The sequence below is a fragment of the Sphaerochaeta associata genome, from assembly GCF_022869165.1.
Classification (GTDB): Bacteria; Spirochaetota; Spirochaetia; order Sphaerochaetales; family Sphaerochaetaceae; genus Sphaerochaeta; species Sphaerochaeta associata.
Map to the genome: position 1 here is coordinate 2420204 of NZ_CP094929.1, position 115343 is coordinate 2535546.

General features: G+C 50.6%; 110 protein-coding genes and 1 tRNA gene (2 of these 111 running past the window's edge). 50 read left to right on the forward strand and 61 right to left on the reverse strand.

Annotated features, from left to right (window positions below; translation table 11 throughout):
- The 3 genes in view from MUG09_RS11210 to MUG09_RS11220 are tightly spaced (at most 1 nt apart) and all read left to right on the forward strand, a layout consistent with a single transcriptional unit that may run on beyond the window.
- Positions 1 to 239, forward strand: the 3' portion of a protein-coding gene (locus MUG09_RS11210) for a hypothetical protein (protein ID WP_244771514.1). It extends 109 nt beyond the left edge of the window; only the last 239 of its 348 coding nucleotides appear in the window; the start codon falls outside the window, past its left edge; it ends in the stop codon at positions 237 to 239.
- Positions 239 to 886 (forward strand): hypothetical protein, encoded by a 648-nt coding sequence (locus tag MUG09_RS11215; RefSeq protein ID WP_244771515.1) that lies wholly within the window; start codon positions 239 to 241, stop codon positions 884 to 886. The genes MUG09_RS11210 and MUG09_RS11215 overlap by 1 nt, the downstream gene beginning before the upstream one ends.
- A gap of 1 nt (position 887) precedes the next feature.
- A complete protein-coding gene (locus MUG09_RS11220; protein ID WP_244771516.1) occupies positions 888 to 2144 on the forward strand; it encodes a radical SAM protein in 1257 nt (418 codons plus the stop codon).
- 99 nt (positions 2145 to 2243) lie between these two features.
- On the opposite strand, the gene MUG09_RS11225 is transcribed toward MUG09_RS11220, so the two are convergent.
- Complete coding sequence (locus tag MUG09_RS11225; protein ID WP_244771517.1) at positions 2244 to 3512, reverse strand: hypothetical protein; 1269 nt, start codon at positions 3510 to 3512, stop codon at positions 2244 to 2246.
- Between the two features lie 939 nt (positions 3513 to 4451).
- Here MUG09_RS11225 and MUG09_RS11230 point away from each other — a divergent pair.
- Positions 4452 to 6209: an IS1634 family transposase gene (locus MUG09_RS11230; protein WP_244771518.1), complete on the forward strand. Its 1758-nt coding sequence runs from the start codon at positions 4452 to 4454 to the stop codon at positions 6207 to 6209.
- Positions 6210 to 6637: 428 nt separating this feature from the next.
- Here the strand turns inward: MUG09_RS11230 and MUG09_RS11235 are convergent, their stop codons facing one another.
- The 3 genes from MUG09_RS11235 to MUG09_RS11245 form a co-directional block, all read right to left on the reverse strand.
- Entirely contained in the window at positions 6638 to 8503 is a 1866-nt protein-coding gene (locus tag MUG09_RS11235) for an InlB B-repeat-containing protein (protein WP_244771519.1), read from the reverse strand.
- A gap of 257 nt (positions 8504 to 8760) precedes the next feature.
- Entirely contained in the window at positions 8761 to 8988 is a 228-nt protein-coding gene (locus MUG09_RS11240) for a DUF3006 domain-containing protein (protein WP_244771520.1), read from the reverse strand.
- The gene (locus tag MUG09_RS11245; RefSeq protein WP_244771521.1) at positions 8985 to 10049 is read right to left on the reverse strand and encodes an MBL fold metallo-hydrolase; all 1065 of its coding nucleotides are present in this window, start codon (positions 10047 to 10049) and stop codon (positions 8985 to 8987) included. The genes MUG09_RS11240 and MUG09_RS11245 overlap by 4 nt, the downstream gene beginning before the upstream one ends.
- Before the next feature lie 1202 nt (positions 10050 to 11251).
- On the opposite strand from MUG09_RS11245, the gene MUG09_RS11250 reads away from it, so the two are divergent.
- The 4 genes from MUG09_RS11250 (at position 11252) to MUG09_RS11265 (ending at position 15051) form a co-directional block, all read left to right on the forward strand.
- Complete coding sequence (locus MUG09_RS11250; protein WP_244771522.1) at positions 11252 to 11389, forward strand: hypothetical protein; 138 nt, start codon at positions 11252 to 11254, stop codon at positions 11387 to 11389.
- Between the two features lie 130 nt (positions 11390 to 11519).
- The gene (locus MUG09_RS11255) at positions 11520 to 11681 is read left to right on the forward strand and encodes an SHOCT domain-containing protein (protein ID WP_244771523.1); all 162 of its coding nucleotides are present in this window, start codon (positions 11520 to 11522) and stop codon (positions 11679 to 11681) included.
- 53 nt (positions 11682 to 11734) lie between these two features.
- Entirely contained in the window at positions 11735 to 13039 is a 1305-nt protein-coding gene (locus MUG09_RS11260; RefSeq protein WP_244771524.1) for a recombinase family protein, read from the forward strand.
- Positions 13027 to 15051 carry a recombinase family protein gene (locus MUG09_RS11265; protein WP_244771525.1) on the forward strand — a complete coding sequence of 675 codons (2025 nt, stop codon included), beginning with the start codon at positions 13027 to 13029 and terminating at the stop codon, positions 15049 to 15051. The genes MUG09_RS11260 and MUG09_RS11265 overlap by 13 nt, the downstream gene beginning before the upstream one ends.
- A gap of 75 nt (positions 15052 to 15126) precedes the next feature.
- On the opposite strand, the gene MUG09_RS11270 is transcribed toward MUG09_RS11265, so the two are convergent.
- The 3 genes from MUG09_RS11270 to MUG09_RS11280 form a co-directional block, all read right to left on the reverse strand.
- Positions 15127 to 15462, reverse strand: a complete 336-nt coding sequence (locus MUG09_RS11270) for a SymE family type I addiction module toxin (RefSeq protein WP_244771526.1) — start codon at positions 15460 to 15462, stop codon at positions 15127 to 15129.
- A gap of 314 nt (positions 15463 to 15776) precedes the next feature.
- A complete protein-coding gene (locus tag MUG09_RS11275; RefSeq protein ID WP_244771527.1) occupies positions 15777 to 15995 on the reverse strand; it encodes a hypothetical protein in 219 nt (72 codons plus the stop codon).
- Between the two features lie 309 nt (positions 15996 to 16304).
- A complete protein-coding gene (locus MUG09_RS11280; protein WP_244771528.1) occupies positions 16305 to 17528 on the reverse strand; it encodes an ATP-binding protein in 1224 nt (407 codons plus the stop codon).
- A 209-nt stretch (positions 17529 to 17737) separates the two neighbouring features.
- Here MUG09_RS11280 and MUG09_RS11285 point away from each other — a divergent pair, with 209 nt between their 5' ends.
- From MUG09_RS11285 to MUG09_RS11305, 5 genes are all read left to right on the forward strand, one after another.
- Positions 17738 to 18052: a transposase gene (locus MUG09_RS11285; RefSeq protein ID WP_244771529.1), complete on the forward strand. Its 315-nt coding sequence runs from the start codon at positions 17738 to 17740 to the stop codon at positions 18050 to 18052.
- Positions 18053 to 18238: 186 nt separating this feature from the next.
- Positions 18239 to 18643, forward strand: a complete 405-nt coding sequence (locus MUG09_RS11290; protein ID WP_244771530.1) for a GFA family protein — start codon at positions 18239 to 18241, stop codon at positions 18641 to 18643.
- A gap of 60 nt (positions 18644 to 18703) precedes the next feature.
- Positions 18704 to 19465 carry an MBL fold metallo-hydrolase gene (locus MUG09_RS11295; RefSeq protein WP_244771531.1) on the forward strand — a complete coding sequence of 254 codons (762 nt, stop codon included), beginning with the start codon at positions 18704 to 18706 and terminating at the stop codon, positions 19463 to 19465.
- 92 nt (positions 19466 to 19557) lie between these two features.
- Positions 19558 to 20745, forward strand: a complete 1188-nt coding sequence (locus MUG09_RS11300; RefSeq protein WP_244771532.1) for a coenzyme F420-0:L-glutamate ligase — start codon at positions 19558 to 19560, stop codon at positions 20743 to 20745.
- A 119-nt stretch (positions 20746 to 20864) separates the two neighbouring features.
- Positions 20865 to 21290, forward strand: coding sequence for a GtrA family protein (locus MUG09_RS11305; protein ID WP_244771533.1), 426 nt, complete (start codon positions 20865 to 20867; stop codon positions 21288 to 21290).
- A 203-nt stretch (positions 21291 to 21493) separates the two neighbouring features.
- On the opposite strand, the gene MUG09_RS11310 is transcribed toward MUG09_RS11305, so the two are convergent.
- Positions 21494 to 22555 carry a Gfo/Idh/MocA family oxidoreductase gene (locus MUG09_RS11310; protein ID WP_244771534.1) on the reverse strand — a complete coding sequence of 354 codons (1062 nt, stop codon included), beginning with the start codon at positions 22553 to 22555 and terminating at the stop codon, positions 21494 to 21496.
- 281 nt (positions 22556 to 22836) lie between these two features.
- On the opposite strand from MUG09_RS11310, the gene MUG09_RS11315 reads away from it, so the two are divergent.
- Entirely contained in the window at positions 22837 to 23715 is an 879-nt protein-coding gene (locus MUG09_RS11315; RefSeq protein WP_244775381.1) for a LysR family transcriptional regulator, read from the forward strand.
- A gap of 14 nt (positions 23716 to 23729) precedes the next feature.
- Here MUG09_RS11315 and MUG09_RS11320 read toward each other — a convergent pair whose 3' ends face one another.
- Genes MUG09_RS11320 through MUG09_RS11335 form a run of 4 tightly spaced genes read right to left on the reverse strand, consistent with a single transcriptional unit; the run spans position 23730 to position 29342 of the window.
- Entirely contained in the window at positions 23730 to 25016 is a 1287-nt protein-coding gene (locus MUG09_RS11320) for an SLC13 family permease (RefSeq protein ID WP_244771535.1), read from the reverse strand.
- Between the two features lie 37 nt (positions 25017 to 25053).
- Positions 25054 to 26505 carry an SLC13 family permease gene (locus tag MUG09_RS11325; protein ID WP_244771536.1) on the reverse strand — a complete coding sequence of 484 codons (1452 nt, stop codon included), beginning with the start codon at positions 26503 to 26505 and terminating at the stop codon, positions 25054 to 25056.
- Positions 26506 to 26545: 40 nt separating this feature from the next.
- On the reverse strand, positions 26546 to 27943 hold the full coding sequence (locus MUG09_RS11330) for an MmgE/PrpD family protein (RefSeq protein WP_244771537.1): 1398 nt from the start codon (positions 27941 to 27943) through the stop codon (positions 26546 to 26548).
- A gap of 31 nt (positions 27944 to 27974) precedes the next feature.
- Positions 27975 to 29342 (reverse strand): 4Fe-4S binding protein, encoded by a 1368-nt coding sequence (locus MUG09_RS11335; RefSeq protein ID WP_244771538.1) that lies wholly within the window; start codon positions 29340 to 29342, stop codon positions 27975 to 27977.
- A 347-nt stretch (positions 29343 to 29689) separates the two neighbouring features.
- Between MUG09_RS11335 and MUG09_RS11340 the strand changes: the two genes are divergently transcribed.
- The gene (locus MUG09_RS11340; protein ID WP_244771539.1) at positions 29690 to 30121 is read left to right on the forward strand and encodes a helix-turn-helix domain-containing protein; all 432 of its coding nucleotides are present in this window, start codon (positions 29690 to 29692) and stop codon (positions 30119 to 30121) included.
- 4 nt (positions 30122 to 30125) lie between these two features.
- Positions 30126 to 30962, forward strand: coding sequence for an alpha/beta fold hydrolase (locus MUG09_RS11345; RefSeq protein ID WP_244771540.1), 837 nt, complete (start codon positions 30126 to 30128; stop codon positions 30960 to 30962).
- Positions 30963 to 30972: 10 nt separating this feature from the next.
- Here MUG09_RS11345 and MUG09_RS11350 read toward each other — a convergent pair whose 3' ends face one another.
- The 5 genes from MUG09_RS11350 to MUG09_RS11370 all read right to left on the reverse strand — a co-directional run bounded on the left by MUG09_RS11350 (position 30973) and on the right by MUG09_RS11370 (position 35759).
- Complete coding sequence (locus tag MUG09_RS11350) at positions 30973 to 31830, reverse strand: ABC transporter permease (RefSeq protein ID WP_244771541.1); 858 nt, start codon at positions 31828 to 31830, stop codon at positions 30973 to 30975.
- 75 nt (positions 31831 to 31905) lie between these two features.
- Positions 31906 to 33066 (reverse strand): extracellular solute-binding protein, encoded by a 1161-nt coding sequence (locus MUG09_RS11355; protein WP_244771542.1) that lies wholly within the window; start codon positions 33064 to 33066, stop codon positions 31906 to 31908.
- A 48-nt stretch (positions 33067 to 33114) separates the two neighbouring features.
- Positions 33115 to 34086 carry an ABC transporter ATP-binding protein gene (locus MUG09_RS11360; protein WP_244771543.1) on the reverse strand — a complete coding sequence of 324 codons (972 nt, stop codon included), beginning with the start codon at positions 34084 to 34086 and terminating at the stop codon, positions 33115 to 33117.
- Between the two features lie 22 nt (positions 34087 to 34108).
- Positions 34109 to 34957, reverse strand: a complete 849-nt coding sequence (locus MUG09_RS11365; protein ID WP_244771544.1) for an ABC transporter permease — start codon at positions 34955 to 34957, stop codon at positions 34109 to 34111.
- A gap of 22 nt (positions 34958 to 34979) precedes the next feature.
- Positions 34980 to 35759 carry a glycerophosphodiester phosphodiesterase gene (locus MUG09_RS11370; RefSeq protein ID WP_323395300.1) on the reverse strand — a complete coding sequence of 260 codons (780 nt, stop codon included), beginning with the start codon at positions 35757 to 35759 and terminating at the stop codon, positions 34980 to 34982.
- Positions 35760 to 35943: 184 nt separating this feature from the next.
- On the opposite strand from MUG09_RS11370, the gene MUG09_RS11375 reads away from it, so the two are divergent.
- Both MUG09_RS11375 and MUG09_RS11380 read left to right on the forward strand, forming a co-directional pair.
- Positions 35944 to 37038, forward strand: a complete 1095-nt coding sequence (locus MUG09_RS11375) for a LacI family DNA-binding transcriptional regulator (RefSeq protein WP_244771546.1) — start codon at positions 35944 to 35946, stop codon at positions 37036 to 37038.
- 191 nt (positions 37039 to 37229) lie between these two features.
- On the forward strand, positions 37230 to 38432 hold the full coding sequence (locus MUG09_RS11380; protein ID WP_244771547.1) for a GGDEF domain-containing protein: 1203 nt from the start codon (positions 37230 to 37232) through the stop codon (positions 38430 to 38432).
- 14 nt (positions 38433 to 38446) lie between these two features.
- Here MUG09_RS11380 and MUG09_RS11385 read toward each other — a convergent pair whose 3' ends face one another.
- The 3 genes from MUG09_RS11385 to MUG09_RS11395 all read right to left on the reverse strand — a co-directional run bounded on the left by MUG09_RS11385 (position 38447) and on the right by MUG09_RS11395 (position 40406).
- On the reverse strand, positions 38447 to 39001 hold the full coding sequence (locus MUG09_RS11385) for a phosphatase PAP2 family protein (protein ID WP_244771548.1): 555 nt from the start codon (positions 38999 to 39001) through the stop codon (positions 38447 to 38449).
- Positions 38916 to 39728 (reverse strand): phosphatase PAP2 family protein, encoded by an 813-nt coding sequence (locus tag MUG09_RS11390; RefSeq protein ID WP_244771549.1) that lies wholly within the window; start codon positions 39726 to 39728, stop codon positions 38916 to 38918. Before MUG09_RS11390 ends, MUG09_RS11385 begins: the two co-directional genes overlap by 86 nt.
- Before the next feature lie 81 nt (positions 39729 to 39809).
- On the reverse strand, positions 39810 to 40406 hold the full coding sequence (locus MUG09_RS11395) for a helix-turn-helix domain-containing protein (RefSeq protein WP_244771550.1): 597 nt from the start codon (positions 40404 to 40406) through the stop codon (positions 39810 to 39812).
- A gap of 130 nt (positions 40407 to 40536) precedes the next feature.
- On the opposite strand from MUG09_RS11395, the gene MUG09_RS11400 reads away from it, so the two are divergent.
- The 9 genes from MUG09_RS11400 (at position 40537) to MUG09_RS11440 (ending at position 48547) form a co-directional block, all read left to right on the forward strand.
- Positions 40537 to 41622 carry an alpha/beta hydrolase gene (locus MUG09_RS11400; protein WP_244771551.1) on the forward strand — a complete coding sequence of 362 codons (1086 nt, stop codon included), beginning with the start codon at positions 40537 to 40539 and terminating at the stop codon, positions 41620 to 41622.
- A gap of 99 nt (positions 41623 to 41721) precedes the next feature.
- A complete protein-coding gene (locus tag MUG09_RS11405; protein ID WP_244771552.1) occupies positions 41722 to 42858 on the forward strand; it encodes an N-acetyltransferase in 1137 nt (378 codons plus the stop codon).
- A gap of 87 nt (positions 42859 to 42945) precedes the next feature.
- A complete protein-coding gene (locus MUG09_RS11410; RefSeq protein ID WP_244771553.1) occupies positions 42946 to 43920 on the forward strand; it encodes an RnfABCDGE type electron transport complex subunit D in 975 nt (324 codons plus the stop codon).
- Positions 43917 to 44510 (forward strand): FMN-binding protein, encoded by a 594-nt coding sequence (locus MUG09_RS11415; protein ID WP_244771554.1) that lies wholly within the window; start codon positions 43917 to 43919, stop codon positions 44508 to 44510. The genes MUG09_RS11410 and MUG09_RS11415 overlap by 4 nt, the downstream gene beginning before the upstream one ends.
- Position 44511: 1 nt before the next feature.
- Positions 44512 to 45123 (forward strand): NADH:ubiquinone reductase (Na(+)-transporting) subunit D, encoded by a 612-nt coding sequence (locus MUG09_RS11420; RefSeq protein ID WP_244771555.1) that lies wholly within the window; start codon positions 44512 to 44514, stop codon positions 45121 to 45123.
- Positions 45116 to 45709 carry an NADH:ubiquinone reductase (Na(+)-transporting) subunit E gene (locus MUG09_RS11425; protein ID WP_244771556.1) on the forward strand — a complete coding sequence of 198 codons (594 nt, stop codon included), beginning with the start codon at positions 45116 to 45118 and terminating at the stop codon, positions 45707 to 45709. The genes MUG09_RS11420 and MUG09_RS11425 overlap by 8 nt, the downstream gene beginning before the upstream one ends.
- Positions 45710 to 45719: 10 nt before the next feature.
- Complete coding sequence (locus MUG09_RS11430; RefSeq protein ID WP_244771557.1) at positions 45720 to 46826, forward strand: NADH:ubiquinone reductase (Na(+)-transporting) subunit F; 1107 nt, start codon at positions 45720 to 45722, stop codon at positions 46824 to 46826.
- Between the two features lie 13 nt (positions 46827 to 46839).
- On the forward strand, positions 46840 to 47310 hold the full coding sequence (locus MUG09_RS11435) for a hypothetical protein (protein ID WP_244771558.1): 471 nt from the start codon (positions 46840 to 46842) through the stop codon (positions 47308 to 47310).
- A 100-nt stretch (positions 47311 to 47410) separates the two neighbouring features.
- Positions 47411 to 48547: a GGDEF domain-containing protein gene (locus MUG09_RS11440; RefSeq protein WP_244771559.1), complete on the forward strand. Its 1137-nt coding sequence runs from the start codon at positions 47411 to 47413 to the stop codon at positions 48545 to 48547.
- A 99-nt stretch (positions 48548 to 48646) separates the two neighbouring features.
- On the opposite strand, the gene MUG09_RS11445 is transcribed toward MUG09_RS11440, so the two are convergent.
- Complete coding sequence (locus tag MUG09_RS11445) at positions 48647 to 49561, reverse strand: VOC family protein (protein ID WP_244771560.1); 915 nt, start codon at positions 49559 to 49561, stop codon at positions 48647 to 48649.
- Positions 49562 to 49746: 185 nt separating this feature from the next.
- Between MUG09_RS11445 and MUG09_RS11450 the strand changes: the two genes are divergently transcribed.
- The 3 genes from MUG09_RS11450 (at position 49747) to pyrH (ending at position 52019) form a co-directional block, all read left to right on the forward strand.
- Positions 49747 to 50316: a hypothetical protein gene (locus MUG09_RS11450; RefSeq protein ID WP_244771561.1), complete on the forward strand. Its 570-nt coding sequence runs from the start codon at positions 49747 to 49749 to the stop codon at positions 50314 to 50316.
- A 66-nt stretch (positions 50317 to 50382) separates the two neighbouring features.
- The gene (locus MUG09_RS11455; protein WP_244771562.1) at positions 50383 to 51249 is read left to right on the forward strand and encodes an AraC family transcriptional regulator; all 867 of its coding nucleotides are present in this window, start codon (positions 50383 to 50385) and stop codon (positions 51247 to 51249) included.
- Between the two features lie 68 nt (positions 51250 to 51317).
- A complete protein-coding gene (gene pyrH, locus MUG09_RS11460) occupies positions 51318 to 52019 on the forward strand; it encodes a UMP kinase (protein WP_244771563.1) in 702 nt (233 codons plus the stop codon).
- Here pyrH and MUG09_RS11465 read toward each other — a convergent pair.
- The gene (locus MUG09_RS11465; RefSeq protein WP_244771564.1) at positions 51997 to 52968 is read right to left on the reverse strand and encodes a radical SAM protein; all 972 of its coding nucleotides are present in this window, start codon (positions 52966 to 52968) and stop codon (positions 51997 to 51999) included. The two genes, pyrH and MUG09_RS11465, sit on opposite strands and share 23 nt — an antisense overlap.
- 175 nt (positions 52969 to 53143) lie before the next feature.
- Here MUG09_RS11465 and MUG09_RS11470 point away from each other — a divergent pair, with 175 nt between their 5' ends.
- Positions 53144 to 54427, forward strand: a complete 1284-nt coding sequence (locus MUG09_RS11470) for a patatin-like phospholipase family protein (protein ID WP_244771565.1) — start codon at positions 53144 to 53146, stop codon at positions 54425 to 54427.
- Positions 54424 to 54831, forward strand: coding sequence for a hypothetical protein (locus MUG09_RS11475; protein ID WP_244771566.1), 408 nt, complete (start codon positions 54424 to 54426; stop codon positions 54829 to 54831). The genes MUG09_RS11470 and MUG09_RS11475 overlap by 4 nt, the downstream gene beginning before the upstream one ends.
- Here MUG09_RS11475 and MUG09_RS11480 read toward each other — a convergent pair.
- Both MUG09_RS11480 and MUG09_RS11485 read right to left on the reverse strand, forming a co-directional pair.
- Positions 54786 to 55454 (reverse strand): 5'-methylthioadenosine/S-adenosylhomocysteine nucleosidase family protein, encoded by a 669-nt coding sequence (locus MUG09_RS11480; RefSeq protein ID WP_244771567.1) that lies wholly within the window; start codon positions 55452 to 55454, stop codon positions 54786 to 54788. The two genes, MUG09_RS11475 and MUG09_RS11480, sit on opposite strands and share 46 nt — an antisense overlap.
- 3 nt (positions 55455 to 55457) lie before the next feature.
- Positions 55458 to 56276, reverse strand: coding sequence for a pyridoxamine kinase (locus MUG09_RS11485; RefSeq protein WP_244771568.1), 819 nt, complete (start codon positions 56274 to 56276; stop codon positions 55458 to 55460).
- Between the two features lie 67 nt (positions 56277 to 56343).
- Here MUG09_RS11485 and MUG09_RS11490 point away from each other — a divergent pair, with 67 nt between their 5' ends.
- A complete protein-coding gene (locus MUG09_RS11490) occupies positions 56344 to 58245 on the forward strand; it encodes a phosphoglucomutase (protein ID WP_244771569.1) in 1902 nt (633 codons plus the stop codon).
- Here MUG09_RS11490 and MUG09_RS11495 read toward each other — a convergent pair.
- From MUG09_RS11495 to MUG09_RS11505, 3 genes are read right to left on the reverse strand one after another with little or no spacing between them, the layout of a single operon-like run.
- Entirely contained in the window at positions 58242 to 58670 is a 429-nt protein-coding gene (locus MUG09_RS11495) for a very short patch repair endonuclease (protein WP_244771570.1), read from the reverse strand. The genes MUG09_RS11490 and MUG09_RS11495 overlap by 4 nt on opposite strands.
- A gap of 13 nt (positions 58671 to 58683) precedes the next feature.
- Positions 58684 to 59994 (reverse strand): hexokinase family protein, encoded by a 1311-nt coding sequence (locus MUG09_RS11500; RefSeq protein WP_244771571.1) that lies wholly within the window; start codon positions 59992 to 59994, stop codon positions 58684 to 58686.
- Between the two features lie 32 nt (positions 59995 to 60026).
- On the reverse strand, positions 60027 to 60644 hold the full coding sequence (locus tag MUG09_RS11505; protein WP_244771572.1) for a hypothetical protein: 618 nt from the start codon (positions 60642 to 60644) through the stop codon (positions 60027 to 60029).
- A 95-nt stretch (positions 60645 to 60739) separates the two neighbouring features.
- Between MUG09_RS11505 and sbcB the strand changes: the two genes are divergently transcribed.
- Entirely contained in the window at positions 60740 to 62155 is a 1416-nt protein-coding gene (gene sbcB / locus MUG09_RS11510) for an exodeoxyribonuclease I (protein WP_244771573.1), read from the forward strand.
- Here sbcB and MUG09_RS11515 read toward each other — a convergent pair.
- Both MUG09_RS11515 and MUG09_RS11520 read right to left on the reverse strand, forming a co-directional pair.
- On the reverse strand, positions 62152 to 63336 hold the full coding sequence (locus MUG09_RS11515; protein ID WP_244771574.1) for a glycine C-acetyltransferase: 1185 nt from the start codon (positions 63334 to 63336) through the stop codon (positions 62152 to 62154). The two genes, sbcB and MUG09_RS11515, sit on opposite strands and share 4 nt — an antisense overlap.
- A complete protein-coding gene (locus tag MUG09_RS11520) occupies positions 63333 to 64283 on the reverse strand; it encodes an NAD-dependent epimerase/dehydratase family protein (protein ID WP_244771575.1) in 951 nt (316 codons plus the stop codon). Before MUG09_RS11520 ends, MUG09_RS11515 begins: the two co-directional genes overlap by 4 nt.
- Before the next feature lie 118 nt (positions 64284 to 64401).
- On the opposite strand from MUG09_RS11520, the gene MUG09_RS11525 reads away from it, so the two are divergent.
- The 5 genes from MUG09_RS11525 (at position 64402) to MUG09_RS11545 (ending at position 70402) form a co-directional block, all read left to right on the forward strand.
- Positions 64402 to 64974: a helix-turn-helix domain-containing protein gene (locus MUG09_RS11525; RefSeq protein ID WP_244771576.1), complete on the forward strand. Its 573-nt coding sequence runs from the start codon at positions 64402 to 64404 to the stop codon at positions 64972 to 64974.
- 67 nt (positions 64975 to 65041) lie between these two features.
- Entirely contained in the window at positions 65042 to 66403 is a 1362-nt protein-coding gene (locus tag MUG09_RS11530; protein ID WP_244771577.1) for an MFS transporter, read from the forward strand.
- Positions 66404 to 66457: 54 nt separating this feature from the next.
- Positions 66458 to 67522: a peptide chain release factor 1 gene (gene prfA, locus MUG09_RS11535; protein WP_244771578.1), complete on the forward strand. Its 1065-nt coding sequence runs from the start codon at positions 66458 to 66460 to the stop codon at positions 67520 to 67522.
- Between the two features lie 4 nt (positions 67523 to 67526).
- Positions 67527 to 68384 carry a peptide chain release factor N(5)-glutamine methyltransferase gene (prmC, locus tag MUG09_RS11540; RefSeq protein ID WP_244771579.1) on the forward strand — a complete coding sequence of 286 codons (858 nt, stop codon included), beginning with the start codon at positions 67527 to 67529 and terminating at the stop codon, positions 68382 to 68384.
- On the forward strand, positions 68369 to 70402 hold the full coding sequence (locus MUG09_RS11545) for a RelA/SpoT family protein (RefSeq protein WP_244771580.1): 2034 nt from the start codon (positions 68369 to 68371) through the stop codon (positions 70400 to 70402). The genes prmC and MUG09_RS11545 overlap by 16 nt, the downstream gene beginning before the upstream one ends.
- A 3-nt stretch (positions 70403 to 70405) precedes the next feature.
- Here MUG09_RS11545 and MUG09_RS11550 read toward each other — a convergent pair whose 3' ends face one another.
- Positions 70406 to 72040, reverse strand: coding sequence for a putative manganese-dependent inorganic diphosphatase (locus tag MUG09_RS11550; protein ID WP_244771581.1), 1635 nt, complete (start codon positions 72038 to 72040; stop codon positions 70406 to 70408).
- A 115-nt stretch (positions 72041 to 72155) separates the two neighbouring features.
- Here MUG09_RS11550 and MUG09_RS11555 point away from each other — a divergent pair, with 115 nt between their 5' ends.
- The gene (locus MUG09_RS11555; RefSeq protein WP_244771582.1) at positions 72156 to 72602 is read left to right on the forward strand and encodes an RpiB/LacA/LacB family sugar-phosphate isomerase; all 447 of its coding nucleotides are present in this window, start codon (positions 72156 to 72158) and stop codon (positions 72600 to 72602) included.
- Here MUG09_RS11555 and MUG09_RS11560 read toward each other — a convergent pair.
- The 9 genes from MUG09_RS11560 to MUG09_RS11600 all read right to left on the reverse strand — a co-directional run bounded on the left by MUG09_RS11560 (position 72599) and on the right by MUG09_RS11600 (position 82488).
- Positions 72599 to 73144, reverse strand: a complete 546-nt coding sequence (locus MUG09_RS11560) for a hypothetical protein (protein ID WP_244771583.1) — start codon at positions 73142 to 73144, stop codon at positions 72599 to 72601. The genes MUG09_RS11555 and MUG09_RS11560 overlap by 4 nt on opposite strands.
- A gap of 6 nt (positions 73145 to 73150) precedes the next feature.
- Positions 73151 to 73675 (reverse strand): hypothetical protein, encoded by a 525-nt coding sequence (locus MUG09_RS11565; protein WP_244771584.1) that lies wholly within the window; start codon positions 73673 to 73675, stop codon positions 73151 to 73153.
- Positions 73676 to 73677: 2 nt separating this feature from the next.
- Positions 73678 to 74952 carry a phospholipase D-like domain-containing protein gene (locus tag MUG09_RS11570; RefSeq protein WP_244771585.1) on the reverse strand — a complete coding sequence of 425 codons (1275 nt, stop codon included), beginning with the start codon at positions 74950 to 74952 and terminating at the stop codon, positions 73678 to 73680.
- Positions 74952 to 76121 (reverse strand): cytidine deaminase, encoded by a 1170-nt coding sequence (gene cdd / locus MUG09_RS11575; RefSeq protein ID WP_244771586.1) that lies wholly within the window; start codon positions 76119 to 76121, stop codon positions 74952 to 74954. Before cdd ends, MUG09_RS11570 begins: the two co-directional genes overlap by 1 nt.
- Before the next feature lie 101 nt (positions 76122 to 76222).
- Entirely contained in the window at positions 76223 to 77623 is a 1401-nt protein-coding gene (gene hydA, locus MUG09_RS11580; RefSeq protein WP_244771587.1) for a dihydropyrimidinase, read from the reverse strand.
- A 54-nt stretch (positions 77624 to 77677) separates the two neighbouring features.
- Positions 77678 to 79129, reverse strand: coding sequence for an aminomethyl-transferring glycine dehydrogenase subunit GcvPB (gene gcvPB, locus MUG09_RS11585; RefSeq protein ID WP_244771588.1), 1452 nt, complete (start codon positions 79127 to 79129; stop codon positions 77678 to 77680).
- Positions 79126 to 80481, reverse strand: a complete 1356-nt coding sequence (gene gcvPA / locus MUG09_RS11590; protein WP_244771589.1) for an aminomethyl-transferring glycine dehydrogenase subunit GcvPA — start codon at positions 80479 to 80481, stop codon at positions 79126 to 79128. The genes gcvPB and gcvPA overlap by 4 nt, the downstream gene beginning before the upstream one ends.
- Positions 80482 to 80543: 62 nt before the next feature.
- Entirely contained in the window at positions 80544 to 80927 is a 384-nt protein-coding gene (gcvH, locus tag MUG09_RS11595; RefSeq protein WP_244771590.1) for a glycine cleavage system protein GcvH, read from the reverse strand.
- A 31-nt stretch (positions 80928 to 80958) separates the two neighbouring features.
- The gene (locus tag MUG09_RS11600; RefSeq protein WP_244771591.1) at positions 80959 to 82488 is read right to left on the reverse strand and encodes a glycine hydroxymethyltransferase; all 1530 of its coding nucleotides are present in this window, start codon (positions 82486 to 82488) and stop codon (positions 80959 to 80961) included.
- A 179-nt stretch (positions 82489 to 82667) separates the two neighbouring features.
- Between MUG09_RS11600 and MUG09_RS11605 the strand changes: the two genes are divergently transcribed.
- Complete coding sequence (locus tag MUG09_RS11605) at positions 82668 to 84047, forward strand: sodium-dependent transporter (RefSeq protein ID WP_244771592.1); 1380 nt, start codon at positions 82668 to 82670, stop codon at positions 84045 to 84047.
- Positions 84048 to 84116: 69 nt separating this feature from the next.
- Complete coding sequence (infA, locus tag MUG09_RS11610) at positions 84117 to 84335, forward strand: translation initiation factor IF-1 (RefSeq protein WP_013607767.1); 219 nt, start codon at positions 84117 to 84119, stop codon at positions 84333 to 84335.
- Between the two features lie 67 nt (positions 84336 to 84402).
- Here the strand turns inward: infA and MUG09_RS11615 are convergent, their stop codons facing one another.
- The 7 genes from MUG09_RS11615 to MUG09_RS11645 form a co-directional block, all read right to left on the reverse strand.
- Positions 84403 to 85392, reverse strand: coding sequence for a Smr/MutS family protein (locus tag MUG09_RS11615; RefSeq protein ID WP_244771593.1), 990 nt, complete (start codon positions 85390 to 85392; stop codon positions 84403 to 84405).
- A complete protein-coding gene (locus MUG09_RS11620) occupies positions 85393 to 86037 on the reverse strand; it encodes a CBS domain-containing protein (RefSeq protein WP_244771594.1) in 645 nt (214 codons plus the stop codon).
- Positions 86038 to 86096: 59 nt separating this feature from the next.
- Positions 86097 to 86855, reverse strand: a complete 759-nt coding sequence (locus MUG09_RS11625; protein ID WP_244771595.1) for an ABC transporter ATP-binding protein — start codon at positions 86853 to 86855, stop codon at positions 86097 to 86099.
- The gene (locus tag MUG09_RS11630) at positions 86852 to 87631 is read right to left on the reverse strand and encodes an ABC transporter ATP-binding protein (RefSeq protein ID WP_244771596.1); all 780 of its coding nucleotides are present in this window, start codon (positions 87629 to 87631) and stop codon (positions 86852 to 86854) included. Before MUG09_RS11630 ends, MUG09_RS11625 begins: the two co-directional genes overlap by 4 nt.
- Entirely contained in the window at positions 87631 to 88545 is a 915-nt protein-coding gene (locus MUG09_RS11635) for a branched-chain amino acid ABC transporter permease (RefSeq protein WP_244771597.1), read from the reverse strand. Before MUG09_RS11635 ends, MUG09_RS11630 begins: the two co-directional genes overlap by 1 nt.
- A 1-nt stretch (position 88546) precedes the next feature.
- Positions 88547 to 89464 (reverse strand): branched-chain amino acid ABC transporter permease, encoded by a 918-nt coding sequence (locus MUG09_RS11640; protein WP_244771598.1) that lies wholly within the window; start codon positions 89462 to 89464, stop codon positions 88547 to 88549.
- A 108-nt stretch (positions 89465 to 89572) separates the two neighbouring features.
- Positions 89573 to 90745 carry an ABC transporter substrate-binding protein gene (locus MUG09_RS11645; protein WP_244771599.1) on the reverse strand — a complete coding sequence of 391 codons (1173 nt, stop codon included), beginning with the start codon at positions 90743 to 90745 and terminating at the stop codon, positions 89573 to 89575.
- A gap of 235 nt (positions 90746 to 90980) precedes the next feature.
- Here MUG09_RS11645 and mscL point away from each other — a divergent pair, with 235 nt between their 5' ends.
- The gene (gene mscL, locus MUG09_RS11650; RefSeq protein WP_244771600.1) at positions 90981 to 91430 is read left to right on the forward strand and encodes a large-conductance mechanosensitive channel protein MscL; all 450 of its coding nucleotides are present in this window, start codon (positions 90981 to 90983) and stop codon (positions 91428 to 91430) included.
- Positions 91431 to 91513: 83 nt separating this feature from the next.
- A tRNA-Arg gene (locus tag MUG09_RS11655) sits at positions 91514 to 91587 on the forward strand.
- 41 nt (positions 91588 to 91628) lie between these two features.
- Here MUG09_RS11655 and MUG09_RS11660 read toward each other — a convergent pair.
- From MUG09_RS11660 to MUG09_RS11695, 8 genes are all read right to left on the reverse strand, one after another.
- Positions 91629 to 92852, reverse strand: a complete 1224-nt coding sequence (locus MUG09_RS11660) for a M24 family metallopeptidase (protein WP_244771601.1) — start codon at positions 92850 to 92852, stop codon at positions 91629 to 91631.
- A 2-nt stretch (positions 92853 to 92854) separates the two neighbouring features.
- Positions 92855 to 93265: an SCP2 sterol-binding domain-containing protein gene (locus MUG09_RS11665; RefSeq protein ID WP_244771602.1), complete on the reverse strand. Its 411-nt coding sequence runs from the start codon at positions 93263 to 93265 to the stop codon at positions 92855 to 92857.
- On the reverse strand, positions 93258 to 93890 hold the full coding sequence (locus MUG09_RS11670) for a TetR/AcrR family transcriptional regulator (RefSeq protein ID WP_244771603.1): 633 nt from the start codon (positions 93888 to 93890) through the stop codon (positions 93258 to 93260). The genes MUG09_RS11665 and MUG09_RS11670 overlap by 8 nt, the downstream gene beginning before the upstream one ends.
- A 30-nt stretch (positions 93891 to 93920) precedes the next feature.
- A complete protein-coding gene (locus MUG09_RS11675; protein ID WP_244771604.1) occupies positions 93921 to 94499 on the reverse strand; it encodes a TetR/AcrR family transcriptional regulator in 579 nt (192 codons plus the stop codon).
- On the reverse strand, positions 94496 to 95680 hold the full coding sequence (locus MUG09_RS11680; protein WP_244771605.1) for a hypothetical protein: 1185 nt from the start codon (positions 95678 to 95680) through the stop codon (positions 94496 to 94498). Before MUG09_RS11680 ends, MUG09_RS11675 begins: the two co-directional genes overlap by 4 nt.
- A gap of 115 nt (positions 95681 to 95795) precedes the next feature.
- Positions 95796 to 96908, reverse strand: coding sequence for a PIN domain-containing protein (locus tag MUG09_RS11685; protein WP_244771606.1), 1113 nt, complete (start codon positions 96906 to 96908; stop codon positions 95796 to 95798).
- A 12-nt stretch (positions 96909 to 96920) separates the two neighbouring features.
- Positions 96921 to 99464 (reverse strand): type I DNA topoisomerase, encoded by a 2544-nt coding sequence (topA, locus tag MUG09_RS11690; protein ID WP_244771607.1) that lies wholly within the window; start codon positions 99462 to 99464, stop codon positions 96921 to 96923.
- 97 nt (positions 99465 to 99561) lie between these two features.
- The gene (locus tag MUG09_RS11695; protein ID WP_244771608.1) at positions 99562 to 100359 is read right to left on the reverse strand and encodes a hypothetical protein; all 798 of its coding nucleotides are present in this window, start codon (positions 100357 to 100359) and stop codon (positions 99562 to 99564) included.
- A 65-nt stretch (positions 100360 to 100424) separates the two neighbouring features.
- Here MUG09_RS11695 and MUG09_RS11700 point away from each other — a divergent pair, with 65 nt between their 5' ends.
- Positions 100425 to 102065 (forward strand): B12-binding domain-containing radical SAM protein, encoded by a 1641-nt coding sequence (locus tag MUG09_RS11700; RefSeq protein WP_244771609.1) that lies wholly within the window; start codon positions 100425 to 100427, stop codon positions 102063 to 102065.
- 58 nt (positions 102066 to 102123) lie between these two features.
- On the forward strand, positions 102124 to 102852 hold the full coding sequence (locus MUG09_RS11705) for a hypothetical protein (RefSeq protein ID WP_244771610.1): 729 nt from the start codon (positions 102124 to 102126) through the stop codon (positions 102850 to 102852).
- Positions 102853 to 102926: 74 nt separating this feature from the next.
- Here MUG09_RS11705 and ychF read toward each other — a convergent pair whose 3' ends face one another.
- A complete protein-coding gene (gene ychF, locus MUG09_RS11710) occupies positions 102927 to 104033 on the reverse strand; it encodes a redox-regulated ATPase YchF (protein ID WP_244771611.1) in 1107 nt (368 codons plus the stop codon).
- 89 nt (positions 104034 to 104122) lie between these two features.
- On the opposite strand from ychF, the gene hflX reads away from it, so the two are divergent.
- A complete protein-coding gene (hflX, locus tag MUG09_RS11715) occupies positions 104123 to 105448 on the forward strand; it encodes a GTPase HflX (RefSeq protein WP_244771612.1) in 1326 nt (441 codons plus the stop codon).
- A 60-nt stretch (positions 105449 to 105508) separates the two neighbouring features.
- Here hflX and MUG09_RS11720 read toward each other — a convergent pair whose 3' ends face one another.
- Complete coding sequence (locus tag MUG09_RS11720; protein ID WP_244771613.1) at positions 105509 to 105985, reverse strand: hypothetical protein; 477 nt, start codon at positions 105983 to 105985, stop codon at positions 105509 to 105511.
- 190 nt (positions 105986 to 106175) lie between these two features.
- Here MUG09_RS11720 and MUG09_RS11725 point away from each other — a divergent pair, with 190 nt between their 5' ends.
- Both MUG09_RS11725 and rlmN read left to right on the forward strand, forming a co-directional pair.
- Positions 106176 to 107771, forward strand: a complete 1596-nt coding sequence (locus MUG09_RS11725; protein WP_244771614.1) for an OPT/YSL family transporter — start codon at positions 106176 to 106178, stop codon at positions 107769 to 107771.
- A gap of 14 nt (positions 107772 to 107785) precedes the next feature.
- The gene (rlmN, locus tag MUG09_RS11730) at positions 107786 to 108871 is read left to right on the forward strand and encodes a dual-specificity RNA methyltransferase RlmN (RefSeq protein ID WP_244771615.1); all 1086 of its coding nucleotides are present in this window, start codon (positions 107786 to 107788) and stop codon (positions 108869 to 108871) included.
- Here the strand turns inward: rlmN and MUG09_RS11735 are convergent.
- The 4 genes from MUG09_RS11735 to MUG09_RS11750 form a co-directional block, all read right to left on the reverse strand.
- Positions 108838 to 110055, reverse strand: a complete 1218-nt coding sequence (locus MUG09_RS11735) for an MFS transporter (protein WP_244771616.1) — start codon at positions 110053 to 110055, stop codon at positions 108838 to 108840. The genes rlmN and MUG09_RS11735 overlap by 34 nt on opposite strands.
- A 42-nt stretch (positions 110056 to 110097) precedes the next feature.
- Positions 110098 to 110865 (reverse strand): MerR family transcriptional regulator, encoded by a 768-nt coding sequence (locus MUG09_RS11740; RefSeq protein ID WP_244771617.1) that lies wholly within the window; start codon positions 110863 to 110865, stop codon positions 110098 to 110100.
- A gap of 122 nt (positions 110866 to 110987) precedes the next feature.
- Entirely contained in the window at positions 110988 to 112784 is a 1797-nt protein-coding gene (locus tag MUG09_RS11745) for an alanine--tRNA ligase (protein ID WP_244771618.1), read from the reverse strand.
- Positions 112785 to 112834: 50 nt separating this feature from the next.
- On the reverse strand, positions 112835 to 113773 hold the full coding sequence (locus MUG09_RS11750) for a DNA-processing protein DprA (RefSeq protein WP_244771619.1): 939 nt from the start codon (positions 113771 to 113773) through the stop codon (positions 112835 to 112837).
- A gap of 103 nt (positions 113774 to 113876) precedes the next feature.
- On the opposite strand from MUG09_RS11750, the gene MUG09_RS11755 reads away from it, so the two are divergent.
- Complete coding sequence (locus MUG09_RS11755) at positions 113877 to 114464, forward strand: DNA-3-methyladenine glycosylase family protein (protein ID WP_244771620.1); 588 nt, start codon at positions 113877 to 113879, stop codon at positions 114462 to 114464.
- On the opposite strand, the gene MUG09_RS11760 is transcribed toward MUG09_RS11755, so the two are convergent.
- Positions 114461 to 115343: the 3' portion of an oxygen-binding di-iron domain-containing protein gene (locus MUG09_RS11760; protein WP_244771621.1), read on the reverse strand. Its footprint extends 305 nt past the window's final position; only the last 883 of its 1188 coding nucleotides appear in the window; its start codon lies off the right edge, out of view; it ends in the stop codon at positions 114461 to 114463. The two genes, MUG09_RS11755 and MUG09_RS11760, sit on opposite strands and share 4 nt — an antisense overlap.

Here is a 115343-nt window from a genome sequence, read left to right on the forward strand (position 1 = left end):
AACTGGCGATCGACAAGACCAACACCGCGCAGACCGCCCTGAAGGCTGAGGTGTACGCATCCTACCGATTCGAGCAGGAAAGGGACATCTACGCCTACTTCAAGGCGGTCTTCGACGAGATGGCGGAGGGCAGGTTCCTGTATGCCATCTGGGAGCGTCGCGTGCGTAGTCATTACAACTACCCCGAGGGCGAGCTCCTGGTGATCAACGGCGAGTGCTTCGCCCATGAGGAATCGTGATGGGAACCTATAATGATATCAGAAGCCGCTTCGAGGCGATCCAGGAGGCCTTCCGCGTCAACGGTTACCAGCGCTACGACAACTATTATGTGTTCTCCCCGCCTGCTGGCTTCGCCATCGGTCTTCCCATGAAGGCTTCGGACATGAACAGCATGAAGGATGCGCTGCAGGGTAATACCCGCGCGTTTCTGTATACCACCTACCCCATCGCCTCGGTTGCAACGGGAAGTCTGATCAGCGCCAATCTGCTGAGCCAGATCGACCAGTACAAACAGGATATCAATGATCTGCGCGGCTGTGCCAGCTGCAGTAATACGTGCAACTCGACGTGCTACAACGGCTGTCACAACTGCACCGGAGGGTGTACCGGATCATGCACCGGGTGTAGTGGCTGTACCGGTTGTAGTGGATGCTCGGGCAACTGCTACAGTTGCAAAGGAGGACTGTGGTGTGTTTCGTGTCATGGGTGCAGTGGATGCGGAGGATGTAGCGGATGCGGGGGATGCAGCGCAAATTGTCAGAACGCATGCTCGGGCTGCACTTCCTGCAGTACCAACTGCAACGCAGACTGCAACGTAAACTGCTCCGGCGGGTGTAAAAACTCCTGCTCAAGCGGTTGCTCGAACTCATCGCGCATTGGAGGCTGATATGCTCATTCCCTTTAGAGAACCCGGCTTGTTCAACGTAACGCTGAACACCACCGAGGACTGCAACCTCAGGTGCACCTACTGCTATGAGGTGCACAAGAGAAGAAGGACGCTTTCGATGGAGGATGCAAAGGCCTTCATCGACCACATCCTCACCGACCCCGATCCTGCAGGGCTACTCGATGATCCTGATCCGGTCTTCCGCAAGGCATACCAAAAGGGGCTCGTCGTCGATTTCATCGGTGGCGACAGCTTCATGGATGTGCCGTTTTTGGACGAGATCTGCTCATACACGCTGGCCAAGGTGATGACCACCGACACCCCCAATGCCAGGAACTGGCGGGGGAAGCTCCATTTCTCCATCTCAACCAATGGCACGCTTTTCTCCGAGCAGGCCCGCCGGTTCTGCGAGAAGTACAAGGACCTGTTGCTGGTGGGTATATCGCTGGATGGCTGTCCTGAGATCCATGATGCAAACCGGGTGTTCCCCGATGGGAGTGGATCCTTGGGGAGCATCATCCGCCATTGGCCGTGGTATAAGAAGACCTTCCCGATCCAGTCGATGCAGACCAAGTCCACCGCGAACCGTCAGAGCATCCCTCATCTCTATGACTCATTGGTTTATTTGCATGAACAGCTGGGAATCAGGTACATCAACCAGAACTTCATCATGGAGGACACCGGATGCACCCAAGCCGACTATGATGAGTTGGACCGTCAGATGGAAAAGTGCACCGCCTATGTGCTTAAGCATCGCGACGATCTGTTTTGGAGCATGCTCAGCAAGGAGCAGTTCGGCTACGCACACCTGTCCACAGGACCTGACTGGGACTGTACCGGCCACTGCGGAAGCGGAGCCATGCCTGCCCTTTCGGTGGACGGTAGGATCTATCCGTGCATCAGATGGCTGCCGCATACCCAAATCGACAAGGCAGAGTTCATCGTCGGGACCGCCAAGGAAGGGTTCACCCACAAGGAGAACTTTCTGAGAGTGCGCGAAGGCGCCTATCGCTCCAATTGCTCACTCGATGAAAAGTGCAGGACCTGCGAGGTGGAAAGTGCCTGTTCATACTGCATCGGAGGTTGCTATTCGGAGTTCGGCGAATTCAGGCGGACGACCTACATCTGCGAGATAACCAAGCTGCTGGTCAAATGGGCCAGACGGTACTGGGACGAGTACAACCGGCTTGAGGGATTGGAACCGATCGACTGGGCTGTTGAAGCAATGGAGAAAGGGAACCGGCATGGAATCATGTAGAATGAGTCATTTCAGAAATTCTTTTTTTAGGGATTTCATGTTTCTAGTTAATCATTGAATCACCGTCTACAACCCTTAATCAACTACCGTATTGCGTACTCAATGGTCACGAAACAAATCATCAAGAAATGATACTGAGGGATTGATTATATTTTCGCGGTGTTCATCAATTGAGAATTTAGGGAGCCCATTTTTCAAAGGATTGAGGTCGTTGATCTTTGACTGTGCCCATTCCATCCATTTTGAAATTTCACTATCCGGCTCTGCAGCTTGGTCTTGTGCTTGATTTTTGACATACTCAACATAATTTTGAATTTTCTTCATCTGGCTATAAGCCTCAGAGTCTGCAATTAGCTTCTCATATCGTTTTGCATCAAGTCTCTTTAATCGTTCTTCCTCAAGCTTTCTGGCTTGTTCCAATTTCAATCTTTGTTCTCGCTCAAGAGCCAGGATAGTTTCATTGCTACTTTGTATTGCGACATAAATGAAACCCAACATTATTTCTTTGATTGAAGCCTCGATGAGTTGCTTGCCTCGATCCTCCCAGGATTGATACACCCTCTTGCCATCATTAATTGATAAAAGCAATCGGCTAGTAGCGGTAGGGATGTATCTATATTTTGGTACTCTCCCATAATGGTGGTCCTCTTCATATGCCTTCCGCTCTTTTTCAGTCAATGGAAATCTCTTATTGGTGACAGGCTCAATAATGGCGAAGTATATTCTTTGCCCAAACAGATTCACAAACATACGAGCGTGGGGTGAGACATCTTCCTTTTCAATCGAAAAATCCCATCGCCGTCCCTTAAAACATTGAAGAAGAGTTTCCATCAAGAGGCCAGCTCTCAAAGCGCAACTTTCAGTGACATCGATTGCCAATTTACTGCTATTGGTATTTGATGGTAGAGCAGTTTTGTTCCTTGTCTGTGATAATAGAAATTTCTTGACCATAGGACTGGTTATATCTTGCTCGGACACAATCATCATTGTTTTTCTAGTTTGTTCGGCCTGTAATGTTTTGGAAACAATCTCCTGGATTTCTTTGTCTTTTATCTCAATCTCTGGATTGTTGAAAATAGCAGAACGCTCTTTTTCTGCTTTTCTACGTCTTTCAAGATCATCAAGGGATGATTGATTCTTCCATAGCTCATACCTGGTGAATTCCACTTCAGGCAAAGGTATCTTCTTGATTGACTGCCCAAGGCTGACTTTTCTCCAATAACCTCTTGGCGGTACGGGAACTTTGAGTCTTTCACATAGCTTGGCAAGTCCTCTTCCCGATATTCCAAACTCTTCGGCCAATTTCATCATTGGTTTTGACCAAACAGCACTATACAAATCCTCACGTGATTTGATTTCCTCAGCCATCCCATTCCCTCCATAATCAGACATCAGGTTTACTAATGCTTGAGTCTATTTCTTCTTTCTTGGATTTCCTTAATAGTCACTTGCCTTCCATTACCATCAAAGTAATTTCCATTATCAGATCTCCAGAAAACCAAGTCATTCGGATAGTCTGGGTTATCATTATGCCGAATTCCGTTGATTGAAAAATGCAATGCTTGTTCAACCGAGGGATAACTATGCAAATCCCGATAAGGATCAAATTGGTCTGGACCCCAGAACGCATAGTTGCACTTACCGGTAAACATAATATTCGTTCACATGTGCTCATTGTGGCAGGTATTATAGAATGTTTAAATTAGTAAGTGAAGCTTCCAAAAAATGGTGGAGTTGAAGATTATCAGAGGATCGGATAACGGTACTGATACCATTGATTCAGAACTACACATCGATTGACAGTCCGCGTCCATGCCACCTGCCACCGACGATGTTTCCACTCCCCCCGTAAGCCGCTGTTTCATATTGTTGACCGTGATGAACGAGGAAGAACTGTTCATCAAGATAAGTCCGAGCTTTTTCAGTAGCGCATATATTTTATTGACAAAGCACTTTATGAATTATAGCATTTGAACGAATCAGCTCAAAGCTATACTTAACTTCTTAGTTTGCTTTGGGCTACCTCTATTTTTAAGGAGAACTGTATGAGAGAGAGATGTCAACGCTGTGGCAATAATTATGGGGACATAAGATTCAGGGAGGAGGAGGAACTACCAGAAAATGAAAAAACAGGATTTTTCTGTGAGGATTGCTTCAAACCCATGTTCTTTAATGTAGTCAGTTGAAAAAACCTAAGGAATCAGAATAAATCATTGCAATAATATGAATAAAACCATGTAAGGGGGTTGACTTTTCTTCGTTGAAGTAGTTAGATAAACATACTACAGCAAGAAAGGAGACCAAGCCGTGTACATCAACATCGACAAGCGCAACGGAGCCGTCGCCGAGGTAACGTCCTACCGGGAACCTGGATGCAAATACCCCAAACAGCGCAAGGTGTACATAGGCAAGATGGACGAACAGGGCGCCTTCGTGCCCAACAAGTTCTTCATCGAACGGTCAAGGAAGGAAGAACTCCAGGCCGAAGTGGAAAAGCTGCAGAAAGAGCTGGACGGCATGGACCGGGGGATCAGGAAGCAGCAGAAGGAGATGCAGGCCCTCTCCTCAGTTGTCTGCTCGGTCTCCGGGAAGAAGAAAGCCGGCCTCACCCATGCACTGGGGCACATCGCCGAGACAAAAGGGTTCGTGCAGGCGCTGCAGGGTGTCTTCGGCGGGGATTCGGCCAAGAAGATACTCTCCCTCTCCTATTATGTGCTCGCCACCAGGAACGAGGCCCTTGACGACTTCTGCTATTTTGACGCCTCGCATGAGCATCCCTACGGCTCGGACATCGGCAGCAGCGAAAGCAGCGCCGTCCTTGCATCGATAAAGCCCGAGCATGTCAACGGGTTTTTCAAGGCGATGCGCGACGCAGGTCCTTCCAGGAGCAAGGAGGACCATTTCTGCGCCTTCGACGGGACCGCCTTCAGCTCGTATTCAAACAATCTGTCCGAGGTTGAGGTTTCAAGGGGCAAACAGGACCCGGACCTGAGGCATTTCGCCATGGCAGCGGTGTACAGCAGCAACGAGGGCAGGTGCGCCTACTACCGGCTGTACCGGGGGAACATACCCGACATCAAGACCATCGACAACTTCGTCGACGTGACCAAGGCGATGGGGTACAACTTCCGAAGAATGGTCCTGGACAGGGGGTACTGCAGCTACAGCAACCTCCATCGGCTGTACCATGAGTGCCGATACGAGGTGATCATGTGCATGAAGTCCAACATGTCGGTGTACAAGGATGCTCTGCAGACAACGCGCGGGACCTTCGAGGCCGACAGCACCTGCTATCTGGCGGAGCATGCTGTGTATGGCAAGACCGTCAAGCAGAGCATTGTCCTAACCGACAACCTCGGAGTCGAACACCCGACCACTGCGTACGTACATGTCTACTACAACAGGCTGAAGGCTGCCGAACAGGAGCCCAAGCTGTACAGGGACCTGGAGGACTCCATCGCCGAGCTGACCGAGAAGGTGCAGAAGAAGGAACTGTCCGTCAGCGATGCACAGAAGAGGTTGTTTTCCTGCAAGCAGAAGGCCCTGGTTTCAGTGCGCAAGACCGGCAACAGCAGGTGCGTCTTCGAGATGGATTGCAAGAAGGTCGACGGGGCTGCCGGCAAGCTAGGCTATTTCGTACTGCTGAGTACGGAGAATCTCACCGCCGCCCAGGTGCTGGACATCTACCGGTCAAAGGATGGGGTGGAGCGGGTGTTCAACAACGTGAAGAACGACATCGGGTTCGACCGCCCTGCCGTGAAGACCGATGCCACCCTCGAGGGCAAGGTGTTCATAGTCATGCTTGCAGGCATGCTTTCCACAATCATCCGCAACGCCATGCGTGCCCACCGGAAGGAACTGACCCGAAAGATGACCTACGGCAAGCTGGTAAAGGAACTGGAATGCATGTACAGCTTCACCATCAAGGGCAAGACACAGTGGTGTGAGATATCAGAGAAGCAGGCAATGATCTTGAGATGCCTGGGTGTTCCCTTACCGGTGAAATCGCAGGATGTTCAGGCTCAACTGGTGAAAAAGCGCGGCCCGAAACCCAAAGCAAGATAATCTTTTCGCACTACATTAAAGAACATGGGTTCAAATATCTGAAGCGCAAATGGTGGGAGAATGAAAAATTAGCATATATGTTTGACAACGAGGGAAATAGAGCGGATAGTCCTGACTATAATCCTGACGATGCTTGGTTTGAAAATGATGAGTAAGTTTTCATAAACCGACTCTTCTTAGGGTAGAGAAAACGAGTAGCACCAAGCATTCATATCGAATTTGGGCTACCTCTTATCCTAAACGCAGATGAGCTGTCATACAGAACAATACAGCCGAAAGGTATAAACGGCTCTACTAGAATGAACTGTTCCTGACTTTGGGAAAATGTATTTTTTACCAAGAAGTTCAAAGCCGTATCCATCCATCAGGGGCTCCTCGCTCCCTGCACCCGTGTAAATGGTTGAATGTATGAATAGTTGAATAGCTCATCAGAAAGCCCTCACAGGGATAACCCTGAATTCGAGGTCTCGTGAGTTGGCGTTCTGCCCTCCATTGCGGAAATTCTGGAGCCACGCGTAGTAGCCGCTGTACTCCGAAGAACTCCAGTAGTACCCGGATTCAGATAAGACCTCTTGGTAATTTCCTCTGAGATTATGGCTGAGATCATAGTATAGCATCAGTTCATCCTTACTCGGTAGAAACCAGTCGTCATACGTCACCCCATCCTTAATCACAACGAGATCGGCACAAACCTTCGCCGCATAGTCAGCTTTGAATTTATGTGGTTCGGAGTTGCCAAACCTTGCCACTATCTTCTCAGTATTGCTCTTTCCCGTTCCGATTGCTGTTTCGGTCCCCTTTACAGTTATATACATTCCTCCCCACACTTTCTCACTGAATTCATGGCTTGCGGAGGCAGCCTCCAGATACCGCCACCCATCGCTGTTTGAGCCCTTGTCGTAGAAGATAACACCTCCCGCTGGGCCAACATCGCCAATGATATAATAGTCTCTCCAATTCGCATATAAAATCATGTCTGATAATATTTTATCACTTTCAAAATCCCACGGTATCGAATACCCTGTATCTTTATACCATCCTTCAAACACATATCCTTTTTTATATGGAATTGCGGGTTCGGCTATGGTTGAACCTGGGGAAATGTTGGATATTGGATTGATAGAGCTCCCACCACTACTATCAAATTTTACGGATTTCAACCTAATCCATTTCGCATATAATTTCACAGGTTCCGACTTATCCCATGTTTTCAGACTTTCCATCGTATCGGAATAATATGCAGTCCCTCTCCCGTCCATATCATCAAAATATCCATCAAATATATATCCACTCCGAGTCGGTGCGCTTGCAGATGGCATAGAGACCCCATAACCCACAGTTATACTCCCTGTTCCTCCAGAACCTCCTTGGGAATCAAGAGTCACGGAGTAATCATTCACCCTCCACTTTGCATAAAGCGTCATATCATCAAGCAGGACATCATTTTTGAAATCCCATGCCAGACCATATTGTGCATCATTATACCATCCTTCAAAGGAATAGCCTTTTCTGGAGGGTTTCGCAGGCTCTCCGATGACGGAACCAAAGGTTTGTCCAGTCAAGTCAGGTGTGTCAGCCCCATTGAAGGCAACCCTCAGGCCTGAACGTATTGATAACAAAACCTCTTTCGGCTCTGTAGGCATTTCTTGGAACATTCCTGAAATTGGCAGCTTATAACTTATGACCTTCCCTTCAAATCCGAAATCAGTGACTGAGATGTAAACGGTTTCAGAACCCTGAAAGAATTTTCTCCGCTCCTCTTCGTTTTCTCCGAAGGTTACCCAGAACTCCAGAACCTCGTTGTATGCATCCACTTTCTTCGCACGCACGACAGGATGATTGCCGACACGCAGGAAATCTCCCTTGTCATTGTCGAGGAACATGTACTCAAAGAATCTTGGATCGATAGTGAATGAACTCGAGCCGATTAATTCATCATTCCTCTCATACCTGAGGAAAACCAGAAAAATCCCACTCATCTCTTGCTGGCGGTCCAAGGCTTTCGTCTGTAACTCAAGCCTGCTTGCCATCTGCGGGGTGCTGTACCGCTTGTTCTTCATGTCAGGATACTCGCTCAGTACATATGTCTCGCTCAGCAAAGGCACTGCTGTAAGTTGCAGCGGTCCGTTTTTCAGGGTGAACGGCTGTACAACTTGTTGGAAATAGGTCGAAACGGAATCCCTTCTCTCAAGGATTGTCCTCGCATACGTCGTGTTTTCATTCACCCCGCCCCCAAAAAGACTCAGGCCGGCCAAACAAAATATTACAGCAGTTAGAATCCAAATCTTCTTCATATATTAATATTCCCCCTCTGACCTAATGATTTAACTTTTTCAAATTCCGTAATAATCTCATTTCCTTAACAATCCCTTTACCGCCGGTAGATCTGACCTTATCTATCACTTTTGTTAGCATAATCGGCAATCCTTCTATTTCTTGACTGGATGAACTTCGAGACGTGGTGTTTATACTCCAGATAGTCACTGGTATCGCGAAATGTGAGAGGGGTTGCAAAACCGTCGAATCCTGTCATCGACTACCGATTGACGCATCACGTTTCCAGGTGCTTACGTTTCAATTTTTCCAATAGATTACCTACCTTTTCTCTCTGCTGGACTTCCCCTTGAATATCCAATGAAAACCCCATCGAGAGTACCGATCCCTCCTTACACTCTGGAGGCAATTCTTCTTTTGGTATGTGCAGCTCAACCTCTTGTGGCCCCACCAACACCACCGCATATGTCTCTTCGAATCGGTCTATCACTGCACGCATATTCATCGCTCCTCCGTGTCAACATAAGCTAGGCCTTGTTGTATGATATCTCTGACCCTGCTGGGCCCTATTCCGGGTATTCTTGCCAAATCCTCCAAGGAAGTAAACGGGCGTAGTGAAATCAACGATCGCGCCCTGACATCATCGATATGAACGATATTCTTCAGCTGTGACGTATCAGCACTATTGATTCCAATACGATATAATGGAAAGGTATCCTCAACTGCTTTTTGTGACTCGATCATAAAGGTATTCCCATCAGTACGAATAATTATATGACCATGCATATCTGTACGGTACAAATCCACATGCTGTGCTGCCAATCGTGCAATCACAAGATCATGAGGATGCCCATAGGTGTTCCCTTCTCCCACTGAAAATATGGCCACTTCTGGTCTCACCTGAGAAAGAAATTCTGAGCTCGTACTGGTGGAACTCCCATGATGACCAACTTTCAAGATGGTACTTGCAAGGTTTTGACCAGATCGTTCCAAAATCGCTCTTTCCGATACTTGCTCTGCATCTCCGGTGAAAAGAAAGCTGATTTTGTGATAGATGAGATGAATCACGATTGAGGAATTGTTCAGGTCTGTTGCCGCAGGTTGCGTTGGATGGAGTACGTGCAGGAGCATATCCCCGTATGATCTCTTCAATCCCGTATCAGCTACGGTAAAGCGGATGTTTTTCCTATCGATCACGGTGAGGTAATCCTCAAAGGTTTTAGAGGTGTGCACCACTGCGGGATCCATCACCTCATGTACAGAAAGCTGCTCCAAAACTGGGATCAAGCCTCCGATATGGTCAGCGTGGGCATGGGTACCAACCACGAGATCAAGTTTCTGAACACCAAGTGATGAAAGATAATCCAGAACGGTGGTATTGCGATTTCCCCCATCGATGAGAACAGCATGATTGGTAGATCGAATAAGAATCGCATCTCCCTGCCCTACATCGATGAAATGAACCTCCACATAGCCATCCTGAACGGATTGAACAGAAGCTCCCAGCGTGAGCATGCACAGAAGAAGAAAAACCATCAGCGTCATGATTCTAATTATTTTATGCATGCCATATCCTTCGTTTAACAAGTACCGGCCTCCATTGTCATTCTAAGTGAACCACACAGAAAAAGCCAATGGAAAACTTTTTTTAAAGAAATTGGAGCAAAACACTCTCCTGTGTTCATGAAACTCAATGAGTTGAAGAATAGAGAAAACGTCCCTTCTTCATAGCTATTGCAGTATCTTCCACCTGTGGAAAATTACCAAACTTTTCTCTTTATAACGTTTTATCAAGTTGACTTACATCCCTCTTGCAGGAATGTATAGACCAACAAATTAAACGAGGAGAAGGTAATGACTGATCAACAATCAACGCAGATTACGAACATGAGAGAAAGTGGATTGGGATATTCTACGATTGCAAACCAAATAGGGCTTCCAAAGGAATGCGTAAAATCTTATTGCAGGACTCACGGACTTACGGGCAGGAGATCTTCCTCTCATGTGGATAAGGAAGCCGGTAGCAACACTTGCCGAACTTGTGGGAGATACTTGCAGCACACTCCTGGAAAGAGGAAGAAACAGTACTGCTCGGATGCTTGCCGTATGGATTGGTGGAATGCGCATCAGGACAAGGTGAAGCGAAAAGCGTACTATTCGTTCACTTGCGCCCAATGTGGTAAGACCTTCAGCTCATACGGAAATGCAAAAAGAGTCTACTGCAGCCATTCTTGCTATATCACGGCTCGTTTTTCCAAGGGGGAAAAGTAGCAGGGGCCCCGAACTTCGATTAAGGAAACGAACCTTAAATCAGTTGCTAGGAATTTTGTTGAAACTATCCAAGAGATATTATTTTTTGGGATAGTGTTTGGCCGGTTTTTACCGGCCAATCTTTTTAATTACTTCCAGTAATTGCCATACAAAGTAAGTGTTTTTGAGCATCTCCCAACCTCCAATTTAAAAATCCAATAATTCCTGCAGATTACTCCAATGTAGTTCATCAGAGTAAGCCAGAAAAATTGGAGTAGAAGAATGACGATAATTCTCTTGTTCACTTGCCATTCAGGGTCTTCAAAAAACTTCAGGGGTACGGTTCTCCGGTATCAAGCAGGAGAACACAATGACTGAAAAAGAAACTACACAAATCACTGAAATGAGAAATGATGGTCTGGGATACACCACCATCGCATCAAGGCTCGGGTTATCCAAGGATTGTGTCCGTTCCTTCTGTAGGACTCACAATCTCAGGGGTAGGAGATCTCCCAGCCATGTTCCTCAAGATCTTGGAAAAGATTATTGCAAAACCTGTGGTAAACGGTTGGAGCATACCCCCGGCAAAAGGAAGAAACAGTACTGCTCGGATGGCTGTCGCATGGACTGGTGGAATGCCCATCAGGATCAGGTGAAGCGTAAGGCCTTCTACCAATTCACCTGCGTTTGCTGCGGCAAATCATTTTCGGCATATGGGAATGCCAAACGCAGTTACTGCAGCCACGAGTGCTATATCAAAACAAGGTTCAAGAAGGAAGTAAGCAGATGACAAAAGAGCAGTTCAAGGCAGAGGCCGATTACCAGTTGGCTCTTTTGCTCATCAAGAATCTGTTTGCTCAGGGCCTGTTGACTGACGAGGAATTCAAGACTGTCCAAGGAAAACTCATTGTTAGATACCAGCCAATAATCGGCAATCTATCTCCTTGATATGACTTGATTTAATCTCAATTCGTAGGGATGTATAGACCAAGGAGGAACCAGTGAGAACAGTTAAGCTGATACAAAAACCAAAGCAACCGGCAACCAAAAACCGAAAAAAACGAGTTGCAGCCTATGCAAGGGTCTCTACGGTACATGAACGACAAGAGCATTCTCTTGAATCCCAGGTCGATCATTACAAGAGACTGATTCAAGCTAATCCTGAATGGGAATACCAGGGGATCTACATTGATGATGGCATCTCCGGAACACAGATAACAGGCAGAACGCAATTCCAAGAACTCATCACCAAATGCGAGCAAGGCATGATTGACATTGTCCTGACGAAATCGATATCGCGATTTGCCAGAAATACGGTCGACTTGCTTGAGACTGTAAGGCGGTTGAAGGAACTCAACATCGATGTCAGGTTCGAGAAAGAAAATATTGAAACAATCTCGAGTACAGGAGAATTGCTTCTGACCGTCTTGGCATCATTTGCTCAAGAGGAAAGCAGAAGTACTTCTGAAAACCTCAGGTGGGGGGTCCGGAAACGTTACGAGAAGGGAATCAGCCTTCACCACCGCGTCTATGGATACCGGTGGACCGGCAAGGAGCTCGTCATTGAACCAACGACCGCAAAGGTAGTGAGAAAGATATTCAGGGATTATCTGAAGGGAAAGTCGATGAAACGTATTGCTGACGAACTGAACAATCGTTCCATCCCACACTTTGGAAAACCTTTCAATGATGTGGCAATACATACCATTCTACACAACGAGCGTTATATCGGTGATACCTTGCTCCAGAAAACATATTGCATGGATTTCATGTCCCAACCACGAAAGAAGAATCGCGGGGAGCATCCCATGTACTATGTCGAGGATACGCACCCACCGATCATCAAGCGGGAAATATTCGAAGCCGTCTCGAGAGAGATTGACCGTCGAAGAGAACTCGGGGTGTACAACATGCCCAAGGTGAGTCGGCGTTGTTTCACCGGTAAAATCATCTGCGAGAAATGCGGAAACAACTATATCCGGACCTACAAGACACCAACCAATGCGAATTGGAGATGCAAATCCAACCGAAGAGATGGAATCAAAGGATGCAGGAGCATCGGTATCAATGAGGAACAGTTGAAGATTCTGTCCAATTTCATGTTGGGGCTCGACGAGTTTGATGAGCAAGCCTTTTACAAAGAGGTGGATCACATCTCCGGTGATGGAGAGGGATCATATACCTTCCATTTTTGTGATGGACGGCAAATCAACCGGTTCTGGCCATCCCGGGAAAAAGCCTATAAGGCAGCAATCGACAGAAGAAGAAAAACCAATGACAACGGAGCGCATGCATGGCAAAGGTAAGGATAATTCCAGCAAAGAAGATCATAACAAACAATCGCAACAACCCCCATTCAACGAAAAGAAGGGTCGCCGGCTATGCCCGGGTTTCGACTGACAGTGATGAACAGTTCACCAGTTATGAAGCCCAGATCGAGTACTATACCGAATTCATAAAGAGTCGTCCTGATTGGGAATTCATCAAGGTCTATACCGATGAAGGCGTGAGTGGGACCAGCACCAATCGCAGGGAAGGCTTCAAGCAGATGATAAACGATGCCCTGTTGGGAGAGATTGATCTTATCGTCACCAAATCGGTCAGCCGATTTGCCAGAAATACCGTAGACAGCCTGACCACCATTCGCATGCTCAAGGAGAAGAATGTCGAATGCTACTTCGAAAAAGAAAACATTTGGACCTTCGACGGTAAAGGTGAATTATTGATAACCATCATGAGTTCGATCGCACAGGAAGAAAGCCGGTCGATCTCCGAAAACACCACATGGGGTAAGCGAAAGCAAGCCAAGGATGGTAAGGTTTCAGTTCCCTACAGCAACTTCCTTGGGTATGACAAAGGGCCTGATGGAAACATGGTCGTGAATGAGGAACAAGCTGAATTGGTAAGACTCATCTACGCTCTGTTCCTTCAGGGAAAGAGCCCGAATGGGATCGCCGAGATTCTCACCGAGAAAAACATCCCCTCACCCGGACGAGGGAAACAATGGGTTTCTTCCTGTATCAAGAGCATCCTACAGAATGAGAAATATATCGGGGATGCCTTGTTGCAAAAAAGCTTCACTGTAGACTTCCTCACCCATAAGCAGAAGGTGAACGAAGGAGAGGTACCACAGTACTATGTGGAAGACCATCATGAACCGATCGTATCCAAAGAAATGTTTGCTCTAGTCCAGACCGAGATGAAACGGCGCGATGGGATGCCTGGCAGACGAAACCGCCGGAGAATGCTTTCAGGACGAATCCTCTGTGCCCAGTGCGGATCTTGGTTTGGAGAGAAGAAATGGCATCCAAACAGCAAATATCAGAAAGTGGTTTGGCAATGCAATGGGAAATATGATAAGGCACACTCCCAATGTACCTCAGGCAACTTGATAGAACAGGATGTCCAGAGAATGTTCGTGGTAGCGGTCAACAGACTACTGAAGGATTCATCCAGCATTCTTGAAACACAGAAACTTGTCTACGATACGGTTTTCGATACCGCTGGTCTGGAAAGGGAAAGGACGGCACTCATAGCTGACATGAGTGTTACAGCCGAACTCATGGAGCGAATGTCGAGTGGACAACCCAGCTCAAGATCCAATGGATATACCCATACTCAAGAGTATCAAGCACTACAGATACGTTATGAGCAGGCTGAGAAACGTAAGGAGGAGCTCGACAGTACTATCCAGGACAAGGTAGCCAAAAAGGCACTGGCAACTTCATTTTTCGATAATCTCAAGAAGCAGAATAGCCAGGTCGTGCGTTTTGATGAGGACCTATGGAGCGGACTGGTTGATCATCTCAAGGTACATTCTCCAAATGATGTCCGATTCATCTTCCGCGATGGATCTGAAATCAAGGTTGACTTATCCGAAGAGGAAAAGAAACGCCCTCCTCTCACAGAGAAACAGATGACTGAGATCAGCAGTCTTCGGCGAGAGGGAATGTCTTATGCGAAGATCGGAGAAAAGCTGAATCTTCCTCGTGGACAGGTTCGCAGCTTCTGCCTTTCCAGAACTTCGGAAAATGAGGCTGCTGTACATGAAGAAGGAGAGGATGTGCTCTGCAAGACCTGCGGGAAAGAGCTTGAACATACCCCTGGTTTTAGGAAAAAGATTTTTTGTTCGGACGGATGCAGGCAGGATTGGTGGAATCGGTATGCAAAATTCAAAGCTGGCGAAGGGCGGGCCACAAACAAAGTTATTTGTCAAAACTGTGGTGAGAAGTTCGTGGCCTATGGCACCAAACGAAAATATTGCAGCCGAAAGTGCTATTCCGAGCACAGGGGGCAAGAAGGAGATTCAAAGGACTGACCTCTGTTTTTTAGAAAAATCATGAAAGGCAGGTTTTGCATCAGCATTGCCTGCCTTCAGTTATCTGATTGCTTGCTATCGTGCATCTGAGGGTTTGTCTTCCAAATGGATAATCAGACAGCCTTTCTGGCATTGGACATTGATTTCCTGACCAACAGAAAAACCAAGCTGTTCAAGCCATTTCCCCTGCAATCTTATTGCTGGAACAGCCTGGTATTTATAGCCGCTTTGGGCACAGATCTTCAGCTTGCGGTGTGTTTTAGTCTCCAAACGATATTGTTTGATGGTGCCAAAACGTGGCTCAGGATAGGTGATTTCATCAAGCACGTTATCAAGATTACTCCGATCCGATCTCGAGTGAAGATCCAACATTGAAAAGAATTGCCTCAATTCATCATCTTGATAATTCATGGCGACCTCCCCTACTTAAGCCATAGCAATACACAGTTAACTCGTTACAATATATAAAGTTAGAAATACAAACGTCCAACAGCACTGAATTCAGATTATTCATGCCTGCCTCCGAACACTCCCCAGCTTCTGATCCCTATCAGGCACAGGCCTGATTATCGAGGTACGTTTCATGGGGGTGTTCAACAAGGTAGGCATATCCCTGACAGTTTTGCTTCAAGAGGAGTGAAGACTTTCAATTCTGCTGACTACTCAATTGTGTCAAGTTTTACCAAAGTCACGCACACTCGTATCCTCAACAATACCGTTGATTCTTATACCAATTGGTTTTGGGGTTTGGTTGTTTTCCTTGTATTTGTCACAGCCTTTTTGAAGCTGTAATAGGTGCTCTTTCGGACCTTGTTGCCGTGCTCATCGATCTCGATGTTGGAGTGCTTCGCCTTGAGTTTCTGCACACGCTTGAATCGTCGCTCATGGATGATTGGGAGGTGATGATTGCGTGACCGATGAACCTCGAACCGAAATGACATCATAGAGAAACAAAGCAAAATTGATACTGAGGTCGTACTGATGGATAGTAAGCGGGCGATAAATCCCAATTTGAAACGAGAATACTTCCTGTTGATACTCACTGGCTTACATCCAGTGAGTATTCGGAGTCCTATCAGGGAAATGGTATCCGGCTCAGCTATGTATCAGCATTCAGGCCAAGAGAGGCAAAATCGCCTATTCAGCCAAAGCGACTCATTGTTTCTACAATCTCAATAGTGTTCTTTCCCTTGCCTTTAGCTGCATACCTTGGATATGACGTTTTTGGTTTGATGCTCACTTCTTAAGACAGTCTACTTCCAGGACACTTGTCCCAGCTCTTCGGAGCCTAAGAGGAAATCGGGAATGTAGATTTGCCGGATTCCTTCGTAATCATTGTAGGGCAGCCTATCCATCGACAGGATGTACTTCGGATAGTTGTCATTCACAGCATTCAAGCTGCGTAACTCCCGCTCCCTGGTCGACTCTTCCAACATGGATGCACAAACTTGGATATAGCATTTTTCGTCCTGTCTTTCTATGATGAAATCTATCTCGAAATCTAGGTACTTCCCTGTCGAGACCTCGTACCCTCTTCGTATCAATTCCAGATACACCACATTTTCCAAGGAGGAACCATAATCCTTAAGCATGGGACCAACCAGTGCATTGCGAAGCCCTAGATCGACGATATAGAACTTATGGTTGGTTTTCATGAGGTTCTTACCCTTGATATCGTACCGCCCTGCCCTGTAGAAAATGAAGGCCTCCTCAAGTAAACCAAGATAGTTGTCTATGGTATCGAGGGTGACTTTCCTGCCCGTACTGGTCAGGTAATGGGCAATTTTCGAAGCCGTAAGCTGCTGGCCAATATTCGAAGCCAAGAAAGCAATCACTTTGCGAAGCATATCGATATCCCGAATCTGAGCAAACGTTGCGATGTCCTTCACGATGATGGTATTCACCACCCCATCCAGATATTCATTCACAATGTTTGCATTGGAAGGCAGGTCCAGAAGACCTGGCAAGCCTCCTCTTCTCATATACTGATTCAAGGCTTCCACAGGATCGGACATGCCATAGGCATTCATGAACTCCTTGAAGGAAAACGGCATCATCTTTATTTCAACATATCGACCCGACAACCGTGTAGCAAGCTGCCCAGACAGAAGCTTCGCATTAGATCCGGTTATATATACATCATTGCTGCGTTTCAACCGCAACGAGTTCACTGCATCTTCCCACTCTTCAACCATCTGGATTTCATCGAGCAATATGTATGTCTTCCCAGTTTTGGAAACCCGCTCGGTTACCCATGTATGCAATCCAGCTGCAGTTCGGATTGAACGAAAATCAAATCCCTCGAAGTTGATGTGAATGATTGAAGACGAGGCAACGCCCTGGTGTTGCAGATATTCATGGAACAAGTCCATCAGGCCCGATTTTCCCGAACGCCTCACACCGGTGATAATTTTGACCAACTGGGGAGTATCCTTGTACATGGAGATATGTTCTAGATGGACCTGTCTTTCTACCATAATTCAATTATAATCGAATTTTTTTATATAGCAAGAGCAAAATTCGATTATAGTCGATTCTTATGTGTATTTTTTTGGCTGTTTTAAGAATCAGTGACTATGACACTCTGTGTCACACTTGATGCAATACACTGTCATCAGGAGTACAGCGGGGAGGAGGTTCCTATCTCAGATCCATCAACATGGCCAGGCCTACATCGGAGGAGATCATGAACCTGCACCCGCACATTGAGGAGAAAACCTATATATGGACCGATGACTGCCCGTCTTACAACAAGCTGATCGCGGCTCTTGAAAGCGGCAGCAAAGTGGTCTCGAGCTACAAGGACTACGACAGGGTCAATCATCTCAACAACGTCTACAGCTTTCACTCCCTGATCGAGCGATGGTACAACAAGATGGGTGGGGTTGCCTCCAAGTACGTCAACAGGTATGCAGCTCTCTTCAATATCAAGTTCCAGGTCGGCAGGATGGATCCAACCGAGGCTCTTCTGCTGGGGAAATCAAGGTCAACAGCTTTGTGACAATCGAGAGGCTCAAGCAAGAAAAGCTGTTCAGTCCTCCTGAATTGAGATGGGAAGCAGGAAAAACAACATGAAGTCACTATTTGTTAAAAACAGCCTAGCCTTATTGGAAAGACAAACTGAGTGAGCTTTACCCAGCTGGACAGCACACCAAGATACCGGCATCATGGAACAAAGGAGTCAGTCATGAATCAACACAAAGGATCCTGTCTTTGTGGGAAAGTCACATTCGAAGTACGAGGTGATTTTCAGAGTTTCTACCTCTGCCATTGCAGATTTTGTCGCAAGGACACCGGGTCGGCACACGCTGCAAACCTATTTGCTCCTTCTGCTACCCTGCATTGGCTTACGGGAGAGCACCTGGTCAAAACCTTCGATTACCAAGCAAGCGGACATATAAAAAGTTTCTGCAAAGAATGCGGTTCGGCCCTGCCAAACGTCCAACAAGACGGATCGCTCGTAGTGGTTCCGGCAGGCTGTCTCGATTCCGAAGTACCCATCCGACCCAACGCCCATATCTTTGCTGCCGATAAAGCAAATTGGGATCATGACCTTCAGCATATCCATGTTTTTGACGGGCTTCCAGAATAATCCCGGCATTTTGCCCATCTGAGACTCATTCTGCTTTATTTCTGAATTCATGGAGGCTTTATGAACAATTGGTTTACCATCGATGAGATCGAATCGGACACATGCATACTCAGTGAGTACCGCCACTGGGAGGAGACGCATTGCTATCTTCTCAATGGTTCAACCTACAGCCTGCTCATCGATACCGGACTGGGTATATGCGATATCCATGAACAGGTTATGAAGTTGACAAGCAAACCGGTCATCGCAGTCGCAACGCATATTCACTGGGACCATATCGGAGGGCACCGTTATTTCCCGGAGTTCTATGCCCATTCTGACGAATTGAACTGGCTCAACGGTGAATTTCCTCTCACCCTGGAACAAATCAAGCAGATGGTTGTCGACCGCTGTGATCTGCCGCAGGGTTACGATGTGAACACCTACGAGTTTTTCCAGGGGACTCCAACCAGAATTCTCCGCGATGGAGATGCTATCGATCTTGGAGGCCGGATCATCAAGGTGCTGCATACTCCAGGACACTCTCCCGGACACATGTGTTTCTGGGAGGAGGATAGGAAATACTTGTTCACAGGCGACCTTGTGTATAAGGACACTCTCTTCGCCTACTACCCTTCCACCGATCCCCAAGCCTACCTTGCTTCCCTTCGGAAGATTGCAGCATTGCCGGTGAAACGGGTATTGCCTGCCCACCATTCACTTGATATCCACCCAGAAATCCTGATCCGAATGCGTAATGCTTTTGGAGATTTGGACAGAGAGGGAAGGCTCAAACACGGAACCGGCATCTGCAGGTATGGCGATTGGGCTGTGTGGTTGTAGGGAACTGTCATACTCATATCTCGTGATGGATTCAGCCTTCTATTCCAGACAAGTCAAACCTGCTATACTTTTAAGCAAGAGAGGAACACCACATGTCGCGATTAATCGGAACATACGCCAGAGCCGTACGAGCCCCCATCATTTCACAAGGGGATGACCTGGAGAACATCACCGTCGACTGCATCCTCGCTGCAGCAAAGAACGACGGGTTTGAGCTGAAGGACCGTGACATCATCGGCGTAACAGAGTCCCTGCTTGCACGTTCCCAAGGAAACTACCTCGATATCGAAGAGATTGCAGAAGAGACCAGGTCGGTGTTTGCCGATCATTTTGTGGTGCTCTTCCCCATCCTGAGCCGGAACCGCTTTTCCCACATCCTCAAGGGTTTGGCCATGAGCGGGCGGCAAATCACCGTGATGCTCAGCTATCCTAGCGATGAAGTGGGCAACCATCTGATGGACCTCGATGCCATGTACAAGGCCAACCTGAATCCCCATACGGACGTGCTTTCCCGCCAGGAGTTCCGCAAGCTGTTCGGCCATACCTTCAAGCACCCATTTACAGGACTTGACTATATCGACCTCTACATGGATTTGGCAGTAGACAACAACATCGAAGTGGTATTGGCAAACGACCCGCTCGCAGCCCTTTCCTATTCCAAGGATGTGCTGGTTGCAACTATCCACGACCGAAAACACCTCAAGAACCTTCTCTTGAACAACGGGGGAAACACCATCATCGGACTCGACGAGTTGGCGACAAAGCAGGGAAAGAGCGGCGGCTACAACCCTGAATTCGGCCTGCTCGGTTCCAATCTGGCTGGAAACAACCGCCTCAAGCTCTTTCCCCGTGATGCAGAGCAGTTCTGCTATGCAGTACAGAAGAAGTTGTTTGAAAAAACCGGAAAAACCGTTGAAGTACTGGTATATGGAGACGGGGCCTTCAAGGACCCTGTCGGAAAGATCTGGGAACTGGCCGATCCCGTGGTCGCCCCGGGGTTCACCGCCGGCCTTATGGGCACTCCCAATGAGATAAAAATGAAATACATCGCCGACAACGAACTTGTCGGATTATCGCAGGAAGAGGCACAGCGCCAACTCAAGCAGAAGATCTCGCAAAAAGGGACCAACCTCCTTGGCCAGAATGCATCGCTGGGAACAACCCCCAGGCAGCTCACCGACCTGCTCGGAACCTTGTGCGACCTGATGAGCGGTAGTGGAGATAAAGGTACCCCGATCATCCACATCCAAGGCTATTTCGACAACTACGCCTCCGATTGAGCCTGATAGCTGTGAATGAATAAACCGCAGAGTGCATCGTACTGCTGCGGTTTTTTTCTTGTCTTGTTGACCCGGCGGTGAAACAGGGTATACTGAATCCCGGCAGTGAGGGGACCTCAATGGAAAACAAAGAGACAGTGGCGTTGAGCAAACAGGAAAATCTTGTCCAAATCGGTAAGTTCGTAGTTTTTTCCATCAGTGCAGGAATCATTCAAGTACTTGTCTTCACAATTCTCGAGGAACTCTTTCATCTCCCCTATTGGCCCAGTTATCTTACCGCCCTGATTGCCAGTGTCGTCTATAACTTTACGGTAAACCGTCGCTTCACCTTCAAAAGTGCAAACAACATCCCCAAGGCCATGATGCAACTGGGCCTCTATTACGCCATCTTCACCCCGCTTTCCACCTGGTGGGGGGATGCCTTGGTACAGATGGGAATCTCCGATTACCTTGTATTGGGCGGAACCATGGTGGTAAATCTGGTCACCGAGTACTGCGTCAATCGATTCATCATCTACCGCAGGTCAATGAATACCCGAACATAAGAGACAACCTGTATTTCTCTTCTTCCTTGGGGGGTCTTTATCACCAGCATGATGAAAAACCCATCAACCGACCAAGGAAATCCTCTCCTATTTACGTGTAAAACTGAACGGAGATAGAGTGAAAATCAATCTTCCTGACAATCAACTGCTTTGTCGCCCCCTTCTCAAGAAAGTCGATCACCGATTGCATCCTTTGACTCTTCTTATAGAGAAGAAAAGGCGTCAGCCCAGATTTGAGTGTGCGTTTCCAGGGGTCTTCCTTCGCTGCAGCTTCGGTGTATGCATTGTGCGAGGTAGGAGTCCTGAAGAGCCTCATGCAAACCATATCCCCTCCCATTGCACGCATCCTCCATGCACAAGGCAATGGCGATTTCATCGTCATTGAATCCAAGTGGCCAATACGGGTTCTTGAAGTGGCAGACATCCCCGAATGTCAAGGAGCGAAGCGATCGCGGGTTGTTGGTGAGCCCACCATCCTCGAATCGCTGGATCGTCTGCAATACTCCCTCATTATCACCATTGAGATACCTCACTTCGTAGTCGGAAATCTCCCCTCGTTCTCCGAAAAGGCTGAAGTGACTGCTCCTAATACTGCTATGGTACTGCACATCAGAAAAATCGAAGTACCCAGTCTTGCCATCATCAAACGCCAATACAGCAGTGATTCGCTTGCTCTGTACACGTACACCCTCGATGTCGATGCTGTCCCTGCCCCCGGTCTTTACAACCCAACTGGACCTGTTGACCGCGGTAATGGTGCAGTTTGCCCCCTTCTCATCCAAGAAATACCGGATGATGCTGATTCCATGGTGGTCGTGAAGACTGGCACAACGCGCCTCGGTCAACGGTCCCAACAGGGGTGAAAGCGCATGACAGGTGTGGTAATACGGTTGACGCCGGTACTGCTCGGCAATGAATATCCTGCTGTTGGAAGCACGATATCCTGCATAGAGGGTATTCAGGGTCTGAAGCGGGAGTGAGGTGAATCCGGTCTCGCACAGAATCTTTTCGTCATGGTTGATGAGCACTGAAAGAAGTTCCTTCATGCTGGAGGACGGAACACTGAGGATTACCAGGTCATGCTCCACGCACAGGGCCTGGTGTACATTCGAGCATGTCTGCACTCCGTAGAGCTTTTGTACTTCCTCTGCCCGCTCTTGTGTACGCAACACCCACGTCACCAGCGTAAACTGATGAGGAAGAGCCTTGATGATCCGATAAAAGAAGAGACTGCGCCAGCCGTAGCCGATGAGGATTATTCGCATAGCAAACCTGCCCTATCGTGGGATGTATTCATGCAGCTACTATAGCACAGCGAGGAGTATTGACAAGTATTCCTCCAACCATAGTAATCTCATCATTACCGGAGTCTTTCCGTTATTATGGAACGTGCCTATTCTAGTTGGCCGTTGGTAGATAGGTTGCACTACACATAAGAACGTTGCACTACCTACATAAGAACGTTGCGGTCTGCTGACATCTCAAGTACAATTAATATTACTACTTTGCAGTCTATCAGTAGGACATAAGGGGCAATCAAGTGGATATGTATCAGTTGGAATGTTTTGTTACTTTGGCACGACGATTGAACTTCACTAAGGCTGCAATAGAGATGAACATCACGCAACCAGCATTCAGTAGGAAAATATTAAGCTTGGAGTCAGAGTTAGGAGTATCTTTGTTCTTGCGGGACAAACGTTCGGTAAACTTGACGAAGGCCGGGGAATATTTTCTGGAAGAAGCAAAAAATATATTAGAACACTTTCAAGCAGGACAATCAAAAGTAATTGAGGCTGAAAAAGGGTTAAGGGGGAGTATTAAGATTGGTTTTCTACCCTCTCAGTTTGATAGCACCCTCCCCAAAGCGGTAAATATGTTCAGAAAAAAGTATCCCAATATTTTATTGGATATATCCGAATGTGAACACGGTAATATCATGCAACGTTTATATGATGCTGATCTGGATATCGTTTTCTCAATTTTCTTGGGAATGGTAGAAATACCTTACATTGCATGGCAACCCTTACTGAAACTTGACCAAGCAGTCATCCTTCCCCCAGACCATCCACTCGCGACAAGGGATTCAATTCGCATAGCTGATATTAAAGATGAGCCTTTCATAGTTTTTGACTCGGATGATTACTCCATGTCTTCTGATGTAGTTTTCCAGATTTGTAAAAAAAATGATTTCGCCCCCAGGGTACGAAAAAGAACTACTTCAATCAGTAGTGCATTCACTCTGGTTGGTTGCGGGGAGGGGATCTGTATCGCTCCAATGCTTTTCAAATCCATATATCCTCAAAAAATCTGCTTCATCAAGCTTGAAGATAATCATTGTGATATCTTCAGAGGATTTGCTTGGCATCGTGAAAACCATAATGAAAGCTTACCTCTTTTCATACAGGAAATCTCCGAAGCATATTAACCGCATTGATGTGCTTACTTGACAATACCAGTTAAAAATACCACGTAACATATAGCCAGCATGGCAAAAGGAACATATAGCAGCTGGTTGTATAAAATCTGTTTCTGGTTGTCTGTTGCAACAAATGAAAGATACATTGCACCACCTGACGAGAATGGCGACATGACAGGCAATGAGGCCCCAATACAGACTGAAGTGATAAAGATTGAAGGACTCATTGTATGAAATTCGGCAAGAGAGATTGCAATTGGAATGAGCGCAGGAAAAACCACTCCAAGTCCGTCAGAAACATAACTCATAATGAAGGCAATTGTAATCATAAGAAGAAGCGTTGAGGTTGCTGACAAGTTCCCGCTTATCAGGCTGGCGAGCTGAGTAATAATACCTGCTTGTTTGGCAACTCCCATCAATACGCCCATCCCCGAAATCATAATTAGGGTATGCCAGGGCACAGATTTGAATAGTGTTTTTTCATCCGATAAGCGCAGCATGATAGAAAGGACTGAACCAATGAGCGCAATGAGCGCAAAATCCAGTTTTCCTTTTATTTTTAAGATCGTTATGTTTTGAGGTACAACCAAAGCCAATATTGTTGGTAATACATACAATGCTATCATACCAAAAATTAGCGTCATGCTTGCCTTTTGTTTCCTCGTAAACACAGGAGGCACATCTTGGACAACCGGTTTGAGTCTGTAGCCCCTCATGGCTACATAGAAAACCAAGAAAGCTACTGTGCTAAAAACCATGGCATTGATAAAATTCTCATGTTGGTATACATCTGCAAAACTTGCATATGAACTTGTCTCTACAAATCCTTTGACAAGCATTCCGGCAACACTAATATAGGATGTGGAGGCACCTGCTCCTGCACAAAATATGGCCATACCCCCAAGCAAAGGGCTCATCCCTGACAACGCTGCCAATTTCAAGGTGACAGGAATCATGATCACATTCGTTACGTACGGACCCCCTCCAAGACCTGCAATCAAGGATGAAATCACATAGATGGCAATTGGGAGCAGTGCAGTCCTCTTACGCAGTGCATACAGAATTTTAAGAGCAAGGACTTCAATTGCTCCATTGTTGATTGCTGAACCATAAAAAAATGTAACAGAGAAAATTATAACAAAAAGCTTTGAAGGCCAGTGAGTGAAAATATCAGCTACCTTGATATCGAAGATGAGCACAGAAGCCAGATAGGCGAATACCAAAGCAATTACACCTACATTTATCTTGAAGAAATGGCCTATTACGATTGATAAAGCAATTGCAAGCAGTACTATCAATAATCCTTCCATGACTCACCTTCTTTACATCGGCATTACTGCCTAATCGTCAGAATAAGTTCCAATACGTCATCTGGGAGACTATCGCTACCACATAAAATGCAGCATAAGCTACAAGTGTAATCTTGAAGCCATCTCCAAATGTAAACAATCGTTCGCCCTTGTATTTAAATGTCCATGCAAATAAAACCGATGGTAATAAAACGGGAATGAGACTTCCTCCCAAAACCGATGGCAACCACACGGCCAATAGGCCATGGCTCGCACTCATTCCAAGCACCTGAGACCATTCAACAAATACTGGGATGAAAACCCCTTGCATCATATTAATCCCAAAAATACTTGTAGCAAATGTCCCCAGCAATGAACTGAGAACATAATAGCCCGTTACGGTATCAGGTTGTATAACATTCAGCGCGTTCTTAATTACCACACTTGCGCCACTACTGTTCAAGACCGTACTCATTGCACTGAGAGCGGTGATAAAGAACATGACCGACCAGTTGATTGAGGAAATTGCTTCATCAAAATTTTTAAAAATTCCAAACTTGGGTAATGCAAATACGCACATTGCTCCCAAAGCAACCCATCCAGTAGAAACTCCGTGGCTTGACTCGGTAATCCACAGAATCAGCACTACCAACATAACAGCAAGGACACCTTTTTCCTTGTTGGTAAGCGGTCCCAACTCATCAAATTTAGTTTTCAGTATCTCCTTCGGGGCAGTAACATTCTTTGAAGGTTTGAACACTTTCAATACGAGGAAAACAGCAAGGAACCCAAAAGCCCATACCAGCGGTGCTGCAAGAACAAACCAATCCAACCACTCAATGTCAACCCGAGAGAGAGCCATAGTCAAAAGATTGAGGCTGAAGCCGGTTTTTACCCAAGTCCCCGCTTGTCCACATAAGATCAAAAGGAAGAATGCGACCAAAGCAAGCGGAGGGACTCCTTTTTTCTGCTCACTTCTTTTTGGTAGATTCCATGCTTCAGCTACAAAAATTGCCAAAGGAAACGTAATAGCAATAAGGGCTGTAGGAGAAGGTACCAGAAGAATCATTAGGAATACAACTACTACACTGATGAATAAGAATCTAGGTACAGTATTAGCTCCAAGTTTATACATAAGCGTATAGGCAAACCGCTTTGCAAGCCCGCTTCTGACCATTGTGGATGCAATTACAAACGCAGATATTTGAAACCAACCTGGGCTGATGGTAAACCATGTAAAAATACTGGCTGGGGGGAATTTCAGGAGGGTCAGAAAGAGTATAAAAATTAATCCAGTATAACCGGAGTCTATAGGTCTGAAAATCAACCAAATGAGCAGCCATGCAGATAATGCCAACACTGCATTGGCCTTTTTGTCTAATCCCAAGGGCAAAAGGAAAATTATCACCCCAGCCACAACACCAAATATTGCTCCAAACAGTTGCCCTTTGGAGAGACTTTCAACCCTATTCTCATTCACGGACTTTACACGATTTGCCATAGTACCCATACCAAGCACCTCCTGATTAATATAGAGACTTTCAAACGTTTCAAATGGTCAGGAATTTCATCAAATCAGCAATATCATCCAAGTTTTCCAGTTCCATGATTTGCTTGATTGCATTCTCGATCTTCCTTTCAGTAAGAATCGGTGAAGCATTATGTCTGAACTTTGCAATGAGTTCGTCATCACTTAACCGATACTTGTCAATATTTGTACCCTTGGAGTAATATGTTTCCTTAGAATAGATTATTCCTTCGACCTCCATTTCGACTCTTGCATACCAACTCTTTGGATCCTTCTTCTTCTCTTCTCCTGCCTTCGGGTCACCAACGATGCTGACCTTTTTCATGAAAGATTGTATTTCAGGATCCCTAATTATGTTGGGATTCTGCCAATCTACTCCACACTTGATATTATGTACTGCCATTGCAGCAGCATATGGGAAACTGTATTGAGCATCAATTTGCGTAGTGACACTCAACTGATCAGGATGCGCTAGGAACGGCAGGCTGTAAGCCTTGATCCATGCAATCTCATCAGGGATAAATTTATGCTCTGCAACTAAATCCATTAAGCAATCAATTGCACTTTGCAGAAATCTACAGCATGGATACAGTTTATACTGGCAATCAGGGAACTCCCAACTTTCTCCAAGTCCATCAGTAATCAAAGCGGGATTCCATACAGCAGCACCATAGAAAACATGAAATCCATAAGGATTATCAAGCATCGTCCTACTTCCGGTGTATCCCTGTTCCGCCAACAGACAAGCTGTTACCGCTGCCTGACAGTTCCAACCAGCCGGCGAATACTTGACGATAGATTTCGGCATGGTATCCTCCCAATCACGGCCAACCGGTAAGGAACACAAATAGCCAGCGAGTCCTAGTGCATTTTCCAGCCTCTCCCTGTCCAGGCCCATCAGCCTCCCAACAGCTAGCCCTGCTCCAAGCATATGTTCATTGCTGTTTCCAAATACATCCGGTGTTTTCGGTTTTCCCCCACTACCGGACACAGACTGGATGATGCTGTTCATCGAGTTATCGATTCTCTTTGCCAATTCTTGGCCTATGACAATCGCAACCAATACATCCTTTCCTGACCGATGATTACATTCCGCCATGGCAAGTACCGGAGGAATGATGAATGGAGGAATGTGTGGCACAGAATCAAAATCTAAGGCATACATCAATTCACTATTTGCCATTGCAGCAGTGGTGCAAGGGATTTTGAGAACAGATCCAATAACGGAAGATTCTTCTGCACCACCAAACCTGTTGGCTAAGTTCAATGCAATTTTTCCTTTTTCCGTCGCATATCCAGTAAAAAGAGATCCTATGGAATCCAATAGACTCCTTTTTGCTTCGTGAATAATGTCTGGTGGAATATTTTCAAACTGCGTATTCATAGTAAAATCAATGATTTTGTCAGTGACGGTTGCCATACAATTCCTCCATTTCTATTAAACCAATTGTCTATGCTCTCAAACCAAGCTTCAATGCTCCATTCTGACAGGCAAGGATACAACCACCACAGCCTGCACATCTTTCTTCATGCACCATGACTTTGCCACGCTCCATGTAGAGTGCCTGACAGATGTTGTCTACGCACCTGCCGCAACGAATGCATTTCTCATGATCAATTTGGATCAAGGTTTGTCCCGGCATCATGTCAATATCTTCGTTATACTTGATATACTTTTGGCCAAGCCCGATGATCTGGTCCATGCTTGAATAGCCTTGTTCGACCATGTAATCTTTCATGAACTTAACTCCCTTGCGGATGAGACTTCGCCCCTGCTCAATCACACCAGTACAAGGCTGGACCATTGTTGCTCCCAACATCATCGCCTCAATGAAGTGTTTGGGTTCCACAAGACCGCCGGCTGCGGCAATTTGTATGCCGGGAACAAACCTCGCAATTGCGGCGACATCCTTGTAGCATGGAACACGAAGGAATGAACCCGATGCCATGCAGAAAGGACTCCCGTCCATATATTCCCAAGAAGGTTTGCCACCGTTGTAAATATCTGGAGGTGCAATACCAACACCTGCATTGAACAACTGTACGAACTGTGCTCCGGCATCCCGAGCTTTCTTCACGATATTGATAATCCGAGGAAATCCAGTCTCAGGAGATAACTTTACTCCCACAGGAATGTTGACAGCCTGCACCACACTCCTTACGATGCGTTCAACCAACTCTTCCTTATCGCCAATGAGGGCCCCTTTGCAAACCGGGGTGAAGTTACCACTGAAATACTCATCGACGGAGTTACCCAATCCGGTAGGCAGAGGACATCCTAGATTGATTTCAATCATGTCGGCACCCAAGGACTCAAAGAACTTGGCACCATCGACCCAAGTCTCTGCAATATCTCCAAGACCTCCCAAATTAATGACAATCGGCACATCCTTCGGCTTTTTCTCTTTAAGTGCTTTCATCATCAGAACATTGCGACGTTCAGTTGCTTTGGCGAAGCCGGCATCAAGATAGAACGGTGCAGGAACGAATAAGAACCCTTCAACACCATACGGAGCCTCAGTTTCAAGCTTCAGCATTCTGTGTCCGACTTTACCATTTCTTCGGCGCAAAGGAGTCTCGAGAAATCTTGTCCGTTCCCGAATGATTTTTTCTGTTTCGGGTGTAACATACGCTCCTGCCATAATGATATACCCTGCACCTGCTTTCACATGCTTGAGTAATATTTCTGAATTAAGCTCCACATATTGATCGATATTACCTGCATGCCCCCAGTGTTCTCCAATAGCGCCAACCCCTATAGGATTCGGGAAGTGAACTCCTGCAAAATTCACACTCAGATCAGGTTCCAGTATTGCCATTTCATGCCCCCTGTTGTAATACTTTTGTTTTTCCTATCATGTTCATGATCTGCTTATCATCTTAGGGAGTGAAGCAGTTATTTGTGAAATGCTATTAATCATTGACAGTAATGCACAAACTGCATGACAGTATCAGACGCAAGTGCTATCGATTTTTTGTTCCCACATCCCTGCCCTGCCAATGATATGCTTGGAGGAAGGTAGTATGCCAATCTACATCAGTTGCAGAGAATTCCCCACAGATTGATCAACATGTGATTGCATGCCGTAAAAATTTTTACTTGATATATATCTTATTATTACTTATTATACTCCTATAATTGAGTTTTAAGGAGTTTTAAGTAACAATGAAAAACTATTATACCGTGGAACAAGTTTCTCAGATGCTGAGCATGCACCCCAAAACCATTCAACGATACATCCGTGAAGGAAAACTTCGTGCGAGTAAAATCGGCAAGAGCTGGCGCATCAGCGGCCATGACTTGAGCCTATTTGCTGAAGACAACACCGCCGAAGCTGTAACGCTGCCAACCAAGGAACGTGCTACAAGCACCTCGGTGATCGACATCCAGGTGGAGGGCAAGGATGAAGCATACCGAATCATCACCACGCTCAATGCTGCCATGAATGCAAAGCCATCAGAGTACGGAGACGCTTCCTTGGCAACGCAGTTCATTGAACGCGAGCGAACCGTAAGGCTGATGCTCTGGGGCGGCCTGCCCTTCATGGTGACCATCTGCAACATGATACAACTCTATATGGATGGACAGAAGGAGTGATCTTATGCAAAAAACCTCAGTGTTCAAATCACAGGAAGGTAGAGAGAAAATTCGGGGATACTACGACATGATCCTCAATGCATTCCCGTTAGGGAAAAGATATGTGGAAACAACCTTTGGCAGGACCTTTATCCTGGAAGCGGGAAAGAGCGACAGACCACCGATGGTGCTCCTGCATGGATCATGCAGCAACAACGCTGCCTGGCTTGGAGACCTTTCTGCCTTAAGCAGGGAGTATCATGCCTTTGCTGTCGATATTCCCGGAGAGCCGGGCAACAGCGAGGAGTATCGGCTGAATCTGCAATCGGATGAGTATTCCCGATGGCTGGCAGAGGTTCTGGATGCGCTTGCTCTCAAGAAAGCAATCCTTGTGGGAAACTCGCTCGGAGGATGGCTGGCACTGCAATTCACCGCTGCTCATCCTGAGCGGGTACAGGCACTCATCCTCCTGGCAGCAGCGGGCCTGGTACCTCCCAAGCAGGCGTTTATTGAACAGACACAGAAAATCCCCATGGACCGGTCCAGTGCCAAGGCGACAAAGGACACCATCCTGGGAGACAGTGTTTTGCCAGCCGAAGTTCTGCAGTTCATGATGCTGGTATTTGAACACTTCAACCCCATCATCGGTGCACTTCCAATACTCTCGGATGTACAACTGGCCGGACTCTCCATGCCCGTTCTCTTTATAGCCGGCATAAGCGATGCAACCATGGACGCAACACTTGCAGCAAAAAGGTTGAAAGCACAAGTCCCCCAAGCTGAAGTGATTCTCCTGGAGGGCTCGCATGTCATCACTACTGCTGCAGACAAAGTGCTCCCGTTCCTGGCAGGGATATTGTAGGAACAGCTGGTTATTGAGGGGCCCGCGCCTCCCAATCCTTCTCCTTGAGGTTGGTGTAAAGGTACACAAAAGCGGAAATTGAGCTGAAGAGGAAAATCACCACCGAAATTGCGGCAGCAAGATTGTATTCGCGGTTTGCAAAGGTCTTGCGCAAATATACACCCAACAGCAGGGGGTGGTTGCGCCCGATCAAATACGGAGTGGTGAAAGAGCTGATGTTGCTCATGAAAATGAACACCATGGCGATCATGACATCCTTGAAGGAGAGCGGGAGCACCATCTGGAAAAATACTCTGAACCTGCCGGCACCGACATCCCTGGCACTCTCGACAATGGACTCTGAAATTCCGGAAAGAGCGGCAACGATGATCATGGTGGCGAAGGGGATGTTGAAGATGACATTCATCATGATCACACCCTTGGAATTGAACAGGAGACCGGGTTTGAAGTTCACACCGAATTCCATGAATATTCTGTTGATCAAACCCGAGTCCCGTACGATGGTCATCACCGCATAGATGGTTACCAAGTTGGGAATGAACCGCGGCAGCAGGTACAACGTACCTATGGTCTTGCTGATCCTGGTATCCGAGAATCTAAGATACAATGCCAACAGATAGGCGAAAACCATGGATATAACGACTGTAAGTGAGGCTACCCAGAGCGTGTATACGATATGGGCCATCGCCAACTCGTCGGTGAACAAATAGATGTAGTGGGCAAGCGTCGGCTTGCCTGATGCATCAAGAAAGCTGTTGATGACTGTGTTGACTATTGGATAAATGACTATCCCGATGGTAATCAGCAATGCCGGAGCCAACATTGCCAGTACTATCAGATTCTTCTTAACGTCACCCTTGGTTTTCATGGTGGATACTCCCTTCCAGGTGGGGAGGATGTTTGGAACCACCCTCCCTCACTATAACATTACCAGTTGGACCGATTAGCGAAGCGTTGCAATCTCTCGTTCCCAACGCTGGGTATGCTTGTCTCCCAGCTCCCCGATTGAAAGGATTGCAAAGTTGGATGGATCCAATTCCGATACAGCCCCTTTCATATCCGATTCGATCAAGGACGATTCGATGACGGGTACGGCAAACATTACTTCCAGACAAATCTTCTGCCCGGCAGGGCTGATGACGAAGTCGATGAAGTCATAGCACGCTTCGGGATTCTGTGCCATGGACGCGATGCTCAGCGATACATCGGTACCCGAAAGGGCATCGTCGGTCATCTGGGTCATCTTGGTTGTCGGAGGCAGGGTTCCATTGGCCATGTTGCTGAGTACTTGATCAGCCCAGGCGGGAATCATGTCAACTTCACTGTTGATGAGCAAATCCAACGAACCTTGGTTCTTGTTGGGATACACAACCGAACCACCGGATTTATACAAGTACGGATGAATCTCCTTCAGCCAGGCAAAACCGGGATCCCACTGCTCGGCCCACTTCGGATCATTGGAGAGACGTGCGCTCTTGTCTGCAATCAAATGATACGTGGCAGTCCTGACGAATGCGGAATAGGCTCCACCAGAGGAAGAATACGCAAACCTGCCGGGATTCGCCTTGATCCATTGGGTCAACTCAGCCCACGTGGAGGGAGGAGCGGGAAGCCGTTTTGAATCATAGGCGAACACGACGGTGGTTCCACGGTAGGGAACCAGCTTGGTTTGCAGCTCGGTCGGCTTCATGGTGACATGCTTCCAGTTCTTAAGCTTTGAGTAGTCCAGGTCCAGGAAAATGTCCTCGCTCCCTGCAATGTCGGCGAGTGCCGCCAGGGTTGAGGTATTGTTGGCGAGGATGTCGATTCCTGCATTCTTCTGCTGCGTCTGATAAGCCGCTGCGATACGTGCATTGAAACCTTCATCGCCGGTTCCTGAAAGGATGAACTGCAGATTGACCCGAGATGTCGACTCTGGCCGGGCATTGTATGCATCGATCAATGCCGTAAACAAATCGGACACGTTTTGGCTGCCATCGGTCCATACTGTCACCGAAGGCTTCCCGGTTGCATCGGATGCTGCCTGCGGCTCCCGGCTTCCTCCTGCCGGCAGCACGGCCAGCACCATGCCCAGTACCAAGAGAATTGCTAGTACCTTTTTCATAAAGACCTCCTATTGTCTTCAGCAAAGCTTTCTGCTTTGCATAGTTCGCTATTCACTAAACTGTCGGGAATCGCTGAAGTACAAGGCTACATGTTCACCCCGCTTGAAAAGGTCGGCTTCACTTCCTGACACGAACGCCTTCACAATACCGAACCGGGTCTGAACCACCATCTCAGTGTAGTGACCGAGCATCATGATGTTTCGAACCTGTCCTTCCAGGTCGCCGCCACCACCCTTCTCAACCCTGATGTTCTCTGGACGCACGGCAGTATGCATTCCGGCCTGGGTTTCAATGAAATTCATCTCGCCTATGAAATCGGCGACATACCGACTCGCAGGATGGTGATACACCTCATAAGGCGAGCCGATCTGCTCGATGCTCCCCTTGTTCATGACAACGGTGCTGTCGGATAAAGCCATGGCTTCTTCCTGGTCGTGGGTGACAAACACGACGGTTATATCGAGGTCAGTCTGGATTTTCCTCAGTTCTTCCCGCATCTGCATACGGATTTTTGCATCCAAGGCAGAGAACGGCTCATCCAGAAGGAGAACCTCAGGCTTGAGAAGCAAGGAGCGCGCGATGGCAATACGTTGCTGCTGACCTCCAGACATCTGGTTGGGATACTTTTTCTCCGTACCAGGCATTTTGACCAGGTTCAATACATCCAATATGCGATCGGCAATCTCCGCCTTGGGGACCTTTCTCAACTTCAAGCCGAATGCAAGGTTGTCGAAGACCGTCATATGCGGCCATAGGTTGTAACTCTGGAAGACCATTGCCGTCGGCCGTTTCTCAGGAGGAAGGTCGGCGATATCCTTGCCATCGATGAGTATGGCTCCGGCATTGCACTCGAGAAAGCCTCCGATGGTTCGGAGAATGGTGGTCTTTCCGCAGCCCGACGGCCCGAGCAAAGTCATCAACTCACCTTGCCTGACCTTCAAATTGATATTTTTTACACCATCACCATTCTTATACAATTTTGTCATGTTCTGTATTTCGAGCTTTATTGTTTCATTCATTTCCCATACCTCCTTCGGGTTTTCAACCCATCTTGTAGCCTTTTGACATGGTCTCCGCCCCGATATACTTTCTCATGACAAGAATCAAGAGCAGGTTCGGCAGGATCAACAACATGGAGAATACCGCCCCGGCGGTTGCCGGATAATCAAGAATGACTCCATACATTTCAACCATCATGGTTCGATAGGTGGGCAGTCCTACCATCAGTGTTCCAACGCTCTCACCCAGCGAGCCGATGAAGGCAAACATGCAGGCAACGGCAATCCCGGGCCAGGCCATCGGCAGGGTTACATAAAAGAATGTCCGAAGCGGCCCGGCACCGACATCCCTGGCAGCCTCCTCCTGTTGCACAGGTACGCTGCGGAAGGCTCCGGCAGGCAGCCAAATCATTTGCATCATGCTTCCAAGCATATGGATGAGCAAAACACCCATGAACGAGCCCATCAGCCCCACCTTGTAATAGATGATGCCCATCGACGTATACATGCCGATCTTGGGAAATGCATTGCCTATCAGGAACGTAAACATGATCAATCTTCTACCGGTGAATTTGTACCGAGCCAGTACATAGGCGGCAGGCAGACATACCAAAAGAGACAGAATCACCGAACAGATGGCAAATTGGAACGAGTAAAGCATGGATTTCACCAAGGCCGGTTGCTTGAGGACATACTGCCACCACTGAAGGCTCCAAGTCCTTGGAAGCACATCGGGATACGTGTATTGCCCTGCGAAAGCAAGAACCAGGGTGTATAGCAAGGGGCCGTAAAACACCAGCAAAAATGAAAACAAGAGAATTACTTCCCAGAATTTCTTTCTACCCAGGGTGTTGGAAATGTGTCGGGGGCTCAAAAAGGATAGTGAAGACATCCAAGTTCTCCTTTGCACTATGCTAAGACGGTTGAGAAAGTACAGTCTGATGGGTTTGAAGCAGGCTCTGCACCATGGTTACTTGACGAGTGGTAACGTTTTCAAGATTGGACACAGAAAAAGAAAGCATTCGGTCCAATGCATCACGGTCATCGACGGTCCAAACGGAAACGGAGAGACCCGCAGCCTGGAGTGCTGTGAAGTGCTCCTTGCCCAAATTGTGATACGGGAAGTTAATCACCTTGATCCCGAGATGAAGAGCGAGCTCGACGACAGATGGCACATGATCCTCAAAATGCTTCATGTAGGTGCGGGTGAAAGCCCATGGGTCTGTCATTAATCTGCTGAAGTCTCCCATCGAGAAAGGTCCTTTATGCAAGTACAGATACTTGAAAAGTTCCTCGATGTTCATAAACAAGGTCGCCCGGTCTGCAATACCGGGGTCATAGGATACTTGTTCGGGGGAAACGGAACCCGAAAGAATAAGACGGCTCTTGTCAAAGCCATACCGCTTGGCAAGGCCGAGCAACTCATACAGATGCTCACGCTCCTTGACATCACAGTTGATCGAAAGTGATGTCGGACCAAGCAGTGCAAAAACACTCTCAAGCGATTGGTGAGCAGCATACTCCGATACCGAAAGCCTCTTGTCATGGGATATTCGAAGCACCCCGGCAGGGTCCATCCGAACATCCACTTCCACTGCATCGGCGCCGAGTTCGATGGCCCTCCGTACAGATTCCATTGAATCTCTTTGTGTTCCTTCACACCCCGAATGTGCGGTTACCATGGGTACGGTCATTCTTGTCACAAGCCTCTCTTTATCAGCACTTTTTTAGTAATGCAACCGGTTTCATTTGTGCACATACAACAATTTGTCTAAATGAAACCGGTTGCATTTGTGCATAACGTAGCTATATACTTAATGATAACAACACTGTTTTCGTGGGTTGTCAACAAAAAGATTTGTAAAGTGAGGTGAAAAGATGATGAAGTTGGACGACATCGCAGCCCTTGCAAAAGTCTCCAAGACAACCGCTTCACGCGCACTTGCCGACTCCCCCCTCGTCAAAGAAGAAACCAAGGCATTAATCCGAGAGATCGCAAAAGCACACAACTACAAGCCCAACACATTGGCCAGTGCATTTGCCAGGAAAAAGTCAGGAATCATCGGTTTCTGTCTCTTGAACAAGGATCATCCTTCCTTCGGCCACCCCTTCTTCGGACCGGTACTCGATGGCGCGCTCGAACAGGCAAGAAAAGACAATTACCACATCATCCTCGCCGCCAATAAAGGAAGTGATTATGTGTTTGAGGAACCTTTCATGCAGGATTGCATAGAAGGAGTCGTTCTATCTTCCTTCGCACCGGCCAAGGCAGTGCAAGAGTTTAAAAAACGCGGTATACCCCAGGTGCTCATCAACGATGTCCTCAATACAGAGAACAACACGTTTATCATGGATGACAACTACGGTGGGGCATATCAATTGATGCAGCATCTCATGAAAGACAAGGGCCATTTTCGAATAGGATTCCTTACCGACCGCCTGAGTCACACCAGTTATCTTCTCCGATACTTTGCATATATTGATGCACACAGGGATGCAGGCCTGCCAGTATATTCCAACGACAAGCTCCCCCTTTTCGACCTTGAAGGAGGTTTCTCGCTCAGCAGTGATTACTACCTGAAAAAGTATGGGTATGACGACATCCCCCGAATAGGATCTCCCATGGTGGTCGTCGGGGTCAAATCGGCGGCAGGGTATGAGGCGGTAAAACAGTTGATTGCAACAGGTGACCTGCCATCGGCAATCTTTGCTGTTTCGGATTCTCTTGCCATCGGAGCCATCCATGCGCTGCAGGACGCAGGTCTTCGCGTACCCGAGGATGTCGCCGTCGTCGGCTACGATGACATCATCAGTTCGACCGCCGTGAGGCCGGCCCTGACGACTGTTCGGGTCAACCGAAAGGAAATCGGACGAACAGCGATACAAGAACTTGAGAAGCTCATCGAGAACCCCGAGCAGGAAACGAAAATCATCTATATCAAGAACAATCTCATTGTCCGGAAAAGCTCCTGATTCATGGGACATTACTGATCACAAGAGCACAAGAATTCGTAATTGCTTGCACCCGTACCGTCCATTGAGTACACTTTCCTTGTATTGATCACCCAAAAGCCTGTTGCAACAAGGACTGCCAATGTCAAAATGTGCGTTCGGTGATGCGTATACCCTCTATTACCTGCCCTCCCGGAGAAGGATAGCCTACTATGGATGAGCTGATCAGCAACCTTCTGCGAGGCAGTGTTTCTTCTGTGATGTATGTCGTGCTTCTCTTTACGCTGACAAAGAGCAGATTCGGGCAAAAGACTACCATTCTCGTTGCCATCTTTGTGTTTGCAATCAATATGACCAGTACGCTCTGGTTCTATCTCTATGGAGACCTGACGTCTCTCTCACGCTTCACCCTGCTCTTGTTCATTGTAATCGGGCTCGCCATGAAACCACTGACAAGGCAGAGCCTCATGCAGTGGAGCTTTACCTTTCTTACCAGCATCAACATCGCGATGATGATCATTTTCCTCAGCTTCATTTTGGGAAGACTTTTCCCCCAGCCCCAGTATGCCAACACCCTGCTTCGACTGGTGCTCTACCTCCTTGTAATTCTCCTGTTTCAGAGATTTTTACAACCCATGTACCAATCAATCGTCGACAACTGGCCGATTTTCTCCGCCTTGGTCATCTGCATTTTTCTGAACCTTTCCTATTACTTCTCTGTCACAACCAATATCAAGGACACGCTCGCAACCAACAAATGGCCGCTGCTGCTATTGGTCGGTCTGTCTATTGTTGCGTACGGAACCGTTTTCTACTCCATGAAAAAGTTCTTGACCATGCATGCTCTGGAAATTGAAAACATGAAAATCCAGAAAGAGACAGGACGGCTGTACGAAGCTGCCCTGCAGATGGAAAAACATGCAAACTATGACATGCTGACAGGACTTCCCAACCGAAGATTCTTCTTTGAGCGATTGGAGCACATCGTCAAGCACAGTCAAGGCTCGCAAACGTTTGCAGTCCTCTATATCGATTTGGATGGCTTCAAGTCCATCAATGATACCTTTGGTCACCAACACGGGGACAAGGTCCTGATGGAGGTGGGAAATCGATTGTCTCACTGCATTCGTGAAACAGATTTTGTCGCCCGACTCGGGGGCGATGAATTTGCAGTAATCACATCCGACTTTGAAGGCCAATCCAAGGTAGAGCAATTTGCCAGGAGAGTACATGCAGTGCTCCAGGAAACCATCGACATCGACACATTCCCGTGCTCGGTAAATGCCTCCATTGGTGTTGCCATCCATCCCGATGCCGGCTCGGACAGCGAAACCCTGCTGCGAGCTGCCGATGCTGCGATGTATGAGGTCAAACGAACCGGCAAGGGTGGTATTAAAATATCGGCAGTAAAGTGAAACAGCCAAACTAATTACCATGAAATTCCGAACGCCAGTGAATACGGAGAAAACGAGGCTTCAAGGTCCTGCTTCCCTATCCTTGCATGCAGGAGGGGAATTCCAAGACCCACTGCAGTCCCGATCAAGGCCCCTGCAAGAACATCGGTCATGAAGTGACTGCCGCTTGCAACCCTGAGCAGAGCCGTCGCCGTGGCAAGCGTGTAGGAAACCACGGCCACCGGGACCTTCCACACCGAGTCAGGGTGGTAGGAGGCAAAGACCGAAGAGGCAAAAGCAGCACCGGCGAAGGCCATGGTAACATGGCCTGAAGGGAATGAATCATAGGCATCACCTTCGGTCACCTCGCGTAGGGGATAGTCATCGAAATACAGGAAAGGCCGGGCTCTGGGTATGCATAGCTTCCCAAGCTCCTTCAAACCGTAGGCGGCCAACATCGCCTGTGCATACATGACACCGATGGTCACATATTCGCTTGCCGGCTCAGCAAGCAACAATGCAGGGGCCAGGACTGATGCAGCTACAAACAGGGTTCCTGCGGTATCCAGCGATTCCGAGTATGGAAGCATGACCGATCGATCGAAGGCATTCACCTTCGTCGATGGAGTTGCCTGGACCATTGCAGTGCATACCAAGAAGAGTCCCAAAAGAGCTGTGGCTTTTCTCATACCCTGCCCCGCTTTGCAACCGCGGCTCTGAACAAAAATACAAGGGCGGAGCCCAAGAGAACGCCTCCAAGCACATCAGTAAACAATGAACCCCGCTGTAGAGCCTACCCAGCACGGTAATGAGCATGACCAGGATGGATAAACCTTGCAAAACGATTCTAAGGCGCTTGCTTGATACGAAGTGTTGGTATTCAATTGAGGCAGAGCCCATGATACACAGCACAATCATGGTATGGCTCGACGGGAAGGATGCCTCCAATTGCTTTGTGAGCAATAGGGGACGGTAGTTGATCACGACTGTTTCAAACAACAGGTATAACACAATGACCAAAAGATAGAAGGCGCCCAGTATCAGGAATGAGACATCGACGTGCCCTTTGATCAGCTGCAGCAACCCCGCTGCAGCAAAACCGAAGGCGGTAAGCAAAGCGGCAACACCAAGCCAGTCGGTAATGACATACCAGGCAAGATGGGTTCCGATGAACTGATGCAGCAGGCCGTTGAATGTAGCCAGCCCCACTGATGACCCTTGTGGACCGATCGGCTGCACATCCACCCCTACCAGCAGAAAAACCAGAAGGAAAAACAACACCAAAAGAACAAATGCTCGCTGTACGTCTCGTTTCATGTTCGCACCTCCGCTGTCCATTGTGCAGAACAGCGCTCGAGGTACCACAAACAGGGCTTTACAGCGACGATACTTTGCGTATCATTGACGTTTGATGAGCATAAAAACCTTGGAAAACACCAAACAGAGCAGGAAGGTTGCGGGATACGGCTGACGACTGCTGACAAGTACAAGCAACAACACCAAACCCAAAACGAAGGAGAGAGTCCGAACTCTTATGCACCATTGAGGACCAAGATGCGACTGTACAGCGAGCTCAAAGACACCGAACAAGGAAAGCAACCCAACCATCGTTATAAGCAAGGGCTGCAGAAACGAGGCAGTCGGTGAGAAGGAAAACAAAGCAACCGAACCGCCGTCTCCATTGGCAAAAAGGGGCAGGAACAACAACAGGACTGCTAAAAAGTCGAGGATTCCGAACAACAAAATCCTGCTTCGCCCTGCAGCTTGCTCAACTTCCGAGCGGGCAAGAAAGACCAGCTCGTTTGTGCTGAGCAGCTCATCCACCGAAAGAGAGAACAAGGCAGCCAACTGCTGCAGTGAGCCGAGGTTCGGAAGACCCCGTCCCGTCTCCCATTTGCTCACCGTTACCCTGGAAACATACACTCTCTCAGCCAGCTGCTCTTGGGTGAGGCCTAAAGAAATTCGACATGCTTTAAGTTTTTCATGAAACTGCATGCTATCCGGTCCTTTTCATTATGGTTGTATGTCACTATACCATACAAAGAATGCTTAGGCGAATGAGTAATACTCCCTTGCATTGTAGGTGTGTTCACCGTAGTGTAGGAAGAAGAGGTTTGCAATATCGATGAGAAATAAAAACAAACGTGTGGGAAGAAAACGCTGGCTCATTGTATTGGGCTTGGTAGTGCTTATTTTCATCCTCGTCTCCCTTGTTACGACGAAACTTGTCTACGATGCACAATTCCGCCGCCACGACCGTCCTGATGAGACAATTCATGCCAACCTGCGGTATATCGACATTGAGCGCGACTATCCTCGTTCGATTGTACACTTCACATCAGGGAAGAACACATTGCAAGGCTATTTCTATGGAGATCGGAGCGCTCGTGCCTTAATGGTTGTAGCCCACGGGCTTGGAGGAGGAGCGGACAGCTCCCTGAGCCAGATCAGGCACTTTGTCGATTCAGGTTTTTTGGTATTCGCCTACGACTGCACCGGCAGCTATGACAGCGAAGGCTCGAGCACAAGGGGCTTTCCCCAATCGATCTTGGACCTGCATGCCGCCCTCGCTTATCTTGAAAGCCAACCAAGCCTCGCTTCGCTGCCCCGATTGCTCTTCGGCCACAGCTGGGGCGGCTATGCCGTTGCTGCCGTACTTTCGTATGATCACGACATCAAGGCGATTGTCAGTGTCTCCGGGGCCAACTCGGCGATGGACATCATTATTGAACAAGCAAAACAGATGATGGGAAATTCGGCATACATCCAATACCCCTTTCTCTGGTTCTATCAGCGCATGCTGTTCGGCAAGGCGGCTTCCTTTGATGCAGTGTCGGCCATCAACACCGCGAACATACCGGTGCTCATCATCCATGGCATCGAGGATGAGTTGGTTCCCTACGATGGCAGTGCCATCATCGCTTTCAAGGACGAGATATCCAATCCATACGTCAGGTACATCACGGCAACCCGTGAAGGGCGCAACGGCCACAACAATCTCTTTCGCACCGATGAGGCTGTTACGTACGTGGAGCAGGTGAATAAGGAGTATCGAGCGCTCTATGACGCCTACGAAACCCAGATTCCCTATGAGGTGAAGCAGCGTTATTATGCTTCAATCGATCGTTTCAGGATTCATGCCCTACAGCCGAGTCTGATGCAGGAAATAGACGCCTTCCTCGATTCTGCAGTGGTGCAACCATACCCATAGCATACATTTTCTTTGTGAATGTATGAAAAACAGGCAACTCGCAGTTGCATCGCAAATCAAATGCGATACAATGGCAAAAGCCACACGTTGGAGGTGCCCATGATATCCGTTCAACCGATATCCTCAAAACATGATTGGAATTTATTCTTTGAATTTCCCAATACATTGTATAGGGACAACCCCTGCTATGTACCAACCTTGCTGCTCGATGAACGGTGGAACTTCAACCCTAGAAAGAATCCTGCATTCGAATATTGTGAGACCATTGCATTTCTTGCCAAACAGGATGGAAAGGTTGTCGGGCGGGTCGCCGCCCTGATCAACCACAAGCTCAACAAGGCCAAGGAACAGGCATACATGCGGTTCACCCGTTACGACGTCATCGACGACATCGAGGTCAGCCGCCTTCTCTTTGCGGCGGTCTTTGCCTGGGGCAGAGAGAAGGGAATGGATACCATCATCGGCCCCATCGGCTTTTCCGATTTGGACAAGCAGGGCTTGTTGGTTGACGGCTTCGACCAAATGGGGATGTTCATCACCTTGTACAACCACCCCTATTACCATGACCACCTGACGCAACTGGGATTTGCCAAGGACATCGATTGGGTGGAGTACAAGGTGTTCGTTCCCAAAAAACCCGATCCCCGCATTGAAAGGATTTGTAAAATTGCACAGAAACGGCACGGGTATCGGCTGCTCTCCTTCTCCAAGAAGAAGGAGGTCATCCCCTACGCCCACCAGATGTTCCATATGTACAATGAGTCTTTTGCAAAGCTCTACGGGTTCTGCCCGCTCAGCGACGGACAGATCGATATGGCCATCAAGCAGTTCTTCAGTCTGGTGAGTCTGGACTATATTTTCGTTGTCGTCGACGCACTGCAGTCGGTCATAGGTTTCGGCATCATGGTGCCATCGCTGTCAAAACCTCTGCGCGCTTCCCGCGGAAGGATTTTCCCCTTGGGATTCCTGCACATCCTCAAGGCCCTCAAAACTCACGAGGTGCTGGATATGTACCTCATTGCCGTCAAGCCGGAGTATTTCGGAAGGGGTGTCAATGCGATCATCATGCACGAAGGCATCAAACGCGCCATTGCAAACGGGGTTCTCTATGCGGAGACGGGTCCTGAGCTGGAGAACAACGACAATGTACAGACTCAGTGGAAGAGCTTTCACACCGAGCAACACAAGCGTCGAAGGTGTTATATCCGTCCATTGACCGAAGAATCCGTGCAATGAGATGCTAGGAATCACTATTTACTGAGAGTTTGTTTTTTACTTCTCCCGAATCTTGCCGTATACTACTGAAGAAAAGGGAGAGGAAAGGTGAAAATTCAGAAACAACAGGCCATGCGTACAGTCCTCTATGGACTCGCCCCGCTTTGCTTTGCCGCACTGTATTTTTTTGGTTGGCGGTTCATTGCCACTCTTGCTGTCGTTAACGCCACAGGACTCTTGTGTGAATGGCTCATGTTCAAACGGTATGGATTCAAGGTTACCGAATCGCTGTTCGTCTCCTGTACGTTGTTTGCGCTCTCGCTGCCTCCAACCATACCCCTGTGGATAGCAGCCATGGGCATCGCCTTCGGCATCATCTTCGGGAAAATGGTATTCGGCGGTTTCGGAAAGAATATTTTCAATCCAGCCATTACCGCCAGGGCGTTCGTCTATATCAGCTTTGGAGTCCCGATGACCGCCGCATTCGTTGAAGATGCCACCTCTCTCGGCTTTTTTCCTGCAGCTCTGGGGTCGTGGCTCAGCAAGGCCGACAGCGTCTCAGCGGCCACCCCGCTGGTAACCAAGGGCGAACCGCTGCTCGACCTGTTCCTGGGCTTTACCAGTGGAAGTTTCGGTGAAACCAGTGCCTTGTTGATCCTTCTCGGAGGCCTGTACATCATCTACAAGAAGGCTGCCAACTGGAAAATTGTTGTCGCTTCTCTGCTCTCGTTCACCCTTTTGCAGACCATCTTCTGGGCAAGCGGACTGCAGATTACAACCGAGCATGGACTGGTGGGAGTCTCATCCCCCTTGGTCGCCCTCTTTTCGGGCAGCTTCCTGCTTGCTGCTTTTTTCATGATTACAGATCCTGTATCCGCCTCCCAGTCGACTGATGCCGGCAGATGGATCTACGGCGCCCTTTTCGGCCTCTTGACCGTGTTGATCCGCACCTTCTCCACCTGGATTGAAGGGGTGACCTTCGCAATCCTCATCGCCAACATGTTCGCACCCCTGCTTGACACCCTGCTTAAAAGTGCAAAAGCAAAGAAGAAGCAGAAAGGCGCGCAAGGAGGTGCTGCATGAGCATACAGAAAACATTCTATAAAGATCGCATCTACCCGCTGCTGTTCATGTTCCTTACCACCTTTTTCTGCATCCTGCTGACTGCAGGCATTCATCTAGCCACGCAAGACCGTGCAGAGGCCAACGAGCTCTCTTTCACCCGAAAGGCAGTCCTCGATGCAGCAGGAGTTGAGTATGAGAATACTACAGCAGGCATCGAAGCTGCGTACCTGAAATCCGTTGAGGAAGCAAACGGGTATTATACCACCGAAGGCTCCGGCGGCAAGCGCTTCATCATCCCCCTTGAGGGACCGGGCCTTTGGGGTACCATCTCCATCATGGCTGGATTCGAAGAGGACCTGCAAACCTATACAGGAATTGCCATCGTCAGCCAAAACGAGACTCCGGGCTTGGGAGCCCGTATCGAGGAGCCGTGGTTCACCGCCCAATTCAAGGGTAAGCGGGCACCCTTTACATTGGTTGAGGAGGGCACTGCAAACGCTGTGAATGAAGTGGATGCCATCACCGGGGCGACCCGCACCTCGGAGTATTTCAGAAACCTTTCAAACCAAGGTGCAGATGCTGCCAAACGCATCATCAGAGGAGAGTGATATGGCAAAGAACCAACTACGTAAAACCTTTTTGGAACCACTTGGGAAGAACAACCCCGTGTTCGTCCAGATATTGGGCATTTGCTCCACCCTCGCAGTCACAAACAAGTTGCAGAACACATTGGTCATGACCCTCGGGGTTATGTTCACCACCGCTCTCTCCAGCTGGACCATCTCGTTGATGCGCAACCACATACCGTCAAGAATCCGTATGATGGTCGAGACCATGGTCATCGCAACCTTTGTCATCATCGTCGATATCGTACTCAAGGCTTTTTACCCGGAGATGTGGAAACAGCTTGGACCCTATGTCGGCCTGATCATCACCAACTGCATCGTCATGGGCCGTGTCGAGGCGTTTGCACTGCAGAACAAGCCGATGCTTTCACTCATCGACGGCCTCTCTTCCGGTCTTGGATACGCGTATGTACTGCTTGCCATCGCATTCGTCCGTGAGCTGCTTGGAACCGGAAGCCTCTGGGGCTTTAAAATTCTAGGTGACTGGTGGACAAACTGGGCGATTATGATCATGCCCCCGGGAGGATTCTTCGTCCTTGCCATCCTGATCTGGATCATTCGCGAAACGATCATGAAGGAGGCCGAACATGCATGACGCTCTACTGCCTTTCGCCGTATTCTTCGCCTCGATTTTCACCGGCAACATCCTGTTGACCAACTATCTGGGTACCTGTTCGTTCCTATCGGTATCCAAAGAGATGAAAACCTCGGTGGGGTTGGGAATCGCCGTCATTTTTGTCATGGCCACCACCACACCGCTGAACTGGCTTGTATATGAGTATCTGCTGCTGCCCTTCGGGCTTGAGTACCTGCGCTTCATCGTTTTCATCATCGTCATCGCCGCCTTCGTGCAACTCACCGAGATGACCATCGAACGATACAGCGAGCCGCTTTACCAATCGTTGGGAATATTTCTGCCTCTGATCACCGTCAACTGCGCGATCCTGGGCGTCAGCTTGTTCATGGTCATCCGAGAGTACTCGTTCTTTACCTCATTCCTGTTCGGGCTGGGCAGCGGCATCGGCTGGTTTGTCGCCATCATCGCCATGGCAGGCATCCGGGTGAAGTTGAAGAACGCCAAGGTTCCTCCCGCTCTGGAAGGACCTGGCATCACCTTGATAATCGCTGGATTCATGGCCATGGCTTTCATGGGTTTCTCCGGCATGATCGCCGTATCATAAGGAGAAGCACATGGTGACTACACTTCTGATCAGCATCGCCATCATCAGTCTCATCTCGGTCTTCCTCGCCCTGTTGATGGTCATAGCCGATGCCACCATCGGCAATTACGGGGTCGTAAAGATTTCCATCAACGATGGGACCAAAGAGCTGGAGGTAAAGGGCGGCCAACCGCTGCTCAAGGCATTGAACCAGGAAGGGGTGTTCATCCCTTCGGCCTGCGGCGGTCGAGGTTCCTGCGGCCTCTGCAAGGTTCGAGTGGTCCAAGGGGGTGGAGAGTACCTTCCCACCGAGCTTCCATTCATCAGCGAGGATGAGAAAAAGCAGCAGGTAAGACTATCCTGCCAGTTCAAGGTGAAGTCTGATGTCGCCATCGTCATTCCCGAGGAGCTGTTCTCGGTCAAGGAGTTCAAGACAAAGGTTGAGCGCATCCGCGACCTCACCCATGACATCAAGGAAGTTACACTTCGCCTTAAGGATGGAGAATCCATCACACCAAAGGCAGGCCAATACATCCAGTTCATGGTGCCTGAGTATGAAAACTCCGATGAGAGCGTATACCGCGCCTACTCCATCGCCTCGCCTCCGAATGACAACACCCGTGTCGAGCTTGAGATTCGTCTCGTGCCAAACGGTATCTGCACCACGTATGTTCATAAATTCCTCAAGGAAGGCGATGAAGTCACGATCAATGGTCCGTATGGGGATTTCTACCTTCGCAATTCAGAACGCAACATCATCTGCATTGCCGGCGGATCGGGTATGGCTCCCATCAAGTCCATCCTGCTCGATATGGTGGACAAGGGAATCGACCGCAAGACGATGTACTTCTTCGGCGCACGTTCCAAGCGCGACCTTTTCCTGCTCGATGAGATGCGTGAACTTGAACAACGTCTGCCCAATTTCACCTTTGTGCCCGCCTTGAGCGAGCCGGCGCCGGAAGACAACTGGGAAGGCGAGGTCGGACTTATCACCGATGTGGTCAGGCGCATGGTCAAGGACGGGCCGAACAGCGAGGCGTACCTGTGCGGAAGTCCGGGAATGATCAACGCCTGCATGACCGTTCTCACTGAGCTGAACGTCGCAGAGGAAAACATTTTCTACGATAAATTCTCATAACAAGGAGCCAACGATGAAACAGACGCCTGAATTCGACAAAATCCAACAGCAGATGAAAAAAGGCGTTATCACCTTGGATGGGTTCCTCGGTGATGACACACGCAACCTTGTCGATATCATTGCAAGCGACAGCATGACCGTCAACAGGCTCAACACAACCTGCAAGGCGATTGCCGACCGTATGGAATACTTCAAGAATCTGGGACTGACAGGACTCGGGGAGTTCATTTCTGTAGATGACACATTCGATGTGAAGGTCGACTCGGTGCGAGGTCTGCTTCCCTCCCCCTTTGGAGGGAAGGGCATGTATGGAAAGATCAACACCACGGTGGTGAACAAGAAAACCGGCAGATCGGTTGTCTATACCGACCTGCATATCCACTTCATTGCCGACCATTGCTTCTTTGAAGGCAAAGGCTCCCCGTTCAGACTCGAACCCGAGGATTTGGTGACAGTGCTTGAGGTGGGTGAAGGAGAGCAATAGACGCATAGAGAATCCAACGAAGAAGAGAAGCAGGTGGATGGCTGCCTGCTTTTCTTTCCAACTAGGTCCGATGCTTCTAGTATATGAGGAGAGACTGAGCTTGCAATATCCTATCAACACCATCCTGTCATCAATGAATGCAAAGCGGGTGTTGTCCATGGCGGCAATCTCTATTCCCGTCAATATCGCTCATATACTTTTCTTCACCCGGGGACTTCCCTCTTCCACTCCCATCGAATACACCTGGCGCATCGGCATCATCGCAAGTCATGCAACACTGGCGGTAGTATTCTCCATCCTCGGTCTCCTCGTTTTTTTATTCAATCGCAACATGATTAAATCAGGCATGCATCGCCCCGTCCCCTATATTGCGGCAGCGACCACGTTGGCAATGGGGGTTGTCATCGTAACAATCGACCAGTTGGTGACAACTAGCATCACACCCTACCTCGTCGGGTGTCTTGTCGTAGGCGTCGTATTTCTCCTGCACCCCCGGCAGGCACTTCTCTTATTCAGTCTTTCCTATCTGGCTTATTACTTTGCGCTGCCTATCACACAATCCAAGCCAGCCATTCTGCTCTCCAACCGGGTGAATGGGATTACCAGTGCAGGAATAGGACTCTTTCTGTCGATACTGCTGTACAGGTCCATGCATTCGGATTTACAACACAAGCAAACCATTGAAGAACAACAGAAAGAACTCGAGCAAAAGAATCTCCAGCTTGAACGGTTGGCCTTTTTCGATCAACTTACCGGTATCTACAACAGGCGAAAATTTGAGGAGCTCATCGGCAGGCAACTTGAGCTGATGAAGCAGGACAGGTTCCCGTCCTGTCTTGTTCTCGTTGACATCGATCGTTTCAAGGAGATCAACGATACGTATGGGCATCTCTTTGGAGACACAATCATGAAGGCGGTTGCAACAACCTTCGCAAAACACATTCGTCCCATTGATGTACTCGCACGATGGGGAGGTGATGAGTTTCTCATCCTCCTCTCACACACTACAGTCGATGAAGCACGAACACTGGTGGAGAACCTGCAACATGCAGTCGAAGCGATGCATACAGACGTTGGTTTTCAATCAGTCAAGGTTACCACCAGTTTTGGAATTGCCGCCCTGCAGTGTGGCATTGATGACCCCTACGGCACTGCCTACAAGGATGCTGACAGCGCCTTGTATCAGGCAAAGCAACTTGGGAAAAACCGAGTGGAAGTTGCACAAATACAAAGCTAGATTCTGTGCCTCACTCTTTGCAATGAGAAAGAACCACTAAACAAGCATGTGCGTCCCAAAAAAGAGCAGGGGTTCCGCATAAAAAGCTCAAAACTGTCTTTATTCCTGATTCACAAACGCTTTTTCCAATTCAGCGATATCAATCTTTTTCATCTGCAGCAATGCCTTGCTCATCCGATTTCGCTGCTGTTGAGTTCCTTCAAACAACATTTCATCGGTTTTCCGTGCAGTAACCTGCCAGGAAAGCCCGTACCGGTCTTTCAACCAGCCGCACTGCTCGGACTCTGCATCGCTACTGAGATTTTGCCAGTAGTAATCGACTTCAGCTTGGCTCTCGCACTCTATCATCAGGGAAATGCCTTCATTGAATGAGAATGGATGTTCATAAGCACTATCCATCGCTGCAAACCATTGTCCTTCCAGCATGAAATCCAAGAACATGGCACTGCCCTCCAGATTCGGATCCATACCGCCGGGGTAACGGGCGATTTCACCCATCCGCGATTGCTTGAATACCGTTTGATAGAAAAGGCAGGCTTCCTCGGCCTTCCCATTCACCTTGTTTGTAAACATAAGGCTGGGTATGATCTTCGGCCTTGGCTCTCCTTCATCCTTGGTGAGAATGAGCTGCCAGGATACCCCGTACGCATCCTGGACCCAGCCGTAGTGACTGCTGAAGGGATATTCCCCGAGTTGCATGAGAATTGTGCCTCCCTCGCTGAGCTTGTCCCAAAGCCGGTCCAGATGCTCTTTTGCATGGGGATCGCTGCTTGGATCGAAATTCACAAAGAAAGAGATCGACGGATTGGGCTTGAAGTACGGCCCGCCGTTAATCGCCATGAATTGAAAACCGGAAAGTGCGAATACAATCAGATCACAATCACCTGAGGGAGTATCCTCGAGCTTGGTGACATGGATTATTGCAGAATCTTCAAACACCCGGGTGTAGAACCGTACGGCTTCCAATGCCTGATCGTTAAACCATAGATGAGGGATAATTCGTTGTTCTATCATATGTGCACCTCACATAGTAAAACACTATGATATTTTTTAGTGCTACACAACCTTCCAGGTGGTCAGAATACCTACATCAAGTGGCTAATTGAACCAATATCGCAGGATTTTTGAAACAGACAGGTGCTTTGAGCGACATGGCACGTCATTTGCATAGAGGTATGCATCGCAAAGGAGATGCCCCCTTGAATACTCACAATCGAACGATATATCTGGTCTGTTCAAAGACGGGAACCTGGCTTTCCACCTTGATCACGCTCTTTTCCCGCATTCAATATCCCCATGCTTCAATCAGCTTCGATGAGAGCTTTGAAAGAATGTACACCTTCGGGCGAACACGGCCGTGCAATCCTGTCAGCGGAGGATTCGCCATCGAGAATCTCAACGAAGGGGTGTACAAAAATCACTCTGATTGCAGCTGTGCAATCTATCGGATTGCTGTAACGCAGCAACAATATGAGGCATCGAGAAGGCTTGTCGAGGAGTTCATAAGGAACAAGGGGATGTACCGCTACAGCCTGCTCGGTCTCGTCGGCGTGCTTTTCAATATTCCCATCAAGCGGAGCGACCACTATTTCTGTTCACAATTCGTTGCAGAGGTTCTGATTAAAAGCGAGGTGGTTTCATCGTCTAAAGTTCCCCAGCTCATCACAACCGACGACCTGCGTGCTTTGGTGAAAAACGACTTGATGTACGAAGGCGTGGTGGAGCCTTCGCTCATAAGCCAAGCAATGAACCATGCAAAAGTTTCTTGAATTCGACATAATTCACCCACTTTCCATCGAGCTTCCTTCATCAGTATCTGCTACAGTACACATGCCATGATAAAAACACTGAATCATATAATCGAATTCATTGAAGTGCATCTGTGTGAGGACATCACCCTTGAGATGATCGCAAATGAAGCAGGAGTATCCGATTACCACTTCAGAAAGATCTTTTTCTTTCTCACCGGCGCCACCCTCAGCGAATACATCAGGATGCGGCGCTTGTCGGAAGCAGGTAAGGATCTTCTCTCGGGTATGAAGGTAACCGATGTCGCCTTCAAATACGGTTACGAATCCATCGACGGATTCACCCGATCCTTCAAGGCATGGAGCTCTACCCTGCCCTCGGATGTCTATAGAACCAAAACGTGTACGCTCTACCCCAAAGTGTCATTCAGCATATCAGTTTCAGGAGGAATCAACATGCAATACCGGATTGTAGAGAAGCCGGCCTTTCATCTTGCAGGAGTCACCAAGCGTGTCCCCATGCAGTTTGAAGGAGTGAACCAGGAAATTGTGAAACTCGCACAAAGCATCACAGAGAGGCAACGTGAGGAGCTGCATAGGATTCAAAACGTTGAACCGAAGAAGGTCGTGAATGCCTCCTATGAAGCTGATGCACGTTTTATGAAGGAGGAAGGAGAACTGACCCACCTTATCGGTGTTCTCACGACAGAGACACGTGCAGGGCAGCAGCTTGAAACCGTTGCAGTACCGGCCCTCACATGGGCTGTGTTTCCTTGTGAAGGACCGTTTCCCGGGACACTGCAACAGACAATGGCGGACATCTACGCCCAGTGGCTCCCTTCGTCCAAGTATGAGCTTGTCGATGCTCCAAATTTTTCTTGGACGACAATGGATGAAGAGAGAAGCGGATACGCAACCAGTGAGGTTTGGATTGCGGTCAAACCGCTGAATTGATCGCCCAAGTCCCACACAATGATTGAGGCCTGTGAGCAAATCTGGTACGATGCAATGCGGAGGATTCAATGAACAATTTGGCGGTCATTTCACTTGGAGGATCCATCATTGCACCGGATAAGGTGGACAGCGCCTTTCTCAGGCAGCTCAATGAGGCACTCAGAACATATTTACGTGAAGACAAGAGCAGGAAAATCATTTTGGTATGCGGAGGCGGAGCTCCCGCCAGGGTGTATCAGCAGGCGATGAGGGAAATCCAGGAGGATATCGACAGCGAGGAACTCGACTGGCTTGGTATCAGGGCGACCCACATCAACGGCCAGCTGGTCAAAGCAATGCTCAGTGATTTCTGTACTGACAACCTCATCATCGACCCGACCGGACATATTAATTTCCGGGGTCAGGTGTTGGTTGCCGCCGGGTGGAAGCCGGGCTTCTCAACCGACAACGACGCAGTCATCCTTGCAGAACGCTTTGAAGGCAAGCTCATCATCAATCTGAGTAATATAGCCAAGGTCTATACCGACGATCCCAAGAAGAATCCTGATGCAAAGCCTCTGGATTCCATCAGCTGGGCCGACTATAGAACGATGGTGGGTAATCAATGGACTCCCGGCAAAAGCACTCCTTTCGATCCAATTGCCAGCAAACGGGCTGAAAAAATGCAGATGAGAGTCGTGTGTGCCGATGGAAGGAACATCCAGAACACCATGGACATACTCTATGGTAGACCGTTTCTGGGTACCGTTATCGGAGACGGGAACGCGTAAGCGATAAGAAGTATGGCAGGGGCTTGGCAAAGTCCTGAGGGAAGGGGTTCTCCTGGGTAAAATCAGGTATCCAGGAGACGTTCTCGCCCAGTTCCTGCACAAAGCCATCCTCTATCCCCAACTCCTCCAATGCCGCAAGAAGAGCCTCATACTCATCTTCAGTGATTGGAGGGAAGGATGCATTGCCGAGGGGCGGTTCAAACTGAACCATCAATGAGAGATAGGCGTTCTCCTTCAATTCCCTGGAAAAATACTCAAGCACAGAGAAGCTGGCCGCCAAAGCGGTAGGGAAGACCAGATGGCGTACCAACAGCCCTTTCAGGCTTCCCTTCTCATCCACATAGGTGACAGGATGCTTTTGCTTGAGAAACTCCATGACAGGCAGAATATCATCAGCATACCGTCTCAGTCCGCAGAAAGTGGAGCTCACGTCGTGATCCAACGTTTTGACATCCACTAGGTAGACATCAACGTAGGGGTCGATCAGAGCCAAGCCCTCAAGAGACTCGAATCCCGAACTATTCCACACCACATCCAGTACAAGTCCCTTGGATCTGGCAAGCACCAATGCTTCGATGATCGAGGGGATGAAATGAGTGCCGGTGACCATATTCAGGTTGGTTGCACCCAACTCCTGCAAACCGAGCATGACCGAACAAAGCTCCTCGATGCTCAAGGTAATTCCCACCTCATTCTCATCGGTGGAAATCTGGTGATTCTGGCAATATGCACAATGGAGGGGACAGCCGCTGAAGAAAATCATGCCGGACCCGTTCTCGCCGGTGATCGGAGGTTCTTCGCCCTTATGCAGCCCGGCCCAGGCCACCCTCACTTCAGATGTCTGCCCGCATCGCCCCCTCTTATTCGCAAGTCGGTCGACATTGCATAGATTCGGGCAAAGTCTGCAGGTACGATATGCTTCCATCACCGATGCTTCCTTTCCACTCATTATTCCAGTGTAGCGAGAAGCTGATATTCTTGCATAGACTCTTTGGATGAGCCAAATATGTTTTGCTATTTTACTATACCTTATTCGGTATATTTATAATGCAGATATCAATCTTACATTGTATAGCTGTATTGAAACGCTTGACCCAACAGCACAAATTCATCACTCTTATCGCATGGCATTACGAGATTTCCTGAAACGTCCTTCTCTTGAGAATAAGGAGGAAGAACGGTACATCCTCTCCATTGATGGAGGCGGGATGCGTGGAATCGTACCCTCGGTACTGCTTGCAAAGCTTTCCTCGCTGCTCGAAGAAATGGGGGATAACCGCCCCCTCTATGCTCATTTTGATTTGATAGCGGGAACCTCAACGGGAGGACTCCTTGCCCTTGCCCTCAGCGCTCCGGTGGAAAAAACCAATTTGGTTGCCGATACGCGTTATATTTCCTACATCTTCAGGCAGGAGGAGCAGACCTTCTGGCAGCGATTGCGTAAGCAGCCTGGAAAGGAGAGCCTTTCAGGAACCCTTCCGTTCGGAGTGGATACCAAAACTCTTGAAACATTGTATCTCAAACACGGCAGGCAAATCTTTCCTAAAAACCAGGGAAGGATTTTCAGCCAGATATTCATAGATAAATACGATTGCGAGCCTCTGGAACGCTTTCTTCTGCAGACATTCAAGGATATTCCGCTCTCTGAAGCTGTGGTGCCGACCTTGGTGATGAGCTATGAAGCCTCCACCGGCAAGCCGTTTGTGCTCAGTTCGCATGACTCCCATGGCTTTCTCTTTCGTGAGGCGGCACGGGCAACCAGCGCCGCTCCGACCTTTTTCAGGCCGGCGTATCTATACGACCGACAAGAGATGTGCATGCAGACGCTCATTGACGGCGGTGTCGTGGCCAACAATCCTTCCCTGTATGCGTATACCGAAGCAAAACGGCTCTACCCGAATGCCAAGAAATTCCACATACTCTCCCTCTCCACTGCAAGCAGTGACTTCACCTTCACCGTCAGTGGTGCAGGTACCGGAGTAATAGGATGGATCGACCCTGCCAAAGGGGCTCCCATTCAGAAAATCTATGCCACTGCACAGATGCAGGTAGTCGACCATATCGCCCAAAAGATTCCCGACCTCTCGTATACCAGGATACACGGCACACTCGGCGAAGAGTACAAGCTTGACGCCACCAGCTCTTCCGCACTCGCCTCCATGAGCAAGGAAGCAGAGAGAATCTTTGGCGAACACGAAGAGAGCATTCGTACATTTGCCAAACTTCTGGCCGCCCGGTCATCGTTCGACCAACTCATCCTTGGACCCAAGGAGGTTGTACCGCAACAACGCCAGCTGCCTTCTTACATAGAGGAATCCGAACAGGACAACCCGGCACTTTCATCCTACTACTCCTTTCTTCAGCGCTACCAAATAGAAGAAACCACAACGCAAGAGGGAACCGTATGAGCACCCATCCCAAACAGATGGAGCTTGAGGCGGTCATGCGCAGACTGTGCGACGACTTGGACCACTACCTTGAGGACACGTACGGTGATCGCTACCCCTTGCATCCGAATCGACCGGCCAGGGGAAAGGCTGCAAGTGTCGCCTATGACGGACTCTTTTCCACCGGGACTCAATTCACCCTCGGATACGGCAGCGACCACGGCCGAGGTTACTTGGTCTCCGTGGAAATCCGCACCCTGTCAAAAGTACATGAGGAAGATCGAAAGGAGATTGAAACATCAGCGATCACCTATCTGCGCTCAATCATTCCCGCCTACTTTCCCAATCGAAACATCGAGGTGAAGAGGGACGGCAACGTTTACAAGCTTGTAGGGGATTTCTCCCTGGGCGCATCAAGCAACTGAACCAAACCGTTTTTCAGTCTTTCATTAGCCTGCCTAACAAAACGCTTGAACTCTTTGGGGCGATGGCCTCGGGAATCGTCGCTGATCACCCTCAGTATGGAACAAGGGATAATGCGCAGCCTGCATGCCATTGCAACACCAAAGCCTTCCATATCGCTTGCACCCAACCCCAATTCTTCAGTCAAGTAGGAATGCTCCTCACGATAGGAACGAAGCAGAAAACGATCGGCGGTGCCGAGAATCACCTGTTTGAAACCCGATAACGCGGGAGAAAAAAGCTCGATGGCCCCGTCAACCATCTGCGAATCACCGTCGAACGTCTGACCTCGCTTAAGGCCGAACGCCCGAAGGTCCAAGTCGTATTGCACCACCTGCGTCGCCACAAAGCCATCCCCGATTTCCAAAGAGGCATCGATCGCCCCGGCATAGCCGAGCAGCACAACAAACGAAGGAGCATACGCATCGATGGCCTGGATTGCAGCAAGGGCACTTTGCACCTTTCCCACTCCGATACAGACTCCGACAACCACACGACCGGCGACCTGAAGCGGCTCATACAGCTTTGTTAGCACTCCTTCCAATTCACGTTTTGTGGCTGCAAGTATCAGAACTTCACATTGCATGAATTACCATCTCTTTGCAAGATAAGGCAGTATGAGCGAGACGGCGATGCCGTGACGTTTCTCATACCCAGCCTGCATCGTTGCCTCGATCGCCTTTGAAGTAAACGCAACTGCAAGCTCTACCGACCTTTGGAAGGACTCCTTACGAAGCAAGAAACCCAATAAAAGGCTGGCAAACAAGTCCCCGCAGCCAGGATAGGAAACCTCAAGCTTCCGGTACGGTACCAGATACGATTCGCCCCCTGCATAGCAGGCCACTACGTTTCCGTCCCCAAGAGGGACGCTGGTGATGGCGACCTTTGCATTGGTTGCAAGCCCGAGTTCCTTCGCCCACGATAACGCTGCAGAAGCATCGAACTGCTCTTGGTACGGCCGCCCGAGCAACAGCGCCGCCTCGGTGGTATTGGGGGTGATGACGTCGGCATGCATGACCAGTCCCTGCATGGCATTCACCTGCTGTTCGGTTACCGGTCCATAGAGCGACCCCCCGTCGCCAAGTACCGGATCGACAAGCGTCAAGGAGGCTTTCTGATCCTTGATGAAGGCCTTGATCAGATCGACCTGATCGGAGCTGCCGAGAAAACCTGAGTACATTGCATCGAATCGAAGTCCAAGGTCCTTCCATGCATCCAGGATACCGATGATGTCTCTACTCGTATCCCTGAAATAATAGGAGGGAAATCCATCGGTCTGGCTTGATAGCAGGGCTGTAGGAAGCGGGCAGGCCTCCACTCCCATCACCTCGAGGACGGGCAGGACAACAGTAAGCGAGCTCTTTGCATAACAGCTCAAATCGTGGATGGCGGCACAGATTGGTTGCATAAATCTACACTACCGCACATCTGCAAACAAGGCAATATATGCTATACTCGGCCTAGTGGAGGTCCCCATGCTATTCTATGACAGTCTGCATCACCTGATCATCGCCGACGACCAAATCAATCCTTTGGCGTTCCCGCTTCCAACGCAAGATGAGTTGCACCACGAACTCTCATCCATGATCCTCTCATCCTCGGGATGGCGGAAAGTATTTGCCGAAAGCGGAGACGAAGAGGACGCGACGTGTGAGATACGCAACGAGACTGCAATGCTTACAGCACTTGCCGCCCTTGCCTTGGCACGCACGCTCGGTGTTCCTGCGGCCCAAAAGCAAGCGGTCCTGGGTGGAGAAGCACCTAAACAGGAAAGGGAGGCAACCATACTCGTAGGACTCGACGCCAGACCCACCGGGCGGATTCTTGGGGACATCGTCTGCCGAACCCTCACCGCCCTTGGATGCAAGGTACGCTACCTGTTCATCTGTGCAGCCCCCCAGATTATGGCCGACTGCAACCTGCACCCCGATGAGGCGGATGCATTCTTCTATATTTCGGCAAGCCACAACCCGATCGGGCACAATGGTTTCAAGTTCGGCAAGGACGGAGGAGTCTACTCGCTGAAGGAAGCCGATGAGCTTACCCGGGTCTACAGGGACATCCTCTTTCAAGAAAGCATGGCCCCGGCCTATCTGCAACGGCTGACCCAGGAAATGGACATACAGCAGTATCGAACGGTGTTGGAGCAGGTCGCGTTCGAACGACAACGCAGTCTTGAGCGCTACGAAACCTTCGTTTTGACCACTGCAGCCAAAAGCATCGATTCAGCCGAGCACGAACGCTTTCGCCAAGACCTGCGGCAAGCCCACCAGAAGGAGCCCCTATCGGTCATCGGGGAACTCAACGGCAGCGCACGATCGGCGAGCATCGACAAGCACCTGCTTACCTCTCTCGGCCTGAAGGTACTGTTGCTCAACGACCGACCCGGAGAAGTTGTGCATGCCATCGTCCCCGAAGGTGAGAATCTCGAGCTCTGCAGGACAACCCTCCAGGAGTTGTATGCCAAGGACAGTTCCTATCGTCTCGGATATGTTCCTGACAACGATGGAGACCGCGGCAACCTGGTCTATATCAGTGAACAAAGCGGTCAGGCCCAAATTCTTGAAGCCCAAAACGTATTCGCCTTGGTGGTGCTTGCCGAACTCTCACAAACGAGATTGCAGAATCCGAACAAGCTGCTGGCCACGGTGGTGAATTGCCCGACATCCATGCGCATCGATCACATCGCACAAGCTTTCGATGCCGAAGTCTTCCGCTGTGAAGTCGGAGAGTCGAACGTAGTCGACCTGGCCCGCATGAAACGAGAAGAAGGGTACCTTGTGCCGGTGCTGGGAGAAGGATCGAACGGCGGCAACATCACCCATCCTGCAAAGGTTCGCGATCCGCTGAACACCCTTCTCAGCCTGGTCAAACTTCTCAGAAACCGCGATATCGCCAAGCTCTGGTTTCTTTCCGTCGGCAAGCAGGTTCCCCGCTCCATCACCTTGGACGGCATTATCGAGAGCCTTCCGGTCTACACGACCACCGGCTCCTTCTCGAAAGCCGGGAAAATGCAGGTCACACAAAGTCATGGAATTCTCAAGAACCGGTATGAGGCGTTGCTGCAGAGCGATTGGGAAATGAGAAAAACAGAGCTTTCTGCGATGGGTATCCACTCCTTCACCATTTTCCAAACCGAGGGTACGAACTGCTATGAGGGGATGGGAGAAGCCTATCGTCATGGCTTATACAGCGGAGGATACAAGGTGGCACTCAAGAACCGAGACGGAGTAATCACCGATTATCTTTGGATGCGCGGAAGCAAGACGGAACCGGTATTCAGGGTGGTTGTCGACTGCCAGGGCGATGATGAGAACCGGTATGAGTATCTACTGGCGTGGCACCGCAGCATGATTGAGCGGGCCGACCGGGCTTAGCTTTCCACCTGCCAAATCTCGTTGGCAAGTCCTTGAAGCGTCTCCTCCCTCCGAGAGGAGGGAGAGAGTTCGCACTCCCATACCACCAATACTCGATATCCCATCTGCAAGAGCAAGGCAAGTACTTTTTGGTCACGCTCCCTATTCTTCATAAGTTTTCGTTCCCAGAACGGACGGTTAGTCTTCGGAATAGCAAAGTGTCTGCACCCCTGATGAGCGTGCCAAAAACAACCATTGATGAAAATCACGGTCTTGTATTTGGGCAGCACCACATCGGGTTTTCCCGGAAGATGGGTATCGTGGATGCGATAGCGAAATCCTTGGCGGAAAAGGAAGGTACGTACCGCCAATTCCGCCTTGGTATCCTTTGCCTTGATGCCGGCCATGATCCTGCTTCGTTTCTCGACGGAAAAACAATCGCTCACGACCGGTCTCCTCTTACAAGCTCAAACCGGCGATGGCCGCCCCGATGGTTGGAGAGTCATCAATACGCACAAAGCGGTAGTAGCGTTTGTGCTCAAGCTGCAGATAGGTATGCAGGTAGTACTCGGTGTACTTTTTCAAGTATTCGGTCTTGTAGAATGTGGTACCGTCTGCGTTGATGCATACCGGCTTGCGGGGATCGGTTCCCGCTCCACTCTTGATCACTGTCGCTGCAAGATTGGCTGCAGTGAGTTTTGCCGCACGGGCGATGACTGCATCGATGATCATCCATAAGGCGATTGCATCGTCCTCATTGCCTTCACAGCAGGCAACCAGGGCATAGTTGGAATTGAAAGGCATCTCAAGGTAGTTGCTCATCACCGTTGTATTGACCGTGCCCAGCTGCGCAAAGCGCTTGGCAAACGTAGAGCTGAGCACACCCTCGGCGATTGCCTTTTGAATGACCAGCGTACTCAACGGCCCGAGGTAGGCTCCACTGATCATCTTTTCCAGATGATACTGCTCGGGATGCTTGGTCGAGTCGAAATATTCGCGGTCGAGCCTGCCGGGACAGAAGTCGAAGTTTCCCGATTCGATGTTGATGATCTGGCTTTTGCCATCAAAAAGACCGAGTTTGGAAATATTGCTGTTGCGTTCGACATAGGCGGTGTTCGTCCCCGTGCCGAGAATGAACCCGATGTACCCGCTGTAGTCTGTGTCGCTTGGTGCGCCCTGACCTGCAAGCAACGTGGCTACGGTATCGTTGAGCACGGCGACTTTCTTCTTCGAAACATCGTAGCCACGACGAGCCAGTTCGGAAAGCAGGCTGGCTCCGACCTTTTTACCGATGACTTCGGGTGCCTTGATCTCCTTGGAGAATACCAAAGGGATGCCGTCGTGGTCTTCGGTGATGGCCGCTGCATAGGAGAAGCAGAATCCGATTTTATCACTCTTGTCGATCAGCCTTTCCACCTCATCGGCAAACGTGCTGAAAAACTGCTGGGCGGTAACCTCTTCCTTCACACCGGGCATCGAAACCTTCCTGAAGTCCTCGATATGTGCCAACCCCTGTTCGTCGAAGGTGACCAGACAGGTGCGGAAGTTCGTTCCTCCGGCATCCAGGACGATTACCGGCTCACCCTTGGCGAGGCCGCTCACCACCTCGGTGTAGGTTGGAATCATCTTCAAAGAGCTGCCGCTCTCGTTTTCCAGCCCTTTCTCCATCTCGCTCAGGAAGGTGGCGAGCAAGGACTTCATATCGATGGAAGCAGCTTCGATTCCCCACTTGGAAAGAAATGCTGTGGTATTCTGGACACAATCGGACATGATTTCTCCTTATCAGAAGAAAGAAGGCGGGCCTACACCCCCTTCTCCTCCCCATTGATTTTCATTGCAAGCGGTTTTACCGCAAAGTATCCCTCATCGTCTGAGTGTAGCATAAAAGTACCCTCGACACGAACAGGGGTGCTCACTCTTCTTCCCTGTACCGTCACATCGGCAACCACGGTGATCTCGGGAATTTTCCCGCTGGTCACCACACCCGCCATCAAACCGGCAAGACTTGCACCTTCTCCCCACTGGGTTACCATCGCTCCCTTGAGTACGGCATGACCGACCTCCCACCCATGAACCGTCAGATACTGGATTGCGATATCGTTGAGAGGACCGCGGGCTGTATTGAGCAGGCTTGCGAAGAAGGAGGGGTTTGGTTGGCGGGTCGTCATGAATACAGGTAGATAGGTACCGATATCCGAGTTCTGAAACGTCAAAAGATTGGGAAGCGACTCATCGGAGCGAAAGTGCAACATGGCGCCCGGCAGTTCCAAGGATGGGGAGTTCAAAAAGGCTGCCACCGCGCAGATAGCAGAATCGGTGATGGCTGCAATAGCCACGGTAACATCATTTGCTGTAGGGGCTTTCGCTCCCAACGGCATCATAAGGCTTACTACAATGAGAATCAGTACTGCTGCTTTCATGACTACCCTTTCTTGTATCATATGCTACGGATACAAAGAGAACAACCATAGGAGAGAAAAAAGACAGAGTGGGGCGAATGTGGTACAATCAGGGCATGAGTTACCATCCGAAACAAACAACCATCTTCTGGTATGACTTGGAGACCTTCGGCCTGGACAGCAGGTACGACCGAATCGCCCAGTTCGCAGGCCAACGCACCGACTTGGATCTCAATCCCATCGGTGAGCCCATCGTCCTGTACTGCAAACTCAGTGACGACTATCTTCCCGATCCTCTCTCCTGCACCATAACCGGGATCACCCCCCAGGAGGTGAACAAGAAGGGAATGTGCGAGAACGACCTGATCGAGCGCATCAATGCAGAGTTTTCCAAGCCCAATACCGTGGTGGCCGGCTTCAACACCATCCGTTTTGACGATGAATTCATCCGCAACGCCCTCTACCGCAATTTCCTTGACCCATACAAACGTGAGTGGGAAAACAACTGCAGCCGCTGGGATATCATCGACTTGGTAAGGGCGGCTTACGACCTCAGGCCTGATGGAATCAGCTGGCCTCCCCGCAAGGAGGAGACAGGCAACCCCACCTTCCGCCTGGTCGCCTTGACAGAGGCCAACAATATCGAGCAGATCGGCGCCCATGATGCGCTGGTAGATGTAAGGGCCACCATTGCAATCGCCAAGCTCATCAAGGAGAAACAGCCCAAGTTGTATGAGTACTATTTCGCCCTTCGCAACAAGACCCAGGTCAAGAAAATCGTGCAAACGCCCTTTGGCGAGCCGGTACTCTACACAGCTGCCTTCTTCAGCAAGAACGAGGGGTGTTCGCGCCTGATTACAGCAATCACCCATATGAAGAGCAATGCCAACGCCATCATCTGTTTCGACTTGAGCAAGGATGTGGCCCCGCTTCTGAACGCTACAGAAGAGACGCTGCTGAAGACCGAAGGGGTGTTCACCCTTTCAATCAACAAGTGCCCGTTCGTTTCGCCGTTGAGTGTACTGACAGACCAGCTGGCGATAAAGCTGGGAATAGACAAGGAGCTTGCCCTTTTCAGGCACAAGCAGATCAGCAGCCACACAAAGCTGTTGATGACCGCACGCAATGTCGTGGACACGTATGAGGGTGTGGATGATGTTGACTTCCAGCTCTATGACCGTTTCTTCGGGGATGCCGATCAGAAACGGTTCAATCTCATCCGCCAAGCCCAGCCCAAGGAGAAACTCTCACTGCATCTCGACTTTGAGGACGGCCGGGTCGCACCTCTGCTATTCAGGCATGTGGCACGCAATTGGAGTGAGGTGCTGAATGACGAGCAGAAACGCAAGTGGAGAAGCTTCTGTGCAAATCGCACTCTCAACCCACCGGGCACCATCAAGATGAATTGGAACTTCTTCAAGAGAAAAATAGATGAAAAATTGGCAAGTACGGAAATCTCAGCCGAGGAGAAACGCGTACTTGCCGATTTGAAAGCCTATGGAGAGGAACTGGAGAAGAGAATCTTCGGTTAGAGCAGTTTCATCTCTTTTGCAACCGATACGAAAGCATCGACGGCTGTCTCGATATCCTGTTGGGTATGGACAGCCGACAGCTGCACCCTGATCCTGGCTCTTCCCTGGGGGACGACCGGATAACAGAATCCAATGACATAAATTCCCCGTTCAAGCAGGGCGTCTGCCATCGCAACCGCCTTGTTCTCATCGTACACCATGACCGGAACGATGGCGGTCTCGCCCTTGACCAGATCGAAGCCCGCCGCCTCCATGAGAGAGCGGAAACGTTTGGCATTGCGCATCGTCAGGTCCTTGTAGGGGTTGTCCTGCTCAAGGATATCCAGAACCTTCAGCGTCCCTCCGCAGATGGCCGGCGCCAGGGTGTTGGAAAAGAGATACGGCCGGGCACGCTGGCGATAGAGGTCGATCAAAAGCTGGTTGCCGGAGATGCAACCACCGCTGGCCCCGCCGCACGCCTTGCCGAAGGTTGTTGTAATCAAATCAACCTGCCCTTCCACACCACAAAGTTCCACCGTTCCACGTCCTGTTGGACCCAGATACCCGGTTGCATGCGAGTCATCCACCATTACAAGGGCATCAAAGTCCTTTGCCAGTGCACAAATCTCGGCAAGCTTGGCAACATCTCCGTCCATGGAAAACACCCCGTCGGTTGCAATGAGGCGACGACGACAATGCCGGCTCTGCTGCAAACACTCTTTCAGGTCATTCATGTCGCTGTGCTTGTACCGAAACCTTTCGGCCTTGCAGAGCCTGATGCCGTCGATGATCGAGGCATGGTTCAACTCATCGCTGATGACGGCATCCCCTTCTCCCAGCAGAGGCTCGAACAATGCTCCGTTGGCATCGAAGCAGGAGGAGAAGAGAATCGTGTCATCGGTTCTTAAAAAGGTGCTGATGCGTTTTTCCAACTGTTTGTGCAACGCCTGCGTACCGCAGATGAACCGCACCGATGAGAGACCGTAGCCCCATCTGTCCATCGCATCCTTGGCCGCTTGGATCACTTCCTTGTTGTCGGAGAGACCAAGATAGTTGTTGGCACAAAAGTTCAGCACCTTCTTTCCCGCCACTTCGATGCTCCGGCTCTGGGAACTGGTCAGCACCCGTTCCTTCTTGAGCAACCCACGCTGTTCCTGCTCTGCTAAAAACGCCTGCAACTGCTGTCGCACTGTTTCGTTCATTCCCCCCTCCTTTGGATGGTAGTCAGCATGTCCGCTGTCATGGCTGCAAGGTCGAAACGGGGTTTCCAGTCCCATTCAACCCGGGCAGCATAATCTTCGAGGCTGTCCGGCCAGGAGTCGGCGATGGCCTGCTTGACCGGATCGATATCATAACTGATGGTGAAATCAGGAATATGGGTACGGATATAGGCAGCCTGCTCTTCAGGACAGAAGCTCATGGCGGCAATATTGAACGCGTTGCGGTGGCGCAGTCTGGCCGGGTTGGCCTCCATGATCTGGATGGCAGCCTGCACGGCATCCGGCATGTAGATCATATCGAGGTATGTGTCGCCGCGAAGGAAACAGGTATAGTGATGACTCTTCACCGCCTCGTAGTAAATTTCTACGGCATAGTCGGTGGTACCACCGCCCGGAGGAGTCATGTTGCTGATAACCCCGGGAAAACGGATGCCACGGGTATCGACATCGAACTTATGGTAATAATAGTCACACAGCAGCTCACCGGCGACCTTGGTCACCCCGTAGATCGAGGTGGGGCGCTGAATGGTATCCTGGGGCGTGTATTGCTTGGGTGTGGTCGGACCGAAGGCTCCGATTGAAGAAGGAGTGAAGACAGCACAACCATTGGCTTTGGCAACCTCCAAGGAAGCTATCAACCCACCCATATTCAGGTTCCAGGCATTCAAGGGATCTTTCTCCGCCCTTGCAGAAAGGACGGCAGCCAAATGATAGATGGTGTCGATGTTGTGCTTTTTCACGATTGCATCCACACTCTGTCCGTCACGGGCGTCAACAAGGTAGAAGGGTCCGCCTTCCACCAAAGGCTTGTTGACATCATTACGGATATCGGTCAGTACGACATGATCGTCACCGTATCGTTTGCGACACTCCAAAGCTATTTCCGAGCCCAATTGGCCCAACGAACCGATGATCAGGATGTTCTTCATGGCGACCTCCACAGAGCGCTTTTCTTGACAAGGATGACAACCCGGCTTACAATGAACATGTTCATTATAATAAACTCAATTCACTATGTCAAACTTTTTACCCAGCAGGAGCAGTCAGATGGAAAACCCTCCGATGATCGGCAAAAACATCCAGCGGATACGAAACAGCCGCAAGCTTACCCTCAATGTTCTCTCCGAACGTTCCGGTGTCTCAAAAGCCATGCTCAGCCAAATTGAGTCCGACAAGGTTAATCCTACTGTAGCCACCGTCTGGAAGATAGCCCGAGGCCTGAATGTGGAGCTCAACGACCTGCTCGATACCGACGTTCAGCCCAAGCGGGTGTTCAGCATCAACCCCGCCGGTGATGATGCCCCGAAAATGGAAACCCACGACAATGGCGTCTCCATCCGCATTCTCAGCCCCTTGAACATGGTCGAGGAGCTGGAGATGTACCTGCTCACCTTCGAGGCTCACAGCAAACTCGCAAGCGAGCCCCACTACCCTGGGACCCAGGAGTTCCTGACCGTAGTAAAAGGTGCGGTGAAAGTCCAGGTTGGAGAGAATGTCGCCGAAATCAAGAAAGGTGATTTCTTGGTCTATCACTGCGACATCGAACACTCCATCACCAATGAGAACAACCAGCCGGCAATCGTTCATATGGTAGTGCGCTTCACAGTCGACAAACGATAACCTTCCATATACTTTGACACACCCCTTTCTCTGCGGTATAAGGAGAAGAAGAGGAAGGGTTGCGCATATGGTTAAGAAAGGCATCATGGTCTCCTATGGGATGGGCAAGTTCATCGCCGAGTTTCTCACCGGGGCGTTTGGATCCATTGTATTCATGTTCTACGAGACCGAAGTCGGCTTGGCAGGTGCCTACGCCGCCCTGGCTACGGTGATTTATTCTGTCTGGAATGCCGTCAACGACCCCATCATCGGGTATGTCACCAACAAGACAGCGCCATTGGCCAAGAAATTCGGCCGGCGTTTTGTCTGGATAATGGGTGGGTTGGTGCTTTGCAGCCTCGCTTTCATCTTGATTTTCTCGGTTCCCACAACATGGGATACAAAAAAACAGCCGCTTCCCGTCTTCTTGTGGATGGTTTTCACCATCTGTCTCTACGACGGCTTGTATTCGCTGTGGGAAGTCAACTACCAGAGCCTGTACCCTGACAAGTTCCGAACCGATCGGGAGCGGACGACAACGGCTGCCATCGGAACGGGCATCGGAGTGCTCGGCATTGCCGGCGGGTTCATCATCCCCCCGCTCTTCTTCTCCTACGGTGTGAGGGCAAGCTATCAGGTCTGCGCCATCGTCATTGCGGCGATCAGCATTGTGTGCACTTTCGCCTTGAGCTTCGGCGTTTCCGAGACCAAGCAGATGATCGAACGATTCTCGGACCAGCACACGAAAAGCACGCCTCCCTTTTTCAGCCAGATGCGCAGGGCACTGAAAAACAGAAACCTGCTCGCCTTCGTCATCCTCCTGTTCTTCTATCAGAGCGGATGCATGCTGATGACCGCCAGCATCAACTATGTCGTCAAGTATGTATTAGGCGGCAAGAGCACCCAAGCCACTCCGATATTCGCCGGAATGTTGGTCGGCACCCTGCTTTCCATCCTTTTGTGGACACGTATCGCCAAGAAGGTCAAGAACAACCAGCGCATGCTAATCCTCTCGAGCTTCGCCCTGGCCCTCTTCGCCCTGCCCCTCACATTCCTCCCGAATACACTCTCATTCATCGTTGGGATGACACTTTGGGGACTGGGTTTCGGCGGTTTCTGGACCTTCATGAGTCCGGCCATGGCCGATGTAATTGATAGCCTGGTTGTCGATCAAAAGCGTCGTGATGATGGGGTTGTTCTCGGTATAAGAGCATTTTTCATGCGTTTCAGTTATGCAAGCCAGGCTATCGTATTCTTTGTAGTTCACAAGCTCACCGGCTTCGACGACCAGGTTATCACCCAGTCGGCAAAGTGGGGAATACGGTTGCATATGGGCCTCATTCCCGCCCTGTTTTTCCTTGCAGGAGGATTGCTCTTTCTGAGAATGAACCGTCTTGATTCCACACAGGTAGGGAAAAATCGTCTCGCCCTCTCCCAACTGGATATCTAGCAACGCTATGCAAAGAGCCGGCGGTTTTGTATACTTTGCTTTTAGGAGAGATGAATGCTGAAGAAACTGCCCGAGTATGAGAAACAGCTCGCAGATATAGACGAAAAACTGAGCCGTCCTGAAACCATGCAGGACATGAAACTCTTTAAAAGCCTGAACCAGGAGCGGTCGCATCTTGCCCCCATCATCGACCAATTGAGGTTGATGCATTCGCTGAACACCCAGATCAGTGAAGCCCATCAGCTCATGAAGGAAGAGACCGACCAGGAGATGCTTGAAATGACCCGTGAAGAGCTTCACGAGCTTGAGAAAGAACTTGCCTTGTGCGAGCAGAAAACCAAAGTACTGCTCATCCCCCCCGATCCCTTGGAAGGCAAGGATATCATCATGGAAATCCGGGCCGGTACCGGTGGCGAGGAAGCTGCCCTGTTTGCAGCAAACCTGTACCGAATGTATTCGCACTACGCGGATGAGAAGGGATGGAAAATGGAAATACTTTCCTCCAATGAAACCGGTATCGGTGGCTACAAGGAGCTGGTTATTTCCATCAGTGGAAAGGATGTCTACGGTTCGCTTCGTTGGGAAAGCGGTGTTCACCGTGTCCAGCGTGTTCCGGAGACCGAAAGCGGAGGGAGAATCCACACCAGCGCCGTCACTGTAGCCGTGCTTCCGGAAGCAGAAGAGACCGATATTGAAATTCGCCAGGAAGATCTGAAAATCGACGTCATGCGCGCAGGAGGCCCGGGCGGGCAGTGCGTCAACACCACCGACAGTGCGGTGCGCCTCACTCACCTTCCCACCGGGTTGGTGGTCATCTGCCAGGACGAAAAGAGCCAGATCAAGAACCGCGCGAAAGCACTCAGGGTGCTGCGCTCACGCCTCTACGACTTGGAAGAGGAAAAAAAGAACCGTGAACGGGCGGAAGCCAGAAAGAGCCAGGTGGGCAGCGGCGACCGCAGTGAACGCATCAGAACCTACAACTTCCCCCAAAACCGGCTTACCGACCATCGCATCAATCTGACGTTGTACAAGCTGGAACTCATCATGGCAGGCCAGCTTGACGAGGTGGTTGAAGCACTGAAAATCGCCGCCGGCGAGGCAGCCCTGAAGGACGGTTGAGCCTGTGACGACCATCCAAGCCTGGAAAGTGGAAACCGCCGCCTTGCTCAAGGAGGCGGGTCTTGCTTCCACGGCCGACCTGGATGCTCGGCTTCTGCTGCAGATGGCAACCGGGTATGACCAAGCCAAACAAATTTTATTATATGACCGGGTCCTCACCGATGCACAGCTGCACAAGCTCTCCTCGATTCGAGAAGACCGCCTACGCCATAAGCCGATGGCCTACATTCTTGGTTGCAAGGAGTTCTACGGCCGCAATTTCCTCGTTGATGAAAGGACTCTCATACCCCGACCGGATACCGAGACCCTCATAGAGGCTGTCATCGCCTTTTCCAAAGGAAAACAGCAGCCACCCAGCATCATCGACCTCTGTTGCGGCAGCGGATGCATCGGCATAACACTGGCACTCGAGCTGGACGCCAACGTAACGCTCAGCGACCTCAGTGAAGATGCCCTATCGCTAGCAAGAGAGAACGCAAAGCGGCTCCTGTCCAAGCCTGTGACGTTTTTACAGGGCGATCTACTCTCCCCTACCGACAAAATCTATGATATCATCGTCAGCAACCCACCTTACCTCACAGCCGCTTGGTGCGACGAAGTCTCAAACGAAGTAAGGTGGGAGCCGAGACTTGCTTTGGAAGGCTTCAGTGAGGACGGGCTCGGGCTCATCAGGAAACTAGTCAAGGAGAGTGGCAACCACCTGTGCTGTGGTGGAGCTTTATTTTTAGAGTGCGATTATCGGCAGGCGAAGGATGTGGCAGAACTTCTTTCTTCCCACCGATTCACCGATGTCTGCATAGAACGTGACTTATCGGACCGCGACAGAGTCGTATGGGGGGTGCTTGCGTGTACGAACAGCTGATCGAGCGATTCATCCAGAAAGCATTCAAGTATCCCAAGACCGACCAGGAAAAATTCTTGGCTGCAGCCACGTTCGCCGCGAGCAAGCACGAGAACCAAAAACGAGCCAGCGGGGAACCCTACATCATCCACCCTCTTGCGGTAGGAGAAATTCTGATCCAGTTGAAGATGGATGCCGATACCATCTGTGCAGGACTTCTGCATGATACCCTTGAGGATACCGCCACCACCTACGAGGAGCTCAAAGAGCTCTTCGGCCAGGCTGTGGCCGATATGGTCGAAGGCGAGACCAAGATTGCGAATCTGAAAACGATGAACAAAAGCTTGGCCGAGGCTGAGACCATCCGCAAGATGTTCTTCGCCATGAGCAAGGATATCCGGGTCATCATCATAAAACTCGCAGACAAGCTGCACAACATGCGTACGCTGCAGCACCTCAAGGCCGAGCGCGCCCGTGAGATCGCGGGAGACACCCTCGACATTTTCGCCCCGCTTGCCGACAGGCTCGGTATCTCCTGGCTCAAGGACGAGCTGGAGGATTTAAGCCTGAAGATTCTCAAGCCTGACACCTTCAACTACATACAAGAGTATCTTCTCTCAAAAAAGAGCGAGCAGAAAGCGTACCTGAGCAGAATCGACAAGTCCATCTACCGGGCTTGCGGTGATGCAAACCTAAGTGACATCATTGTAACGAGCAGGGCCAAGCACACCTACTCGATCTACATGAAGATGAAAAAGCGCAAGAAGGAGATCGATGAGATTTTCGATATCCTTGGAGTACGCATCCTGTGCAATACCGTTACCGAGTGCTATACGATCCTGGGTGTTGTACACCGCTTGTGGCCTCCCATTGAAGGGCGCTTCAAGGACTATATCGCCATGCCCAAGGCGAACAATTACCAGAGCCTCCATACCACCGTCATGGCCTTGGACGGCAAGCTGCTGGAAATCCAGATCAGGACCAAGGAAATGCACTTCACCGCCGAGTACGGCGTTGCCGCCCACTGGTCCTATAAAGCTGATTCGGGAAGCGACACCGGTTCCTGGTCGAAAATGGACAATGAGCAGTTCTCCAAGATCATCAGCAAGCTCAAGACCTGGTCGAACGAGATCGAGACCAGTGAATCATATATGGATGACATCAAGGGAGAGCTCCTGAAGGACACCATTTATGTGTTCACCCCCCAAGGTCACATCGTTGAGCTCGCAGCCAACGCAACAGCCTTGGATTTTGCCTACCAAATCCATACTGAAGTGGGCAATCACACCACAGGGGCAAAAGCCGACGGATCGATCATCCCACTGAACGCTCCCTTGAAGAACACCCAAGTCATTGAGATTCTCACCAGTCCCAACGCAAGGCCCCATTTACAATGGCTGCGTTACGCACAGACCAACAGCGCGAGGAAAAAAATCAAGGCTTGGCTGAACAAGTATGACGAGAACATCCTCATCGACAAGGACATCATTGCCAAACGCAAGGTGACCGAACCGCCGGTCAAGCTTGAACAGCAGCCATCCACCTCCGCACCCGTCGTTGATGATGAGAACATTGTTCGGCATGTAGTCGACGCCAAACGAATGAAATTCCGCGTCGGTGATGAGAAGAATATGATGATTCACATTGCACAGTGCTGCACTCCGGTGCGCGGCGATGACATTGTGGGGTACATCAGCAGAGGAAGGGGCATCATCGTCCACAAGCGGGATTGTCCCAACCTCAAGAATATGAGTGAGATCGTAGACCGCTCCATCGAGGTAGAGTGGGAGACCGAGTTCCCCAAGCTCACCAAACGGTTCAGTGTCACCAGCAAGCGCACCTATGACTTGTTCGGTGAGATCGAGGGAGCTCTACGCAAATTCAAGGGCCATCTCATCGAAGGCCGTCTCTTCGACGATGAGGAAGGCAAGTTGATGGGAACGTTCACCATGGAAGTCGAGCGGGAGGAGGATTTCAAGAAAATCATCAAGAACCTCAAGACAATCCCTTCCATCAACACCATCGCAGAGATTAAATAGCCGCTACTCTTCCAGAACACGAAGAATCTCAGGCAGCAGCTGCTTCTTGCGCGACAGCACCCCGCTGAGCAGGAATTTCCCTTCGCTCTCTTTCTTGTAGGCAAGCTTGCGCTCTGCAATCGGCATGCTTGTCATCAACAGGACGCTGTTCTCCCGTACGACATCGGTTATCAGGAACATCGCCCAGTCGAGATTGTGCTCAATCTTCACTTTCTGCAGCTCAGCAAGGTAGGAAGCCTTGTAATCATCCACATCGCTGAGGGTGGTGACTTCACACTGCCCTATGCCGAAGCTCACACCCAATTCCTTGTATTGCTTGAAGTCGGATTCCAGCATCCTGCGTGGATTCTCCTTGGCCAGCGAAGCGCCGCTGGCAAACATGGTTTGACCGAAGGCAACCATGTCGGCAACCTGTGCGAGGGCCAGCAGATCCTGTACGGCAGTGTAATCCTCAAAGGTGGTGGTAGGACTCTTGAGCATGATGGTGTCGCTGATAATACCGCTGAGCAACACCTTCGCCAGCTGTGCGGTGATCGGGATGCTGTTGCGGATGAAAAGCTTGTAGATGATGGTACAGGTCGAACCGAGGGGTTCACAGCAGATGAAGATGGGATTGCGGGTCTTTGCCGCTCCGAGGCGGTGGTGGTCGACGATCTCCACCACCTCGGCTTCCTCAAGACCTTCCACACCCTGCTCGGTCTCATTGTGGTCCACCATGATGAGCTTGGTCTTGGGCTTGTGCAGGAAACAACGGCGTGTCACAAACCCTGTATAGGTCTCTCCTTCAAAAACAGGGAGGCCGCGGAATTCGCTTTCGGCCAGGATATCCCTGGCCTCCTCAAACAGCGTATCAGCCTGGAGGCTTGGCGGATCCTGCACCATAAGCTGGACGACAGGAACGCTCAAGCGCAGCAGGCGCAGCGTTTCGGCGGTATCCAATGCGCTTACAAACACCGTACCCCGATAAGAATCCCAATCGACATTGCTGGTAATTTCATGTTCAATCCCTGTCAGGATGATAGCCGGGATCTGCAATTCAATAGCTTTCTTGATATGGTCTTCCCTGTCTCCGACTACCAGAATTGGAGCTTGACCCTCGAGAGCCTCCATATGCCTGCAAAATACCACATAGCGCATCGCCCCGACCATGATGGGGGCGGTAAAGCTCTTTCGTTCGCCCTTTTTCAAAAAGGAGCCTTTGAGCACCTTGGGGAAGTTATCCACCACAAAGTGATAAAGAGGACGCTTTCCGCTGTTCTCTTTGAGAATGAAGCTGCTTACTTCATCGACGCTGAGCAGGCCTCGATAGTGTTCGCCTTCCATGACAGGAACTACGGAAGATCGGCTGGAAGTGCCGTAGAAAGAGACCAGGGTATACACAGGGTCGTCGACCTGCACCACCGAATCAGCTTTTCGTATGACACTGCTCACCTTGGTTCTCACATCCTTGATAAAGGGAGGAGGCACAACCCCAAGCCGCTCAAACTGTGCCTTGGTGGCATCGTTGAGGCTGCCGCAACGAACAGGAAGATAGGTATTGTTCGGATCGATCTTATTCTTTAGATAGGCATAGCTATAGGCGGCACAGATGCTGTCCATATCAGGATTCCGGTGTCCACTTACATAAATCTCAGCCACTTCACACTCCTGTCGATGCCATATTTTATCCTAGTTGCACAAGTCTTACAACTCAAACCATGCTAGTCAGAAACCGCTAAATGGAGTACCATCAAAAGACCGGAGGATAACGAATATGCCAAGTGTAGTACTCGCCAATGATCATGGGGCTGTTGACCTAGCAGTCATATTTGCAGATTACCTGAAGAAAATCGGCTATGAGGTCAATCATCTCGGGGTCAAGACCAACGACTCGGTCGATTATCCTGATATGGCAAAAGCAGCCTGCGATGAGTATAAGAAGGGTGGTTATGAGTTCGGCATCCTTTTATGCGGAACGGGAATCGGCATCTCCATCAGCGCCAACAAAATTGACGGAATTCGATGCGCCCTCCCGCAAAACAGCTATGCCGCCGCCATGGCTCGCAGGCACAACAATGCCAACTTCATTGCCTTCGGAGGGAGAATCAACTACAGTGAAGATCCCGTGGAAATGCTCGACGCTTTCATCGAAGCTGCATTTGAAGGGGATCGTCACCAGCGGAGAGTCGATAAGATAATGGCACTCGAACAGAGCTGCTAACGGTAGTCCTTGTACGACCCCACCACGTAGAAATCGAACTTCAACAGATCGAAAAGCACGCCTACTTGTTTTGTTTGCAGGTTATACGCAAGCGTGACGGCGAGGAGTCTTTCACGCTTGCCGGTCACCGGACTGCCTACGGTTATCGGAGTAAGCGAAACCAACAGGTGAGTGAGTGTCGTTCTCCCATCGATTGTATACGGCGATATCATCGCCCCGACTCCAATCAGGGTATTGATGCCCACTCCGGCCGTCTGTCCTCCGGAGGAACGCTGACCGAGCAACGCCCTCTGGACGAGGAAAGAAACAGAAGTGGTATCGACGAAGGTTGGAACCAACTGGGTGTTGGCTTGCACGTCCAGCTCCCAGACATCGGTCAATCCAATGGCCGCCCCCCAAGCCAGTTTCAATCGGCTCGGATCGAGATTCCTCTCTCCCAGATGAGCATTGGTGCCGATTGTGATGCCCACATCGAAATATCCGGCAAATACAGGAAGAGCCAACACTATCATCATGCTTAGCAGCAGTACTTTCTTTCGCATACGAACCTACTTGAAAAAATATGTGAATCGAATGATATTGAAGCCCCAGCTGTCAATCTCACCTTTTTCCATGTCTATAAAAAAATAGGGGCTGAGCACCTCATACCAAAAGTCTTTCTGGATCAACTTGAACGGACTTGCTTCGAGGGCAAGCAGAGACATATTCCTCTTTGGGTTGAACGAATAGGAAACACCTACCATCGGGGCATAGGCGATGACATTGTGTGCAAGAAAATTGAAGGGATGACGTGTCGTTCGAATGAGATCAACTCCAAAACCTATCTGTAGATACGGGACTCTATAGACACCGCCTTGATCGGTTCCCAACGAAGTCCTGGCAATGACCGAAGGATTTGCAAATGCAAGATTCCAAGGCTTGTAAACCAATGAAAACTCGACACCGCTGGAGGTCAGCTGAGGCTGTGCCTCGACAGTCTGTCCATAATAGCCCAACCCGTAGCCTATACTGCGTGCAGAGAGTGAACCGATCAAGACCAATCCAACCACCATGAATGCAAGAAGACGTTTCATACTCAACCTCCAATAAACCCGAAGGCAAAACGTGGATAGCTGGCAAACGTCCGCCAGGACTCGGCCATCTCATCGGTGATGGGGACTGTACTCGAGTACAGTTCATCAAAATGCGCCTCAACCTGCTTGGCGAGCTCGGGGCTGTCGATCACCAGTGCAGTCTCATAGGCAAGATTGAAGGAACGATAGTTGATGTTGGTCGAACCGATCACCACATACCGGTCATCGATGATCATAAGCTTTTCATGCAGAAGGCTTCGACTCTCTTCGCTCTCCTTTTCAATTCGCAGATCGATACGCATGGTCAACAGGTCCTTGGCCATGTACTCGATTCCCTTTCGGTTGCTCACCCGCTTATCGAAGGGGACGATCATTTGAATGTTCACTCCCTTCTCCCGGGCCCGCCGGAAGGACTCGATCATATGCTTGTCCATAAAAGGCAGGAAGGGCAGCACCTTGATCTCGTGCCGGGCCTCGTTGATCAGCGAGCCGAATAGCTGGCTCATCTTCTTAGACTTCGGGTGTTGGTCCAGATAGAAGGCGTCGTAGGCTTTCAAGCCGTCGGCGGCCTGTAAATCCACAGCAAAATCATCCCGTTCTATGGTCTCCCAGCTCTGCTCGTTCCACCATTCGACGAAGTGATCGAGCATGGTTGCTGCCAAGGAGGGAGAGTAAAACTCATACATGCTGTCTCGCTGCAGGTCTTCTCCGGGAGCCCCGATGGAGATGTAGTTCAGGTTCATTCCGCCTACCGCAAGATGCTTACCGTCTATGATCAGGAACTTGCGATGGTCGCGGTACATGAGATTGATACCGCTGACCAGACGGGCCGCACTCATAGGGTTGTACTCAAGAAGGTGCACCCCGCTGTCCCTCAGATATGTAAGTGGTATCAGGTGATACCGGGTTTCGGTCATGTCAAACGGACCGATGCCGTCCACCACAAAGTAGACACGCACTCCGCTTTGGGCCTTACGGACCAAAGCGGTATACAAGCCTTCCAGTTCCTCGGAACTGGAAGCCAGGAAGGCTGACGTGATCAGATAATCCTCGGCTCCCTCGATCAACTCAATCAGGCGTTCGCGCCACGCATTGCCGTCATAATAGACGGTCGGATAGGTGACCTGCACCTTGGGTATATCAAAAGAGAGGAGCTTCTCCTCCAAGGTAAGCGCTTCATCAAGCGCCAAGGGACTCAGCATGTGACTGGTGGATGAACAACTCAAGGTGAAGAACAGAAACAGCACAAGAAAAAGAACTAGACACAGACGTTTCATCATAACCTCATGCTCGGAAATATAAACGGGTGAGGGAGCAGCTCGGAAAAGGCATACACAGTATGATCACCTCCCCTTCCCTCGGCAAAATCCACATCGACAAGGTGGATTTCAGTTTCAGGTCTCGAGAACTCTGCCAGAACCTGGAGGCAATGGGCGCAAGGCGGAGCCGGAGGAGCGTCCTGGCTTACCACGACGACCATCTTGATGCCGATCGTCCCTTCGCTGGCAATGGCATTGAGAATGGCATTGCGTTCTGCGCAGATGGTCGCCCCATAGCTGGAATTCTCTACATTACAGCCGCTGTAGACCCGATTGGTTTTGGCGCTGACCACGGCGGCCCCGACCTTGTAGCCCGAATAGGGAGTGTAGGCATTTTTCCGGGCCTTAGCGGCTTGTTCGATGCAGTACTCCAGCAAGGCTTTTTCTCCCATCCTTGCCTGCCCTGCTTCTAGAACCTTATTGGCACCAAACACGGTGCGTCCGTCACTTCCTCCATAGGAGGCCAACAGAGCGTTGAAATCTTCAATGCTTGAGAAGTCTTCGAAGGCATCGAGGCTTGAGAGCACGTAATCAGCTCCGGCATCGGAAAGTTCAGTGACAGTGAACGTAGACTCGAGGGCGCACACCGAGCACCCTGCAGCCTTGCCGGCTTGTACGCCGTTGAGCGCATCCTCCACGACCAGGCACTCATCGGTGGACAGCCCCAAGGAAAGGCCTGACAGCTGGTAGATGTCCGGATTAGGCTTTGTCCTTTTCACTACATCCCCGGTGACAACCATATCAAAATCCTCGAACTTCAGCCCGATGGCCTCAAGGTTGATGGCGGCCTTCATGCGCTGTGCGCTGGTGGCAAGGGCAAGCTTGAGCCCGGCCTTACGTGCATTGGCTATGAAACGAAGCACCCCCGGCATGGGTCCGCGGTTGTTGGCAAACCGCTGGTAATAGGAGAACAAGGCCTTCTTTGCCTGTTCAAAATCGATGGAAACCCCGTACTTCTCCCCCACACCGCATAGATAGCGCTTGTCTCCGGTACCGATAAAGGGAATGAAGTCCTCAGGCTGTGCCGTAATTCCAATATCTGAAAGATACGCAAGTGCGGCCTGAAGGATGACGGGTTCCGAGTCGATGAGAACCCCATCCATATCAAATAATATTCCTTTGATCATGGTTATACCTCGCCGACAGTGTAGTGAAAACAACTGGTTGTGACAAGAAAGAGAGCAACAAGAACGGCAGCCTGTTCAGCTGCCGCTCTTGGTCCGAACCATCAATGCATGATGGTTTTTCCTCTTCCCACATCGTGTTGGCCGATGAATAGACCATTGCCCTCGATGCCAAGGTACATACCGTCTCCCATGACCAATCTACCACGCAGATAGGTCATCAAAGGTTTTCCGATCACCTGCATGCCTTCGTAGGGGGTATACCCGCTTGCCGAGTGGGTTGTCTCCTTGCTGATCGTCCATGCAAAATCGGGGTTGAAAAGCACCAGGTCGGCATCGCTGCCCACCCTGATCGCACCCTTTCGTGGATACAATCCGAAGGCCTTCGCTGGTGCCGTCGAGAGCAGGTTGACCACCTGTTGCACCCCGATTCTCCCGCTGTTTGATGCAAAGGAATAGACCAGACTCAGCAACTCTTCGGTTCCCGGAATTCCTGGGAGTATGGTTCTGCAGTCGCTTCCCGCCATTTTTTGCTCTACGGTGAACGAACAGTGATCGGTTGCAATAATCTGTATCTCACCATTGAGAACCGCTTCCTGCAGCGCCTCGTTGTCCTCGGCTCCCCGTAGAGGCGGTGTCATGATGTACAGAGCCCCGTCAGGTCCTTCAAGCTTCCCCTTATTCAGGAACAGATAGTGCGGGGTGGTCTCCACAATCACCCTCAGCCCTTTCGCCCTGAGTTCCCGGACTTTCTGCAGTCCCGCCTTGCTGGAGAGATGCACCACATACAACGGCATATCCAGCTCCAAGGCAATGGTACCCACCGTCTCAATGCCACGGGCTTCAGCCTCACTGGGTCTGAGCAGCGCATGGGCTGGTGGAGTATAGGGTCCTGCATACTCGGCATCGACTTTCTGGATGGTTGCATCGTCTTCGCAATGCACGCTTACCAAAAGGTCAAGTTTCTTGCACAAGGAGAAGACCGCTTTCAACTCTTCGCGCTTTTCAACCAAGTAGCCGACATTACGGTAGGTGGTGAACATCTTGATCACCTTCACCCCGGACTTCTTTAGGGAGGAGAGTTCTTCCTCAAGCCCGTCGCGGTAGGAGTACAAGCCTTGGTGCAGGGAAAAGTCTACGGCCATCTTCGCCTGCATGGCGTTGATGCGCTCTTTCGCGCATGAAGCAAGATCACCCTTCTTATCGTCATCGGCAAAATCAATGACAGTGGTCACTCCTCCATAGGCTGCACAACGGCTGCCTTCTTCGAAGGAGTCAGCGGTGACCGTCCCTCGGCTGACCAAGTGGAAATGGGTATGGGCATCGATGATTCCCGGCAACACACACAACCCCTCGGCGTGTATGATCTCGGTTCCCTGGGGAACCTCTTCGGCGTCAATCGATGCAGCGATACGCACTATCTTCGAATCTTCCACCAAGATGTCTGCATGCCTGGTCCATTCCGTATCAACAAGTAGTCCGTTTTGAATCAGTAGTCTCTTCATACCTAGAGAATACTCCAGGAATGAAGAGTCTGCAAAGCAAAAAGTGATGGCCTCTCAGTACCTCAGGTCAGGTTGCTTGACCGCCCTCACCTCATCGAGTCTTCCCACCACCGTGGTATGGGGAGCCGTCCTGAGGCTTTCACTGTCCGTTTTTGCACGCTCGGCGATGGCAAGCAGGGTATCGACAAATCTATCCAAGGTTTCCAGGCTTTCACTCTCGGTCGGCTCGATCATCAACGCTTCGCCGACCAAGGAGGGGAAGTACATCGTGGGAGGATGATAGCCTTCGTCGATCAAGGCCTTCGCTACATCCTGAGCGGAAACACCGTACTGCTCCTTCAAGGTTGCACAACTGAGCACGAACTCATGCATGCACCGTTTCCCGTACGGAATGGGGAAGGTGGATGCAAGTCGTGCAGCCACATAATTGGCATTGAGGACCGCATGCCTTGCAGCCGCCCTGATGCCTTCACTACCCATCCTCAGGATGTAGACATAGGCTCTCAGAAGCACCAGAAAGTTGCCCCAGAACATGCTGACCTTCCCTATGGAATCCTCGTCATCCCAGCGATAGACATAGCCGCTGTCGGTCAATTCAATATCGGGCTTGGGTAAAAACGGCCTGAGCGTATCGTTGCACATCACCGGCCCGCTGCCCGGCCCTCCTCCCCCGTGCGGAGTGGAAAAGGTTTTGTGCAGGTTAAGATGAATAACGTCAAAGCCCATATCCCCAGGAGTGGCCATGCCCATTATGGCATTCAGATTCGCTCCATCGTAGTACAAGAGGGCCCCACTTGCATGCACCATCGCCGATATCTTGAGAATGTGCTTCTCGAACAGTCCCAGGGTGTTTGGGTTGGTCAGCATCAAGGCGGCTGTTGTTTCATCAAGCTTGGAGGCGAGGTCCTCCAAATCGACCATGCCCTGCTCATCGCTGGCTATCGGAACCACATCAAAGCCATTTACCGCTGCACTCGCCGGATTCGTCCCATGAGCGCTGATGGGAATGAGAACCTTGGTGCGCTGACTCTGTCCGTTCTTGACGAAGTAGGAGCGAATCATCTTCAGGCCTGTGTACTCTCCATGAGCCCCTGCACACGGCTGAAGCGTTCCCCAGCTCATTCCTGTGATCGACGAAAGGTCCTCGATCAGGTTGTACATCACTGAGAGGCACCCCTGGGAGGTGGAAACATCCTGCAATGGATGGATTTGAGTGAATTCACTCATGCCGGCAATGTGCTCACTCAGCTTTGGGTTGTATTTCATCGTACATGAACCGAGGGGGTACATGCCGTTGTCCACCCCGTGCACCATATTGGACAGGCGGGTGAAATGCCTGACTACATCCAGTTCAGCCACCTCGGGCAGTCGGGCGCTTTTTTGACGGGAAAGACTTTCAGGCAGGGAAGGCAGGGCCTGGTCGAAGCCGCGGGGGAGGTCAAGCGGGGGGAAGCAATAGGCTTTCCTTCCTGCCTTTGACAGATCGATCAACAATGGTTCACTCATTTCATCACCCTCCGTGCAGCGGCCAGATACATCTCAAGTTCCTCACGACTGCGCTTTTCCGTCACAGCCACCAGCAGAACGAGTTCATCCTTGGCCTGGCGTGTGAGTGCAGAAAGCCTCACTCCTGCAAAAATACCTTCGTTTCGGAGCTCCTGCAGGAACTTGCGCATCCGTTTTGCATCGGAGAATACCAACGGGAACTCACACCAGAACGGCTTGTCCCAGATCAAGGTGATCCCGGGAAGCTGGGCCAGATGGTAGGCAAGATAGTGGGATTTTGCATAGCTTTGGTTGGCGGCTTCCACCATCCCACCCCATCCGAGTGAAGAGAGATGGATGGTGGTCATCAAGGCGGCAAGAGCCTGGTTGGAGCAGACATTGCTCGTAGCCCGTTCGCGTTTGATGTGTTGTTCCCTGGCCTGCAGGGTCAAGGTATAGCCCTTGCGTCCCTTGTTGTCGACGGTGGCACCGACGATTCGGCCGGGGATTTTTCTCAGCAGTGCTTCCTTGACGGCCATGTATCCGCAGGAAGGACCTCCGAAAGCCAGGGAGAGCCCCAGCGACTGGGTGTCACCGACAGCAATATCGGCATCCCATTCCGCCGGACTCTTTTGGATGGCCAGAGAAAGAGGATCGCTGGAAACGGCGAACAGGCAACCTTTTTCATGCAGGAGGGAGGCGACATCGGTGTAGTCCTCCAACAAGCCGTACCGATTCGGACTCTGGACTATCAAGCCGGCACAGGATTCGTCGAGCAAGGAGGAAAGATCGGAGAGGTCCACCACCCCATCCTTCTCTCCAACCAGACGGATCTCATGGTCTGTTCCTTTTGCCCACGTCTGCAACACCTGCAGCGTAAAGGGGTGCAAGGTCTCGGAGACCAGGACTGCGGTGGCCTTTCGCTTGGCTCCGATCATCAGCGAGGCGGCTTCTGCAGCAGCATTCGCTCCATCATAGAGGGAGGCATTGGCGACATCGAGACCGGTGATTTCACACACCATGCTCTGAAATTCGTAAATGGCTTGTAACAGACCTTGGCTCATCTCGGCCTGATACGGCGTATAGGCGGTCACAAAGGAGGGAAGCGAGGAGAGAGCTTTCACCGTCGCGGGAATAATATGATCGTAACAGCCGCAACCGAGGAACGGAATGCCCCTCACGTTACGCAAAGCTATGGAATCAATCATCCGCTGCACCTCGTCCTCGGTCCTCCCATGACTGATGGGAACGGAATCGGCGAGCAGCAGGTCTTCACCCAGCCCATCAAAGAGCTGGTCCATAGAATCAACACCGATGGCTTTCAGCATGTGCTTACGGTCCTCATCGGTATGGGGAATATAGGGGTAAACCATGGATACCTCCAAGTACATGGACAGAACAACGCCGCCGAGATCGGCGGCGGAATACTTACAGATTATAAAGAAGCGAGGTAAGCTTCGTAGGCTTTCGCATCCAACAGAGCTTCATAATCCTCTTTGCTGAACGACTGCAGAACGTAGAGGTGATGCTCATAGCAATCCTCATTGATGAGTTCGGGAGAACCATCCAGCTCTTCGTTGGCTTCGGCGACGACGCCTTCGATCGGATTGAGGATTGCAGATGCAGCCTTGACGCTTTCGACGGTCGAAATTTCCTCGCCCTTCCCATAGCGCTCCCCAAGGGGAGGCAACTCAACAAACACAATCTCTCCGAGTTCATGCTGGGCATGGTCTGTTATTCCAACATACGCCTTCTCACCCTCAAGACGGACCCATTCATGGTCCTTGCTATACCGCAATTGCTCTACAATCTTACTCATATCTGACCTCCAACCATCGTCAATGCTACCATCACCTCTGCTCGTTGTCGAGAGGGAAGTACTGCTGAAGGAAAGCCAAATCCAGCTCCGGATAAAGTTTGAATGTTTCCAAGAGAGCGAGTACCCTTCTCTGGGCTTCTTTCTTCACCTCGATATCCGTTATCGCCTTCGCCTTACTCTGCTGTCCGGCATTCTCGCCTTTGGTCAGGGTCACCGGTTTGGTGTTCCTCAAGACAAGTGCAATGATCGAGGCAATCTCCTTCATATGTTCAGGACCCATACCCAACGTAGTCACCGCCGGAGTTCCGACTCTCAGACCGCTGGTGTACCAAGGACCGTTGGGATCGAAGGGAAGTGCGTTACGGTTGAGCGTTACGCCGCACTCACGCATGGCGGTTTCAGCCTGACGGCCGTTGAGGCCGAAAGAGCGGACATCCAGGAGCATCAGGTGGTTGTCCGAACCTCCTGTCGCTACGGTGATGCCTTCATGCATGCAGGCATTTGCCAAAGCCTCCGAATTTCTGACAATAGCCTGGGCGTAGGCAGCAAAAGAAGGATCGAGTGCTTCCTTGAAGGCGATCGCTTTGGCGGCCATGACATGAGGAAGCGGTCCGCCGATCACCAACGGGCATCCTTTATCGACACTTTCGGCAAACTCAGCCTTGCAAAGGACCATACCGCCTCGGGGGCCGCGCAGGGTCTTGTGGGTGGTCGTAGTAACAACATCGGCCCAGAGCACCGGGTTGTACTGGTCTGCAAATACCTTACCGGCAACCAAACCTGCAAAGTGGGCCATATCAACCATGAAAACAGCCCCGACCGAGTGTGCGATATCGGCCATGCGCTTGAAGTCGATCTTTCGTGGATAGGCGCTGTAACCGGCAAGAAGAATCAAGGGTTTGATCGTTTTCGTCTGCTGTTCGATTGCATCATAGTCAAGCAAGCCGGTCTTCGGGTCCACCGAATAGCTGTAGGCATCAAACATCTGGGCCGAAACATTCTGACGATATCCATGGGTAAGGTGTCCGCCGCTGTAATAGTCCAAGCCGAGAATCTTCTGATTACCGAGTTTTTCACGAACCTGGTTCCACATTTCCCTGCTCATTTCGCTGGGGTTGGTGATTCCCATTTCGGCGAGGGTCGGGACCTGGACGCGGGCGTTGAGGATGGCCCAGTAGGCGACCAGGTTGGCATCAGCGCCGCTGTGCGGTTGCACATAGGCATGCTCTGCACCGAAAAGCTGGCAGGCATATTCACAAGCTATCGCCTCGATGGCATCGACATTATCGCAACCTGCATAAAAGCGGTGATAGGCATAGCCTTCACTGTATTTGTCAGTCAAGAGGTTGCCCATGGCAAGCTGGCTGGCTATGGAGGAGAAGTTTTCACTTGCTATCAGCTTCAAGTGCGTCCTCTGATCATGCAGTTCGTTGACAATGCGTCCGGCAATACGGCTGTCAACATCCGCAATTTGCTGCAAGGCTGCAGTATAGGAAACCATTGCCTCATTAACCTGTTCGCTCTGATGCAAATACGCTTGCAATGCTTTTGCTTTGGCCATTCTTTCCACCTCTTGCGTGAGTTCTTAGTTGGTATCTTGCCCCTGCAAGCCTCCTCTGTCAACGGACTTTGCCCTCTTTGCACATTTCTGTTGCATTTTTTGTGTGCATCCCACTACAATACTCCGATTGTCTTTTTCAGGACAATCGTAAGAAACCACATGAAAGCGAGATATCCGGCATGAAAGAGACAAAAGCACGCGAGACATTGGCCAGCAGACTAGGGTTCATCCTTCTCTCAGCTGGATGCGCCATCGGACTGGGAAATGTATGGAGATTTCCCTTTATTACCGGCAGATACGGCGGGGCTGCTTTTGTGCTCATCTACATCCTGTTTCTCATCATCCTCGGTCTTCCTGTCATGGTCATGGAACTCGCCATTGGAAGGGCCAGCAAGAAGAACATCGGTCTTGCCCTCGATACATTGACTCCTGCCAAAAAGCCTTGGCATGTCTACGGCAAGCTGGCGATCATCGGCAATTACACCTTGATGATGTTCTACACCACCATCACCGGATGGCTTCTCTCCTACCTGCTGCATATGGCCAAGGGGGATTTTTCAGGTCTTGATGCAGCAGGTGTCGGAGCATTTTTCGGCGGCATGCTTGAAAATCCTGTGAGCATGACCATGTGGATGATACTTGCTGTAATTATTGGGTTTGTACCGGTAGCCATCGGACTACAGAGCGGTGTAGAGAAAATCACCAAGTACATGATGATCGGCTTGTTGGGCTTGATGCTCATCCTTGCCGGCAACAGCATATTGCTCAAAGGTGGAGCAGAGGGCTTAAAGTTCTATTTGATCCCTGACTTCTCCAAACTGTCCGGCAATTTCTTTGAAGCTGTCTATGCAGCAATGGGACAAGCCTTCTTCACACTGAGCCTTGGCATCGGCAGCATAGCCATCTTCGGCTCCTACATCGACAAGAAACACCGCCTTACCGGAGAGGCCGTCCGTATCATCAGCCTGGATACATTCGTTGCTCTGTGCAGCGGCTTAATCATATTTCCTGCCGCCTTCGCCTTCGGTGTGCAGCCCGACGCGGGTCCGTCCTTGATCTTCATCACCCTTCCCAACATCTTCAACCAAATGGCCGGCGGTCGTTTCTGGGGTACCCTATTCTTCCTCTTCATGAGCTTTGCCGCCCTCAGTACGCTCATCGCCGTCTTTGAGAACATCATAAGCTTTTGGATCGACACCAAGGGTGTAAGCAGAAAGAAAGCCACCTTGATCAATGTCCTTGCGATTTCCCTTCTCAGCATCCCATGCGTTCTCGGCTTCAACATTCTCTCGGGCTTCCAACCGCTGGGACCCGGTACCGGCGTTCTCGAGCTTGAGGATTTTGTGGTAAGTTCAACGTTGCTGCCTCTTGGATCTTTAATCTTTACTCTCTACTGTACTTGGAAATACGGCTGGGGATGGGACAAGTTCATCGACGAGGCCGACAGTGGCGACGGTCTAAAATTTCCATCTGCCCTTCGTTTCTATTTCCAGTACATCCTTCCTGCAATCATCCTAGGAATTTTCATCAAGGGCTACTGGGACATCTTTGTTAAATAGCGCTAGGTTGACACGCACAATACTAGTGCATATAATTTCCTAGCTTTCAAGCAGATATTTGGAGGATTTGTGGCCAAAGAAGAAGCAATTGAAGTAGAAGGCGTCGTTCGCGAAGCGCTTCCCAATACGATGTTCCGCGTGGAACTGCAGAACCAGCACGTTATCCTTGCCCATCTCTCGGGCAAAATGCGCAAGCACTATATCAGGATTGTTCCTGGTGACACGGTGCGCGTTGCACTCTCCCCGTATGATTTGACCAAGGGTCGCATCATCTACCGCGAACGTTAATCCTATCATGCAATGAAGGCCGGATTCCTAGGGAACCCGGCCTCTTTCATGCCCTTTTCACTACCGATTACTCACTGGATTTCAGAATAATCCAAATCACACCGCTGCCGCCATGACATGCTTTCGGGGTGTAGGCTTCTCGTACAACCTTGCTCAATCTGATCTGCGAAAGCGCTGCTTCCTTGAGCAGGGAATATCCCTTGTCGTTATGAAGACCCTTGCCGGTGATGATCGCTACTTTCATCAAATGCTTGTCCTTCGATGCACGCAAGAAATCTCCACAGGCCTTCTCAGCCTCCAAAACCGTCATTCCATGCAGATCCAGGGTTGCTTCGGGTTCCAAGGCCCTGAGCTCGCCGATGGTCTTTTCAACGACCTTCGGTTCCTTCTTCTCCTTGCGGGCTTTCTGAATCGCTGCATGCTCATCGGAGAGCTCGTTCCATTTACGATAGGTATCGGCAAAGGACCAACTCACCGAGCTGTCTCGTTCACTGTCCAGTTCGTCCTTTTCAACAAGAGCTTCCTCAACCTCCTGGGTAGGCATCAAGGGAGTCTTGGAAACAACCTTAGCCGTAGGACGGCCATCCACCTTGCGCATTTTTGCAGGCTGGTTACCTTCGAATGCATCCAAAAGAGCCCCGAAGTCCTTGGTCGGAACATAGCTGCCGCTCTTCTTGATCGGCTCAGCTTTTTTTTCCGCCTGGGCTTTTTTATCGGCTTTCTCTCCCTCCCACTGTGCAAGGATCTCCGCAAAAGATTTCTCGACCTGGACCTTGGAATGGCTCTTCATCCGCTTGGTCACCCCTTCAAGTTCTCCGGTGGCCTCCCAGCTTGTAAGGATGTCACCGAAGTTAGCCTTGGGATCGTAGCCTTTGATCAAAGGCTCCTTGCGTTCACTGACAACGGGCTTGGCCACCTTGGGCTGTTCTTTCCTGATTACCTTGGGCTTGATTTCTTTAATGCCCTCAAACGGGCGATAAGCATCAGATTCAACACCAAGACGGCTGTTTCCAGCCGCCTTGTTTTGTTCTGAGGCCTTCTTTTTCTTCTTAGGCACTCAAACCTCCCTTACATCCAGCAACTGTGAGACAAAGGGCTTGATAATCTCCACCACCTTGCTGATCGGAGCTCCCTGTACCTTGATGGTGCAGATTGCATTGGTCGGGTCGGTTCCCATGAAGGTACCGAAGGTGATGATATCGATGCCCTGTTCGCTTAGGGCCTGGCTGATCTTTGCGATGGTTCCAGGCTTGTCCTCCACGATGAACGAGACCCTGACTCCAAAGTGACGGGCGCCGAACAGCTCCAAAAGAATCTTGAACATATCACTTTTGGTGACGATGCCGATCAGCTTGTCTCCCTCAAGGACAGGAAGACTGGACAGGTCCTGGTCGACCATCATGCGGGCGGCTTCCTCAACAGTGGTATCCTTGTTGATGGTGACCACGTTTTTGCTCATAAGCTTCTTGACCGTCAGCTTACTCAGCAGATAGGCCATTTCGTGAATGGAAAGACTGCTGGCCGGAGAAGGAGAGGCGTACAGAATATCTTTCTCGGTTATGATTCCGACCAACTTTTTGTCCTTGTCAAGAACCGGGAGGCGGTGAACCTTTTCCTGTTTCATCAAGGCCGAAGCTTCGGCAATTGACATATCCGGAGTAGCCGTAACAGGATTGCGCGTCATTCTTCGTTCGATAATCATTTGAATCTCCTACCTACTCTACTCACACTATAATTCAACAGAGCGCTAATTTCCAGTCATTATTCGCCCAGATACGCCGCCCTGACCTGCTCGTTCTCAAGCAAAGCCGACGATACGTCATGCAACACGATCCTGCCATTCTCCATGACATAGCCTTCGGTTGAGGCCTTGAGAGCCATGCGTGCATTCTGTTCGACCAGGAACACGGTGACCTTGTCCTGCTTGTTGATCATATCGATTTTTTCAAAAATATCAGCAATCACCAGAGGGGCCAGCCCCAGTCCGGGCTCATCCAGGAGAATCAACCTCGGTCCGCTCATCAAGGCTCTTGCGATGGCCATCATCTGCTGTTCGCCGCCACTGAGGGAGCGGGTCTTCTGCCGTCTGCGGGCTCCAAGAATCGGGAAGAAGTCGTACATGGCTTCCTTGCGTTCAGCGATGAGATTCTCATCACGAACCAGGAAGGCTCCCATATCAAGGTTCTCTTCAACAGTCATATCGGCAAAGACCCGACGGCCTTCAGGAACCAAGGCGATTCCTTTGGCGGCGATAAGGTCTGTGGTCAGGTACCTGCCCCGTTTCTCACCCTTCACCACTTCGGTTTTAGCTCTGCAAATCTCCTCACCATCGAAGGTGATGGATCCTCCAACCAGAGGTTCCTGACCGACAATAGCCTTCAGAAGCGTACTTTTCCCACTGCCATTGGCACCGATCAGACACACGATATTGCCTTCGTTGACATGCATGGAGACATGCTGCAACGCCTTGATGTTTCCATAGGAGACGGAGATGTCGTCAATGGTTAGCAACTCTTTCATTCTTCTTCCTTTCCAAGATAGGCTTCAATGACACTCGGATTGTGCTTGATCTCCCTGGGTGTTCCCTGGGCGAGCTTCTGTCCGTAGTTGAGGACGGTGATGGAATCACAGATGTTCATCACCAGCTTCATGTCATGCTCGATCAGGACAACGGTGATCCCAAGGTCCCTGATCTTGCGGATGGTAGCCATCAGATGGTCGGTTTCCTGGGGGTTCATGCCGGCAGCCGGCTCATCCAGGAAGAGCAGCTTGGGATCGGTTGCCAAGGCGCGGGCGATTTCCAGCTCGCGCTGTCTTCCATAGGGAAGATTCTTGGCAAGCTCGTTTTTCATCGAGCCCATTTCAAAGAAATCCAACCAATCACAGGCTCTTTCGTAGATCTGCTCTTCCTCGGCCTTGAGGTGAATGTAGCTGTTCACTGCATTGAGAAAACGGCCCTTGGTTTCACTCTTGCCGGTCTTGAAATGCCGACCGATCATAACGTTTTCCACCACCGTCAGTTCCTTGAAGAGACGGATGTTCTGGAAGGTTCTGGCAATACCCATTCTGCAAATCGTATGAGCGGGAAAACCTGTTATGTTCTTCTGATTGAAGAAGACCTTGCCTGCCGACGGTACATCGAGCCCCGTAACGTTATTGAACAAGGTAGTCTTTCCTGCCCCGTTGGGACCGATCAGACCGGTGATCAAGCCGCTTTCAACCTGAAAGTCAACCTTATTGACTGCAATGACTCCACCATAGGCACGGGTCAATGCTTCAGTTTCCAAGAGAATCATTATGCACCTCCCTTGCTTTTAGCAGCCTTTTTCCCATATCGGTTGGACTCACGTCCGAGCAGTCCCTGAGGACGCCAGATCATCATGACAACCAGGATCAAACCAAAAAGAATCTGCTTGAACTGGGGAGGTATGACACTGGACAAGCCGGTGAGCTGAGGCAGGTAGCTGATGAGCTGAATAATGAAGGCGCCGAGAATCGAGGCCTTGAAATTTCCCATCCCGCCGAGGACAACCATGCAAAGCACCATGATCGAGACCATGAATGTATAGGTTCCCGGGGTAACGGAGAGAGTGAATACAGCTTGGAAGGAACCGGCGATACCGGCAACCGAGGCACCAAGAATGAAGGCATACACCTTGTACTTGGTGATGTTGATGCCCATCGACTGGGCTGCAATCTCATCTTCACGGACAGCGGTGAGCGCCCTTCCCATTCTCGACCGTGCAAGACGCTGGAAGAGCAGGTAGGCAATCAACACTGTAATGACAAGCATGAACAGGAAGGCATACTTCTTATACGGGTTGATGGTAAAACCGAAAAGATCAGGCATCGGGATTCTCTGGATTCCCATGGGACCGTTGGTGAGACTGTCCCAGTTGTTGAGCACATTACGGACGATCTCCCCGAAGCCAAGGGTCGCAATGGCAAGATAGTCACCCTTGAGCCGCAGCGTCGGAAGTCCGATCAAAAGCCCGAAGAATGCACTCAACAGTGCTGCTACCGGCAAGGTCGCCCAGAAGGACCAACCGAAACGGGTTGCAAGGATTGCGGTGGCATAGCTGCCGATGGCAAAGAATCCAGCCTGGGTGAGACTGAGCATGCCGCCGTACCCGGTGATGATATTCTGACCGAGGGCCATCAAGGCATAGATGCCTGCATAGATGAGTATGAGTAGAAAGAAGTTGAACATACTATACTTTCTCCTTTTCGACCTTGCCGAAGAGACCCTCGGGTTTGACCAGCAGGATGATGATCAGCACACCAAAGGCAATGGTGTCCTTCAGGCCCGTGGGAATGCCGAAGATGGCGACTCCGAATGTTTCCAAGAGTCCCAGCAGAATACCTCCGAACATGGCTCCGCTGATATTGCCGATACCACCGACGACAGCTGCAACGAAGGCCTTCAAGCCTGTCATGGTGCCCATGGTCGCATAGACCTTGAAATCCAAGGCTATCAGAATACCACCAACGGCGGCCAAGGCGCTGCCGATTGCAAACGTCATGCTGATGACACGGTTGACGTTGATGCCCATGAGCATCGCAGTTCCTTGGTCCAGGCTGGTTGCACGCATCGCCTTGCCCATGCGGGTCCTGTCGACGAACAGCTTGAGAATGATCATCATCACAAGCGATACAACCAAAATGAGTATCTGGTGCGGGGTTATGACCACATCCCCCAGGTGAACAGGAGTGTTGTCAAACGGATAGTTGAATTTTCTTGAGTGGGTTCCAAACATCCATGCAGCACTGTTGCTGAGAATGAAGGAAACACCGATGGCACTTAAAAGAGGTGCAAGGCGCGTAGCCCTGCGAAGCGGTTTGTAGGCAACCCGTTCGATGAACACCCCCAGAACGGCACTGAATGCCATACTGATGAGCATGGCTATAAAGAATGCAATGATCGTCCATAACCCAAGCGGGGAAGAACCCCTGAGCAGGTCGAAGAGGAACAACCCTACATACGCGCCTACCATCAGGACGTCACCATGGGCGAAGTTGATAAATTTCAGAATGCCGTACACCATCGTATATCCGAGGGCTATCAGGGCGTAGATGCCCCCGAGCGTCAGGCCATTCATCAAATGTTGGAAGAATTCAGCAATTCCCACGATGCTCTCTCCTTCGTACGAGAACTGAACAGTACGATAACATGAAAAGACCGGTGTAAACAACACCGGTCCTCCCATTTCCCGCAAGACCGGGAATACTTTTAGACCTTAGTCAATCTGGACTAGCTTACCATCCACAACCGTGTAGGTTCCAAGATACTCAGGAGTAGTCTTGTTGACCTTGTACAGTCCCTGGTAGGCGACCAAGTCACCATTCTCGGCAAAGTTGACGGTTCCGCTTACACCAGGGAAATCCTTGGTTGCAGCAACTGCATCACGAATCGCCTTGCGGTCGAACTTTCCGGTTGCCTTATAGACCTTGTCCATGGCAGCGAGCAGTATGTTCGTTCCATCGTAGGCGTTGGTGGCAAAGCTGTCGGGACCGACACCATACTTGGCTGTGTAATCAGCAACGAACTTGCTGTAGGACGGGCTCTCCTTGACCTTGGCAGGACCGACATAGATGACTCCATCGGTGAAACCACCGGCGAGGTTGTAGATTTCGGGGTTGGAGAATCCGTCACAAGAGAGGAACGGAATCTTCATGCCAAGCTGGGAAGCCTGCTCAAGAATCTGAGCCATCTCGGCTGTGTAGTTGGGAATGTAAATAGCCTGGGGATTGGCTGAGCGAATCTTGGTCAACTGGGTTTTGAAATCCTTGTCGCCGACGTTGAATGCCTCGGCAATCGTCACCTTGCCGCCTGCAGCCTCAAAGGAAGCGGTCATACCTTCATACAGACCCTGGCTGTAGTCGTTCTTGGCATAGAGGACGCCGATGGTGCGGTAGCCGAGCTTCTCAAAGAAGTAGCGACCCGCTACCTCGCCCTGGAGGCCGTCTGATACGACGGTGCGGAATACAAAGTCACCGATGCTGGTGATGTCTGCATGGGTTGCAGAGGGGCTGATCATCACGATGCCTTCATTCTGTACGCGTTCGCCTACTGCGAAGCTTACACCGGTGAAGACAGGTCCGATCAGACCGACAATCTTATCAGAAGAGGAGAGCTTCTCAATCGAAGAGAGACCCTTCTCGACATTTCCTTCAGAATCTTCAGTCACCAATACGACGGGAAGTTTCCCACCGATTCCGCCCTTTGCATTGAACTCTGCAACTGCAAGCATGGCCGAGTTGTTGCTCAATACTCCATAGTTGGCATAGTCACCGGTCATCGGGCCGATGAAGCCGATTTTCGGGCTGGCTGCTTCAGAGCCGCCCTGAGCGAATACAGGAAAGGACAATACGGCCAAGATGGCCAACAGAACAAACAGGCTTTTCTTCATCTTTGGTACCTCCAAATAATGCCCGACAGTAAATTATCGAAACATTTACTAGGTTATACAATAACAAGTATATTTATGCAATATTTAAACACTGCAATTTGAAAATTTTCCGAACAAGAAGGGGTGGAAAGCCTCTCAGCCCTCATATATCACTCACTGTTGCCTCCCTTTGCTATCCATAATTCCTAGTGTCGTGCTATACTCAAAGTACTAAAATTTTTTTTGGGAGGTCTCTATGGCAGGAAAAAGCAAGATGCTTGGTGAATTCAAAACGTTCATCACCCGGGGAAACGTAATGGATTTGGCCGTCGGTCTTATAATCGGAAGTGCATTCACAGCAATTGTCAATTCATTGGTCAAGGATGTTCTCATGCCCTTCATCGGTCTCATCCTCGGAGGCATCAGTTTTGTTGACTTGAAGATCGTCATTGCTGAAGCAACCGCAGAAACTGCCGAGGTAGCAATAATGTACGGCAATTTCATTCAGAAAGTCGTTGACTTCCTGATTATCGCCTTCGTCGTATTCATGCTTGTACGAACCATCAATCGCATGCGCGAGCACCTCGATGCAAAGAAAAAGGCGGAAGAGAAAGCAAAAGCGGCGGCAACACCTGCTCCTGCACCTGTTATTCCGGCCGACGTGGTTCTGCTTACCGAGATCAGAGACCTGTTGAAGAAAAAATAAGGGGTATACCAGCAAGGGGAAAAAGTTTTCAACCCCTCCCCTTGCAACCCATTTCCATTTACGGTACTATCGATTTTGCATTTGCTCCTGTAGCTCAGCTGGATAGAGCACTTCCCTCCTAAGGAAGGGGTCGTGCGTTCGAATCGCGCCAGGGGCACGTTTGAGAGGTTGTTTCAACACAACCTCTCTTTTTTGTTTCTAGAGAATCTCCTCAATGAGCAGCGGGTATTTGGACAGAGGCTCGCAGCCCCTCTTGCCGATGAGAATAGGGTTTTCGTAGCGAAAGCCAATTCCCTCTTCCAAGCTGGCGTACTGCATGGCGCAGATTACCATCTCCCCTTCCTGATAGACATGGTCGGGGTTCGTCCAATAGGGGAACGGCCCATCCATGGCATGCCCGATCCTCCACTCGTCGCCAAAAAGCCCGATGCCATGCTCGCAGCCGGGGAGCAGAAAATCTGAACAATCAAGACTTTCGGCCCTGTCCATCATGACCTGGGCAAGAGATGAGGGTGTTGCACCCTCCTTGTAATGATCGAGCACCGTCTGAACCAAATCCACAAAATTATCCGCATGGCGCCTTTGGCGTTTGGTGGCGGGTCCGATCAGGTAGTTGTGTGAGTGATCCCCCAGTGCAAGATGGAACATCGAATGCAGGTCGACCATCAGCGGTTCACCTTGGGCAAGCTTCTTCGTCGTAGGAGGTGTACAGGCACCAAGGGCGGTGCGATACCCGCTGGAAATCTCATTGAGTCCTGCAAAGTTCCACTCCGAAACCGATCCTTCCTTACGCATGGCCAATGCGGCAATGCCTCCGACCACCGTCTCGGTCAGGTGTTTCCAACCACCATTGCTCAGTGCCTCGAAGACGGCTCGCTGTCCTACATCGACGATTCGCGAGGCTTCGCGGAAGCGGGCCACCGTACCGGCATCCTTGATGATCGAAAGCTCGTCCACCAGATGGTGGGCGTTGACCAGCGTCCAACCCGGCAATGCGGCTTCAAGTTGCGTGTACTCATAATGGCTGAGATTTCCTTCAGCCGTATAGGTTGCAATCCCATCCTCGACGCCCAGCCTTCCCCTGCTTATCCCCAACTCCTCGGTCAGGCAGGCAGTAATCAGGCTTATGGGATCCTGCCCTCCCATCGGGGCGTAAGCGCGTACATTGTCGGTTGAAAGCCAAGTCTCATCACCAACCCGCGTGGCATCGACGATGAAGGTATGCAGTATTGGTTCTCCTGTGCGGGGGATGACCACATAGCTGCGCCAAGGGATGAAGGCATCCAACAGGAAGCTCAGCGTTCTGGGACGAGTCCCCACATAGGCATCCAGACCTTCTCTTTCCATTGCTTTTTGTAAATCCGCCACGCGTTTACGGTTGTCGATATAGTACGGACTGCTTTGGTTTAGTCTTCCTGCCATGCTCACACCTCCCTGTAGTCGGTCGGAATCATGCTCAAGACTTTATTGACCCGGTCGGCAAGCGGTGCAAGCCTGACGGCTTTCGCCATATTGCCTTTGAGGCGGAGCTTTCCTGTCATCAAGGCACGCGTACTACTCAACTCACCGCGGGTAATCGAGGCAAAGACCGAATAGGGACCGCGAATAATGAATTCCGCTTCAGGAGCTGGAACCTCGCCGGTCTCAAATGCCACCACCTTTCCGTCCTCGCACTTCAGAAAGAGAAAAAACTCTTTCCCCTCAGGGCCATGCTCATAAATGTCCACCATCGAGGTGGTCACGTTGTGCATCTTCTGTGGGTCGATTTCACTTTGCAGCAGCTTCAAACCCTCATCCCTCCACGATTTGCCTAGATACATCAGCTTCTCATCCATGTGTACAATCCTCCTTATCCGACTGACGGGCCAACAGCCCGTTCAAGACCAAATCAAGGCTTTGCATAAAACGTCTTTGCTCACTGCCCGACTCTTCAACATACGCACGCTCGATCGAAAACCGATAGAGCGAGAAAAGAATTTGGGCTGCGAGCTGTACGTCATCTATACAAAACACCTTTGCGTCCACCGCCTTCTGAATGACGCCAGCCAGCAACTGGACAGACTTTTCATTGATGCGGGCGAAGGGATCAATGCCATCGAGCACAGGAAAGAGGGAGGGATCGCTTGCGAGTATTCTCCTGAGCCTGGTTTCCTTCTGCATGTAGGAGAAGGCACTCATGCACAGTGCCTTGAAGCTTGCAAGCGGATCCGATTGAGCCTGCGCCTGCTCAAGTGCATGCGACTGCCATTGCTCAAAGGCATACGCAACGCATTGGATATAGAGATCCTGTTTGTCTTGCACATAGCGATAGAGCGTTCCGACAGCAACCTGCATGCGAAGAGCAATGTCTTCCATGCTGGTTTTTCGGTACCCGTATTCAGAGAATACCGACAGTGCTGTTTCAAAGAGTTGCTGCTTGCGCTTCTGACCCTTAGGTGAAAAAGTGAAGATTTCGTTCATATCTTCATTTTACACCTAATATCCCTCACGTCAAGAGAAGCAGGAACCATAGAGAAGCATTCTTCCCATCGCAACGGTATCCTGGGCCAGGGTCTGCTGTTCTCCATCATCCATTCGTCCGGTAACCGCCAGGCAAAGCCTGCCGTGCATGGAAGAAAAAAGCAGGGAACCAACTACAAGCACCTGCTCATCGCTCATATGACTTGGAGCGGAAAGCCGCAGCCACCGTGCCATGATATGGGACGGCCGGGCGAGAATCGGTTCAAGCTCGGAGGGCATCTCAGCGGCAAGCTCTTCCATCCAGATAAGCCGAAACCAAGCCGGATGCTGCTCAACAAACTGTACATACCGTTCGATCAGGTTACCAGGCTCCGACAACAATGGCATCCTGTCTTCCGGCATCAGGGCAATTAAATGCTCAAGGGCCGAACCAAGAGCGAACCAGAGCAATTCCTGTTGGGATTTGAACCAGTTATAGGCATTGGTATGGGCACAGCCCAACTCTTTTGCAACCCTGCGCAGGTTCAAGTCCCGGATTGGAACACCCTCATCCAACAGACGCAGAACCTCGTCAATAAAAGCCTGCCTCCCTATTGTCGTTGTTTTCATAATCGTTGCCACCTTGCATCCACAAGCAGGTCTGTTCCGTGATGCTCAAAATCTGCAGTATGGTGAAAGGTCGATACCCACTTCTTTCCCATGAATGGAGGCTGCCAACTGGTCAAAGGATGCAGCATCAGATGAAGTCTGCCGTCTGTGGAAGCAACGGTATAGGAGCCGCCTATCACCCCATGAACGGAGTTGACCGAAAGGATGAACCTTCCTTCAACCGTCTGATCCGCCTTCAGATGGCGGACATCGGGAAGGGCAGGAGCAAAATCAAGTGTTACAGAACTATCGTGATGCGTGAATTGCACTTGCTTGATCTCGGGATATCCACTCTCCCATGCCAGGTGATAGGTTGCATTACCACCTGTAATGGACGGGGTGTTTTCTGCCAGTGGCTCACTCTGCACCACCCTCTTCCCTGCACTCAGAATATCGGCGACCACGACATCACTTGCGTAGCGACTGTAGTACACCTGTCTGCCTTCCACAATGATGGGGAACGACACGGCTTGGCGTTTTTGCTTGTCAATCCATACCTCCAACCGAGTTCCCTTCTTGGCGACCATATTGAAATCATCGAGGAATACCATGGGAAACGATGTCGGATTTTCGGCATGGACCGATACCGGGGCCAACATCGCCGTCGGCTTGGAATCGTTCCGATTCTCAGTGACGGCAAGTTCAATGAGTCGATTCTCCCAGTCGATGAAACTCGCACGCACGTCAAGTCCCCTTTCGACAACTTCCATCCAAGCATGCAATGTGGTCCGATGAAAGTATGGCTGACTGAGCAATGTTGATACCGAAGCTTGCCGTTTTTCATCCATCAAATCGGGATTCTCATAATAGTAATCTATTCTGCCGTCCTTCCGTTCAGTAATCACCGCCCAAGTCTCAGTGCCTGCAAGCAGAAATTTTTGTACCTCGATGGCCTTGTACACCGGGTCATCGGCAAGGTCTATAAGCATCAGGGCCTCGATATCGTCAAATGTTGTTTGAAAAAACCGTGCAAAACGACCATCGTAGGCTCTTCCGTATAGGGAGGAAGGGTGCATCAGCTCCTGATTCTTGAAAAAGGTCTCGGCATCCACAGCCTGCGGCTTGATGGACATGCATCCGGAGAACAGCATCACAAAAAGCGAGATACTGGCAACCGTACACGCAAAACGACGAATGAACATAGGAACCTCCAAAATATTACCATTGGTAATTACCACTGGTAATATAAAGGAATTACCGAATCGTTGCAACCTCTTCATCCTGGAAACCGCCTGCTCGATGGCAGGCGGTTCAGGTTCATAGGAGAATCAGTAGAAGTAGAATCAGCAGCAGGAGCACAATGGGGAGTGCTGTCAGGCCGATCCTCAACAATTTCTTTCGTTGCTGTTCCAGCCTTTGGGCGACAGTCTGCTTGCTTCGCTCGGCTTCAAGACGTTTCTCTTCTTCCTCGAGTTTGCGCTGCCGTTCTTCCTCGGCTTTCAGTTCGGCTTCACGTTTCTTCTTGTTCGCCTCGACCTGTCTGGCTTCCTGCTCCTTCAAGTCAAGGTAACAGCGGCCGCACAGTACCATGCCCTCGCAGTCATGAAGGTCGTCATAATAGCTTTCATTGCATTCAGGACAGATGTAACAGCGCTTGAGCCTTCCCTCTTCCACCAGCTTGCACACCACCATGTGATGATCGTGTTCATGCTGCTCTTCCTTGCTTTTGAATATCTTCTTCCACCAAGGCAGCTCCTCCTTGACCTTGGGCTGTTTTTCCAGCTCCTGTGCAAGACGGACGATCCGTTCACTCAATCCCCGGTCCTGGGTGATGAGCAAGAGGCTCTTGTTCGCTCCAACCTGCCGAAATAGAGAGACCAGGTGGTCGTCGGCGATGCCGACGCTACCGGTGTCCCCGATGCGTACAAGTCCCCGTTTGGCAAGCTGGCGAATCAGATCGGGGCGGATGGTGGCCCGAACGCGCACCTCCAAGTCCTTCTCCTGATTATCCTTCAGGCCGTGCAGCTCCTCCATCGTCTTCTCAAGAATAAGCAGCTTCTTCTTGCGACGCTTGAGAATAGGTTCGGCATTGGCAACGAAATACAAGAAATAGTCCAGCTGAATGATCGGAGCTGTATCGACATAGATTTCATCAAAGGAGCGCAGCTGCTCATCCAGCGTCTCCAGATACGCCTCATCAGAGGTGGCAAATCGTGACCGGTCGCCCAGCTTGCATGCAATGATCTCCCGATAGAGAGACAGCTCGCTTGCAGCCTTCGAACCTTCCACCTTGATGCCTACACTCCTGAGGATGCTTGCAATTTTCTCCTTGCCCAGGCGGAACTCGGAACCCAGCACATCCAGTGCATTTTCAGCCGATATCGTCTCCACCTTGAGAGCAGGGGCTCTTCTGCCCATTAGTTTTGCCATGATAGGGTTCCATCAATCCTTCGCACGCTTGGTGCGGATATGCTCGACAGCCTCGGCGAGCGTGAGCGAGAGTGCTTTCTCCTCATCTTTCTTATATTCATTGGGCAGGGCGATATTCTCCTTCCCCGCCTTCAGGTAGTAGCCGTACCGGCCGTTTGCCAGTGAGACAGGTACACCTTCAAACTCTCCAAGCTCCTTTACCGTGGAAGCCTTGGCCATCCTCGAGCCACCCTTCTTTCCCTTGGCACCGCTCTTTTCAACCTCTTGGGAGAGCAGGACAAGCGCCTCATCCAGGGTAATCGAAAAGAGTTGCTGGTCATGGTCGGTCTTCTTCAAGTTTCTCGTCTTGTTATTGCAGGCGATATAAGGACCGTACTTGCCCTTGAAGGCAAGCACATCGTTGCCTTCCTCATCCTTCCCTAGATTTCTGGGAAGACCGAGGTAGCGGTTCGCCAGCTCAAGATCCTCAACACTATCGGCATCCTGCACCCACTTGGGAATGCTTGCTCGCTTGGCATCCTTGCCTTCGCCCTCCTGCCAATAGGGTCCGAACCTTCCATTCATGACCTTCACAGCCTCGCCATTGACAGCCCCGTTTCCCAGACTTACCGGCTGGAGTTTCTCCTTGCCGTTTGCAATCAGGGTTTTGACATCCTCGTCGGTGATGGTGCCCGGGGTCCAAGAGAGAGGAAGAGAGATGAAAGCACCGTTGGCATCAATGACATAGGCACCGTACGGGCCGATCATGACCGGGTTGCTATCACTGATATGCGGCAGCTGCAGTGTTTTGGACACAACCTTGTTGTCTTGCTGAAGCTGTAGGACATTCTGGTTCTGCAACCCTGTATCGCCGCAATAGAACGAGCAAAGGAACGATTTCTTGTCAAGTTCGCCCGAGGCGATCTTATCCAAGCCGTCCTCCATCATTGAAGTGAAGTCATAATCGACAAATTGTGGAAAATTGGTTTCCAAAAACTGGCAGACGGCGAAACCGATGAAGGTGGGAGCCAAGGCGGCTCCTTCCTTGACCACATAGCGACGGTCGAGCAAAGTCTTGATGATCGTAGCGTAGGTCGAAGGACGTCCGATACCCCGTTTCTCCAACTCTTGCACGAGTGAAGCCTCGGTATAGCGTGCCGGGCTCTTGGTCTGGTGTTCCACCTCCACCAGGCTCTCCAACGGACAGACTTGGCCGACCTTCATGGCAGGCAGCAACGTCTCCTTGTCTTCCAAGGCGGCATCGGGATCGTCCGAGCCTTCCACGTACGCCCTCAAGAAGCCTGGAAATACAATTTCGGTTCCGGTGGCGGTAAAGGTACCGCTTCCGGCTTCAAGGGTGACCGTCGTCGTTGCTTTCTTTGCCTCGGCCATCTGGCTTGCCAGGGTTCGTTTCCAAATCAATTCATAGAGGGCCAACTCCTTGCCGGTCAAATGGGTGTCCGAGGGCAGGAGAAATGTATCACCGGCTGGCCTGATGGCTTCATGAGCTTCCTGGGCACCGGCGCTCTTTGCTGCAAAGTAGCGGGGTGACGGTGACAAATACTCTTGACCGTACAGTTGACCTACCAGATTTCTTGCCGCCTGGGTGCCCTCTCCACTCAGTGAGGGACTGTCGGTTCTCATGTAGGTGATGAAGCCGTTCTCATACAACTTCTGGGCGATGCGCATGGTGTCGGAGGCGCTGATATGCAGCTTCTTGATGGCATCCTGCTGAAGTGTGCTGGTGGTGAATGGAATACTGGGTCGGGTTACGAAGGGCTTTCTCTGGATGTCCTGCACCTTGAACTGCTCGCCTTTGAGCTCCTTGACGATGGAAAGAGCCTGCTCCTTGGTAAGCATAAGCACCTGGCCTTTGGCCTTGTACTCGCCGGTTACCGAATCAAAATCCTTGCTGTTTGCCAGTCGTTGTCCCTGATAGGCCGTCAGCTTTGCTTCAAAGCCCTGCTTTTGGGCTGCCAGCAGCTGTGCTTTCGCATCGTAATACGTGCTTTGCTTGAACACCAATCGTTCGCGCTCGCGTTGAACCGTCAAGCGCAGACCCACCGATTGCACCCGTCCTGCAGAAAGTTTCTTGTTGGAAAGCTTCTTCCACAACGTCGGTGAGAGCGTATATCCGTAGAGTCGGTCGACAATACGCCTTCCCTCCTGGGCTTGCACCAGATTCTCATCCAGCGGCCGGCCCCCATCGAGGGCCTTGGTGATTGCACTCTTGGTTATTTCATGGAAAACCATCCGCCTAAACGGAATCTTGGGCTTGAGCACCTCAAGAAGGTGCCACGAAATACTCTCTCCCTCACGGTCCTCATCAGTTGCCAACAGAAGCCGGTCAGCCTTCTTCAGACTGCTTTTGAGCTCCTTGATCAAGGATTCCTTTCCCGACACCACCTCGTAGTCACACGCAAAATCATGCTCGACATCAATGGCCATCCGATCTTCCGGAAGGTCCCTGATATGTCCTTTACTCGCGACAACCTTGCAGTTGGAAGGAAGGAATTTTGTTATTGTCTTTGCCTTGGTCGGCGACTCGACTATGATCAACGTATTGGCATCATCCATGCATTCTTCTCCTGAAGACCCGAGGGCTTAGGTTAACACATATACTGCCGCCTTCAGCTTTTGTCAACGCATACTTTCCAATCGACATCCACGGAGGCTAGACAAGGAACGTACAGATGAATACCCCTTTTTGCCCGGGATTGGGGGAGGTGAACAACCCCCAGGAAGCAAGACCGTCTCCTTTTGTCTCGAAGTGCAGCTCTTTTTCCCCTTTAGGGGAAAGGATGAACCGATAGGTGGACTTCGTCTTGAACGAAAGGGAACCGACCTTGGTCCGAACCTCGACCGCATACCGATCGATTCCATACTCAATGGAGGTCACACTCCAAACAGACGGTTTGAAATTTGTTGTGTTGAAAACCTCGGCATTGGCCCGGTAGGCTTTCTGCAGTTCGCTCTCACCTTCGAACGGAATCTCCACATTGACAAGCTCCTGACCCAGCAATGGGAAAATCGTATAGGAGCGGTCATATATGCCCTGGATGGTGTAATAGGGCTTGGTATAGGAAACCAAAAAGTCCAGCTGTCTGCACTTTCCCTTGTTGTCCTTGTCGGTAAGGTTCACCCAGCGGTAACGGCCTTCCCACCCGGAAGTTTCACACTGCACCTTGGCCGCCGCTACATCGACATTGCCTGTCTTGCGGGCGGCGACAATCACTTCATAGGTTCGATGACTTTCCAAAGGCTCCTCGTTTGAACCCACGACGACGCTTTCAGAGCGTACCCGCTGCACAGGATTTCCATCCACGTAGACATCGTAATAGTCTGCACCGGCTACCGCCTTCCACTGCAAATGCAACTGGTTGGGATATGCTGAGATCAACTGCACATCCAGAGCCGAGGCAAAGAGAGGCAGGGCACAGATAAGCAACAGGCAAATTACCGCTTGTTTCATACCTTATTGTAGACACAGCGGTCTCCTAGTTGCAAGAGTTTGTCATGCCAGCTACTATCGGTCACATGACCATACACTTGATATCCTGCTGCCTCGAAGAGGGAAACCTCAGCTACCCCCTTGGCGCACTCTGCATTCAAAGCGCCGTACTTTCTCATCTTGAAAACGAGCAGTGCATCCATCACGCTTTCACGCTTGCCGATGATCCCGTTGCATCAGCACAGTCGATACCCCTCGCTTCCTTGGATGTAGCAGGACTTTCGGTATATCTCTGGAATAGAGGTTGGATGGACACGTTCGCCCTGACCCTGAAGGCCCGCAACCCGTCCCTCCATCTCTTTGCCGGCGGCCCGGAGGCAACAGCAAATCCGGCATCCTTCGATTTGGGTCTCTATGATTTCCTCATCCTCGGGGAGGGAGAGGAAACGGTCATACAAGCCCTCAAACACATCAAGGAAGGAAAAATCCCCCGGCTTCCAGGCGTACTCTCCCGAACCAATGCCTTCGGTATCGCACCCAGTCCCAGACTCGACCTCCTGTCTTCACCGCTTTTGAGCGGTCTTGCCGACCCGTTTCTCTCCCCCGGTGCATCGGTATTATGGGAGATGACCCGCGGCTGTCCCTTCCATTGTTCGTTTTGCTTTGAATCGCGTGGAGAACGCAGCGTACGGCACTTCAGTTTCGAACGGCTTGAAGCTGAACTCGATTACCTGGTCGCCCATGAAGCAGGAGAGGTCTATGTCCTCGATCCTACCTTCAATATGGATAAAAAGCGGACCATTGCCATCCTGGCAATGCTTGAGAAGAAGCAGGCTCCAATCCATTTTGTCTTTGAAGTGAGGGCCGAGCTGCTTGACAACGCTCTTGCCGATGCTTTTGCCAGAATCGACTGTTCGTTGCAGATAGGCTTGCAGTCGACCGACAAGAAAGTTCTTGAAGCGGCTAACCGGGTGTTCAAGGCAGACCAGTTCGCCAAGAAAATCCAGCTGCTCAACCAACGTGGCATCGCCTTCGGTCTGGACCTTATCATCGGCCTTCCCCATGACAGCCTTGCCTCCTTTACCAAGAGTCTGGACTATGCCATGCTGCTCAAACCCAGCAATCTAGACATTTTCCCCCTTTCTTTGCTTCCTGGAACCCTGGTCAGCGACCAAGCGTCCTCCTACGGCATCGTAAGCATGGAACAAGCACCTTATACCATTCTACACTCGCCGACGTTCAGTGAATCGGATCTGAAGCAGGCGATGAGGCTCAAGAGTGCGTGCGACCTCTTCTTCACCCAAGGACAGGCAGGTATGTGGATGCACAAGCTATGCGAGGCAACCGGCCGAAAACCATCTTCGCTGCTCACCCTCTTTGATTCCTACCTCTCTTATTATAAGGAGAAAATGAAGCCAGAGGATGAAGAGCCCGATGTATTTACTCTCCAGGAGGCTTTTGTTGTCAGCCTTCTTAAAAAACTGGGAAACCAGCGCTACCTGAAGCCGATGCTCTCATACATGGAGTTGCATCAGGGAATTGCGTTCTTCCATATGTATCAAGAGAGTCCCACCATCACACTATCATACCCGCTTGAGCAGCTTGCACTGCTCGACACTATGTCCCTTGATGATTTTCTGGCATCCCATGCTGAGTCTGAAGAGATACGGCTCTCCATCCACAGCACCGATGAGGGGGAACTCTATTTTCTTCCTGTCACCGAGTAGCGTTGGGAAAACTTCTAGTTGAGAACCAACAAAAAATCCCGTACAGTATGAGTAAGGAATGAAACCAGTGAAATATGTGAATCATGCAATCCGAGCAGCTCTTCTGCTCGCTGTTTTATTTGTAGCTTCCGGGTGCACCGTCACCGAGGCTCTGACTTTTACCAATACACCGTCACATGCATCTGCATTCGACTTTACCGTTGAGGATTTCTTCATCGCGGTCCTTCAGGATTTCAGTGAGTTTGTTCCCCCTGAAGGTGATCAATCCCTGATGGACAAGGCCATTGCCGATTTCGAGCGGGCTCTCGATTACAGCCCGACCACGGACAACGTCAGGATGACCAAACTCAATGACAATGCATACCAAGGAACTTTCACGTTCAGGAACCTGCAACAGCTGTTCAGTGACCTGGGAGCGGGAAGCAATCAGAGTTTGTTGAAGATGGAGAAGAACAGCATGTCATTCTTCCTCTCCATGGATAACTACGACCAGCTTGTTCCTGTCATTCCTTTTTTGGCGGATGAGAATTTTGAAGCGTTCGGCCCGGTATACAACCAAGGGCTCAGTGAAGCAGACTACCTGGAAATGATCAGCTTCATGCTCGGAGAGGAGGGGCCACCCGCAATCGAGCAATCTTTCATCACCATGAGGGTTGAAACGCCCACGCCCATTACCGGCTATACCAACGGCAGGAAAATCTCCAATACCCTCTATGAGTTCAGCTTCCCTCTTATCGACTTCCTTCTGCTGGAAAGTCCCATCACCTTCTCTGTCAGCTGGAAATAAGGCAGACAACCCACAAAATGTCAGAAAGGCAGCAGAAACCTGCTGCCTTTCATATTTTCCCTTGGTTGGAACGATTATACATTGAAGCGGAAATGCATGATGTCACCGTCCTGCACCACGTACTCCTTGCCTTCCATCCTGAGTTTTCCTGCTTCCTTTACCTTCTGTTCGGTCTTGTACAGAAAAAGGTCTTCACAATTGAACACCTCTGCCTTGATGAAGCCCTTTTCGAAGTCAGAATGGATGACACCGGCGGCCTGGGGGGCCTTGTAGCCTGCATGGAATGTCCACGCACGGTCTTCATCAGAGCCGGCAGTAAAGAAGGTACGCATTCCCAGCGTATGGTAGGCACTGCGGATGAGCTGGTTCAACCCGGATTCCTTCAACCCCACCGCCTCAAGGAACTCGCGCTTCTCTTCCTCGGTCTCCAACACGGCAATCTCAGATTCAATCTTGCCGCAGATGACCACCACTTCCGATCCCTCGGCTTCGGCGATGGCTCGTACGGTCTTGACATATTCATTCTCCTCTACGATGCCGTCTTCATCGACGTTGCATACATAGATGACAGGCTTGAGGGTGATGAGGTGCAGGTCATAGACCATGGCTAGCTCCTCTTCCTCCAGCTTCAGTGACCGCGCTGATTTTCCATCCTCCAGGCACTCTTTCAATTTGGTGAGAACGGGAAGTACTTTCTCGTTCTCCTTCTGTGCTTCCTTGCTCAAGCGGGTGAGCTTGGCCTGCTTCGCCCAACGGTTGGTCACCGTGTCCAGATCGGCGAGGGCCAGCTCGATGTTGATCGTCTCAATGTCACCTGCCGGATCGATTTTGTTGTTGACATGGATGATGTCGCTGTCGTCGAAGCACCTGACTACATGGGCGATGACCCCCACCTCCCTGATGGAGGCCAGGAAGCGGTTGCCCAAGCCCTCCCCCTTGCTTGCTCCGGCGACCAAGCCTGCAATGTCTACAAACTCGAAGGTGGCAGGGACTACTTTTGCAGGAGGAATCAATGCAACAATCTTATCAAGACGTGGATCAGGAACGCTGACAATGCCCACATTGGGGTCGATTGTACAAAAAGGATAGTTCGCAACTTCGGCAGGAGCTGCCGTCAAGGCTGAGAAAATCGTCGACTTACCAACATTGGGAAGCCCTACTATGCCGCAATTTAAACCCATTATTTACCTCATTCTCGGCTCATTGGAGCCAGCAGGGGAAGTGTAGCACATATTGACTTGCACGTTAACCAGCCCTATAGTCAACAGCAATGGGTATTGAACAGTTCATCGGCTCCGAGGAGCCTGTTTCCAAAGGGAAACGTGTCTACGAAATCAAGGATGAAGACCAAAGGGCGCTCCTGCTCATCCTTGTTCCTCCAACAGAATCAGACCAAGGGGCAAAGCGAAGAGCCGAAGAGCTCAAGGCTCTTGTCGACACCATGGGAGCTCTCACCGTTAGGACTGAGTTCATTCCCTTGCGCCAAACCAACAGCGCCACGCTCATCGGCAGCGGCAAAGTCGCAGCCATCAAGCTCTTGGTGGAGGAACTGGAAATTGATGTCGTCATTTTCGACCAAGGCATCAACCCCCGGGTACAGCGCAACCTTGAGAAGGAGATGGAAACCTGCGTCATCGACCGTGATGAGGTGATCCTTCAGATTTTTGCCGATCGCGCCGCAACCAAGGAAGCCACCTTGCAGGTGGAGCTCGCCCGCCTTGAATACTCGCTGCCCAGGCTGACCCGCCGGTGGACGAACCTCAATCGTCAGCAGGGCGGTGTCAAGGGCACCAAGGGTGAAGGAGAGACGCAGCTCGAGCTCGACCGAAGGCAGATCCAGGACCGGATCGTCGCCCTCAAGCAGATGCTTGAGAAAGTGGTGCAGCAACGCACCATCCAGCGCAACCAGCGACTCAGTGGAAATATCCCCACCGGAGCCATTGTAGGCTACACCAACAGCGGCAAGTCCTCGCTGCTCAATGCGCTGACCAATGCCGGAGTACTTGTTGAAGACAAACTTTTTGCCACCCTCGATCCGACGACCCGGATGGTCAAACTACCCGGAGGGGAGGAAATCTTGCTCTCCGATACCGTAGGGTTCATCAGCGATCTGCCGCACAACCTCGTGAATGCCTTCAAGAGCACGCTCGAGGAGGCCAAATATGCTGATTTCTTGATTATCGTCTGTGATGCTTCCCATCCTGATATGATTGCAAGCTACACCACCACCGTCCAGGTACTGGAGGAGCTTGGCTGCACCGACAAGCCGGCAATCGTACTTGCGAACAAAATGGACAAGGTGGAGGATGCGTTTGCAGTTTCGCGTCTCAAGTCCCTGTATACTCCGGTACTGGAGACATCCATCAAAACCGGAGCCGGACTGGACACACTCCTCACGCAAATAGGCATCACACTTCACGAGCTCTGTCCCACGACAACCTATTTGATACCCAATTCACGGCACGATTTGGTCGCCCACATCCACCGGTTCGGCCAGGTTGAGAGCATCGACTACACTGAAGAGGGAATCCTGGTGAAAAGCCGCATCCAAGAGAGATTCCAAGGGCAGCTGCATCCCTTCAGATACGAACAATAAAAAGTGGGTGCCACCCCGAAAGGAAGCACCCATTTGCAATATCCGAACGTCCGTAGACGATTAGTTGAATCTCCACAGAGCTCCTACATATCCACTGAAATGGAAGCTGACGTCAGGCAGAAGCCAGAGGCCGGGGGCTATGCGCAAATAAAAATCAAGGGGAACATCATTGTTGTCAAGACTGTACATGACTCCGACGGGAGCAATGGCAGCAAGACCGAGCTTTGCACCCGACTTAATGGGGATTCCGACATATGCACCGCCACCGACGGTTACATCGAATTTTGCTTTCTCTATCTCGAACTCCGTCACCTTGTAGTTGGCTGCAACATCAAAGGAGAGGTATCCGTCAAGGAAACCAAAACCAAGATTTCCTACGATATCAAAATCATTCATTCTATACTGTACACCCACACCGGTATTGGTACCGAGGTTGAGACCTACAGCAAGATCACTCTTGGCTGCACCACCTGTGGCGGCAGTTACAGGAACTACAATAAGGGCTACCAGAATTAGAGCTAGTAATACTTTCTTCATACGCATTCTCCCTTTGTAGGACTCTCTCCTACGTTGTGATGTTTTCTTGAATATACCACATGCTACTATTCTTGAATAGGCGGCCATCCGTGGAACAGCTCAATAAGCCAGGATTTCACTCGGGGACAATGAACCACTAGCGTTTTTCAACAATCCTCGTTACCATACACTCACGGAGGAAGTGTAAAATATGAACAGACATCTGACTGTACGTGGGACACTAATCGGCATTGCAGGACTCTTGGTCATTACCGCAAGTTCCATGTATGTGGCTTTACGTATGGGAGCCCTTCCTTGGCCCACCATCTTCGTCACGGTTGTCAGCATGGCCGCCTTGCGAAAGGCAAAGGGATCCACCCTGCAGGAAATCAATGTCACCCATACCATCATGAGCAGCGGGGCGATGGTCGCCGGAGGACTTGCCTTCACACTGCCGGGTCTTTGGATGCTGGACCCGACGGCAAACTTCTCCATTCCCAGCCTCCTGGTGCTCACAGTAGTGGGAGCCATTCTGGGAACCCTGTTTTCTTCACTCTTTCGTAAAAAACTCATCGAAGAAGAAGCTCTTCCATACCCGATGGGTATTGCCAGCTACAACACACTGCAAGCGGGAACCAAGGGAGGGAAAGGTGCAAAAACGCTCTTTGCCTCTATGGGAGGTTCCGTCATATTCACTGTATTGCGTGATGGATTCGGAAAAATCCCTGCGCTGCTCACCCTCTACGGCGGGAGTGCCGTCATCCCCTCGTTCTCCATCTGGGTCTCCCCCATGGCAATGGGTATCGGAGCCATCATCGGTCCGTTGTTCGCCTTGCTCTGGTTCGGAGGAGCCATCTTCGGCTACTACATCCTCACCCCGATCGGCATCTCCCAAGGCCTGTTCGCCTCCATGGCCGAGGCTGATGTTTTCAGGTCCAACCTGGGTATCGGGCTGATGATCGGAACCGGTCTGGGAGTCTTCTTCAAAGCCGTAGCATCAAGGCTGAGCGCACAAAAGAAGCTCGAAGAGAAACAGGGAGGACTTCCGGCTTCCAGCCGCCTGATGATCATCCTCATACTTTTCTTTGCCGTCATCCTTCTCGCCCTGGGAACCGAGCTCGGCCTTATTGAAGCGCTGGTCCTCATGGCAGGCATCTACTTGGCGACCTATCTATCGGGCATGCTTACCGGACAGACCGGCATCAACCCGATGGAAATCTTCGGAATCCTCGTTCTCTTGGTCATCCAGCTCATCTCCAACCCTTCTCTGATAGCATCATTCAGCATCGCCGCCATCGTAGCAGTGGCATGCGGCCTGACCGGGGACGTCATGAACGACCTGAAGAGCGGGTACCTGCTCAAGACCGATCCAAGGCAGCAAATCCTTGGAGAGGGCATCGGAGGGGTCATCGGAGCCATCCTCTCGGTCTTCGTGCTCCTGATCATGAAGGCTGCCTTCGGCGGCTTCGGTACCGCAGAGCTTCCCGCTCCCCAGGCTGCAGCAGTCTCGGCGATGGTCGGAGGACTACAACATATTCCCGCCTTCCTCATCGGTCTTGGCGTAGGATTGGTTCTCTACTTCTCCAAACTTCCCAGTGCAACCCTCGGCCTTGGAGTCTACCTGCCTATTTACATCTCTTCGATCATGGGCCTGGGAGCACTCTTGTCGGTTCTCATGAACAAAGTGCTGTTCAGAAAGCACGGCAAGGAAAAAATTGGTGAAGAGACCGGACTGGTAGCCAGCGGCCTGTTGGGAGGCGAGGGAATAACAGGTGTGGCGATTGCTATTCTTTCGATGTTTAAATAGGTATACTGTCCACTATGGAACAAACCAAACACCTACCCCTCTCCCTCTATGGGCTGGAGGCGGAGACAATCGCAGAAATATTGTCCCTTACAAAGAACTTCCAAGCCAAGCAAATCTTCAATTGGCTTGTCAAGGGAGTATATACCTTTGAGGCCATGACTGACCTGCCCAAGGCGGAACGGGAAAGGCTTTCCTCACTGATGAGCAGCGCCTGCTCCTCGAGTATTCACACATCCGAAACCGATGAGAGCGGAGCCACCAAGATGGGTATCCGCCTTCATGACGGCAAGGTGGTTGAATGTGTCCTGCTTGTCGACAAAAAGGGTCGGCACACAGCCTGTCTTTCCAGCCAGGTCGGATGCGCCCAGGGGTGCACCTTCTGCCGAACCGGCACGATGGGCCTCTTTCGCAACCTCAGCGCAGAGGAGATCATCGAGCAGTACATCCACCTGCTGTCTGCAAGCAAGCAGCCCATTACCCACATCGTCTATATGGGAATGGGAGAACCACTTGCCAATATTGCACCTGTGACCCGCTCGATCCGGTATTTCCACAACCCCAAAACCTTCAACATCAGCCTCAGACGCATAACCGTCTCCACCTGTGGCGTTGTTCCCGGCATTCTCAAGTTGGCCGAACAGAAACTGCCGGTCAAGCTGGCAGTCTCGCTCGTCAGTGCCGACAACCGGCTGCGCGATCGGATCATGCCGGTCAACCAGACCTGGGACATCATGACGCTGAAGAAAGCCTTGCTGCACTATCAGCGGCTCGGCGGCAAGCGATTTACCATCGAATATTGCATGTTGGGAAATACCAACACCGATGAGATCAGTGCAAAGAAACTTGCCAGCTATGTGAGAGATTTGGATGTAATCGTCAACCTCATCCCCTGGAACCCTGCCGAGGAGCTGCCTTACCAGACCCCGACGGAAGAGGAAATCGATCACTTCACCCTGTTGCTCGACCGCCTGCACGTCAACTACACCCGCCGTCGTTCACGAGGCAGGGAGATCAACGGAGCCTGTGGACAGCTTGCTGTGCCCATCAACAAAGGGCTTGATTTGGACTATGAAAGCATGGTTGACGAGGATGACGAATAGAACTGTCGGTCAAAGCGGAGTTTGAGCACCAAAAGCATGAGCAAAACTCCGCTAAGGACCATGAGAACGCGCATGGACACTACATCCGACAAGGGCCCGAACAGGGCCATGCCCAGAGGGAGCGCTCCGCTGTACATGATGTTGAGAAATGCAAAAATCCTGCCTTGCATACTTGTATCGGTTCGTTGCTGAAGCAGTGTCATGGTAGCCGTCTGCACCATGGTAAGTGCAATTCCATAGATTGCCATGAGAGCCAGGTAGACGATGAAGCTGTCGATCAGGCCCATACCGATGGCAAGTATCCCGAAAGCACTCATCCCCGCCAGAAATGACGTAACCTGATTCTTGAATCCGCCCCAGGTGCTCATCAATACCCCGCCCAGGCTCATTCCGGCAAAGCCGACCACCTCTACAATGGTCATATACGCATAGCTCTCCTTGTAATAACGAGTCACAAACAAGGTGGCAAGAAAACCTGCAGGAACCGCCAGGAAAATAAAGAGGCCGTGTACCATCAGCATTTTTCCGACCCAACGGTTTTGTAATGCATACACAGCACCTTGCTTGACATCCTGAAACAAGGAAGTCTTGCCTGTCTGCTTTTTCTCGTGTGGAATGAGAAGAAATGCGAGCAGGCAGATTCCGACCACGGCTGTACTTACGTCAAGCAACAACGTTGAGCGAAGGCTTGATAAGGTCAGAAAGGCTCCCGCAGCAAAGGGTGAGGCAAACTGGACCAAGGATGTCAGAGCAGCATTGAGACCATTGAAACGCATCAGTTGTTCGGCTGGTACCAGTAAGGGAATCATGGATGCAACGGCCGGAATCTGTACGCCGCTGCCTGCAGAACGGACTATGGAAACAACCAGAAGGGCATAGAAAACGGTGGTATCGGAGTCGAGGCGCGGCACCAGAAGCACCAAGGCAAGAGTGGCTGCGGCGATCACAGCATCGCTGGCGATAATCAAATATTTCTTATTGCACCGGTCCGAGAGAGCCCCCGATACAAACGAGACCAAAAACTGCGGGACGAAGGCACAGAGGGTCAGAGCCGACACCCACACTCCCGAAGAGCTCTGCAGTGTTATATACCAGACAAGCGCAAACTGGACGATCGAAGAGCCGAACAGGGTAATTCCCTGGCTTGCCAAAAACAGGATTGTTTTGGTTTTCCAACCTTGCATATACGCACCTCCATTGCTGAAATACTGCAAGTATAGCGACAATCAAAAGTCTGGTGGTTCAGTGGAGGGTTCCATCAGATGCATAATTTTCAACAACAGTTGTTCCATCTGCAAGGCATCGGCTTTTGCCGCTTCCAGAGAGATCAGAAGCCGATCACAAACAGAGATTATGTCCTCGGAGGGTGCAGGTGTATTAAGAATCGTCTCAAGCTCGGATTCTCCGGCATCTTCGAGCCCGTTCATCAATCTCAGAATCGACATAAGCGAGTAATTGGCCAGTCTGAGCGTACGGATGATCGAAAGGCGCTTCAGGTCCTCGCCGTCATAGATGCGATACCCATTCCTGCTGCGTTTTGTCTGGATCAGACCATTGAGCTCCCAGTTGCGCAGTGTATCGATGGTGAGGCCCAATCTCAGTGCCGTCTGCTTTCTGGTAAGAGCGACCGGGCAACCGATATGATCGCTGGCAAGCAGTGAGGCGACATCACTGACTGCCGAGCGTGCTCGCACTATCTCCTCTTCAAGGCTCGATGCATACGCGGCAGTTGCATCCAAGGCTCCCTCCAAATCCAAGTCGGCACTCCGTCGCAGGATGTACAACGCTTGGTCACGCAATCCATGCTGCAGGATCTCCGATCGGAGGGACAAACGCGTGAGCTGCATCTGAATCACATGGATGTCGGTGAAAACCCGATAGCCATTTGCTTTTCGTTCCGAGCAGGTGATGAACTGGAGCCGCTCATAGAGGCGTACGGTATTCGGATGCACATGGGCCAGCGAGGCCAATGCCTTTGTCGTGTACGTTTGCATATCAAACTCCCATTCTGCCAAGCTACCACCAGCATCCAACACCATCAAGCAATCTGCACAAGGAAAAAGGCTGTTTCAAGGTTTCCCCTGAGACAGCCTTCCATCGTTAATCTATGACTACCCTATTTCTCCAGAACAGCCTTGATTCTCCTCACACCGGCGGAGGAAGACTGCTCCTTGAGAATCTTGAACCGGCCCATCTGACTGGTATTCTGCACATGGGGGCCTCCGCACACTTCCTTGGAGTAGTCGCCGATAGAGTAAACCTTGACCTGCTCGCCGTACTTGCTGTCAAAAAATGCGATGGCACCCTGCTCCTTCGCCTCTTCCAAGGTCATGGTCTCACAGACAACCTCAAGGTTCTGGCTTATGGCCTCATTTACCATGTCCTCCACCCTCTGGATCTCCTCGGCTGTCATGGGAGCGGGATGCGTGAAGTCAAAGCGAAGTCGCTCGACGGTGATGTTCGAACCTTTCTGGCCGACATGTTCGCCCAAAACGGTACGAAGCGCCTTATGCAGCATGTGGGTTGCCGTATGCAAGGCGGTGGTTTTATCACTATGGTCGGCGAGACCTCCCTTGAACTGCTGTTCCGAACCGCTTCGGCTGATCTCCTGATGCTTCTCAAAGGCTTCCTTGAACCCTGCCTCATCAACGGTAAAGCCGTGCTCGGAAGCAAGCTCTTTGGTCAGCTCGATCGGGTAACCGTAGGTATCGTACAGCTTGAAGGCGGTGCGACCGCTGATCTGGCGGCTGTTGCCCTTCAGCAGGTTGGGAAGCATTTTCTCAAACTCACGCTCGCCCTTTGCAAGGGTTTCAGAGAACTTGGCCTCTTCCTGAGCGAGCTCCTTGAGCACAAATTCGCGATTCTCAACCAGCTCCGGATAGGGCACGCCGTACAACTCAAGTACGATGAGTGCGAGCTCGCCGAGGAAAGCCCCCTCGATGCCCAGCTTGTGGCCGTGGCGTACCGCACGCCTGATCAGGCGTCTGAGAATATAGCCCTGTCCCACGTTCGAGGGGGCTACACCCCGCTGATCGCCAAGAATGAACACGCTGGTACGCACATGATCGGCCAGAATGCGGATGGAAACATCATTCTCCTCATCATCACCATAGTGTTTCTGCGAGAGACGTTCGATACCTGCAATAATTGGAGTGAAGACTTCGGTTTCATAGACGGACTTCTTGCCCTGCAGGATGGCAATCGTGCGTTCAATGCCCATACCGGTATCGACACACTTGCGGCTCATCTCCTCATAGGTGCCGTCGCTGTTCTTCTTGTACCCCATGAATACGTCGTTCCAGATCTCAAAGTACTTGCCGCAGGAACAACCCGGACGGCAATCGGGACCGCAGGAAGGACGGCCCGTGTCGATGAACATTTCGCTATCGGGACCGCACGGACCGGTCTCCCCGGCAGGACCCCACCAGTTGTCCTCGCGGGGAAGGAAGTAGATACGCTCGCGGGGAATGCCGAAGCTTTCCCAGGTCTGAGCTGCTTCCTCATCGCGGGGTACAAGATCATCACCGGCGAAAACGGTAACCGAGAGCTGGGAAATATCGAGGTTGAGCCACTTGGTGAGAAACTCAAAGCTGTAGGCTATGGCCTCTTGCTTGAAATAGTCCCCCAAGGACCAGTTGCCGAGCATCTCAAAGAAGGTGAGATGATGGGGATCGCCCACCGCCTCGATGTCACCGGTCCGGATGCACTTCTGGTAATCAGTGAGCCGCTTCCCGCTGGGATGGTCACTGCCCAAAATATAAGGCACCAAGGGGTGCATGCCTGCAGTGGTGAAAAGCACTGTCGGATCGTTTTCGGGAATCAGGGAAGCCCCACTGATTTGAACATGGTCTTTTGATACAAAGAAGTCAATGAATTTTTGCCGTAATTCGTTGGCGGTCAGCTGTTTTTTCATAATATGCAGATAGTAGTCTCGTCGGCAATCGCATGTCAAGGAGCGACTGGTCAGAAGAGGTCGAGTTGCACAGCCTTTTGCCTGGGTTTCCCCACCCCTTCGCGTGTCTTCTTCGCCTGATTGAGCACCCTTGGCAGGTCTTGGCTCTTCTTGATGATGAACACCCTGCTCTGGTTGGCGAATTGGCGGGGCCATAGGACACTATGGTTGTCCACACTGCTTTGGTAGATGAAGAGGTACTTCTTCTGTTCCAAGGCAAAAGCAGCCTGCCGAACCGCACCTCCCCCGTCCCGGTCCTCGACCACCACCGAAGCATCACTGAGCGCACTCATCAGACGGTTGCGGAGCAGGAAATGCCACTTCTGGGTCACCGTTGCAGGAGAAAAGCGGCTTACTACAGCCCCGGCTTTGGCGATTTCCTGCTGCAAGGCTCGATGTTCGGGAGGATAGCAGGCATTGATGGGTGTACCGATGACCGCGATGGTCGGATACCCTGCAGCCAAGGCAGCCTTGTGAGCAACACCGTCTATGCCCAATGCCAAACCGCTGGCAACCACATACCCGGCTTTTCCCAGCGATTGGGCGGTGCTGAGAGCCAACTGCTTCCCTTCCAAGGAAGGAGAACGGGTGCCTATGACCGATACCGCACACTGACTGAGCAGCCCCACATTACCCTGGACATACAGAAATCTTGGACGAAAGGCAAAGGAGTCAACCTGCCTGGGCCAGTGGGGGCTTTCCCAACCGAGGATTGCGACAGAATCATCCATGGTATCGAAGTGTGGGCGAATTTCGTAATACGCATCGCTGATGAACGAAGCCTCCACTCCAAGCAACTGTGCATAGGTCTGGGCGTGCAACACTAGACTCTCGTTGAGGATTGAGTACTCCATGGCCTTCTCAAAGGCGTAGGAAGCCTTGGCCTCGGCTCCTTTGGAGGCCTTCAGCAATGTTTCGTAATGCAGAGCTTGAAGCTGTATGCTATCCATACGAGCATGGTATCACAAGCAGGAAAGAAAGGGCAATCAAAGCAGCGGGCGCAAAAAGTACCAAACGTGTTGTCAGTTGGAAAGAATGCGCTATACTCAGCCTATGCACGAGCAAGCCATACAACACTTCAAAAATGCCGATCCAATCCTGGATTACGTGATTGGAAAAGTCGGAGCATTGGACTATACGCCCGAATCAGACGGTTTCGCCTTCCTGGTGCAGGTCATCATCGGACAGATGCTTTCAGCGAAGGCTGCCGATACCATCCATTCCCGCCTTCTTGCCAAGGTTGACGGTACTGTCACTCCTACTGCTGTTGCAATGCTTGAAGAAGACTCATTGCGCAGTCTGGGAATAGCGCGAAGAAAGGCCCAAACCATCCTTGCCCTGGCTCAACAGGTCATCCAAGACCCACAGGTCCTTGAGGATCTCTCCTCCTTGGATGACCGGCAGTGTCTGACACGTCTGTGCAAATACAAGGGCATCGGGCCCTGGACGGCGAAAATGTATCTGATTTTTGTATTGGATAGACCGGATGTCCTTCCCCTCGAGGATGGAGCGTTCCTGCAAGCCTATCGCCACCTCTACGGCGATGCAGATATAGAAACAAGGGCCTCCGTCTGGAAGCCCTATCGTTCACTCGCTGCACGGTATCTCTACCGCTTTCTCGATCTCGGGTACTGCCGCTAGGCCAGAAGCGCCTTGGCAAGCTCCTGCATTCCCGACAAATCCTGGTCGGTCGGGTTCCAATTCACCTTGACCTCGGCATCGACTACAGAGAAGCCCGCTTTGGTCAGCTCCGTACGAAGGACGGAATTTCCCTCTCCACTCCAGCCGTAACAGCCGTATACGCCGGCCTTCTTGTTCTTGAACTGCAGTTCGGAGAGGAAATGGAGCCAGCCGCCGACCGAAGAGAGAATCGATTTGCCCGCCGTCGGAGAGCCTACGGCTATCGCCTTCGACTTGAACACCTGCGTCATGATGTCATTCTTGTCGGTCTGGCTGATATTGAACACCTTGACCTTGGTATCGGGACTCAGTGCCTGTATCTGAGATGCAAGGGCATGGGAAAGCTGCTTTGTTCCATCCCACATCGTGTCGTAGACGATGGTGATCTGGTCCTCCTGATAGGCATCAGACCACGCCGCATACTTCTCTACGATCTGCAAGGGGTTGTCACGCCAGATGGCTCCATGGCTGGGGGCGATGATGTCGATGGGGAGATTCAGCTTCACAATCTCCTCGATCTTTCGTTTCACCAACGAGGAGAACGGGGTGAGGATGTTCGCATAGTACTTGATCGCCTCCTCTGCGAGCAGGCACTGGTCGGCCTTGTCGTTGAAGAGCTCCTCGATTCCGTAGTGCTGACCAAATGCATCGTTGGAGAACAAAATGTTGTCACCGGTCAGGTACGTCGCCATGCTGTCAGGCCAATGGAGCATGCGCATCTCAACAAATACCAGGCTCTTGCCGTTGCCCACGTCGACTGAATCGCCGGTCTTAACCACCTTGAAGTTCCATTCAGGATGATGGTACTGGCCCACCAGGGACTTCACTGCATTGGCTGTG

What these genes read in the sequence shown, in the direction of transcription:
- MUG09_RS11215 (WP_244771515.1), top strand. Translation starts at nt 239, where the DNA reads ATGGGAACCTATAATGATATCAGAAGCCGCTTCGAGGCGATCCAGGAG.
- MUG09_RS11220 (WP_244771516.1), top strand. Translation starts at nt 888, where the DNA reads ATGCTCATTCCCTTTAGAGAACCCGGCTTGTTCAACGTAACGCTGAAC.
- MUG09_RS11225 (WP_244771517.1), bottom strand. Translation starts at nt 3,512, where the DNA reads ATGGCTGAGGAAATCAAATCACGTGAGGATTTGTATAGTGCTGTTTGG.
- MUG09_RS11235 (WP_244771519.1), bottom strand. Translation starts at nt 8,503, where the DNA reads ATGAAGAAGATTTGGATTCTAACTGCTGTAATATTTTGTTTGGCCGGC.
- MUG09_RS11240 (WP_244771520.1), bottom strand. Translation starts at nt 8,988, where the DNA reads ATGAATATGCGTGCAGTGATAGACCGATTCGAAGAGACATATGCGGTG.
- MUG09_RS11245 (WP_244771521.1), bottom strand. Translation starts at nt 10,049, where the DNA reads ATGCATAAAATAATTAGAATCATGACGCTGATGGTTTTTCTTCTTCTG.
- MUG09_RS11250 (WP_244771522.1), top strand. Translation starts at nt 11,252, where the DNA reads ATGTTCCTCAAGATCTTGGAAAAGATTATTGCAAAACCTGTGGTAAAC.
- MUG09_RS11255 (WP_244771523.1), top strand. Translation starts at nt 11,520, where the DNA reads ATGACAAAAGAGCAGTTCAAGGCAGAGGCCGATTACCAGTTGGCTCTT.
- MUG09_RS11265 (WP_244771525.1), top strand. Translation starts at nt 13,027, where the DNA reads ATGGCAAAGGTAAGGATAATTCCAGCAAAGAAGATCATAACAAACAAT.
- MUG09_RS11270 (WP_244771526.1), bottom strand. Translation starts at nt 15,462, where the DNA reads ATGAATTATCAAGATGATGAATTGAGGCAATTCTTTTCAATGTTGGAT.
- MUG09_RS11275 (WP_244771527.1), bottom strand. Translation starts at nt 15,995, where the DNA reads ATGATGTCATTTCGGTTCGAGGTTCATCGGTCACGCAATCATCACCTC.
- MUG09_RS11280 (WP_244771528.1), bottom strand. Translation starts at nt 17,528, where the DNA reads ATGGTAGAAAGACAGGTCCATCTAGAACATATCTCCATGTACAAGGAT.
- MUG09_RS11285 (WP_244771529.1), top strand. Translation starts at nt 17,738, where the DNA reads ATGAACCTGCACCCGCACATTGAGGAGAAAACCTATATATGGACCGAT.
- MUG09_RS11290 (WP_244771530.1), top strand. Translation starts at nt 18,239, where the DNA reads ATGAATCAACACAAAGGATCCTGTCTTTGTGGGAAAGTCACATTCGAA.
- MUG09_RS11295 (WP_244771531.1), top strand. Translation starts at nt 18,704, where the DNA reads ATGAACAATTGGTTTACCATCGATGAGATCGAATCGGACACATGCATA.
- MUG09_RS11300 (WP_244771532.1), top strand. Translation starts at nt 19,558, where the DNA reads ATGTCGCGATTAATCGGAACATACGCCAGAGCCGTACGAGCCCCCATC.
- MUG09_RS11305 (WP_244771533.1), top strand. Translation starts at nt 20,865, where the DNA reads ATGGAAAACAAAGAGACAGTGGCGTTGAGCAAACAGGAAAATCTTGTC.
- MUG09_RS11310 (WP_244771534.1), bottom strand. Translation starts at nt 22,555, where the DNA reads ATGCGAATAATCCTCATCGGCTACGGCTGGCGCAGTCTCTTCTTTTAT.
- MUG09_RS11315 (WP_244775381.1), top strand. Translation starts at nt 22,837, where the DNA reads ATGTATCAGTTGGAATGTTTTGTTACTTTGGCACGACGATTGAACTTC.
- MUG09_RS11320 (WP_244771535.1), bottom strand. Translation starts at nt 25,016, where the DNA reads ATGGAAGGATTATTGATAGTACTGCTTGCAATTGCTTTATCAATCGTA.
- MUG09_RS11325 (WP_244771536.1), bottom strand. Translation starts at nt 26,505, where the DNA reads ATGGGTACTATGGCAAATCGTGTAAAGTCCGTGAATGAGAATAGGGTT.
- MUG09_RS11330 (WP_244771537.1), bottom strand. Translation starts at nt 27,943, where the DNA reads ATGGCAACCGTCACTGACAAAATCATTGATTTTACTATGAATACGCAG.
- MUG09_RS11335 (WP_244771538.1), bottom strand. Translation starts at nt 29,342, where the DNA reads ATGGCAATACTGGAACCTGATCTGAGTGTGAATTTTGCAGGAGTTCAC.
- MUG09_RS11340 (WP_244771539.1), top strand. Translation starts at nt 29,690, where the DNA reads ATGAAAAACTATTATACCGTGGAACAAGTTTCTCAGATGCTGAGCATG.
- MUG09_RS11345 (WP_244771540.1), top strand. Translation starts at nt 30,126, where the DNA reads ATGCAAAAAACCTCAGTGTTCAAATCACAGGAAGGTAGAGAGAAAATT.
- MUG09_RS11350 (WP_244771541.1), bottom strand. Translation starts at nt 31,830, where the DNA reads ATGAAAACCAAGGGTGACGTTAAGAAGAATCTGATAGTACTGGCAATG.
- MUG09_RS11355 (WP_244771542.1), bottom strand. Translation starts at nt 33,066, where the DNA reads ATGAAAAAGGTACTAGCAATTCTCTTGGTACTGGGCATGGTGCTGGCC.
- MUG09_RS11360 (WP_244771543.1), bottom strand. Translation starts at nt 34,086, where the DNA reads ATGAATGAAACAATAAAGCTCGAAATACAGAACATGACAAAATTGTAT.
- MUG09_RS11365 (WP_244771544.1), bottom strand. Translation starts at nt 34,957, where the DNA reads ATGTCTTCACTATCCTTTTTGAGCCCCCGACACATTTCCAACACCCTG.
- MUG09_RS11370 (WP_323395300.1), bottom strand. Translation starts at nt 35,759, where the DNA reads ATGACCGTACCCATGGTAACCGCACATTCGGGGTGTGAAGGAACACAA.
- MUG09_RS11375 (WP_244771546.1), top strand. Translation starts at nt 35,944, where the DNA reads ATGATGAAGTTGGACGACATCGCAGCCCTTGCAAAAGTCTCCAAGACA.
- MUG09_RS11380 (WP_244771547.1), top strand. Translation starts at nt 37,230, where the DNA reads ATGGATGAGCTGATCAGCAACCTTCTGCGAGGCAGTGTTTCTTCTGTG.
- MUG09_RS11385 (WP_244771548.1), bottom strand. Translation starts at nt 39,001, where the DNA reads ATGCTTCCATACTCGGAATCGCTGGATACCGCAGGAACCCTGTTTGTA.
- MUG09_RS11390 (WP_244771549.1), bottom strand. Translation starts at nt 39,728, where the DNA reads ATGAAACGAGACGTACAGCGAGCATTTGTTCTTTTGGTGTTGTTTTTC.
- MUG09_RS11395 (WP_244771550.1), bottom strand. Translation starts at nt 40,406, where the DNA reads ATGCAGTTTCATGAAAAACTTAAAGCATGTCGAATTTCTTTAGGCCTC.
- MUG09_RS11400 (WP_244771551.1), top strand. Translation starts at nt 40,537, where the DNA reads ATGAGAAATAAAAACAAACGTGTGGGAAGAAAACGCTGGCTCATTGTA.
- MUG09_RS11405 (WP_244771552.1), top strand. Translation starts at nt 41,722, where the DNA reads ATGATATCCGTTCAACCGATATCCTCAAAACATGATTGGAATTTATTC.
- MUG09_RS11415 (WP_244771554.1), top strand. Translation starts at nt 43,917, where the DNA reads ATGAGCATACAGAAAACATTCTATAAAGATCGCATCTACCCGCTGCTG.
- MUG09_RS11420 (WP_244771555.1), top strand. Translation starts at nt 44,512, where the DNA reads ATGGCAAAGAACCAACTACGTAAAACCTTTTTGGAACCACTTGGGAAG.
- MUG09_RS11425 (WP_244771556.1), top strand. Translation starts at nt 45,116, where the DNA reads ATGCATGACGCTCTACTGCCTTTCGCCGTATTCTTCGCCTCGATTTTC.
- MUG09_RS11430 (WP_244771557.1), top strand. Translation starts at nt 45,720, where the DNA reads ATGGTGACTACACTTCTGATCAGCATCGCCATCATCAGTCTCATCTCG.
- MUG09_RS11435 (WP_244771558.1), top strand. Translation starts at nt 46,840, where the DNA reads ATGAAACAGACGCCTGAATTCGACAAAATCCAACAGCAGATGAAAAAA.
- MUG09_RS11445 (WP_244771560.1), bottom strand. Translation starts at nt 49,561, where the DNA reads ATGATAGAACAACGAATTATCCCTCATCTATGGTTTAACGATCAGGCA.
- MUG09_RS11455 (WP_244771562.1), top strand. Translation starts at nt 50,383, where the DNA reads ATGATAAAAACACTGAATCATATAATCGAATTCATTGAAGTGCATCTG.
- pyrH (WP_244771563.1), top strand. Translation starts at nt 51,318, where the DNA reads ATGAACAATTTGGCGGTCATTTCACTTGGAGGATCCATCATTGCACCG.
- MUG09_RS11465 (WP_244771564.1), bottom strand. Translation starts at nt 52,968, where the DNA reads ATGAGTGGAAAGGAAGCATCGGTGATGGAAGCATATCGTACCTGCAGA.
- MUG09_RS11470 (WP_244771565.1), top strand. Translation starts at nt 53,144, where the DNA reads ATGGCATTACGAGATTTCCTGAAACGTCCTTCTCTTGAGAATAAGGAG.
- MUG09_RS11475 (WP_244771566.1), top strand. Translation starts at nt 54,424, where the DNA reads ATGAGCACCCATCCCAAACAGATGGAGCTTGAGGCGGTCATGCGCAGA.
- MUG09_RS11480 (WP_244771567.1), bottom strand. Translation starts at nt 55,454, where the DNA reads ATGCAATGTGAAGTTCTGATACTTGCAGCCACAAAACGTGAATTGGAA.
- MUG09_RS11485 (WP_244771568.1), bottom strand. Translation starts at nt 56,276, where the DNA reads ATGCAACCAATCTGTGCCGCCATCCACGATTTGAGCTGTTATGCAAAG.
- MUG09_RS11490 (WP_244771569.1), top strand. Translation starts at nt 56,344, where the DNA reads ATGCTATTCTATGACAGTCTGCATCACCTGATCATCGCCGACGACCAA.
- MUG09_RS11500 (WP_244771571.1), bottom strand. Translation starts at nt 59,994, where the DNA reads ATGTCCGATTGTGTCCAGAATACCACAGCATTTCTTTCCAAGTGGGGA.
- MUG09_RS11505 (WP_244771572.1), bottom strand. Translation starts at nt 60,644, where the DNA reads ATGAAAGCAGCAGTACTGATTCTCATTGTAGTAAGCCTTATGATGCCG.
- sbcB (WP_244771573.1), top strand. Translation starts at nt 60,740, where the DNA reads ATGAGTTACCATCCGAAACAAACAACCATCTTCTGGTATGACTTGGAG.
- MUG09_RS11515 (WP_244771574.1), bottom strand. Translation starts at nt 63,336, where the DNA reads ATGAACGAAACAGTGCGACAGCAGTTGCAGGCGTTTTTAGCAGAGCAG.
- MUG09_RS11520 (WP_244771575.1), bottom strand. Translation starts at nt 64,283, where the DNA reads ATGAAGAACATCCTGATCATCGGTTCGTTGGGCCAATTGGGCTCGGAA.
- MUG09_RS11525 (WP_244771576.1), top strand. Translation starts at nt 64,402, where the DNA reads ATGGAAAACCCTCCGATGATCGGCAAAAACATCCAGCGGATACGAAAC.
- MUG09_RS11530 (WP_244771577.1), top strand. Translation starts at nt 65,042, where the DNA reads ATGGTTAAGAAAGGCATCATGGTCTCCTATGGGATGGGCAAGTTCATC.
- prfA (WP_244771578.1), top strand. Translation starts at nt 66,458, where the DNA reads ATGCTGAAGAAACTGCCCGAGTATGAGAAACAGCTCGCAGATATAGAC.
- MUG09_RS11555 (WP_244771582.1), top strand. Translation starts at nt 72,156, where the DNA reads ATGCCAAGTGTAGTACTCGCCAATGATCATGGGGCTGTTGACCTAGCA.
- MUG09_RS11560 (WP_244771583.1), bottom strand. Translation starts at nt 73,144, where the DNA reads ATGCGAAAGAAAGTACTGCTGCTAAGCATGATGATAGTGTTGGCTCTT.
- MUG09_RS11565 (WP_244771584.1), bottom strand. Translation starts at nt 73,675, where the DNA reads ATGAAACGTCTTCTTGCATTCATGGTGGTTGGATTGGTCTTGATCGGT.
- MUG09_RS11570 (WP_244771585.1), bottom strand. Translation starts at nt 74,952, where the DNA reads ATGAAACGTCTGTGTCTAGTTCTTTTTCTTGTGCTGTTTCTGTTCTTC.
- cdd (WP_244771586.1), bottom strand. Translation starts at nt 76,121, where the DNA reads ATGATCAAAGGAATATTATTTGATATGGATGGGGTTCTCATCGACTCG.
- hydA (WP_244771587.1), bottom strand. Translation starts at nt 77,623, where the DNA reads ATGAAGAGACTACTGATTCAAAACGGACTACTTGTTGATACGGAATGG.
- gcvPB (WP_244771588.1), bottom strand. Translation starts at nt 79,129, where the DNA reads ATGAGTGAACCATTGTTGATCGATCTGTCAAAGGCAGGAAGGAAAGCC.
- gcvPA (WP_244771589.1), bottom strand. Translation starts at nt 80,481, where the DNA reads ATGGTTTACCCCTATATTCCCCATACCGATGAGGACCGTAAGCACATG.
- gcvH (WP_244771590.1), bottom strand. Translation starts at nt 80,927, where the DNA reads ATGAGTAAGATTGTAGAGCAATTGCGGTATAGCAAGGACCATGAATGG.
- MUG09_RS11600 (WP_244771591.1), bottom strand. Translation starts at nt 82,488, where the DNA reads ATGGCCAAAGCAAAAGCATTGCAAGCGTATTTGCATCAGAGCGAACAG.
- MUG09_RS11605 (WP_244771592.1), top strand. Translation starts at nt 82,668, where the DNA reads ATGAAAGAGACAAAAGCACGCGAGACATTGGCCAGCAGACTAGGGTTC.
- MUG09_RS11620 (WP_244771594.1), bottom strand. Translation starts at nt 86,037, where the DNA reads ATGATTATCGAACGAAGAATGACGCGCAATCCTGTTACGGCTACTCCG.
- MUG09_RS11625 (WP_244771595.1), bottom strand. Translation starts at nt 86,855, where the DNA reads ATGAAAGAGTTGCTAACCATTGACGACATCTCCGTCTCCTATGGAAAC.
- MUG09_RS11630 (WP_244771596.1), bottom strand. Translation starts at nt 87,631, where the DNA reads ATGATTCTCTTGGAAACTGAAGCATTGACCCGTGCCTATGGTGGAGTC.
- MUG09_RS11635 (WP_244771597.1), bottom strand. Translation starts at nt 88,545, where the DNA reads ATGTTCAACTTCTTTCTACTCATACTCATCTATGCAGGCATCTATGCC.
- MUG09_RS11645 (WP_244771599.1), bottom strand. Translation starts at nt 90,745, where the DNA reads ATGAAGAAAAGCCTGTTTGTTCTGTTGGCCATCTTGGCCGTATTGTCC.
- mscL (WP_244771600.1), top strand. Translation starts at nt 90,981, where the DNA reads ATGGCAGGAAAAAGCAAGATGCTTGGTGAATTCAAAACGTTCATCACC.
- MUG09_RS11660 (WP_244771601.1), bottom strand. Translation starts at nt 92,852, where the DNA reads ATGGCAGGAAGACTAAACCAAAGCAGTCCGTACTATATCGACAACCGT.
- MUG09_RS11665 (WP_244771602.1), bottom strand. Translation starts at nt 93,265, where the DNA reads ATGGATGAGAAGCTGATGTATCTAGGCAAATCGTGGAGGGATGAGGGT.
- MUG09_RS11670 (WP_244771603.1), bottom strand. Translation starts at nt 93,890, where the DNA reads ATGAACGAAATCTTCACTTTTTCACCTAAGGGTCAGAAGCGCAAGCAG.
- MUG09_RS11675 (WP_244771604.1), bottom strand. Translation starts at nt 94,499, where the DNA reads ATGAAAACAACGACAATAGGGAGGCAGGCTTTTATTGACGAGGTTCTG.
- MUG09_RS11680 (WP_244771605.1), bottom strand. Translation starts at nt 95,680, where the DNA reads ATGTTCATTCGTCGTTTTGCGTGTACGGTTGCCAGTATCTCGCTTTTT.
- MUG09_RS11685 (WP_244771606.1), bottom strand. Translation starts at nt 96,908, where the DNA reads ATGGCAAAACTAATGGGCAGAAGAGCCCCTGCTCTCAAGGTGGAGACG.
- topA (WP_244771607.1), bottom strand. Translation starts at nt 99,464, where the DNA reads ATGGATGATGCCAATACGTTGATCATAGTCGAGTCGCCGACCAAGGCA.
- MUG09_RS11695 (WP_244771608.1), bottom strand. Translation starts at nt 100,359, where the DNA reads ATGAAACAAGCGGTAATTTGCCTGTTGCTTATCTGTGCCCTGCCTCTC.
- MUG09_RS11700 (WP_244771609.1), top strand. Translation starts at nt 100,425, where the DNA reads ATGACCATACACTTGATATCCTGCTGCCTCGAAGAGGGAAACCTCAGC.
- MUG09_RS11705 (WP_244771610.1), top strand. Translation starts at nt 102,124, where the DNA reads ATGAAACCAGTGAAATATGTGAATCATGCAATCCGAGCAGCTCTTCTG.
- ychF (WP_244771611.1), bottom strand. Translation starts at nt 104,033, where the DNA reads ATGGGTTTAAATTGCGGCATAGTAGGGCTTCCCAATGTTGGTAAGTCG.
- hflX (WP_244771612.1), top strand. Translation starts at nt 104,123, where the DNA reads ATGGGTATTGAACAGTTCATCGGCTCCGAGGAGCCTGTTTCCAAAGGG.
- MUG09_RS11720 (WP_244771613.1), bottom strand. Translation starts at nt 105,985, where the DNA reads ATGAAGAAAGTATTACTAGCTCTAATTCTGGTAGCCCTTATTGTAGTT.
- MUG09_RS11725 (WP_244771614.1), top strand. Translation starts at nt 106,176, where the DNA reads ATGAACAGACATCTGACTGTACGTGGGACACTAATCGGCATTGCAGGA.
- rlmN (WP_244771615.1), top strand. Translation starts at nt 107,786, where the DNA reads ATGGAACAAACCAAACACCTACCCCTCTCCCTCTATGGGCTGGAGGCG.
- MUG09_RS11735 (WP_244771616.1), bottom strand. Translation starts at nt 110,055, where the DNA reads ATGCAAGGTTGGAAAACCAAAACAATCCTGTTTTTGGCAAGCCAGGGA.
- MUG09_RS11740 (WP_244771617.1), bottom strand. Translation starts at nt 110,865, where the DNA reads ATGCAAACGTACACGACAAAGGCATTGGCCTCGCTGGCCCATGTGCAT.
- MUG09_RS11745 (WP_244771618.1), bottom strand. Translation starts at nt 112,784, where the DNA reads ATGAAAAAACAGCTGACCGCCAACGAATTACGGCAAAAATTCATTGAC.
- MUG09_RS11750 (WP_244771619.1), bottom strand. Translation starts at nt 113,773, where the DNA reads ATGGATAGCATACAGCTTCAAGCTCTGCATTACGAAACATTGCTGAAG.
- MUG09_RS11755 (WP_244771620.1), top strand. Translation starts at nt 113,877, where the DNA reads ATGCACGAGCAAGCCATACAACACTTCAAAAATGCCGATCCAATCCTG.